Annotated in this window: 117 protein-coding genes and 2 pseudogenes (2 of these 119 only partly in view); 65 read left to right on the top strand and 54 right to left on the bottom strand. The window is 72.0% G+C overall.

Translation table 11 applies throughout. The annotated features are described in order from the left end of the window. The 3 genes from ABJI51_RS37485 to ABJI51_RS37475 all read right to left on the bottom strand — a co-directional run. Nucleotides 1-235 carry the 5' portion of a hypothetical protein gene (locus ABJI51_RS37485; protein WP_348955879.1) on the bottom strand. The gene continues 152 nt to the left of window position 1, outside the view, so the window shows 235 of its 387 coding nt (coding positions 1-235); its start codon is at nt 233-235; its stop codon lies off the left edge, out of view. 103 nt (nt 236-338) lie between these two features. Further along, nucleotides 339-641, bottom strand: a complete 303-nt coding sequence (locus tag ABJI51_RS37480) for a hypothetical protein (RefSeq protein WP_348955878.1) — start codon at nt 639-641, stop codon at nt 339-341. Between the two features lie 18 nt (nt 642-659). Beyond that, nucleotides 660-1,004, bottom strand: coding sequence for a WXG100 family type VII secretion target (locus tag ABJI51_RS37475; protein WP_348955877.1), 345 nt, complete (start codon nt 1,002-1,004; stop codon nt 660-662). A gap of 216 nt (nt 1,005-1,220) precedes the next feature. Between ABJI51_RS37475 and ABJI51_RS37470 the strand changes: the two genes are divergently transcribed. Both ABJI51_RS37470 and ABJI51_RS37465 read left to right on the top strand, forming a co-directional pair. Further along, nucleotides 1,221-2,195: a hypothetical protein gene (locus tag ABJI51_RS37470; protein ID WP_348955876.1), complete on the top strand. Its 975-nt coding sequence runs from the start codon at nt 1,221-1,223 to the stop codon at nt 2,193-2,195. 30 nt (nt 2,196-2,225) lie between these two features. Then, entirely contained in the window at nt 2,226-3,629 is a 1,404-nt protein-coding gene (locus ABJI51_RS37465) for a class I adenylate-forming enzyme family protein (RefSeq protein WP_348955875.1), read from the top strand. Nucleotides 3,630-3,678: 49 nt separating this feature from the next. On the opposite strand, the gene ABJI51_RS37460 is transcribed toward ABJI51_RS37465, so the two are convergent. Continuing rightward, nucleotides 3,679-4,383 carry a S1 family peptidase gene (locus tag ABJI51_RS37460; RefSeq protein ID WP_431605701.1) on the bottom strand — a complete coding sequence of 235 codons (705 nt, stop codon included), beginning with the start codon at nt 4,381-4,383 and terminating at the stop codon, nt 3,679-3,681. Nucleotides 4,384-4,594: 211 nt separating this feature from the next. On the opposite strand from ABJI51_RS37460, the gene ABJI51_RS37455 reads away from it, so the two are divergent. Together ABJI51_RS37455 and ABJI51_RS37450 are read left to right on the top strand one after the other, a co-directional pair. Next, nucleotides 4,595-5,440 carry a HEAT repeat domain-containing protein gene (locus ABJI51_RS37455; RefSeq protein WP_348955873.1) on the top strand — a complete coding sequence of 282 codons (846 nt, stop codon included), beginning with the start codon at nt 4,595-4,597 and terminating at the stop codon, nt 5,438-5,440. 92 nt (nt 5,441-5,532) lie between these two features. Continuing rightward, complete coding sequence (locus tag ABJI51_RS37450; protein WP_348955872.1) at nt 5,533-6,033, top strand: hypothetical protein; 501 nt, start codon at nt 5,533-5,535, stop codon at nt 6,031-6,033. Between the two features lie 115 nt (nt 6,034-6,148). Here the strand turns inward: ABJI51_RS37450 and eccCa are convergent, their stop codons facing one another. Continuing rightward, entirely contained in the window at nt 6,149-10,066 is a 3,918-nt protein-coding gene (gene eccCa / locus ABJI51_RS37445) for a type VII secretion protein EccCa (RefSeq protein WP_348955871.1), read from the bottom strand. Between the two features lie 145 nt (nt 10,067-10,211). Between eccCa and ABJI51_RS37440 the strand changes: the two genes are divergently transcribed. The 7 genes from ABJI51_RS37440 to ABJI51_RS37410 are packed head-to-tail and all read left to right on the top strand — an operon-like array spanning nt 10,212 to nt 16,610. Next, the gene (locus ABJI51_RS37440) at nt 10,212-10,982 is read left to right on the top strand and encodes a WXG100 family type VII secretion target (RefSeq protein ID WP_348955870.1); all 771 of its coding nucleotides are present in this window, start codon (nt 10,212-10,214) and stop codon (nt 10,980-10,982) included. A gap of 30 nt (nt 10,983-11,012) precedes the next feature. Then, on the top strand, nt 11,013-11,990 hold the full coding sequence (locus ABJI51_RS37435; RefSeq protein ID WP_348955869.1) for a hypothetical protein: 978 nt from the start codon (nt 11,013-11,015) through the stop codon (nt 11,988-11,990). Between the two features lie 3 nt (nt 11,991-11,993). Next, a complete protein-coding gene (locus tag ABJI51_RS37430) occupies nt 11,994-13,352 on the top strand; it encodes a WXG100 family type VII secretion target (RefSeq protein ID WP_348955868.1) in 1,359 nt (452 codons plus the stop codon). Further along, nucleotides 13,346-13,819, top strand: coding sequence for a hypothetical protein (locus ABJI51_RS37425; RefSeq protein WP_348955867.1), 474 nt, complete (start codon nt 13,346-13,348; stop codon nt 13,817-13,819). Before ABJI51_RS37430 ends, ABJI51_RS37425 begins: the two co-directional genes overlap by 7 nt. Beyond that, nucleotides 13,816-14,136 (top strand): YbaB/EbfC family nucleoid-associated protein, encoded by a 321-nt coding sequence (locus ABJI51_RS37420; RefSeq protein WP_348955866.1) that lies wholly within the window; start codon nt 13,816-13,818, stop codon nt 14,134-14,136. Before ABJI51_RS37425 ends, ABJI51_RS37420 begins: the two co-directional genes overlap by 4 nt. Beyond that, nucleotides 14,136-15,506 carry a type VII secretion integral membrane protein EccD gene (eccD, locus tag ABJI51_RS37415; RefSeq protein WP_348955865.1) on the top strand — a complete coding sequence of 457 codons (1,371 nt, stop codon included), beginning with the start codon at nt 14,136-14,138 and terminating at the stop codon, nt 15,504-15,506. Before ABJI51_RS37420 ends, eccD begins: the two co-directional genes overlap by 1 nt. A gap of 45 nt (nt 15,507-15,551) precedes the next feature. Continuing rightward, nucleotides 15,552-16,610: a serine hydrolase domain-containing protein gene (locus ABJI51_RS37410; protein ID WP_348955864.1), complete on the top strand. Its 1,059-nt coding sequence runs from the start codon at nt 15,552-15,554 to the stop codon at nt 16,608-16,610. On the opposite strand, the gene ABJI51_RS37405 is transcribed toward ABJI51_RS37410, so the two are convergent. After that, nucleotides 16,600-17,316 carry a MerR family transcriptional regulator gene (locus ABJI51_RS37405; RefSeq protein ID WP_348955863.1) on the bottom strand — a complete coding sequence of 239 codons (717 nt, stop codon included), beginning with the start codon at nt 17,314-17,316 and terminating at the stop codon, nt 16,600-16,602. The two genes, ABJI51_RS37410 and ABJI51_RS37405, sit on opposite strands and share 11 nt — an antisense overlap. Before the next feature lie 40 nt (nt 17,317-17,356). Between ABJI51_RS37405 and ABJI51_RS37400 the strand changes: the two genes are divergently transcribed. Next, nucleotides 17,357-17,827 carry a DUF6194 family protein gene (locus ABJI51_RS37400; RefSeq protein ID WP_348955862.1) on the top strand — a complete coding sequence of 157 codons (471 nt, stop codon included), beginning with the start codon at nt 17,357-17,359 and terminating at the stop codon, nt 17,825-17,827. Nucleotides 17,828-18,079: 252 nt separating this feature from the next. On the opposite strand, the gene ABJI51_RS37395 is transcribed toward ABJI51_RS37400, so the two are convergent. Next, complete coding sequence (locus tag ABJI51_RS37395; RefSeq protein ID WP_348955861.1) at nt 18,080-19,309, bottom strand: HNH endonuclease signature motif containing protein; 1,230 nt, start codon at nt 19,307-19,309, stop codon at nt 18,080-18,082. Between the two features lie 67 nt (nt 19,310-19,376). After that, nucleotides 19,377-20,405 (bottom strand): type VII secretion protein EccE, encoded by a 1,029-nt coding sequence (locus ABJI51_RS37390; RefSeq protein ID WP_348955860.1) that lies wholly within the window; start codon nt 20,403-20,405, stop codon nt 19,377-19,379. Nucleotides 20,406-20,546: 141 nt separating this feature from the next. On the opposite strand from ABJI51_RS37390, the gene eccB reads away from it, so the two are divergent. Genes eccB through ABJI51_RS37375 form a run of 3 tightly spaced genes read left to right on the top strand, consistent with a single transcriptional unit; the run spans nt 20,547 to nt 23,310 of the window. Further along, nucleotides 20,547-21,968, top strand: a complete 1,422-nt coding sequence (eccB, locus tag ABJI51_RS37385; protein ID WP_348955859.1) for a type VII secretion protein EccB — start codon at nt 20,547-20,549, stop codon at nt 21,966-21,968. Between the two features lie 11 nt (nt 21,969-21,979). Beyond that, nucleotides 21,980-22,672: a response regulator gene (locus ABJI51_RS37380; protein ID WP_348955858.1), complete on the top strand. Its 693-nt coding sequence runs from the start codon at nt 21,980-21,982 to the stop codon at nt 22,670-22,672. After that, complete coding sequence (locus tag ABJI51_RS37375; RefSeq protein ID WP_348955857.1) at nt 22,669-23,310, top strand: response regulator; 642 nt, start codon at nt 22,669-22,671, stop codon at nt 23,308-23,310. The genes ABJI51_RS37380 and ABJI51_RS37375 overlap by 4 nt, the downstream gene beginning before the upstream one ends. 79 nt (nt 23,311-23,389) lie before the next feature. Here the strand turns inward: ABJI51_RS37375 and ABJI51_RS37370 are convergent, their stop codons facing one another. Beyond that, on the bottom strand, nt 23,390-24,184 hold the full coding sequence (locus tag ABJI51_RS37370; protein ID WP_348955856.1) for a carbon-nitrogen hydrolase family protein: 795 nt from the start codon (nt 24,182-24,184) through the stop codon (nt 23,390-23,392). An 84-nt stretch (nt 24,185-24,268) separates the two neighbouring features. On the opposite strand from ABJI51_RS37370, the gene hisD reads away from it, so the two are divergent. Genes hisD through hisB form a run of 3 tightly spaced genes read left to right on the top strand, consistent with a single transcriptional unit; the run spans nt 24,269 to nt 27,287 of the window. After that, complete coding sequence (gene hisD, locus ABJI51_RS37365; protein WP_348955855.1) at nt 24,269-25,594, top strand: histidinol dehydrogenase; 1,326 nt, start codon at nt 24,269-24,271, stop codon at nt 25,592-25,594. Next, nucleotides 25,591-26,691, top strand: coding sequence for a histidinol-phosphate transaminase (locus ABJI51_RS37360; RefSeq protein WP_348955854.1), 1,101 nt, complete (start codon nt 25,591-25,593; stop codon nt 26,689-26,691). Before hisD ends, ABJI51_RS37360 begins: the two co-directional genes overlap by 4 nt. Continuing rightward, the gene (hisB, locus tag ABJI51_RS37355; RefSeq protein ID WP_348955853.1) at nt 26,688-27,287 is read left to right on the top strand and encodes an imidazoleglycerol-phosphate dehydratase HisB; all 600 of its coding nucleotides are present in this window, start codon (nt 26,688-26,690) and stop codon (nt 27,285-27,287) included. The genes ABJI51_RS37360 and hisB overlap by 4 nt, the downstream gene beginning before the upstream one ends. Here hisB and ABJI51_RS37350 read toward each other — a convergent pair. After that, entirely contained in the window at nt 27,284-28,000 is a 717-nt protein-coding gene (locus tag ABJI51_RS37350) for an MBL fold metallo-hydrolase (RefSeq protein WP_348955852.1), read from the bottom strand. The genes hisB and ABJI51_RS37350 overlap by 4 nt on opposite strands. Before the next feature lie 17 nt (nt 28,001-28,017). On the opposite strand from ABJI51_RS37350, the gene ABJI51_RS37345 reads away from it, so the two are divergent. Continuing rightward, a complete protein-coding gene (locus tag ABJI51_RS37345; RefSeq protein WP_348955851.1) occupies nt 28,018-28,176 on the top strand; it encodes a hypothetical protein in 159 nt (52 codons plus the stop codon). 4 nt (nt 28,177-28,180) lie between these two features. Here ABJI51_RS37345 and ABJI51_RS37340 read toward each other — a convergent pair whose 3' ends face one another. After that, on the bottom strand, nt 28,181-28,744 hold the full coding sequence (locus ABJI51_RS37340) for a TetR/AcrR family transcriptional regulator (RefSeq protein WP_348955850.1): 564 nt from the start codon (nt 28,742-28,744) through the stop codon (nt 28,181-28,183). 37 nt (nt 28,745-28,781) lie between these two features. On the opposite strand from ABJI51_RS37340, the gene ABJI51_RS37335 reads away from it, so the two are divergent. Beyond that, entirely contained in the window at nt 28,782-29,822 is a 1,041-nt protein-coding gene (locus tag ABJI51_RS37335; RefSeq protein ID WP_348955849.1) for an epoxide hydrolase family protein, read from the top strand. A 511-nt stretch (nt 29,823-30,333) separates the two neighbouring features. Here ABJI51_RS37335 and ABJI51_RS37330 read toward each other — a convergent pair. Beyond that, nucleotides 30,334-32,529: an MMPL family transporter gene (locus ABJI51_RS37330; protein WP_348955848.1), complete on the bottom strand. Its 2,196-nt coding sequence runs from the start codon at nt 32,527-32,529 to the stop codon at nt 30,334-30,336. A gap of 204 nt (nt 32,530-32,733) precedes the next feature. On the opposite strand from ABJI51_RS37330, the gene ABJI51_RS37325 reads away from it, so the two are divergent. Then, complete coding sequence (locus ABJI51_RS37325) at nt 32,734-33,327, top strand: TetR/AcrR family transcriptional regulator (RefSeq protein WP_348955847.1); 594 nt, start codon at nt 32,734-32,736, stop codon at nt 33,325-33,327. A 381-nt stretch (nt 33,328-33,708) separates the two neighbouring features. On the opposite strand, the gene ABJI51_RS37320 is transcribed toward ABJI51_RS37325, so the two are convergent. After that, on the bottom strand, nt 33,709-34,254 hold the full coding sequence (locus ABJI51_RS37320) for an RNA 2'-phosphotransferase (RefSeq protein WP_348955846.1): 546 nt from the start codon (nt 34,252-34,254) through the stop codon (nt 33,709-33,711). A 34-nt stretch (nt 34,255-34,288) separates the two neighbouring features. Then, nucleotides 34,289-34,750, bottom strand: a complete 462-nt coding sequence (gene soxR, locus ABJI51_RS37315; RefSeq protein WP_348955845.1) for a redox-sensitive transcriptional activator SoxR — start codon at nt 34,748-34,750, stop codon at nt 34,289-34,291. A gap of 52 nt (nt 34,751-34,802) precedes the next feature. Here soxR and ABJI51_RS37310 point away from each other — a divergent pair, with 52 nt between their 5' ends. Then, the gene (locus ABJI51_RS37310; protein ID WP_348955844.1) at nt 34,803-35,495 is read left to right on the top strand and encodes a thiamine pyrophosphate-dependent enzyme; all 693 of its coding nucleotides are present in this window, start codon (nt 34,803-34,805) and stop codon (nt 35,493-35,495) included. A gap of 4 nt (nt 35,496-35,499) precedes the next feature. Continuing rightward, on the top strand, nt 35,500-36,393 hold the full coding sequence (locus tag ABJI51_RS37305) for a transketolase family protein (protein ID WP_348955843.1): 894 nt from the start codon (nt 35,500-35,502) through the stop codon (nt 36,391-36,393). Nucleotides 36,394-36,405: 12 nt separating this feature from the next. Here ABJI51_RS37305 and ABJI51_RS37300 read toward each other — a convergent pair. The 3 genes and pseudogenes from ABJI51_RS37300 to ABJI51_RS37290 form a co-directional block, all read right to left on the bottom strand. After that, nucleotides 36,406-36,952 (bottom strand): annotated as a pseudogene (locus ABJI51_RS37300) (NIPSNAP family protein). A gap of 38 nt (nt 36,953-36,990) precedes the next feature. Further along, complete coding sequence (locus tag ABJI51_RS37295; protein ID WP_348955841.1) at nt 36,991-38,163, bottom strand: acyl-CoA dehydrogenase family protein; 1,173 nt, start codon at nt 38,161-38,163, stop codon at nt 36,991-36,993. A gap of 49 nt (nt 38,164-38,212) precedes the next feature. Beyond that, the gene (locus tag ABJI51_RS37290; protein WP_348955840.1) at nt 38,213-38,389 is read right to left on the bottom strand and encodes a hypothetical protein; all 177 of its coding nucleotides are present in this window, start codon (nt 38,387-38,389) and stop codon (nt 38,213-38,215) included. 139 nt (nt 38,390-38,528) lie between these two features. On the opposite strand from ABJI51_RS37290, the gene hisH reads away from it, so the two are divergent. Together hisH and priA are read left to right on the top strand one after the other, a co-directional pair. Next, nucleotides 38,529-39,146, top strand: a complete 618-nt coding sequence (hisH, locus tag ABJI51_RS37285; RefSeq protein WP_348955896.1) for an imidazole glycerol phosphate synthase subunit HisH — start codon at nt 38,529-38,531, stop codon at nt 39,144-39,146. A 36-nt stretch (nt 39,147-39,182) separates the two neighbouring features. Next, nucleotides 39,183-39,920 (top strand): bifunctional 1-(5-phosphoribosyl)-5-((5-phosphoribosylamino)methylideneamino)imidazole-4-carboxamide isomerase/phosphoribosylanthranilate isomerase PriA, encoded by a 738-nt coding sequence (gene priA, locus ABJI51_RS37280; protein WP_348955839.1) that lies wholly within the window; start codon nt 39,183-39,185, stop codon nt 39,918-39,920. A gap of 343 nt (nt 39,921-40,263) precedes the next feature. On the opposite strand, the gene ABJI51_RS37275 is transcribed toward priA, so the two are convergent. Both ABJI51_RS37275 and ABJI51_RS37270 read right to left on the bottom strand, forming a co-directional pair. Then, nucleotides 40,264-40,509, bottom strand: a complete 246-nt coding sequence (locus tag ABJI51_RS37275; RefSeq protein ID WP_348955838.1) for an SDR family NAD(P)-dependent oxidoreductase — start codon at nt 40,507-40,509, stop codon at nt 40,264-40,266. After that, nucleotides 40,506-40,943, bottom strand: a complete 438-nt coding sequence (locus ABJI51_RS37270; protein ID WP_348955837.1) for an SgcJ/EcaC family oxidoreductase — start codon at nt 40,941-40,943, stop codon at nt 40,506-40,508. The genes ABJI51_RS37275 and ABJI51_RS37270 overlap by 4 nt, the downstream gene beginning before the upstream one ends. 73 nt (nt 40,944-41,016) lie before the next feature. Between ABJI51_RS37270 and ABJI51_RS37265 the strand changes: the two genes are divergently transcribed. Next, nucleotides 41,017-41,490, top strand: a complete 474-nt coding sequence (locus ABJI51_RS37265) for a MarR family winged helix-turn-helix transcriptional regulator (protein WP_348955836.1) — start codon at nt 41,017-41,019, stop codon at nt 41,488-41,490. 26 nt (nt 41,491-41,516) lie between these two features. Then, on the top strand, nt 41,517-42,086 hold the full coding sequence (locus ABJI51_RS37260; protein WP_348955835.1) for a dihydrofolate reductase family protein: 570 nt from the start codon (nt 41,517-41,519) through the stop codon (nt 42,084-42,086). Here the strand turns inward: ABJI51_RS37260 and ABJI51_RS37255 are convergent. Then, nucleotides 42,058-42,621 carry a YceI family protein gene (locus tag ABJI51_RS37255; protein ID WP_348955834.1) on the bottom strand — a complete coding sequence of 188 codons (564 nt, stop codon included), beginning with the start codon at nt 42,619-42,621 and terminating at the stop codon, nt 42,058-42,060. The genes ABJI51_RS37260 and ABJI51_RS37255 overlap by 29 nt on opposite strands. Before the next feature lie 50 nt (nt 42,622-42,671). Between ABJI51_RS37255 and ABJI51_RS37250 the strand changes: the two genes are divergently transcribed. The 3 genes from ABJI51_RS37250 to ABJI51_RS37240 are packed head-to-tail and all read left to right on the top strand — an operon-like array spanning nt 42,672 to nt 44,423. After that, a complete protein-coding gene (locus ABJI51_RS37250; protein ID WP_348955833.1) occupies nt 42,672-43,496 on the top strand; it encodes a helix-turn-helix transcriptional regulator in 825 nt (274 codons plus the stop codon). Nucleotides 43,497-43,552: 56 nt separating this feature from the next. Then, nucleotides 43,553-43,936, top strand: a complete 384-nt coding sequence (locus ABJI51_RS37245) for a DUF1330 domain-containing protein (RefSeq protein WP_348955832.1) — start codon at nt 43,553-43,555, stop codon at nt 43,934-43,936. Nucleotides 43,937-43,946: 10 nt separating this feature from the next. Further along, the gene (locus ABJI51_RS37240) at nt 43,947-44,423 is read left to right on the top strand and encodes a GNAT family N-acetyltransferase (protein ID WP_348955831.1); all 477 of its coding nucleotides are present in this window, start codon (nt 43,947-43,949) and stop codon (nt 44,421-44,423) included. On the opposite strand, the gene ABJI51_RS37235 is transcribed toward ABJI51_RS37240, so the two are convergent. Genes ABJI51_RS37235 through ABJI51_RS37220 form a run of 4 tightly spaced genes read right to left on the bottom strand, consistent with a single transcriptional unit; the run spans nt 44,407 to nt 46,486 of the window. Beyond that, nucleotides 44,407-44,793 (bottom strand): PPOX class F420-dependent oxidoreductase, encoded by a 387-nt coding sequence (locus ABJI51_RS37235; RefSeq protein ID WP_348955830.1) that lies wholly within the window; start codon nt 44,791-44,793, stop codon nt 44,407-44,409. The two genes, ABJI51_RS37240 and ABJI51_RS37235, sit on opposite strands and share 17 nt — an antisense overlap. A gap of 13 nt (nt 44,794-44,806) precedes the next feature. After that, nucleotides 44,807-45,541 carry an ABC transporter permease gene (locus tag ABJI51_RS37230; RefSeq protein WP_348955829.1) on the bottom strand — a complete coding sequence of 245 codons (735 nt, stop codon included), beginning with the start codon at nt 45,539-45,541 and terminating at the stop codon, nt 44,807-44,809. Next, nucleotides 45,538-46,251 carry an ABC transporter ATP-binding protein gene (locus ABJI51_RS37225; RefSeq protein ID WP_348955828.1) on the bottom strand — a complete coding sequence of 238 codons (714 nt, stop codon included), beginning with the start codon at nt 46,249-46,251 and terminating at the stop codon, nt 45,538-45,540. Before ABJI51_RS37225 ends, ABJI51_RS37230 begins: the two co-directional genes overlap by 4 nt. Nucleotides 46,252-46,255: 4 nt before the next feature. Next, on the bottom strand, nt 46,256-46,486 hold the full coding sequence (locus ABJI51_RS37220) for a hypothetical protein (RefSeq protein ID WP_348955827.1): 231 nt from the start codon (nt 46,484-46,486) through the stop codon (nt 46,256-46,258). Nucleotides 46,487-46,684: 198 nt separating this feature from the next. On the opposite strand from ABJI51_RS37220, the gene ABJI51_RS37215 reads away from it, so the two are divergent. After that, nucleotides 46,685-47,623 carry a hypothetical protein gene (locus ABJI51_RS37215; protein WP_348955826.1) on the top strand — a complete coding sequence of 313 codons (939 nt, stop codon included), beginning with the start codon at nt 46,685-46,687 and terminating at the stop codon, nt 47,621-47,623. On the opposite strand, the gene ABJI51_RS37210 is transcribed toward ABJI51_RS37215, so the two are convergent. From ABJI51_RS37210 to ABJI51_RS37190, 5 genes are all read right to left on the bottom strand, one after another. Further along, nucleotides 47,613-48,593: a hypothetical protein gene (locus ABJI51_RS37210; protein WP_348955825.1), complete on the bottom strand. Its 981-nt coding sequence runs from the start codon at nt 48,591-48,593 to the stop codon at nt 47,613-47,615. The genes ABJI51_RS37215 and ABJI51_RS37210 overlap by 11 nt on opposite strands. After that, a complete protein-coding gene (locus ABJI51_RS37205; protein ID WP_348955824.1) occupies nt 48,590-49,087 on the bottom strand; it encodes a SigE family RNA polymerase sigma factor in 498 nt (165 codons plus the stop codon). The genes ABJI51_RS37210 and ABJI51_RS37205 overlap by 4 nt, the downstream gene beginning before the upstream one ends. A gap of 75 nt (nt 49,088-49,162) precedes the next feature. Next, nucleotides 49,163-50,656, bottom strand: a complete 1,494-nt coding sequence (locus ABJI51_RS37200; protein ID WP_348955823.1) for a right-handed parallel beta-helix repeat-containing protein — start codon at nt 50,654-50,656, stop codon at nt 49,163-49,165. Between the two features lie 117 nt (nt 50,657-50,773). Continuing rightward, a complete protein-coding gene (locus tag ABJI51_RS37195; protein ID WP_348955895.1) occupies nt 50,774-51,964 on the bottom strand; it encodes a phytase in 1,191 nt (396 codons plus the stop codon). Nucleotides 51,965-52,262: 298 nt separating this feature from the next. Further along, nucleotides 52,263-52,841, bottom strand: coding sequence for a TetR/AcrR family transcriptional regulator (locus ABJI51_RS37190; RefSeq protein ID WP_348955822.1), 579 nt, complete (start codon nt 52,839-52,841; stop codon nt 52,263-52,265). A gap of 38 nt (nt 52,842-52,879) precedes the next feature. Between ABJI51_RS37190 and hisF the strand changes: the two genes are divergently transcribed. The 8 genes from hisF (at nt 52,880) to ABJI51_RS37150 (ending at nt 57,783) form a co-directional block, all read left to right on the top strand. Then, nucleotides 52,880-53,653, top strand: a complete 774-nt coding sequence (gene hisF / locus ABJI51_RS37185) for an imidazole glycerol phosphate synthase subunit HisF (RefSeq protein ID WP_348955821.1) — start codon at nt 52,880-52,882, stop codon at nt 53,651-53,653. After that, complete coding sequence (locus ABJI51_RS37180) at nt 53,650-54,027, top strand: hypothetical protein (RefSeq protein WP_348955820.1); 378 nt, start codon at nt 53,650-53,652, stop codon at nt 54,025-54,027. Before hisF ends, ABJI51_RS37180 begins: the two co-directional genes overlap by 4 nt. After that, nucleotides 54,024-54,386, top strand: a complete 363-nt coding sequence (hisI, locus tag ABJI51_RS37175; RefSeq protein ID WP_348955819.1) for a phosphoribosyl-AMP cyclohydrolase — start codon at nt 54,024-54,026, stop codon at nt 54,384-54,386. Before ABJI51_RS37180 ends, hisI begins: the two co-directional genes overlap by 4 nt. After that, the gene (locus tag ABJI51_RS37170; RefSeq protein ID WP_348955818.1) at nt 54,383-54,736 is read left to right on the top strand and encodes a DUF1304 domain-containing protein; all 354 of its coding nucleotides are present in this window, start codon (nt 54,383-54,385) and stop codon (nt 54,734-54,736) included. Before hisI ends, ABJI51_RS37170 begins: the two co-directional genes overlap by 4 nt. Before the next feature lie 19 nt (nt 54,737-54,755). Then, nucleotides 54,756-55,274 carry a hypothetical protein gene (locus ABJI51_RS37165; protein WP_348955817.1) on the top strand — a complete coding sequence of 173 codons (519 nt, stop codon included), beginning with the start codon at nt 54,756-54,758 and terminating at the stop codon, nt 55,272-55,274. Between the two features lie 24 nt (nt 55,275-55,298). Beyond that, nucleotides 55,299-55,916 carry a TetR/AcrR family transcriptional regulator gene (locus tag ABJI51_RS37160; RefSeq protein WP_348955816.1) on the top strand — a complete coding sequence of 206 codons (618 nt, stop codon included), beginning with the start codon at nt 55,299-55,301 and terminating at the stop codon, nt 55,914-55,916. After that, nucleotides 55,913-56,611 carry a GAP family protein gene (locus ABJI51_RS37155; RefSeq protein WP_348955815.1) on the top strand — a complete coding sequence of 233 codons (699 nt, stop codon included), beginning with the start codon at nt 55,913-55,915 and terminating at the stop codon, nt 56,609-56,611. Before ABJI51_RS37160 ends, ABJI51_RS37155 begins: the two co-directional genes overlap by 4 nt. A gap of 107 nt (nt 56,612-56,718) precedes the next feature. Continuing rightward, nucleotides 56,719-57,783, top strand: coding sequence for a DUF3592 domain-containing protein (locus ABJI51_RS37150; RefSeq protein ID WP_348955814.1), 1,065 nt, complete (start codon nt 56,719-56,721; stop codon nt 57,781-57,783). Here ABJI51_RS37150 and ABJI51_RS37145 read toward each other — a convergent pair. Next, complete coding sequence (locus ABJI51_RS37145) at nt 57,759-58,373, bottom strand: TetR/AcrR family transcriptional regulator (RefSeq protein ID WP_348955813.1); 615 nt, start codon at nt 58,371-58,373, stop codon at nt 57,759-57,761. The genes ABJI51_RS37150 and ABJI51_RS37145 overlap by 25 nt on opposite strands. Nucleotides 58,374-58,468: 95 nt before the next feature. Between ABJI51_RS37145 and ABJI51_RS37140 the strand changes: the two genes are divergently transcribed. From ABJI51_RS37140 to ABJI51_RS37110, 7 genes are all read left to right on the top strand, one after another. Continuing rightward, nucleotides 58,469-60,028, top strand: a complete 1,560-nt coding sequence (locus ABJI51_RS37140; RefSeq protein WP_348955812.1) for an anthranilate synthase component I — start codon at nt 58,469-58,471, stop codon at nt 60,026-60,028. A 25-nt stretch (nt 60,029-60,053) separates the two neighbouring features. Continuing rightward, nucleotides 60,054-60,581 (top strand): Trp biosynthesis-associated membrane protein, encoded by a 528-nt coding sequence (locus tag ABJI51_RS37135; protein WP_348955894.1) that lies wholly within the window; start codon nt 60,054-60,056, stop codon nt 60,579-60,581. A 124-nt stretch (nt 60,582-60,705) separates the two neighbouring features. Further along, entirely contained in the window at nt 60,706-61,515 is an 810-nt protein-coding gene (gene trpC / locus ABJI51_RS37130; protein WP_348955810.1) for an indole-3-glycerol phosphate synthase TrpC, read from the top strand. Then, complete coding sequence (gene trpB, locus ABJI51_RS37125) at nt 61,512-62,723, top strand: tryptophan synthase subunit beta (RefSeq protein WP_348955809.1); 1,212 nt, start codon at nt 61,512-61,514, stop codon at nt 62,721-62,723. Before trpC ends, trpB begins: the two co-directional genes overlap by 4 nt. Beyond that, nucleotides 62,720-63,511 carry a tryptophan synthase subunit alpha gene (gene trpA, locus ABJI51_RS37120; RefSeq protein WP_348955807.1) on the top strand — a complete coding sequence of 264 codons (792 nt, stop codon included), beginning with the start codon at nt 62,720-62,722 and terminating at the stop codon, nt 63,509-63,511. The genes trpB and trpA overlap by 4 nt, the downstream gene beginning before the upstream one ends. Before the next feature lie 225 nt (nt 63,512-63,736). Then, complete coding sequence (locus tag ABJI51_RS37115; RefSeq protein ID WP_348955806.1) at nt 63,737-64,306, top strand: Uma2 family endonuclease; 570 nt, start codon at nt 63,737-63,739, stop codon at nt 64,304-64,306. 46 nt (nt 64,307-64,352) lie between these two features. Then, nucleotides 64,353-65,006, top strand: a complete 654-nt coding sequence (locus ABJI51_RS37110) for a peptidoglycan recognition protein family protein (RefSeq protein WP_348955804.1) — start codon at nt 64,353-64,355, stop codon at nt 65,004-65,006. Here ABJI51_RS37110 and ABJI51_RS37105 read toward each other — a convergent pair. Together ABJI51_RS37105 and ABJI51_RS37100 are read right to left on the bottom strand one after the other, a co-directional pair. Then, entirely contained in the window at nt 64,998-66,356 is a 1,359-nt protein-coding gene (locus ABJI51_RS37105; RefSeq protein ID WP_348955803.1) for a type I glutamate--ammonia ligase, read from the bottom strand. The two genes, ABJI51_RS37110 and ABJI51_RS37105, sit on opposite strands and share 9 nt — an antisense overlap. A 157-nt stretch (nt 66,357-66,513) precedes the next feature. Then, nucleotides 66,514-66,768 (bottom strand): HC3 family zinc finger protein, encoded by a 255-nt coding sequence (locus ABJI51_RS37100; RefSeq protein WP_348955801.1) that lies wholly within the window; start codon nt 66,766-66,768, stop codon nt 66,514-66,516. 162 nt (nt 66,769-66,930) lie between these two features. Here ABJI51_RS37100 and ABJI51_RS37095 point away from each other — a divergent pair, with 162 nt between their 5' ends. The 5 genes from ABJI51_RS37095 (at nt 66,931) to lgt (ending at nt 71,712) form a co-directional block, all read left to right on the top strand. Further along, nucleotides 66,931-67,776 (top strand): helix-turn-helix domain-containing protein, encoded by an 846-nt coding sequence (locus ABJI51_RS37095; protein ID WP_348955800.1) that lies wholly within the window; start codon nt 66,931-66,933, stop codon nt 67,774-67,776. Nucleotides 67,777-67,788: 12 nt separating this feature from the next. After that, complete coding sequence (gene cyaB / locus ABJI51_RS37090) at nt 67,789-68,352, top strand: class IV adenylate cyclase (protein WP_348955799.1); 564 nt, start codon at nt 67,789-67,791, stop codon at nt 68,350-68,352. Nucleotides 68,353-68,428: 76 nt separating this feature from the next. Beyond that, entirely contained in the window at nt 68,429-69,553 is a 1,125-nt protein-coding gene (locus tag ABJI51_RS37085) for an amidohydrolase family protein (RefSeq protein ID WP_348955797.1), read from the top strand. After that, nucleotides 69,550-70,722, top strand: a complete 1,173-nt coding sequence (locus tag ABJI51_RS37080) for a M20 metallopeptidase family protein (protein ID WP_348955795.1) — start codon at nt 69,550-69,552, stop codon at nt 70,720-70,722. The genes ABJI51_RS37085 and ABJI51_RS37080 overlap by 4 nt, the downstream gene beginning before the upstream one ends. An 18-nt stretch (nt 70,723-70,740) precedes the next feature. Next, nucleotides 70,741-71,712 (top strand): prolipoprotein diacylglyceryl transferase, encoded by a 972-nt coding sequence (gene lgt / locus ABJI51_RS37075; protein WP_348955793.1) that lies wholly within the window; start codon nt 70,741-70,743, stop codon nt 71,710-71,712. A 75-nt stretch (nt 71,713-71,787) separates the two neighbouring features. On the opposite strand, the gene ABJI51_RS37070 is transcribed toward lgt, so the two are convergent. The 4 genes from ABJI51_RS37070 to ABJI51_RS37055 form a co-directional block, all read right to left on the bottom strand. Further along, the gene (locus ABJI51_RS37070; protein WP_348955792.1) at nt 71,788-72,441 is read right to left on the bottom strand and encodes a hypothetical protein; all 654 of its coding nucleotides are present in this window, start codon (nt 72,439-72,441) and stop codon (nt 71,788-71,790) included. Between the two features lie 11 nt (nt 72,442-72,452). Beyond that, nucleotides 72,453-73,472, bottom strand: coding sequence for a hypothetical protein (locus ABJI51_RS37065; protein WP_348955790.1), 1,020 nt, complete (start codon nt 73,470-73,472; stop codon nt 72,453-72,455). Nucleotides 73,473-73,487: 15 nt separating this feature from the next. After that, complete coding sequence (locus ABJI51_RS37060) at nt 73,488-73,877, bottom strand: type VII secretion target (protein ID WP_348955789.1); 390 nt, start codon at nt 73,875-73,877, stop codon at nt 73,488-73,490. A gap of 139 nt (nt 73,878-74,016) precedes the next feature. Next, nucleotides 74,017-74,802 (bottom strand): SDR family oxidoreductase, encoded by a 786-nt coding sequence (locus ABJI51_RS37055; protein WP_348955788.1) that lies wholly within the window; start codon nt 74,800-74,802, stop codon nt 74,017-74,019. 310 nt (nt 74,803-75,112) lie between these two features. On the opposite strand from ABJI51_RS37055, the gene gltB reads away from it, so the two are divergent. The 6 genes from gltB to ABJI51_RS37025 all read left to right on the top strand — a co-directional run bounded on the left by gltB (nt 75,113) and on the right by ABJI51_RS37025 (nt 85,412). Next, on the top strand, nt 75,113-79,666 hold the full coding sequence (gene gltB, locus ABJI51_RS37050) for a glutamate synthase large subunit (protein WP_348955893.1): 4,554 nt from the start codon (nt 75,113-75,115) through the stop codon (nt 79,664-79,666). Next, nucleotides 79,659-81,167, top strand: a complete 1,509-nt coding sequence (locus ABJI51_RS37045; RefSeq protein WP_348955787.1) for a glutamate synthase subunit beta — start codon at nt 79,659-79,661, stop codon at nt 81,165-81,167. The genes gltB and ABJI51_RS37045 overlap by 8 nt, the downstream gene beginning before the upstream one ends. A 92-nt stretch (nt 81,168-81,259) precedes the next feature. Beyond that, nucleotides 81,260-82,426 carry a macrolide family glycosyltransferase gene (locus tag ABJI51_RS37040; RefSeq protein ID WP_348955786.1) on the top strand — a complete coding sequence of 389 codons (1,167 nt, stop codon included), beginning with the start codon at nt 81,260-81,262 and terminating at the stop codon, nt 82,424-82,426. 110 nt (nt 82,427-82,536) lie between these two features. Next, complete coding sequence (locus tag ABJI51_RS37035; RefSeq protein ID WP_348955784.1) at nt 82,537-83,424, top strand: trypsin-like serine peptidase; 888 nt, start codon at nt 82,537-82,539, stop codon at nt 83,422-83,424. Nucleotides 83,425-83,661: 237 nt separating this feature from the next. Next, nucleotides 83,662-85,077: an alpha/beta hydrolase gene (locus ABJI51_RS37030; protein WP_348955783.1), complete on the top strand. Its 1,416-nt coding sequence runs from the start codon at nt 83,662-83,664 to the stop codon at nt 85,075-85,077. Between the two features lie 11 nt (nt 85,078-85,088). Further along, nucleotides 85,089-85,412 carry a hypothetical protein gene (locus ABJI51_RS37025; RefSeq protein ID WP_348955781.1) on the top strand — a complete coding sequence of 108 codons (324 nt, stop codon included), beginning with the start codon at nt 85,089-85,091 and terminating at the stop codon, nt 85,410-85,412. A 9-nt stretch (nt 85,413-85,421) separates the two neighbouring features. Here ABJI51_RS37025 and ABJI51_RS37020 read toward each other — a convergent pair whose 3' ends face one another. Continuing rightward, the gene (locus tag ABJI51_RS37020) at nt 85,422-86,018 is read right to left on the bottom strand and encodes a phosphatase PAP2 family protein (RefSeq protein ID WP_348955780.1); all 597 of its coding nucleotides are present in this window, start codon (nt 86,016-86,018) and stop codon (nt 85,422-85,424) included. A gap of 24 nt (nt 86,019-86,042) precedes the next feature. Between ABJI51_RS37020 and ABJI51_RS37015 the strand changes: the two genes are divergently transcribed. Continuing rightward, nucleotides 86,043-87,434 carry a class II 3-deoxy-7-phosphoheptulonate synthase gene (locus ABJI51_RS37015; protein ID WP_348955779.1) on the top strand — a complete coding sequence of 464 codons (1,392 nt, stop codon included), beginning with the start codon at nt 86,043-86,045 and terminating at the stop codon, nt 87,432-87,434. Here ABJI51_RS37015 and ABJI51_RS37010 read toward each other — a convergent pair. After that, a complete protein-coding gene (locus ABJI51_RS37010) occupies nt 87,431-88,006 on the bottom strand; it encodes a LuxR C-terminal-related transcriptional regulator (protein ID WP_348955777.1) in 576 nt (191 codons plus the stop codon). The two genes, ABJI51_RS37015 and ABJI51_RS37010, sit on opposite strands and share 4 nt — an antisense overlap. Further along, nucleotides 88,003-88,401: a nuclear transport factor 2 family protein gene (locus ABJI51_RS37005; RefSeq protein ID WP_348955775.1), complete on the bottom strand. Its 399-nt coding sequence runs from the start codon at nt 88,399-88,401 to the stop codon at nt 88,003-88,005. The genes ABJI51_RS37010 and ABJI51_RS37005 overlap by 4 nt, the downstream gene beginning before the upstream one ends. A 69-nt stretch (nt 88,402-88,470) precedes the next feature. Here ABJI51_RS37005 and ABJI51_RS37000 point away from each other — a divergent pair, with 69 nt between their 5' ends. Continuing rightward, a complete protein-coding gene (locus ABJI51_RS37000) occupies nt 88,471-89,076 on the top strand; it encodes a TetR/AcrR family transcriptional regulator (protein ID WP_348955773.1) in 606 nt (201 codons plus the stop codon). Nucleotides 89,077-89,178: 102 nt separating this feature from the next. Here ABJI51_RS37000 and ABJI51_RS36995 read toward each other — a convergent pair whose 3' ends face one another. The 5 genes from ABJI51_RS36995 to pknB form a co-directional block, all read right to left on the bottom strand. Next, entirely contained in the window at nt 89,179-90,483 is a 1,305-nt protein-coding gene (locus tag ABJI51_RS36995) for a wax ester/triacylglycerol synthase family O-acyltransferase (RefSeq protein WP_348955772.1), read from the bottom strand. 178 nt (nt 90,484-90,661) lie between these two features. Beyond that, nucleotides 90,662-91,363 carry a hypothetical protein gene (locus ABJI51_RS36990; RefSeq protein ID WP_348955771.1) on the bottom strand — a complete coding sequence of 234 codons (702 nt, stop codon included), beginning with the start codon at nt 91,361-91,363 and terminating at the stop codon, nt 90,662-90,664. Between the two features lie 467 nt (nt 91,364-91,830). Continuing rightward, complete coding sequence (locus ABJI51_RS36985) at nt 91,831-93,336, bottom strand: SPFH domain-containing protein (RefSeq protein WP_348955770.1); 1,506 nt, start codon at nt 93,334-93,336, stop codon at nt 91,831-91,833. Nucleotides 93,337-93,391: 55 nt separating this feature from the next. Next, nucleotides 93,392-93,601: a hypothetical protein gene (locus tag ABJI51_RS36980; protein WP_348955769.1), complete on the bottom strand. Its 210-nt coding sequence runs from the start codon at nt 93,599-93,601 to the stop codon at nt 93,392-93,394. Then, nucleotides 93,598-95,601, bottom strand: coding sequence for a Stk1 family PASTA domain-containing Ser/Thr kinase (pknB, locus tag ABJI51_RS36975; RefSeq protein ID WP_348955768.1), 2,004 nt, complete (start codon nt 95,599-95,601; stop codon nt 93,598-93,600). Before pknB ends, ABJI51_RS36980 begins: the two co-directional genes overlap by 4 nt. Before the next feature lie 103 nt (nt 95,602-95,704). On the opposite strand from pknB, the gene ABJI51_RS36970 reads away from it, so the two are divergent. Further along, nucleotides 95,705-96,073 carry an Rv2175c family DNA-binding protein gene (locus ABJI51_RS36970; protein ID WP_348955767.1) on the top strand — a complete coding sequence of 123 codons (369 nt, stop codon included), beginning with the start codon at nt 95,705-95,707 and terminating at the stop codon, nt 96,071-96,073. A gap of 45 nt (nt 96,074-96,118) precedes the next feature. On the opposite strand, the pseudogene ABJI51_RS36965 reads toward ABJI51_RS36970, so the two are convergent. After that, nucleotides 96,119-96,541, bottom strand: a pseudogene (locus ABJI51_RS36965) (MFS transporter); the annotation flags it as partial. Further along, nucleotides 96,469-97,146 (bottom strand): MFS transporter, encoded by a 678-nt coding sequence (locus ABJI51_RS36960; RefSeq protein ID WP_348955766.1) that lies wholly within the window; start codon nt 97,144-97,146, stop codon nt 96,469-96,471. The gene ABJI51_RS36960 and the pseudogene ABJI51_RS36965, both read right to left, overlap by 73 nt. A 22-nt stretch (nt 97,147-97,168) precedes the next feature. On the opposite strand from ABJI51_RS36960, the gene ABJI51_RS36955 reads away from it, so the two are divergent. Continuing rightward, nucleotides 97,169-97,687, top strand: a complete 519-nt coding sequence (locus ABJI51_RS36955; protein WP_348955892.1) for a CGNR zinc finger domain-containing protein — start codon at nt 97,169-97,171, stop codon at nt 97,685-97,687. A 3-nt stretch (nt 97,688-97,690) separates the two neighbouring features. Here ABJI51_RS36955 and ABJI51_RS36950 read toward each other — a convergent pair whose 3' ends face one another. From ABJI51_RS36950 to merB, 5 genes are all read right to left on the bottom strand, one after another. After that, entirely contained in the window at nt 97,691-98,470 is a 780-nt protein-coding gene (locus ABJI51_RS36950; RefSeq protein WP_348955764.1) for an LLM class F420-dependent oxidoreductase, read from the bottom strand. Next, complete coding sequence (locus ABJI51_RS36945) at nt 98,467-99,393, bottom strand: phytoene/squalene synthase family protein (RefSeq protein ID WP_348955763.1); 927 nt, start codon at nt 99,391-99,393, stop codon at nt 98,467-98,469. Before ABJI51_RS36945 ends, ABJI51_RS36950 begins: the two co-directional genes overlap by 4 nt. Further along, complete coding sequence (gene crtI / locus ABJI51_RS36940; protein ID WP_348955762.1) at nt 99,390-100,862, bottom strand: phytoene desaturase family protein; 1,473 nt, start codon at nt 100,860-100,862, stop codon at nt 99,390-99,392. The genes ABJI51_RS36945 and crtI overlap by 4 nt, the downstream gene beginning before the upstream one ends. Before the next feature lies 1 nt (nt 100,863). Beyond that, the gene (locus tag ABJI51_RS36935; protein ID WP_348955761.1) at nt 100,864-101,946 is read right to left on the bottom strand and encodes a polyprenyl synthetase family protein; all 1,083 of its coding nucleotides are present in this window, start codon (nt 101,944-101,946) and stop codon (nt 100,864-100,866) included. Between the two features lie 61 nt (nt 101,947-102,007). After that, the gene (gene merB, locus ABJI51_RS36930) at nt 102,008-102,697 is read right to left on the bottom strand and encodes an organomercurial lyase (protein ID WP_348955760.1); all 690 of its coding nucleotides are present in this window, start codon (nt 102,695-102,697) and stop codon (nt 102,008-102,010) included. A gap of 95 nt (nt 102,698-102,792) precedes the next feature. Here merB and ABJI51_RS36925 point away from each other — a divergent pair, with 95 nt between their 5' ends. Together ABJI51_RS36925 and ABJI51_RS36920 are read left to right on the top strand one after the other, a co-directional pair. Next, the gene (locus ABJI51_RS36925) at nt 102,793-103,677 is read left to right on the top strand and encodes a methylenetetrahydrofolate reductase (protein ID WP_348955758.1); all 885 of its coding nucleotides are present in this window, start codon (nt 102,793-102,795) and stop codon (nt 103,675-103,677) included. 42 nt (nt 103,678-103,719) lie between these two features. Continuing rightward, a complete protein-coding gene (locus tag ABJI51_RS36920) occupies nt 103,720-105,408 on the top strand; it encodes a DUF885 domain-containing protein (protein WP_348955757.1) in 1,689 nt (562 codons plus the stop codon). A 61-nt stretch (nt 105,409-105,469) separates the two neighbouring features. Here ABJI51_RS36920 and ABJI51_RS36915 read toward each other — a convergent pair whose 3' ends face one another. Further along, on the bottom strand, nt 105,470-106,138 hold the full coding sequence (locus ABJI51_RS36915) for a M15 family metallopeptidase (RefSeq protein ID WP_348955756.1): 669 nt from the start codon (nt 106,136-106,138) through the stop codon (nt 105,470-105,472). Nucleotides 106,139-106,351: 213 nt separating this feature from the next. Between ABJI51_RS36915 and ABJI51_RS36910 the strand changes: the two genes are divergently transcribed. After that, nucleotides 106,352-107,227: a DMT family transporter gene (locus ABJI51_RS36910; protein WP_348955755.1), complete on the top strand. Its 876-nt coding sequence runs from the start codon at nt 106,352-106,354 to the stop codon at nt 107,225-107,227. A gap of 19 nt (nt 107,228-107,246) precedes the next feature. On the opposite strand, the gene ABJI51_RS36905 is transcribed toward ABJI51_RS36910, so the two are convergent. Together ABJI51_RS36905 and ABJI51_RS36900 are read right to left on the bottom strand one after the other, a co-directional pair. Next, a complete protein-coding gene (locus tag ABJI51_RS36905) occupies nt 107,247-107,819 on the bottom strand; it encodes a GNAT family N-acetyltransferase (RefSeq protein ID WP_348955754.1) in 573 nt (190 codons plus the stop codon). Then, on the bottom strand, nt 107,816-108,328 hold the full coding sequence (locus ABJI51_RS36900) for a YbaK/EbsC family protein (protein WP_348955752.1): 513 nt from the start codon (nt 108,326-108,328) through the stop codon (nt 107,816-107,818). Before ABJI51_RS36900 ends, ABJI51_RS36905 begins: the two co-directional genes overlap by 4 nt. A 214-nt stretch (nt 108,329-108,542) precedes the next feature. Between ABJI51_RS36900 and ABJI51_RS43630 the strand changes: the two genes are divergently transcribed. After that, nucleotides 108,543-108,993: the start of an SAV_6107 family HEPN domain-containing protein gene (locus ABJI51_RS43630; protein WP_431605700.1), read on the top strand. Its footprint extends 542 nt past the window's final position; only the first 451 of its 993 coding nucleotides appear in the window; its start codon is at nt 108,543-108,545; its stop codon lies off the right edge, out of view.

The following is a 108,993-nucleotide window of genomic DNA, read 5'->3' as shown; positions in this document are numbered from 1 at the left end:
GTGCGAACCCGATCGCGCTGCGGACCTGGTCGAGCAGGCCCTGCATCTCCGCGACGGCGGCGCGGTGGGCGTCGGCCAGCGATCCCGCCTCGCCGAACTCGCCGAACAACAGCGGTTCCTGGCCGAGGGTGAGCAGGAAGTCGTTCGGTTTCGACATCGCGTGGATCTGGGTTTCCAGCTCCCGCACGAAGTCCTTCAGCGATTCCAGGTGGACGTAGTACGACTGGTCGTGCATCGCATCCCGGCTCTCTTGTCGCACGATCGCGGACGGGGAAAGCCGGTCGGCCGGTGCGAGCGGGGGGGTTTCCCGCACCGGCCGACCGACGTCTGGGCGCGGGTCAGCCCGCGAACAGCCCCTGGTTGCGGTTCTCCAGCGTCTGCTGGAGGTCGTGGGCCTCGCCGACCTTGCCGCCGAACTGCGCGATGATCGCGACGATGTCCGCGGTGGCCTGGCGCAGGCGCGTCTCGGCCTGGCGGGCCGCGTCACCGGCGGAGCTGCCGGAGGCGTACCAGGTCGCGGTGATCGGCTGCAGGTTCTGGTGCAGCTGCTCCAGCTGCGAGGTGAGCGCCTTGGCCTTGGCGGCCAGGGAAGCCGAGCTGTGCTGCAACGCGGCGAAGTTGATTTCGACGACGTCGGCCATGGTGGGCGTCCTCTCGGGTCAGGGGTTGAGGCGGGGGATCACGCCCGAGCCCTCGAGGGAGTTGCCGACCCCCTGGAAGCTCTGGTGGACGTCGGCGTCGCCGCGGCCGTAGTTCGCGTGGCTGGTGTGCACGAGCTGCGACATCGTGTCGAGCTCCTTCACCGCGACGCTCATCTTCTCCTGGAGCCGCCGCTGGAGGTCCCAGAACGCCACGGCCTGGTCACCCTTGTAGTTGCGCAGGGCCTCGGTCAGCTCGGACTCCAAGCTGGCCATCGTGGACTTGGCGTTCGTCGCGGTTTCCTCGAAACCCTGGACGGCGCGCGTCATGGCAGCGGAATCTGCCTGGAATCCCGGACTGGACATCGACGGGCCACCTCCTTCCTGAAGCGAATTCCCCGGGCGCGGTGGTCCGCGCGGTGTGAAAGTCACGCTAGAAAAGAGGCCACTGTGGTCAAACGGCACAACTGCCGGTCGCGCTGACGGCACTATTACCCACAGGCCCGCGGTAGGGCCTGCCCCCGTTGCCTGCGGGGGCGTGCTCCAGTGCCTCGCGGACACCCCGCCGCCAGGCTGGAGGCCATGGCAGACAAGGGGAATCCACTGGTCACGCTCCGGTCGTGGCACCGCCCGCTGGTGGTGCTCGCCGGGGCGATGGGGGTGCTGTGCGCGGCGTCGCTGCTCGGCCTGCTCTTCGATGATCGCACGCTGGTCAACGCGCCGATCTGGCTCAAACCGTTCAAGTTCTCGGTTTCGGTGGGGACGTATGCGCTGACGCTGGCCTGGCTGCTGACGCACGTGCGCCGCGGCCGCCGCGCCGGCTGGTGGTTCGGCACGGTGTTCGCCGCGGGCATCGGCGCCGACGTCGGGCTGATCGTGGTGCAGATGATCTTCCGCGGCCACACGCTGCACTTCAACAAGGCCACTCCGGCCGACGTCGCGATTAACAACGTCGTCGCCGGTGGCGCGTATGCGGCCTGGCTCATGACGGCCGCCGTGGTCGTCCTGCTGCTGTGCCAGCGGCTGCCGGACCGGGCGCTGAACTCGGCGCTGCGCTGGGGGACGGGCCTGGCACTGGCCGGGATGGCGATCGCGATGCTGATCTTCTCGCCGTCACCGGCGCAGCAGGCCGTGCTGGACGCGGGCGGCAGGCCCTCGACGTTCGGCGCCCACTCCGTCGGCGTCGAGGACGGCGGACCGGGACTGCCGGTGCTCGGCTGGAGCACCGTGGGCGGCGACCTGCGCATCCCGCACTTCGCCGGCATCCACGGCCTGCAGGTGCTGCCCCTGGTGGCGTTCGGGCTGCTCGCGCTGGCCCGGCGGTACCCCGGGCTCGGGTCCGACCTGGTCCGCCGCCGGCTCGTCCGGATCGCGGGCGCGGGGTACGCGGGCCTGCTCGCGCTGCTCACCTGGCAGGCTCTGCGCGGCCAGTCGATCGTGCACCCGGACTTCCGGACCCTCGCCGCGGGCGCCGCGCTGACCGGCGCGGTCCTGGGGGCGGGCGCGGTGGTCGTGCGGCCGCGGGTTTCTGCCGAAATTCTGAGATCCGCCCGGTAGACCGGGACGCCCGGGCGAAAGGCGGTCACGATGGTCCACCCGCAGGCACTGCTGGACGAGCTGGCGCGCACGCCGGACGTCCCGGCGTTCGAACACGGCGCGCGGGTGACCACGCGCGGCGAGCTGCGGGAGCTGATCGGCCGGTGCGCCGCGGGCCTGCGGGCGGCCGGGCTCGGACCCGGCGACGGCATCGGCCTCGCCACCGGCGTCACGCCGGAAGGGTTCGCCGCGCTGATGGCGGTGCACGTGCTCGGCGCCCGCGCGGTCGCGGTGCGGCCCGGGCTGCCGGAGGCGCAGCTGCGGCACATCCTGGCCGACGTCGCCGCGCTGGTCGTCGACTCGGCTCCGCCTGCGGAGGTGCCGGTGCTGTGGCTGGACGACCTGCTGGCTACATACGAAGAACCGGTGCCGCAAGGGCGTCCGGAAGACATCGCGACGGTCGTGTTCACCAGCGGCAGCACCGGTGTGCCGAAGGGCGTGGCCCACAGCTACCGCGCGCTGACCGAGGGCCGCGTGTGGCGGCCGCCGGTGCCCGGCTCAGCCCACGAACGGTTCGGCGCGGGATTCGGGCGGTACCTGCTGTTCGGGTCGCTGGCCAGCGCCGTGATGGTCGAGCAGCTGGCGGTGACGCTGTTCGCGGGCGGCACCGCGGTGATCCCCGAGGAGCCGCCGGACTTCCCGTGGGTGCTGCCGCGGCTGCGGATCACCGCGGCACTCATGACGGTGCCACGCCTGCACCAGGTCCTGGACGTGCTGCGCGGCTCCGACGTCGACCTGGGCGGCGTGCGGACGCTGATCGTGGCGGGATCGCCGGTGCCGCCGCACAAGCTCGCCGAGGCGGCCCGGCGGATCGGTCCCGCGATGCACCACGCGTACGGGCAGACCGAGACGGGGATGCTGACGCTCTGCCGCGCCGACGAGGGCCCGGGTTCGGTCGGAAAGGCTTGCGACACCGTGGAAATCGAGATCCGCGACGGCGAGGTCTGGGTGCGCACGCCGTCGGCGTTCTCGGGCTACTGGCGCGATCCGGCGGCGAGCGCGGCGGTGCTGCGCGACGGCTGGGTGCGCACGCAGGACCTCGGGCACCTCGACGCTTCGGGCTACCTGCACCTGTCCGGCCGGGCGCGGGACGTGGTGATCGTCAACGCGATCGTCCACTACGCGGGCCCGATCGAGCGGGCGATCGCGGCGTGCCCGGACGTCGACCAGGCGTACGTCGTGGCGGTCCCGGACGAGCGCACGGGCGAAGCGGCGCACGCGTTCGTGGTCCCGGCGCCGGGCCGGGAACCGGACCTGGCGGAGGTGCGCAAGGCGGTGGCGGCGGAGCTGGGGGAGGCGGCGGTCCCGGCGCGGTTCAGCTTCCTGGACTCGGTTCCGGTTGCCCCGTCGGGAAAACCCGACAAGGCGGCACTGCTCCGGTCCCTTGTGGACTGACGTGACGGCCTCCTTCCCGGCGCTCGAGCCCGGGAAGGAGGCCTTGACGTCAGACGCCGGCGGTCTGCTGGATCCAGGCGCGGCTGGATGCGATGCTGGCGTAGTTCTGCGTGCCCTGCGGGTTCGAACCGGAGTTGCTGCCCGTGGAGCACACCCCGACCTGGACGCCGTTGTAGAGCTGCGGGCCGCCCGAGTCGCCGTGCCACGCCGAGCCGTTGATGCCCTGGCTGGCGATGGCCGTGCCGCCGTAGGCGTCCGAGCTGAGGCCCGTGACGCGCACGTTGGCGGTCTTGAGGGTGCTCGACGGCGGGCTGCTGCCCTGGGTGCGGCCCCAGCCGTAGATCTGGTTGGTGGAGCCGGTCGGCGGGTTCGCCGTGCCGAGCTTCATGTAGGTGGTGCTGACGGCCGTCGTCAGGTGCAGCAGCGCGATGTCCCCGTTCGGGGAGGCCTTCTGCTGGTCGACGTTGGCGTTCGTGCCCTGCTGCAGGGTCACGCTGCCGACCTTGACGTGCATGCCCGGCGAGTTCAGGCAGTGCCGGGCGGTGAGCACCCACTGCGGGGCGATGATCGTCCCCGAGCACTCGAAACCGCCATAGGTGGTGACGTTGTTCCAGTAGATCTGGGCGCCCCACGGCGCGGACGACACGGTGGTCCCGCCGATGATGTCCTGCTGGGCGTCCGCAACCCCAGCGGAGACGACGCTCAGCGCCGCGGCGGCAGCACCCACCGCGGCCACAGCCCTCGACATGCGCATGTAAATGCCCTTCGGCCGAGTGATCCGGATGTCGCCCCCGAAACCGGGCGACGGGTGTCAACGTAGGTTCCGTGAGAGATTTTCGGAACCTACCGAAGTCGGTAAGGTGCCGAGCGTGACGGCTCAGCCGCAGCGCCGGGCGTGCCGCGGGTCGTAGCCCGCCGGCGCGAGATCATCCGGTATGAAGGCGTTGACGAGGGGAGTCAAGCCAGTGCGTCCGTCTACGGATGAGATCGCCCAGTCGATCCTGGAGTACTACGAGCTGCCCGAGAATCCTCCGGCGCCGTTCGAGAACTTTCCCGGCGCCGCGGGGCTGCCCCACCACGAGGTGGTCGACCGTATCGCCAGCGACCCGGGGTTCCAGGCCGAGCGGATCGCCGAGCTCAAGAACGACCCGTCCTTGCCGCAGTACCGTGAGGAGGCGAGCGGCCTGCTCGCCTCCCTCGCGGAGGCCGGGTTGCCCGTCCTGGTGGTCGAGCACCTGCACCAGCTGCAGGTCAACGGGGAGAAGCTCGACTACAAGGCCCAGGTGCCGCTGCTGGTGGAGTGGCTGGACCGGACGGACTACTTCCCGCTGATGGCTGAGCTGGTGCGGACGTTGTCCTTCGCCTTCGCCAAGAAGCAGGCCCGGCCGGTGTTCCTCAGGCTGTTCCGCGATCTGCCCGAGCTGCGCAGAGCGGCTGGGTATGAGGTCACCGAGTACGAGCGGGAAAATCTGCGGTGGACGATCGGCCTGGGCCTGGCCAAATTCGCCGACCCTACGGTCGCCGACGAGTACCTGGATCTCATCACGGACCCGAAGTACGGCGAAGCCCGGATGGAACTGGTCAGCGCGTTGCCGAAGCTCAAGGACGACCGTTCGGCTGCGGTGGCGATGGGCCTGCTGGACGATCCTTCGGTCGCGCACATGGCCGTGCGGGCCCTGGGCAAGCTGAACCACACCGAGGCGAAGCCCCGGATCCGGGCCCTGCTGGACGAGCCTCCGTCCACTTGGGACGAAAATGAGGTCTACAACGTCAGGACCGAGGCACGCAAGGCGCTCAAGAAGCTGGGCTGAACCCTCCGCCGCATGATCCGGCAGCCTGGTTCCCCGTCCCCGGTGAGCGTGGCATTACAGTTTCACGGGTAGCTGCCACGAGGGGGGAACCGATGTCCGCACCACAGCACGATCCCGAGCTGTTCGAAGAGCTGATGCGCACCGAACGCGGCCGGGAACCGGTCCGCCGTCGTCGCCCCGTGGTCGCGGCGCTCGTTGCCGGCCTGCTCGTGCTCGCCGGACTGCTCGGCTTCCGGGCCGTCTTTGCGACCGCGCCGGGCGAGCGGCTGCCCGAGGGCTTCGCGCACGGGCTCGACGTCACCGTGGGCCAGTGCTTCTGGACCCCGACGGGAGACGGGGAGGTCGACGTGCTGCTGACCTCCTGCACCGAGGGGCACACCGCGGAGGCGTTCGCCGTGCTTCCGCTCGCCGAGGGGGAGATGGGCGGCCCAGACCTGCCCTACCAGCGGACCCTGGACCGTTGCACCGCCGCCGCCCGCCCGATTCCCGGGGCGCGCGTTCAGGTCATGACTCCGCAAACCGGGAACGGCGGCAGGAACCGTGCGGTCTGCTACTACCGCTTCGCCACCGAAATGACGGCGCCCGTGCGATGAACACAGGGGGGCGGATGCTCGCCCGGCCCGAGGCCTTCGCTCCGGGGTGGCCGGCTGAGGGTGTCCGCGCTGCACGACGTCTTGAGGACTACGGCGACGAACTCGTCGCGCTCGCCTAGGACTCCACCGGTTTCGTCCACGCCACCTGGACCAGCCCGGTCCCGTGCCGTCGCGAGACCAGCGTTCCCCGGCCCGGTGGCTGCGGGGACGGCTTGACGTCCGCCAGCAGCGCTCCCTCGTCCTTGGCTCCCGACATGATCAGACCCGGGGTGCCCAGCTCGCGCAACCGCTGCAGGACCGGCTCGAACAACGCACGCCCGGCGCCGCCGGAGCCTCGGACGATTATCAGGTGCAGGCCGATGTCGCGGGCCTGGGGGAGGAACTCCAGCAACGGCTGCAGCGGATTCCGCCCGACCGTTGCCACCAGCTCGTAGTCGTCCACCAGCACGAACAGCTCCGGGCCGCGCCACCACGAGCGGTTGCGCAACTGCTCCGGCGTCACCGACGGTCCCGGCAACCGATTCCGCATTGCTTGGGCGCACTCGCCGATCAGGCTCGCCAGCTTGTCTTCCGTGCCCGCGTAACCCAGCAGGTGCGGCTCGGACACCGCGCCCAGCAGGCCCCGCCGGTAGTCCGCGACGATGATTGCCGCCTCTTCCGGGGTGTACGCCGACGTGATGCCGTGCGCCAGCGCGCGCAGCAGGGAACTCTTGCCGGACTCGACGTCGCCGAAGGCCACGAAGTGGGGGTCGGCCGCGAAGTCCAGGTGGACCGGGCGCAACGTCGACTCCGCGATGCCCAGCGTCACCTGCCGCGAAGGCGCCGGCGGCAGCGTGTCCAGGGGTACCTCCGGCGGCAGGAGCCGGACCTGCGGGGCACGCGGTCCTTGCCACGCCTCGGAAATGCGCCGGACCAGGTCGACACCGCCCGCGCCGATCGTGTCCGGGCGCTGGTCGCCGTCGATGCGGGGGAGCGCCGCCAGGAAGTGGAGTTTCTCCGCCGTGAGGCCGCGGCCGGGGCGGTCGGCGGGGACGTTGGCCGCCACCTTGCGGTCGATCGAGGAGTCCATCGGGTCGCCCAGGCGCAGCTCGAACCGGGTGCCGATCGCGTCGCGCAGCTGTGCGCGGACGCCGATCCACTGGTTGAGCGAGATGACCACGTGGATGCCGAACCCGAGCCCGCGCGCGGCCAGCCCGGTGATCTGCTCCTCCAGCTGCTCGTACTCCTGGCGGATCGTCGTCCAGTTGTCCACGAACAGGAACACGTCGCCGAACTCGCGGCCGTCGGTGCTTTCGGTGAGTTCCGCACGCCGGGCGCGGAACGCCGCCATCGACTCGATGCCCTGTGCGGCGAAGAACTCCTCGCGCTGCTCCAGCAACGTCGTCAGCTCGGCGACGACCCGGCGGCACCGCTGCGCGTCCCGGCGCGTGGCGTAGCCGGACACGTGCGGCAGGCCCGCGATCGGCGCCAGCGCGCCGCCGCCCATGTCCAGCACGAACAGCTGGACCTCGGCCGGGGTGTGCGTCAGCGCCAGCATGCCCGCGATGTCCTTCATCAGCGTCGACTTGCCGCTCTGCGGCGCGCCGACGATCAGCGCGTGCCCGGCCGCGCCGGAGAAGTCGGCCCACAGCAGGTCGCGGCGCTGCTCGAACGGCTTGTCCACCAGCGCCACCGGAATCGTCAGCTTCCCGTTGCCGCCCCAGCCGAGCGGGCACAGGCCGCGCGCGGCGTCCTCGCCCAGCGGCGGCAGGAGCTGGTCCAGCGTCGGCGGCTCGGCCAGCGGCGGCAGCCAGATCTGGTGTGCGGGCGGGCCGTCGAGCCGGGACAGCATCGCGCCGATGATCGTCTCGCCGGTGCCTCCGGTTTCCGGAGGAGAGACTTCCGTCGTCACCGGAATTTCCACCGTGGCAAGGGAAAACGGCAGCACTCCCAGTTCCTGCCCGTCCTCGCGCACGACCGTGCTGCGCGGCGGCAGCTCACCGGACACGTACGCCGCCTTGAGCCGGACCAGCGTTTCCGTGTCCGACTTCAGGTACGCCGACCCCGGCACCGGCGGCAGGTGGTAGGCGTCCGCGACCCCCAGCACCGCGCGGCTTTCCGCCGCCGAGAACGTCCGCAGCCCGATCCGGTACGACAGATGGGAATCCAGCCCGCGCAACCGGCCTTCCTCCAGCCGCTGCGACGCCAGCAGCAGGTGGATGCCCAGCGACCGCCCGAGCCTGCCGATCGCGACGAACAGGTCGATGAACTCCGGCCGCGACGACAGCAGCTCGCTGAACTCGTCGATGATCACCAGCAGCGACGGCAGCGGTTCGAGCGGCGCGCCGTCCGCGCGTGCCTTCTCGTAGTCGCGCACCGACGCGTAGTTCCCGGCCGCGTGCAGCAGTTCCTGCCGCCGCAGCAGCTCGCCGTTGAGCGCGTCGGCCATGCGGTCGACCAGCGCGAGGTCGTCGGACAGGTTCGTGATCACCGCGCACGTGTGCGGCAGCCCGGTCATCCCGGCGAAGGTCGCCCCGCCCTTGAAGTCGATCAGCGCGAGGTTGAGCGTCTCCGACGAGTGCGTCACGGCCAGCGCGGTCACCAGCGTCCGCAGCAGCTCGCTCTTGCCGGACCCGGTCGCGCCGATGACCAGGCCGTGCGGCCCCATCCCGCCCTCGGCCGACTCCTTGAGGTCCAGCTCGACCGGACGGCCTTCGGGGTTGACGCCCAGCGGGATCCGCAGCCGGTCGCGTGGCGGCCGCGGTGCCCACGTCACGGCCGTGTCGGTGTCGCGCGGGTCGCCGATGCCGAGCAGCCCGGCCAGCCCGAACGTCGTGGACATCGGTTTCTCGCCGACGACGGCGGCGGGCGTGTGCAGCGGCGTCAGCATCCGGGCCAGCGCTTCCGCGGCACCGCGGTCGAGGACGTCGGGGCGGCCGAGGAACCCGAGCCGCTGCTCGGCCGCGTCGCCGACGACCATGCCGAGCGAGTCCGGCGCGGTGTGCAGGCTCAGCAGCCTCTCGGTCGAGAACGTCCGCGGGTGCTCGGTCCCGATCTCGATCACCGTGACGCCGAGGCGCCCGTCCTCGCCGATCAGCCGTGGTTCACCGTGGGCGGTGCCGCCGTCGACGACCACGACCAGGTGCGGCAGGTCCAGTTCGCCCGCCGCGCGGCGCGCGAACGCCGGGCGTTCGCCCAGGTCCGCGCCCAGCAGCTCGGCGAGCCCGGCCGCGGTGGCCGAGGCCAGGCGCCGGGGGCCGACGGCGTCGGTGGCGGTGGCCGCGGTCGCGTGCGGCAGCCACTTCGCCCATTCCCAGTCGTGCTGCCGTTCGGGCGGCAGGCACAGTGCGATCCGCAGGTCGGCGGGCGAATGGAAGGTGACCAGCTGGCACAGCAGCGCGCGCACCAGGCCGAGCACGTCCGGCCGCCGCCCGGCGACGGTCACCGCGGCGAACGAACGCAGCGACAACGCGACCGGCAGGCCGTCGACCGTGGAGTAGGTGCGGATGAAGTGCTTGAGGCTGGTGGAGGACACCGGGTCCAGGTCCTCCAGCGGCACGGTCTGCGGTGCCTTCAGCGGCGTCGCCAGCCGCTGCGGGCCGGTGCCCGCGCGGACCTGCGCGAACTGCGGTTCGCCGCGGCGGCGGTCCCACAGCTTGCCGGTTTCGACGTAGGCCCACAGGTCGGCCGGGTCGGGCTGGACGGCGATCATCGCCGCGCGCTGGCCGTCGGCGATCTCGCGGACCTGGGCACGCAGCCCGGACAGGTACCGCTGGTAGTCGCGGCGCTCGTCGTTGATCTGCGCCTTCTTCGCCATCCCGCCGCGGCCCAGCGACAGCACGACCATGCCGCCCATGGCGCAGACGAACAACGCGCCGAAGATCCACGTCATCACGCCGCCGTCGCGTCCGATGTAGACGAACGACATCGCGCCCATGCCGAGCATCATCGGCAGGAACATCATCAGCTGCACCAGCCCGCCGGACGAGCTCTTCGGGAGCATCGGCGGGGACTGCAGCACGATCTCGCTCGGTCGGTCGGCAGGCAGGCTCATCGGGTCAGGCTCGCTCCGGTTCGGGGGTGCGCTGACCGGTATTTTGGCCACTTTCCGTCCATCCGCGGTGGGTACTTTTGCCGTCCGCCCGCTTCCGGGGCCGAACCTACGCTCAGCCGGGCAAGCCACCCGCGGAAGGAGAGCCATGGCCGGCGAGTACCGGGCGGAGCCCGAGGCGATGCGCTCTGCCGTCGGGAACGTCGGCGGCATCATCGCCCACGGCATCAACGCCGTCGCGGACCTGGAACGGCTGGTCGTCCAGCCGATGTCGTTCGCGAGCTTCGGCAGCGCGGTCGCCGCCGCGAACGCCGCCCTGCACTCCAGCCAGGTCACCGCGGTCCGGACGCTGCTGCAGCTGCTGCAGCAGATCAACGGCCTGGTCAAGGCCAGTGCCGACGCCTACCAGGCGGCCGACCGGGACGTGGCCGCAGGCTACGGCGGCGGGCACGCCCCGGCAGGCGGGGCGTCCTCGATCTGGGGCAGTTCGCACGCCTCCGAGCTGGCCACCCTGGCCATCAACGACAGCGCGGGCGCCCACGGCGAGCCGTCGTCGGTCGGGAACGTGCTGCGCTACCTCGGGGACGCGCGGCTGGGCAGGCTCGGCGACCACCCGATCACCGACACCCGCTTCAACGGTGTCGCCGACTTCAACGACTGGCTCGCCGGGGACACCGACAACCAGGCCCGCGTCGGGCTGATCGAGGTCTACGCGGGCACCGCGCGCACCTTCTCCGACGTGCCCGGCGGCGTGCACAGCGGCGACGTCGTCGTGGTCGAGCCGCTGCTGTTCTCCGACCGCCAGCCGGTCATCGGCATTGCCGGCGACGGCGGCCGCCTCTACAACCACGGGCTGCTCGACGCCCGCATCAGCGGGCTGGCGAAGGTCAGCGTCTACCGGCCCGCCTCCGTCGTCTGACCGTCCGATCCTCGAGAACTGTGAGGTCCGATGCTGACTTTCCCGAACTCCAGCGCGATGGACGCGACCGCGTCCTCGGGCGGGCCGATCACCATCCTGCCGCAGATCGTCACCGGGCAGCCCGAGCAGATCGCGCGGCACGTCGCCGACCTGGTCAAGAAGGCCGAGCAGTTCCTGAGCATGTACCACGAGCTGACCAAGGCCGCCGACCAGCTCGGGAAGATCTGGTCGGGCGCGGCGAGCGAGTCGGCGCTGAAGAAGATCTCCGACTCGCTGGACCAGCTGACGAAGATCATCACCGTGGTCGAGAAGGGCGCCGAGCTGCTCGGCGTGTCCGGAACGCTGATCAGGACCGCGCAGGAGGCCTACCGCGCGGTGGTCTCGGCGGTGAACCCGACGGTCGCCGCGCTGATGTCGAACTGGTGGACCTACGGCGCCGCGGTCGCTTTGTCGACCGCGACCAGTGCGTCGCTGCGGGCGTTCATCACCTCGATCGGCGCGCTGCTCAAGGCACTCGGCGCGGTCGACCTCGCCCAGCAGGTCACCACGCTCGCACAGGTCATCGGCGAGATCGAGAAGCTGTTCCACCACGGCTCCGGCAGCTCGGGCGCGACGCCGCCGTCGATCGGCAGCACCCCGGTCACGGCACCGCAGACCCCGCCGCCGGTGGCGAGCCCGTCGGGGCAGCAGGCGGTGGCGGGCGGGAGCGGCGGGGGGATCCCGCAGCAGCAGCCGTCGTTCACCGACTACACCCCGCCCGCGCTCGCCAACTCTTCGCCGAGCTCCAGCTCCAACAGCTGGATTCCCGTGAACGCGCCGACGCACGGCACCACCGCCCCGGCGCCGCGGCCGGTGTCGGCCGACGAGGTCGTGATCCACACCAACCTCACCACCGGTGAGTCCACTGTGGAGGCTCCCGGCGGCAAGGACTTCGACCTCGACATCAGCATGGACTACAACGGCAGGCACTTCAGCCAGCACGTCGGCTACGACGCGGCCGGGAACTGACCGATGGGTGCCGCGGTGGACGCGTCCGGCGTGGTCGGCTCGGTGCTGTCCGGGTACCGGCGCGTCCTCGTCGAGTGCGAGCGGCGCGTCACCGGCGATCCCGGCGTGCTGACCGCCGCGTCGCAGCGGGTCGCGGCCCGGGCGTCGGCGGTTTCGCGCCAGGCGAGCGAAATCGGCGAGTCCGCGGCGAAGCTGCACGCGGACTGGGACGGTGACGCCTACAGCGCGTTCGCGGCCGCGGCGGGCGAACTCGGCCGGGAGCTTTCCGGCACCGCCGCGAAACTCCGCGACCAGGCGAACCGGCTGGCGGCGGCGAGCGTGCTCGTGCGGTCGGCGAAAGCCGCCGTGGACTCGGTTCTCGCGCAGTTCGACCAGTACGCCACGCAGCTGATCGCGCAGGCCCGCTTCGCCGACTCCACCGCGGTCGGCGCGTTCATCCAGGCCGCGCGGCAGCTCGGCGAACAGGCCGCCGCCGCGGCCCGTCAGGTCGTCGACGAGTTCGCCGACGCGCTCGCCGAGCTGTTCCCGCCCGAAGGCGTCGGCCGCCTCGAACACGAGCTGGGCAAGTGGGCCCGCGGCCCGCTGCGCTGGCTCAACGGCGATCCCCTCGACGGCCGGAAGCGGCCGCGGACCGTGCCGTCGTGGTTCGGCAACTCCGGCTGGAAGAAGCTCACCTGGGACGGCCTCGAAGGCACCCGCGCGCCGAAGAAGGCGGACACGCCGTTCGGGCGGCCGGAACCGGAAGGCGTCAAGGAAAAGCTCGCCCGAAACACCGAGATCACCTACTACAAGTTCCAGCACGAGCAGGACGGCTGGTCCCCGGAGTACGACGGCAAGGTGACGTCGAAGGGCTGGGACGTGGGCGCGTCCGGCCACGCGGAACTCGCGGCGCTGCACGGGGAACTCGAAGGCAAGCAGGCCTGGGGCGTCGCCGAAGCGCACGCCAAGGGCACGGTGTTCGCCGGTGGCGAGGTGAGTGCGTCCGGCACGATCGGCGCGCACGGCTTCGGCGCGCACGCCAACGCCTTCGTGGGCGGCAAGGTCGAGGGCGAGGTCGCCGCGGACGTCGCCGGCATCGGCGTCGGCGCGAACGGAACCCTGCAGTACGGCCTCGGCGCGCAGCTCGACGCCCAAGCCGTCTACGACGCCGGGCACCTCAAGGTCAACTTCAAGCTGGGTGCGGCGCTCGGCGTCGGTGCCGGGGTCGGCGCGAAGATCGACATCGACCTGCCGAAGCTCGGCCACACGATCGGCGAGTACGGCGGCGCCGCAGTCGACGCGGTCAGCCACGCCGCCCACGACGCCGCCGACGCCGTCGAAGCGGCGTGGGACGACGCGGTCGCGTATGTGGGGTCGTGGTGACGCTTCCCCTCGACTTCGTCATCCCGGACGGCTGGACCGCGGTCGCCCCGGGCGATTCCGGCGCGGTGTTCGTCGCCGTGCATCCGGTGCCGGGCGAGGAGTTCACGCCGAACATCACGGTGAGCGTGCAGCAGCGGCCCGACGACGCCCCGATCGTCGCCGTCGCCGCCGAAGCCGTCGAACGCCTTTCGCGGACGCTCGCCGGGCTCGACGTCCTGAGCCGCCGTGCCGTCGGCGAGCCGTCCGCGCCCGGCGTCCTGCAGCTGCTGCGCCTGCGCACCGGCGAAGGCGAAGAGCTGATCCAGACCCAGGTGCACCTGACCGTCCCCGGCGCCACGCCGTCGGACCGGCTGGTGCTCGAACTCGCCTGCACGGCCGCGCCCGCGACCGCGCGGCGGCTCGCACCCGGTTTCCAGCGGTTCGTGGACAGCCTCCACGTCCGCCAGCACGAAGGGACGCAACAGTGACCGATCCGTACGCGGTGCCGGACATGGACGAGCTGCTCGCGCAGGTGCGCAAGCAGACCGAAGAGGTCCAGCGGATCCAGCGCACGGTCGAGGCGATGGAGGTCAAGGCGCACTCGCGGCAGAACGAGGTCTCCGTCACCCTCCGCGGCGACGGCCGGTTCACCTCGATCGACATCGACCCGCGCGCGATCCGCGAGTACGACGCCCGCAACCTCTCGGAGATCGTCCTGGAAGCGGTCAACGCCGGGCTGCAGAAGCTCGCCGAGGCGTCGAGCGCCAAGTTCGCGCCGGTGATCGCGGCCGCGAAAGAGGTGTGATGACGGCGTCGGTCACGGGCACCACGCGCCGGGTCACGGTGGTGACGCCGAGGGCCCGCGTCGACGTCGCGCTGCCGCAGCAGTCGACGTTCGCCGAGCTGGTGCCGCAGCTGGTGCGGCTGGCCGGTGCCGCGGGGCAGGCGTCGGCCGAGCATCCCGGCTGGGTCCTGTCCCGGCTCGGCGGCGCGCCGCTGGCCCTCGGCCTGAGCGTCGCGGCCGCCCAGCTCCGCGACGGCGAAGTACTGCACCTGACGCCCCGGGAGCGCCCGCGGGGCCCGCTGCTGTTCGACGACGTCGTCGACTCGATCGCCAGCGTCGCCGACGCTTCCGGCGGCTGGGGACCGGCGGTGGCTCGCCGGTCCGGGCTGGTGGCGGCGGTCGTGCTGCTGCTGGCCGGCGGGCTGCTGGTGCAGGCGGCGGCGTCCGGCAGCGTGCTGGCCCCGATCGGCACCGGGCTCCTGGCGCTGGTGCTGCTGCTCGGCGGCGGCGCGCTGAGCCGGGCCTACGGCGACGCGGAGGCCGGCGCGGCCGGTTCGCTGGCCGGGGTGGGGGTCGCGCTGCTGGCGGGGATGTCGGTGCTGCCGCCGCACCCGCTGTTCTCGCTGTCGGCGGGCCCGCTGGCGGCGGGCTTCGCCGCGGTGACGGTGTACGGCGTGCTGGCCGCGGTTTCGGTGGCCGACCGGCTGCCGTGGTTCGCGGCGATCACCGGCGCGGCGGGCTTCGGCGCGCTGACCACGGGCGTGGTGCTGCTGACGGGCGTCCCGGCGCTGTCGGCGGCGGCGGTCGTGGCGGTGCTGGCCACGGCACTGGCGGCAGTGGCCCCGATGCTCGCGCTGCGCCTGGCCCGGCTGCCGCTGCCGCGCGTGCCCGACGACATGGCGGCGTTCCGCGCAGACGAGCAGCCGTCACTGGGCGCGGACATGATCGGCCGCACTTCGCGGGCCCAGTCCGTGCTGACGGGACTGCTGGTGGCGCTGGGGCTTGTGGTGCTTGCGGCTTCGGTCGTGCTGTCTTCCGGCGGGCCATGGGAAGCCGGGCTGGCCGGGTTGCTCGGCCTGGCGTGGATCCTGCGGTCGCGCTCGTACGCCGGCCGGGCGCAGCGGCTGGTGCTGGTCGGCTTCGGCGTGCTCGCGCTGGTGTGCGCCGGGGGATGGCTGGTGGCGTCGGGCGAGCGGACGGCGGTGTTCGCGGCGGGCTGCGCGGTCGTCGTGGCGGCGGTGGTGTGCCTGGTGTACGCAACGCGGGTGGCGCGCGGGCTGCGGTCCCCTTACTGGTCACGGCTGCTGGACGTGACGGAGTTCCTGGTGCTGCTGGCGCTGGTGCCGTTCGTGGGCATGATCGCGGGGGTGTACGAAGCCGTCCGCGGCTAGAAAAACGAGTGGAACGGCCGTGGCAACCGGAGTTGGCTGGGTGTCATGGCCGAACTCCACGGGAGCTGCGACGACCGGTTCGCGAAGGTGGCCGAGGCCCTGACGGCCTCGCTGGACGGGGGTGTCTCCGCGGCGGTGTTCGTCGACGGCGAGCCGGTGGTGGACCTGTGGGGCGGGTACGCCGACGCGGCACGGACGGTGGCCTGGGACCAGGACACGATCACGACGGTCTGGTCCACCACGAAGACGATGACGGCGCTGTGCGCGCTGATCCTGGCCGACCGCGGTGTGCTGGACCTGGCCGCGCCGGTGGCGGCGTACTGGCCGGAGTTCGCGGCCGCGGGCAAGGAGAAAGTGCTGGTCCGCCACCTGCTTGGGCACACCGCGGGCCTCCCGCACTTCGCGGACCCGATCGCGGCGGCCGACCTGCTCGACTGGGCGGCGATGACGGCCAAGCTGGCGGCCCAGGCCCCGGAGTGGGAACCCGGCACACGGGGTGGCTACCACTCGATCACGTTCGGGTTCCTGGTCGGCGAGGTGGTCCGCCGGGTGACGGGACGCAGCCTCGGCACGTTCTTCGCCGAGGAGGTGGCGGGCCCGGTGGGCGCCGACTTCCACATCGGGCTGGCGGCCGGGCACGACCATCGCGTGGCCCCGCTCATCCCGGCACCCGAGGGCGACCGGCCGCCGGGGTTCCTGGTCGGCGTCGCGGATTCCCACACCGAGGCCTGGCGGCGGGCGGAGATCCCGGCGATCAACGGCTACGGCAACGCCCGTTCGGTTGCGGCGGTCCAGTCGGCACTGGCGTGTGGCGGAGTGGCGGCCGGCGGCGTGCGGCTGCTGTCGGCCGCGGGCAGCGAGCGGGTATTCGAGGAGCAGTTCAGCGGAGTGGACTGCGTGCTCGGCACGCCGATGCGGTACGGGCTGGGCTTCCGGCTGGAGAACCGCACGTGTTCGTGGGGCGGCTGGGGTGGTTCGGTGGTGTTCGTCGACGCGGACAACCGCATGGCGGTGGCGTACGTGATGAACCAGGTGCGCTGGGACGACGGCTACGCCCGCGGGCTGGAGGTCGTGCTGGCCGCCTACGACGGCGTCATGGCCTAGCCGTCTCGATGGTCTCGGCCAGCAGGCTGCCCGCCCGCAGAAGCGCAAGGGCCCGCCGGCCGATGTTCTCCAGCCGCGCGTCGAGCGCGGCGACGGTGTCCCCGACGTCGTGCAGTTCGCGGACGGCGGTGAGCGCGGTCCGGACGTCCGGAACGCGGTAGCCACCGGCCCGCAGCGCGGCGGTGATGCGGGCTTCACGGACGGCGCCGGGCGGATAGCGGCGCGCGGTCCCGGCCCGGGTGGCGATCCGTTCGGGGGTCACCAGGCCCTCGTCCTCCCAGAACCGGAGGGTCGAGGCCCGGACGCCGAGGGCCTGCGAGAGCTGGGTGATGGTCATGGCGTCCCCGTCGGCGGGCGGTGCCTCGGTGGCGGCCTCGGAACGGATGGACTCCAGGGCCTGCCGCGCGGCGAGGGCCTGCGCGCGTTCGTCGTTGAGCCGGGTGTGCAGTCCGCAGAGCAGCGCGGCGGCCTGGCCGGCCGGAAGCCGCCGGACGTCCCGCATCGCCCGCCGCGCCTCGACGGGCCCCACGGCCCGGGCGAGGTCACGGTACGCGCGGAGGGCGCGGACGTGGGCGTCGCCGAACTGCCGGTACCCGTTCGGGGACCGGGTCGCCGCCGGGAGGACGCCTTGGGCTTCGAGGTCCCGCACCTGCTGCACGGAGTAACCCACCGCGCCGGCCACGGCCGCGGTGGTCATGCCGGTCATCCCCAACCCTCCACAAGCACTTGAACCACATACTCGAACCATGAGTATGGATCAGCTCCTCCGGACGATCAGCGAGTTCGACGGCATCCTCGACGTGGCCCCTGGCGAAGGCAGCGAGTTTCCCGAGCTGACCTGGGGAGACCACTTCTTCTACTACGCCCCCGACGGCGTGATGCCCCAGCGCAGGCAGCCGTACGCGACGATCGTGACGAAGAACTACCCGGGCGACGACCGCAGCGGCCTCGACGAGCCCGGCCGCTGGCGGCTGAACATCCACGTGGGGACGGCGAAGTTCCGCGAACTCACGGGGGAGAACCCCCGCGAGGAGGCGGCCCCGCGCAACTACGCGGAGGCGGACGTCGTGCTACCGCACCCGGTGTACCGGACCCAGGGCTGGGTGGCGATCGTCAACCCGGGTCCCGGCACGGCGGAGCTGGCGGTCCGGTTGCTGCGGGAAGCCCACGAGAAGGCCAAGGCCCGGGCGGGCGCCGCTCCCGGCCACGACGGGTGACGAGCAGGCCCGATACTGCGGGCGCTGCCGGTGGCGGCGCAGTTCGACCGGTAGTCCCAAGGGGTTTGCGGCGGGTGGCGAGGGCCGGGGCCACGAGCAGCGGGGAACGCCGTCCCCGGCAGGCAAGCACCGTCAGCGCGGCCGGTCACCTGCCGGGACGCAGGGCACTGGTTGTGGGGTGGGGAGTCGCCGCTGGGGCCGGGAGGGCGTGGGTGTAGGCCCGTAGCCGTGTGGCTGCGGGCCTGTCCCCGGTCACGCTGCGAATGGCAGCGGTTCGTGGAGGTTGTTGCGCCGGGGTTTTCGGCGCCGATCCAGCCACACTGGTGGCAGGAACTCCGGTAACCCGTCGGCCGCGATCCGCACGTCCCACCCAGACCGATGCAGCAGCCGATGGTGGTGAGCACACATCAGCACCAGGTTCCCCAGCTCGGTAGGCCCGCCTTCGGACCAGTGCCGGATGTGGTGACCCTGGCAATGCCGTGGCGGCCGATGACAGCCCGGGAACGCACATCCCCGGTCCCGCAGATACAACGCCCGGCGGATACCGGGTGGAACGAGCCGCCGCAGCCGCCCGACATCCAGTGGTTCGCTGTGGCTGCCCAGCACCGCCGGGATCACCATGCAGTCGCAGGCGTGCAGCCGCGCTTCGGCGGCGGAGATGGTGCCGGTGTCGCCGAGGAGGGCTGTGCCGATGCCGGTCTTCAAGTCTTCTAGGGAGATCGCGACCATCACATGCGCCCGTTCCCCGGCCTGCATGGGCAGCTCTGGTGAGTTGGCTGCGAGGTCCATCGCGTCGGAGAACGCATCGCCGTAGCGTTCCATCGGCGACCGCAGATCCGGGCCTTCATCGGTGGCACGCCGCTGAGCGAGGGCATCCAGCACCGCACTGGCCCGGGCCCCGGTCTCATCGTCGAACCGGCCGTGCAGCTCCCACACCCCGGATCTCTTGCGCCGCAACGACAACTCCCGATCCGGCCGTCCAGGTTCGGTCTCGACCGGCTCCTGCCCATCCGGGACAAGGTGGGCCAGAATCCGCGCACCCAACGCGGCGACCTGCTTGTGCCCCGCATCAGCCGCAAACCCCAGCAGATCCCGCTCCACCCGATCCCGGTGCTCAAGAGGAGTATCCCGCAGCACGGAAACGATGGTGTCGATCATCGGGTTGCTCAACCGCCCCTCCCGCGCCACCACGCCAACCTCGGGAGCCAAAGCCGGAATCGGCGTGCCATCAAGGCCAACCCCGGGATGAAGCTGCCGAGCCCGCTTCACCAAGACTTCAGCGGCCTGCCGAGGCAGATCGGCGAGATGCTCCAGAAACCGCGCCACAGAACGATATCCGAACAACTCCATGACCCCACGCTGCTCAATCCCCACAGCCACAGCACCGATCGCCGCTTCACAGGACCGCATGAGCGCGAACAGCTCACCGAGGAGGTCGGCGAGGACCTCCGGTTCGGCGTTCCACACAGCGTTGGTGGTCATGACCCCAGAGTGCCCGGCATTCGAACACCCGTCATCACTCGAAGAGGTGAAGCTGCGGTTCGTCACCCTAAAGGGCAAGAGGAAGAGTCCGCCGCACTCCGAAGCCGTGCCGTCCATGCAAGGGAACAGCCGGAAACCCCGGCGCAGAACCGGAACGACCCCCGACCCGGACGGTCACCTCGGTCCGCTCCCGGCCCCCAGGAGTACGCGTCAGCGTGTACGAGGTAGCAGTGAAAGCAGCACCGGGAACGGCAAAATCCCCGACGGAAGCCGACCGCGGCGAGAAGCAGACCTGAGTGGACTCACCCCACACCCAGGAACGCCACCGCTCGGGCGGAGCACCGGCGGATCCCTGAACGCCCAGCGCCACCCGAAGCTCCTGAGCCAGCTCCCCGGCTTCCAGCACGGTGCTCTGATATCCGGCCTCCGCCAGCAACCCCATCAGGCTCAACGCGGCAGAAGCAGTACTGCGCAACGCCCCGAGATCACCGCCACCCCGCGCCAGCGCGGCGAGGGGAGCCAGATCCGGCCGGTACCGGACGGCCAGCCACCGCACCCGCAGCACCTGCTCGCCGCGCGGAATGGCCCACGTCAGCAGCTGCGCCGACGCCAGCGGGACGTCCGGCCGCCGGTAGGCCGCACGCAGGATGTCCAGCAGCGGACCCGGTGCGTCCGCGCCGGGCGTCAACCGCACGATCGCACTCCAGCCGCCGTCGACCTCGGCGACGCCGAAGCGGTTGCCGGCGCGGTCGACGTGCTGGCGCACCTTCACCGGCCCCGCCACGCAGTGCAGCGGGTCCGGGCTCTCGCGGCGCGTGTCGTGGCGCCGCAGCCGGAAGGCCGTCCAGGTCAGCGCCCAGCCCGCCAGGTGCCGTCCGGCGAACCGCACCGACGTCAGCAGCACCACGAGCCCGGCCGCCACGGTGACGCCGATCCGCGCGGGCTGGGCGACGCCGTCGATCGTCCACGCGAGCAGGGCGGCGATCGCCGCGAGCTCCCACACCGCGGCCTGCAGCGGCCGGATCGGCAGCAGCCACGGCACCGGCGTCGCGGCGGGCCGGGACGGTGCCGGGCGGACGGCGGTAGCGACGGACACGGGCTCCCCTTTCCCCTGGCCGCCGACGCTACTGCCTCCCCAAGTGTGGCGTGGGCGTAAAAATTACCCTCGCCGCGCGCGGGACGCGCTGCCTACCATCGGCCGCTCGGAGGGACGACGCACACCCGGGGGCACGACAGCGTGTGGACGCAGCGGGACCAGATCCAGGCGTACCAGTTCCTCCGCCGCAGGCTCGTCTCCGCGCTCGTCGCCGCCGACGCCAACCACCCCGTCTCGCCCAGCCGCCGTCTCGTCCTCGCCACCGTGCTGGGGCTTGCGGCCGCCCTGCTCGTCACCGCCGTCTTCGGCGTCATCGGGCTGCTGAACCCGGCAGGCGGCAAGGACTGGCTGGCGGGCGGCAAGGTGATCGTCGAGGAGGGCACCGGCGCGCGGTTCGTGCTCGGTGCCGACGGCGTGCTGCACCCCGTGCTCAACTACTCGTCCGCGCGGCTGCTGGCCGGCGGCAACGGCGAGGCGACCGTCTCGGTGTCGCCGTCCAACCTCGGCAAGGCCGGCCGCGGTGCCGCGATCGGCATCCCGGGCGCGCCCGACTCGCTGCCCGCGCCGGGCGCGCTGGTGAGCGCGCCGTGGACCAGCTGCAGCCGCACCACGCAGGACGCGCCCGCGTCGCAGGAACCGCTTACCGCCGTGCTGCTGGCCGCGCCGGCGTCCGGGATCGAGCTGCCGCGGGACCAGGGCGTGATCGTCCGGCTGCCGCAGGGAGAACGCTTCCTGCTCACCGGCGGGCGGCGCCACAAGCTCAGCGACGAAGCCGCGGCCGCGCTGCAGTTCGACAGCTACCCGACGATCGCGGTGTCCGCGCGGTGGATCGACACCGTCCCGGCCGGGCGCGACCTCACCGCGCTGCCGGTCGACGGCGCCGGGAACCCGGGGCCCGCGGTGGGCGGGCGCGGCACCCGCGTCGGCGAAGTCCTCGCCGTGGTGGACGCGATGGCGGCGCCCGGCGCGGCGACGTCGTACTACCTGGTGCGCCGCGACGGTCTCGAACCGGTCGGGCAGACCGAAGCGAGCCTGCTGGTGACGACCGCGGCCAACGCCGCGGCCTACTCCGGGCCGCCCGCGCCGGCGGAGGTCCGCGCGGCCGACGTCGCCGCGGTGCCGAAGGTCGCCGCGCCCCGCACCGGCGGCGCCGACCCGGCCGCCTACCCCGACCGTATCCCCGGCAAGGCGCCGATCACGGGCAACTCCGTCACGTTGTGCGTTCAGGGCAGCCGGTTGCTCGTTTCGGCCGAATTCCCGCTTTCCCCCGGGGCGAAGGCCATCCAGGTCACCACGAGGACCGAAGCACGGGTGGCGGACGAGGTGTACGTGCCTCCCTCGGGCGGCGCCGTCGTCGTCGAAGCCGGCTCGGTCACCACCTACCTGGTGACCGACACGGGCCGGAAGTACCCGGTGGTGAACGCGCAGGCACTGGCCTCGCTGGGCTACGGAGGAGCCGCCAGGCCGCCGGTCGCAGGTAGTTTGCTGGCATTGGTGCCGACGGGCCCCGCGCTGGATCCGGCCACGGCCGGGCGGCCGGCCCCGTCGGGTGGAACGGGGTGAAAGTCGTGCACATGACAGAAGAGCGTTCGGCAGGCGACGCGGTGGACCAGGGGCGGGTCCGCGTCGCGGTGATCGAGGACCATCCGCTCTACCGCGTTTCGGTGGAACGCGTGCTGGCCGAAGCCGACTTCGTCGAACTCGGCGCGGTGGTCGACTCGGTGGCGCGGTTCCACGTGCACCGGCAGCCGCCGGGCAGCGTGGTCCTGCTCGACCTCGGCCTGCCGGGGGTCGCGGGCGCCGCGGCGGTGCTGGAGGTCTGCGAGCTGGGCCACCACGTGCTGGTGGTGTCGGCTCAGGCGGAGCCGGAGGTCGTGCTCGGCGCGATCGCCGCGGGTGCGCGCGGGTTCCTGTCGAAGGACGTCGACGCGGACGAGTTGCTGATCGCGATCAAGACGGTGGCGGGCGGCGGCGCGTACGTCTCCGCGGTGGTGGCGGGGATGATCATGAAGGACAATGCCGACCGTCCCGCCGTCTCGGCCGAAGCCGAGCTGTCGCCGCGGGAGGAGCAGGTGCTGCGGCTGGTCGCGGCGGGGGAGCGCGACGTCGACATCGCGCTGATCCTCGGCATCGGCGTCCGCACGGTGCGCGGCTACCTCGACCGCATCCGCGACAAGACCGGCGAACGGCGGCGGCCGGGCCTGGTCAAGGAGGCCATCCGGCGCGGCCTGATGGGTGGCACGGACCCGCGGCGCGGACGCAAATGAGCGACGCCTCCGCGCGGCGGATCCAGGTGGGCGTGATCGAGGACCACCCGCTCTACCGGTACGCGCTGACCCGCGTCCTCACCGAGGCCCCGGACATCGAGCTGGGCGCGGTCGCGGACTCCGTGGCCCGGTTCGCCGTCCAGGACCAGCCTGCGGGCAGCGTCGTCGTGCTCGACCTCAAGCTCCGGGGCGTCCAGGACGCGGCCGCGGTCCTGGAAGTGGGGCACCTGGGGCACAAGGTGCTGGTGGTGTCCGCGCACGCGGAACAGCCGGAGGTCCTCGGCGCGATGCAGGCGGGCGCGAAGGGCTTCCTGTCCAAGGACGTCGACGGCGACGAGCTGCTGCGCGCGATCCGCACGATCGCCGACGACAACGCGTACGTGTCCCCGACGCTGGCCGGGATGATCATCCAGGACAGCGAGGAACGGCACGCGGGACCGAAGATCGTGCTGTCGGAACGGGAAAAGCAGGTGCTGCGCCTGGTCGCGGCGGGGGAGCGGGACGTCGACGTCGCGGAGATCCTCGACATCAGCGTGCGGACCGTCCGGTCGTACCTCGACCGGATCCGCGACAAGACGGGCGAGCGCCGCCGCGCGGGTTTCGTCCGGGTCGCCATCCGCGAAGGCCTGCTCCGCTGACCCGACCCGCCACATTCACGTGAAAGTGCCCGCCTCCCGCCGGCGGCACTTTCACGTGAAAGTGCCGCCATCGGAAGGGTCAGAGGCGCCGGTTGGCCAGGGCGCCGGTCGCCGCGCGGGCCTGGGCCGCCATCGCCGGGTCGACGTCCACCAGCAGGGTCTCCGTGCCCGGACCGGCCTGGGTCACCACCCGGCCGAAGCCGTCGGCGGCCAGGGAGTACCCGATGCCCGTCGGCGCCTTCGGGTTCACCGGAACCCCGGTCGCCGCGGGGTCGGCCTGGCCGCACGCCAGCACCCAGCAGCCCGAGTCGAGGGCGCGTGCCCGCACGAGCACCTCCCACTGCTCGCGCTTGCCCTCGCCCGCGCCCCAGGACGCCGGCAGCAGGACGACGTCCGCGCCGTCGTCGGCCAGCGCGCGGAACAGCTCGGGGAACCGCACGTCGTAGCAGGTCGCGACGCCGAAGACGACGCCGTCGCAGTCGAAGGTCACCGGCGTGGTGCCGGGCGCCACGGTGTCCGACTCGGCGAAGCCGAACGCGTCGTAGAGGTGGATCTTGTCGTAGCCGCGGTGGTGCCCGCCGCCGGTGATCAGCAGCGTGTTGCGGACCCGGCCGTCCTCGGCGGGGGTGAACATCCCGGCGACGACGACCACGTCGTGCTCGGCGGCCAGTGCCGCGACCGCCGAGGCCCACGGGCCGTCCAGCGCTTCGGCCACCGGCGCCAGCGGACGCCCGAACTGCGCCATCGTCGCCTCGGGGAACACCACGATCCGCGCGCCGTCGGCCACGGCGGCCTCCACGCGGGAGCGAACGAGTTTCAGGTTCGCCTCCGGATCGTCGCCCGAGTTGACCTGGCACAACGCGATTCGCGCCACCGCTGCCTCCTGCATGCTGGGATCGGCCGTCCTCGGGGAGTATCGCCGACGGACGCCTCAGTGTGACCTCGTACCCTTGAGGGCATGTTGAACCGCACCGACCTGCGCGGGCAGGTCCCGACCGCCGCCGAACTGCGCGCCACGCTGCCTCGCGCCGAATACGACGTGGACGCGGCGCTGCATCACGTGCGCCCGGTGGTCGAGGCGGTCCGCGACCGCGGTGTCGAAGCCGTCCTCGAGTACACCGAGAAGTTCGACAAGGTCCGTCCCGGCGCCGTGCGGGTGCCGCGTGCCGAGCTGACGCAGGCGCTGGCGCAGCTGGACCCGGCCGTGCGCGCCGCGTTGGAGGAGTCGATCGCCCGGGTCCGGAAGGTGCACGCCGAGCAGCGCCGCACCGACGTCACGACGACCGTCGTCGACGGCGGCACGGTCACCGAGAAGTGGGTGCCAGTCGAGCGCGTGGGCCTGTACGCCCCGGGCGGGCTGGCCGTCTACCCCTCGACCGTGGTGATGAACGTCGTGCCGGCGCAGATCGCCGGCGTGGGCTCGCTGGTGGTGTGCTCGCCGCCGCAGGCCGCGTTCGGCGGGCTGCCGCACCCGACGATCCTCGCCGCGGCCGAGCTGCTCGGCGTGGACGAGGTCTGGGCGGTCGGCGGCGCGCTGGCCGTCGCGCTGCTGGCGTACGGCGGCACGGACACCGACGGGACCGAGCTGGCCCCGGTCGACATCGTCACCGGGCCGGGCAACATCTACCTCACCGCGGCCAAGCGGCTGCTGCGCGGCCTGATCGGGATCGACGCCGAGGCAGGCCCGACCGAGATCGCCGTCCTCGCCGACGAGACGGCCGACCCGGTGCACGTCGCGGCCGACCTGATCAGCCAGGCCGAGCACGACCCGCTCGCCGCGAGCGTCCTGGTGACGACGTCCGAGCAGCTCGCCGACGCCGTCGACAAGGAGCTGGCGCACCGCGTCGCCGCGACCAAGCACTCCGAGCGCGTCGCCGAAGCGCTGGGCGGCAAGCAGTCCGGCGTGATCCTGGTGTCCACAGTGGAGGATGGACTGCGCGTCGTCGACGCCTACGCCGCCGAGCACCTGGAGATCCAGACGGCGAACGCGCGCGAAGTCGCCGCCCGGGTGCGCAACGCGGGTGCCATCTTCGTCGGCGCGTACGCCCCGGTTTCGCTCGGCGACTACTGCGCCGGGTCCAACCACGTGCTGCCCACCGCCGGGCTCGCCCGCCACTCCTCGGGCCTGTCGGTGCAGAGCTTCCTCAAGGGCATCCACGTCGTGGACTACTCCGAGGACGCGCTGCGCGAGGTCGCCGGGCAGGTCGTCGCGCTGGCCGACGCCGAGGACCTGCCCGCGCACGGCGAGGCGATCACCGCACGGTTCGGAGGTGCCGTCCGATGACGATCGGCGAGGAGATCACCCTGGACGCGCTGCCGCTGCGCGAGGACCTGCACGGCAAGTCGCCGTACGGGGCGCCGCAGCTGGACGTCCCGATCCGGCTCAACACCAACGAAAACCCGTACCCGCCGCCGCCGGAGCTGGTCGCCGACGTCGCCGAGGCGGTCCGTGCGGAAGCCGCCGAGCTGCACCGCTATCCGGACCGGGACGCGGTGGCGCTGCGCCAGGACTTGGCCGACTACCTGAGCGTGTCGACGCGGGTGGTGCTGTCGGAGGCGAACGTCTGGGCCGCCAACGGGTCCAACGAGGTGCTGCAGCAGATCCTGCAGGCGTTCGGCGGTCCCGGGCGCAGCGCGCTCGGCTTCGAGCCGTCGTATTCGATGCACCCGATCATCGCGTCGGGCACGCGCACCGAGTGGGTGCCGGCGCCGCGCCGCGCGGACTTCACGCTGGACACCGCCGCGGCGGCCGAGCTCATCCGCGACCGGCGGCCGGACATCGTGTTCGTCACCAGCCCGAACAACCCGACGGGTGGCTCGATCCCGCTGGACGAGCTGCGCACGGTGCTGGACGCGGCCACCGGCATCGTCGTCGTCGACGAGGCGTACGCGGAGTTTTCGGCGCAGCCGAGCGCGGTCGGGCTGCTGGCCGACTACCCGGCGCGGCTGATCGTGTCGCGCACGATGAGCAAGGCGTTCGCCTTCGCCGGCGGGCGGCTCGGGTACCTGGCGGCGGCGCCCGCGGTCGTCGACGCGCTGCAGCTGGTCCGCCTGCCGTACCACCTTTCGCGCCTGACGCAGGCGGCGGCGCGCGCGGCGCTGCGGCACGCCGACGCCACTTTGGACAGTGTGCACAAGCTGGCCGCGGAACGCGACCGCGTCGTGGAAGCGCTGGCGGGACTGGGCTACGACCCGGTCCCGAGCGACGCGAACTTCGTCCTCTTCGGACGGTTCAGCGACCCGGCGGCCGCCTGGCAGTCCTATTTGGACGCCGGAGTGCTGATCCGCGACCCCGGCATCCCCGGTCACCTGCGGGTGAGCATCGGCACCCCGGAAGAGAACGACGCCTTCCTCGAGGCGAGTAAGGAAGTCTCGCGATGACCCGCATCGGCAAGGTCGAACGGACGACCAAGGAGTCCTCGATCTTCGTGCAGCTGGACCTCGACGGCACGGGCGAGGTCGAGATCTCGACCGGCGTGCCGTTCTACGACCACATGCTGACGGCGTTCGGCGTCCACGGCTCGCTGGACCTCAAGGTCGAGGCGACCGGCGACGTCCACATCGACGCGCACCACACGGTGGAGGACACGGCGATCGTGCTGGGCCAGGCGATCCGCCAGGCACTGGGCGACAAGAGCGGCATCCGCCGCTTCGGCGACGCGTGGATCCCGATGGACGAAACGCTGGCGCACGCGGCGATCGACGTGTCGGGGCGCCCGTACTGTGTGCACGTCGGCGAGCCGGAGCAGTTCAACAGTTTCACGATCGGCGGCAACTACCCGTTCGTCCTGACGCGGCACGTGTTCGACTCGCTGTCGTTCCACGCGCAGATCGCGCTGCACGTGCGCGTGATCCACGGCCGCGACCCGCACCACATCGCGGAGGCGGAGTACAAGGCGGTGGCGCGGGCCCTGCGCGCGGCCACCGAGCCGGACCCGCGGGCGGGCGGCATCCCGTCGACGAAGGGCGTGCTCTAGAAGACGGCCCCCGGCACGGCGAGCGCGTCGGTCCCGGCGCGCTCGCCGGCCTCTTCCGGCGTGAGGAAGGGGCCGAGGTGGGTGAGCACGAGCTGCCCGGCGCCCTGAGCGGCGCGGGCGGCGTCTTCGGGTGTCAGGTGCACATCGGACGGTTCGGGGCTGTCGGCCTCGCAGAGGAAGAGATCGGCCCCGGCGGCGAGCTCCGTGAGGGCGGCGCACGGGCCGGTGTCCCCGGAGTAGGCGAGCACGCGATCGCCGTCGGTGACCCGGACGCCGAAAGCGGGAAAGCCGTGCTCGACGGCGGTGCTGGCGAGGGTCAGGCCGTTGACCTCGGCGTGGTGGCCGTCGTGCAGTTCGTGGACCTGGAAGGCCTGCTCGATCGGCGCGGGCCCGGTGTTGCTGAGAAAGTCCCGGAGCCGGTCCCCGATCCCGGGCGGCCCGTAGAGCGGCATCGGCCGGGCGGGCCGGAGATCGGCGAAGAGCAGGGCGTAGACGGCGGGCAGCAGATCGGCGACGTGGTCGGCGTGCAGGTGCGAGATCCAGACGGCGTCGACGTCGGTGAGCGCGGTGTGTTCCTGCAGCGCGGCGAGGGTGCCGGGGCCGGCGTCGAGCCAGACGGTGGCGCTTTCGGAGCGGACGAGGTACCCGGAGCAGGGCTGTCCGGGCCGCGGATAGGGACTGGCACTGCCCAGCACGGTCAGGTCGAACGGCATGTGGCACCCTAACCGGCGTGGACAGTGGTGTGGTCGGCGTGCTCCTGCTCGCCCTGGGCGGTTTCCTGGTGGGTGGGGTCTATTCGACCTGGAAGACGGCGAAGTTCCTGGCGGTGGTGCTGGGGATCGCGGCCCTGCTCGCCATCGGCGGGGCGATCTTCTGGTTCTCGAGCTAGGTCCTCACTCGCCGTCGGCGAGACGTTGAATGGTGGCGCCCAGCCAGGCCTGGAGTTCGGCAGGCTCGCCGAGCCCGGAACGCAGGACCCGGCGCCGGGTCGAGACGCCGAGCACGAAGGCATCGATCGCGGCGGCCCGGTCGCGCGCGTCGCCGTCGTCCAGTCCGCTGTCGCGCAGGTAGCGATACAGCGGTTCCAGTGAGTTGGTGTCGAGAAACGCGGCCAGCGCCTCAGCCGCCTCCGGCCGCTCACCGGCGGCGCGTTGCAGCACCAGCAGCGGATCCTGCCCCGGACCGCCGAACCAGCGCTGAACGATGTTCGCCGCGAGGCGTGCCCCGAGAGTCGACAGGTCGCCGTCGAAGGAGGTTTCGACCGGGATCTCGACCTGCGTCGCGGCGAGGAAAAGCCCGTCCTTGCCACCGAAGTAGCGGGTGATGAGGTTGGGCGAGACCCCGGCCGCGTCGGCAACGCCCTTGACCGTGACGGCGGTGTACCCGTGCCCGGCGAACTGCCGCCGCGCGTGCTCCAGAATCCGCCGCCGGGTGGCGGCCGCGTCCCGCAAACTCATGTGTACGAGCATACACATCATGTGTACGCTGATACACATGGACGAGCAAACGCGAGACCGCATCCGCCGGACAAGGCGGGTCACCACCCCGTGGAGCGAGGACGGGACGCGGGGAATCGCCGGCCCCCGCCTCGCCGAGCTGCTGGACCGCTGGGCGAACGGCTACGACTGGGGAGTGCACGAGCGCCGCATCGGCAAGCTGCCCTGGGTAACGGTCCGGGCGGGCGGCACGGACCTGAGGGTGGTCCACCAGCGGTCGGCGGATCCCGCCGCCCCGGTCGTCGTGCTGCTGCACGGCTGGCCGGACTCGGTGCTGCGGTTCGAGCGCGTCCTGCCGCTGCTGGCGGACCTGCACGTGGTGGTGCCCGCACTGCCGGGTTTCCCGTTCGCCGCACCGCTCACCGAGCCAGGGATGTCGGCAGGCCGGATGGCCGGGATCATCGCGGAGGCACTAGCCGAGCTGGGCTACCCGCGGTACACACTGTCCGGCGGCGACGTGGGCGGCACCGTCGCAGAGATCCTGGCGGCGACGCACCCGGACCGCGTGGCGGCGTTGCACCTGACGAACGTCGCACCCCAGCGAGCCGTCACGGCAGACCCGGCCAAGCTAACCCCCACCGCGGCGGCTTACGTCACCCGCGCGGCACAGTGGTTCCGTGCGGAGGGCGGGTATATCGCGGAGCAGTCGACGCGACCGAACACCCTCGCTGTCGCACTCGGCGACTCACCTGCCGGCCTCGCGGCGTGGATCGCCGAGAAACTCCAGTCCTGGTCGGGCGAGAACGCCTTCACGGTGGACGAGCTGCTGACGTGGATCACCGCGTACTGGGTGACGGGCACCATCGGAACGTCGTTCGCCACCTACACCGAACCGGCCACCCTGCCCGCACGGGTCGAGACGCCGACGGTGCTTTCGGTGTTCGCGCAGGACACGAAGCCGGAGCCGCGAAGTTATGCGGAGGTGTTCTTGGACGTCCGCGAGTACGTGGAGCACCCGGTCGGCGGTCACTTCGCGGCTTGGGAGCAGCCCGAGGCCTATGCCGACGACCTCCGCCGGGCGGTCAAGCTGGCTGGCTGAACGGGAAAGCGCTCCTTCAGAGCGGTTCCGGCCGAGTGGACTTCGCGGACCATCCCGTGAGCCGGGCCCGCCGCGGTGGATGCGGCACCGGCGGCTGCGCCTTGTCGCCGTCCGCCCGACCTAGCCGTGCTTCGCCCCCGGCAATGTCGTTTGTGCAGGTCGGGTGATTTCGAAGGGTTGTCGCCCGGGCCTGGGCGGTGCTGGCGCCACTGCGGTGTCGTGAATGACTCATTCATGTCATCGGGGCGGCGCCGTCAGGTGATCGGCTGACTCAGGCCGTACTGAAGGGCCCTTTCCTTACGTCCCACGAACGGAAAGTGCCCCTCAGTACAGCAGCACCACCAAGCTTTTCCCCCGCCGCGGCCCAGCCCACCTCAGCCCCCGCCACTCCCAGGGGGGCGTGCCCAAGTCCAGTCTACCGGCGGCCCCCGACAAAACCCCGGCCCGAGCCGGGTTGTCCACAGCCCCGGCCGACTGTGGACAACCGGCTCAGCGGCCTGCGCCGACCAGCTCAGCGGCCTGCGCCGACCAGCTCTCGGCCGTCGTCGCCCGGGGCGTTGTCCAGCTGGCTGGTCAGCTTCTCGCCCTCCACGTCGACGTTCGGGAGGATGCGGTCCAGCCACTTCGGCAGCCACCACGCGCCGCGGCCCAGGAGGGACATCAGGGCCGGGACCAGCGTCATGCGGACCACGAACGCGTCCACCAGCACGCCGAACGCCAGCGCGAAGCCGATCGACTGGATCAGGGACGACTCCGCGAGCACGAAGCCCGCGAACACGCTGATCATGATCAGGGCCGCCGCGACCACCACGCGCGCGCCGTGGCGGAAGCCGGTCACCATTGCCTCCTGGGGCTCCGCGCCGTGGACGTGCTCTTCGCGCATCCGGGTCACCAGGAACACCTGGTAGTCCATCGCGAGCCCGAACAGCACGCCGATCAGCAGGATCGGCAGCATGCTCATGATCGGGCCCGTCGAGGAGACGCCGAGCAGATCCGTCAGCCAGCCCCACTGGAACACCGCGACCACCGCGCCGAACGTCGCCGCCACCGAGCCGAGGAACCCGATCGTTGCCTTCAGAGGCACCACCACCGACCGGAACACCAGCATCAGCAGCACGAACGCCAGCCCGACGATCAGCGCCAGGTACGGCAGCATCGCGTCCGACAGCTTCTCGGACACGTCGATGTTCGCCGCCGTCTGGCCGGTGACCGCCAGCTTCGCGCCCGTCGCGTTCTCCAGGACGCCCGACTCGGTGCGGATCGCCGCCACCAGGTCCTCGGTCTGCGTGCTGCTCGGGCCGCTCTTCGGGATCACCGTGAGCAACGCCGTGTCACCGGTCTGGTTGAAGCGCGGCGGGGTGACGGCCGCGACGTCCGGCAGCTTCTGGATGTCCGCCGCCGCCTGGCCGAGTGCGGCTTGGCGGTTGGTGCTCGCGCCCGTGTCGACGACTACCAGCAGCGGCCCGTTCGAGCCCTCGCCGAAGCTGCGGCTGGCGATTTCGTACGCCTTTCGCTGCGTCGATTCCGGCGCGGCGGTGCTGTCGTTCGGCAGGCCGAGCTGCATGCTCAACGCCGGCAGCGCGACGACGGCCAGCCCGGCCAGCGCCACGAGCAGCACCGGGATGCGGTGGCGGGCGACGAACCGCGCCCAGCGCTCGCCGTGCGTCCGTTGGGCCGGCGTGCGGCGCAGCCGGATACGGCCGCCGGCCACCCGCCGTCCGGCGAAGCCGAGCACCGCGGGCAGCAGCGTCAGGGCGATGACCACGGCGACCGCGACGGTGACCGCGGCGGCCACGCCCATCTGGCCGAGGAACGGGATGCCGACGACGGTCAGCCCGGCCAGCGCGATGATGACCGTGAGCCCGGCGAACACGACGGCCGAGCCGGCGGTGCCGACCGCGCGTCCGGCCGCCTCTTCCGGATCCCGGCCGATGCTCAGCTCGTGCCGGTAGCGCGACACGATGAACAGCGCGTAGTCGATGCCGACGGCCAGGCCGATCATCAGCGCGAGCACCGGCGTGTTCGAGTTCAGCTCCAGGAACCCGGAGGCGAGGAAGATGCCCGCCATCCCGGTGCCGACGCCGATCAGGGCGGTGAGCAGCGGGATGCCGGCGGCGACCAGGGAGCCGAACGTGATGATCAGCACGACGGCGGCCACCGCGACGCCGAGGCCTTCGGTGGCGCCGGTCGGGGGCACGCCCTGCACCGCGTCACCGCCGAACTCGATTGCGAACCCGGCGGCGCGGCCCGCGTCGGCGGTGGCGAGCAACGCCTGACGGTCCTCGTCGGTGATTTCGTATGCCTTCACTCCGTAACTGACCTGGGCGAGGGCGACGCGCCGATCGGGTGAGATCGACTGCGCCTGGAACGGGTCCACCACGGCGGCGACCTTCGGCGCCGTCTTCAGCCTGCCGACCAGCGCCTCGACCGCGGCCTTGCCCTTCGCGTCGGTCACCGTGGTCCCGGCGGGAGCTTCGATGACGACGCGCGCGGTGGCGCCACCGGCGTTGGCCTGCGGAAACTTCTCGGTCAGCTGGTCGATCGCCCGCTGCGACTCGGTGCCGGGGATGGTCACCGAGTTGGACAGCTGGCCCGACAACGTCAGCGCCCCCAGGCCGAGTGCCACGAGGACGGCCGCCCAGACGGCCGCGACCAGCGCTCTGCGTCGGAAGGACAACCGGCCGAGCCGGTACAGGAAGGTCGCCACGAGTCAGCTCCGTTTCGCCCGAACGGGGTCAGTTCACTCCATCAAGTGAGTTCCAAGCTAGCCGATCGGCAAGGACGGTTCCAAGCCGTTCGGCAAGTATGTGACTTGCCGAACAGCAAGCGGGTTACCTGCCGATCGGCTAGGAGGCGCGTTTGCCGATCGACAGGGAGTGACGTACGCTCCGACGGCTGCTGAGGAGGAAGAATGACCGCCGGCCCGGCCGAGGACACCCGGACCCGACTGCTGCAGACCGCGCTGCGCCTGTTCACCGAACACGGCGTCGAGGGCACTTCGCTGCAGATGATCGCCGACGCGCTGGGGATCACCAAGGCGGCCGTGTACTACCACTTCAAGACCAAGGCGGAGATCACCGAGGCGGTGGCCGAGCCGGGCGTCCGCGACCTGGACGAGCTGGTCCGGCGCGCGGCCGCGCAGAAGCGCCGGGGCGCGCAGGTGGACGTCCTGCTGGAGGGGTTCGTCGACCTGGTGATCCGCCACCGCGCGCTGGTGGCGTTGTTCTCCAGCGACCCGGGCATCGTGCGCGCGATCGAGAAGTCGGCACACGGCGGCATGGAGGGCTTCGGCCAGGCGCTGCTCGGCATCCTGTCCGGCCCCGACCCGACCCCGGCCGAGCGCGTCAGCGCGATGGTGGCGCTGACGGGCCTCGCAATGGCGGGCGGCTCCCCGGACCTGGCGGTCCTGGGCGACGACGAACTCCGCACGGAACTGCTGGACGTCGGCCGCCGCCTGCTCGGACGGCCCCGCCGCCGGACGTCGCAGGCAGTCGCGTCCGCTTGAGGCCGGGCGACGGCTGTATCTGAACGGTCGGCCTGCGTATCTGGAGAGTCGGCCTGCGTACCTGGAGGGTCGGCCTGCGTATCTGGAGGGTCGGTTCGCGTATCTGGAGGGTCGGTTCGCGTACTCCGGGGGACGACACGCGTGCTCAGGCGGACGACGCGCGGGACTCGTGTGATTGGCGGCGGGATTCGCGTGACGGAAGGCGGATCTCGCGTGATTGGAGGCGGATCTCGCGTGATCAGGCGGGCATCAGGCGTGATTGGCGGGGAATCTCGCGTGATCAGGCGGGCATCAGGCGTGATTGGCGGGGAATCTCGCGTGGCTGGAGGGGAATCTCGCGTGACTGGAGGGGTGTCTTGCGTGATTGGGCGGGTGTCGGGGTTAGGTGAGGGTTAGGTAGGGCGGGGGGACTGTTGTGGTGAGCCAGACGTTGTTGGCGCTTACCTGGAAGCGGTGGCCTGCCGCCGTCATGGCGGCCGCGTCGATGCGGAGGATCACCGGCTTTCCGCGGCGGGCGGCGACCGTGCGGGCCGTGTCGGTTGTTGCCGAGAGGTGGACCGCGTGGCGGTTCATCGGGCGCAGGCCCTCGCGGAAGATCGCGTCCAGGAACTTTGCCACCGTGCCGTGGTAGAGCACGTCCGGCGGGGTGGCGTCAGGGAGGCCGAGGTCGACCGCGACGCTGTGGCCCTGGTTTGCGCGGATGCGGGTGCCGGTTTCGTCGAAGGCGAAGCGGCGCTTGGTGTTCGTCGCGACGACTTCGTCGAGTTCGGCGCGGGTGACCGGGAAGCCGTGGGCGCGCAGCGCCCCGAGGAGCGCGTCGACCGCCACCCAGCCGTCCGGGGTGAGGGTGAGGCCGAGGGCGGCCGGATCGTGACGCAGGTGCCGCGCCAGCCGCTTCGAAAGGCGGATCAGTTCTTTTTCGTTCATTCCGCCTTCAGCATGCGCCCCGGGCGCAAGCGGTTTAGATGCCGCCTTCGGTCGCCGGCCGCAGCTTGCTCGCGCCCGGGCCGTACCGGGCCAGCTCGTCGTCGTTGTTGTAGAGCGCGCAGCTGCGCAGCGAAAGGCAGCCGCAGCCGACGCAGCCGGTGAGCCGGTCGCGAAGCCGTTGCAGGGCGTCGATCCGCGCGTCGAGCTCGTGCTGCCAGTCGCGCGACAGCCGTGCCCAGTCGGCCTTCGTCGGGGCGTGGTCCACCGGCAGCGTCGCCAGCGCGGAGCTGATGTCCTCCAGGGAAAGCCCGACCCGTTGCGCGGCACGGATGAACGCGATCCGGCGCAGCACCGAGCGCGAGTAGCGGCGCTGGTTGCCCGCCGACCGCTCCGAGCTGATCAGCCCCTTCTCCTCGTAGAACCGCAGTGCCGTGTGCGGAACCCCGCTGCGTTCCGCCACCTGTCCGATGCTGAGATGTTCAGCGAGCCTCGTCACGAGGTCAGGCTATCCTTGACTTCGAGTTTAGTCGAGGTTGCATCGTCGGGTCATGACCACTGTGACCGAACCCGGCTACGCCGACCTGCCCCGGCTGATCGCGCTGATGACCGGCGACGACAAGCACATCGCCGCCGCCGAGTCCACTGTGGACGTCCTGTGGGTGCTCTACGACCGCGTGCTGAACGTCACCCCGGAGAACTTCCGCGACGACGACCGCGACCGCTTCCTGCTGTCCAAAGGGCACGGCCCGATGGCGTACTACGCCGTGCTCACCGCGAAAGGCTTCATCGACGAAGCCGAGCTGCCGACGTGGTCCGACGCGATGTCACGGCTGGGGCACCATCCCGACCGCTGCCGGATTCCCGGCGTCGAGATCTCCAGCGGATCGCTCGGCCACGGCCTGCCGATCGCCTTCGGCACCGCGCTCGGCCTGCGGGCACGCGGCCTGACGCGCCCCAAGGTCGTGACGCTCGTCGGCGACGCAGAGCTGGACGAGGGCTCCAACCACGAGGCGATCGTCGTCGCGGCGCGGGCGGGCCTGGAGAACCTGACCACCGTCGTGATCGACAACCAGTCGTCGACCCGCGGCTGGCCGGGCGGGATCGCCCGCCGCTTCGCCGTCGAAGGCTGGGAAACGCGCACGGTTCCCGGCCGCGATCACGACGCGCTGTACGACGCCTTCACCACCTCCCATCCCGGCCGTCCGCTGGCCGTGGTCGCCGTAGTCGAACCGAAGGGCTGAACCGATGTCGCCGATGCGGGAAACGTTCCTGGAGACCGCCGAGCAGATCGTCGACGCCGACCCGGACGTCGCGATCGTCCTGGCCGACATCTCCGCCGCCCAGCTGGCGGGCGCCGCGCGGAGGCACCCGGACCGGGTGATCAACGTCGGCATCCGCGAGCAGCTGCTGGTCAGCACGGGCGCCGGGCTGGCGCTCGCCGGGCTGCGGCCGATCGTGCACACCTTCCCGTCGTTCCTGGTGGAGCGCGCGTTCGAGCAGGTCAAGCTCGACTTCTCGCACCAGGAGGCCGGCGGGGTGCTGGTGTCGTGGGGCGCGTCCTACGACATGTCGACGGCGGGCCGCACGCACCAGTCCCCGGGCGACGTCGCCCTGATCGACTCGCTGCCCGGCTGGACCGTGCACGTGCCCGGCCACCCGGAGGAAGCGCGCCGCCTGCTGCTGGAGTCGGTCCCCGGCGACGGCCGCGTCTACCTGCGGCTTTCGGCGCAGGAGAACGCAGCCGCCCACCTGGGGGTCGGCTTCACGCGGCTGCGGCACGGCACCCGCGGCGTGGTGGTCGCCGTGGGCCCGGTGCTGGACCGCGTCCTGCGCGCGACGGCCGGCCTGGACGTCACGGTGCTGTACGCCTCGACGATCAGGCCGTTCGACGCCGCCGGTCTGCGGTCGGCGGTTTCGGCCGCCACCGCGGACGTCGTCCTGGTCGAGCCGTACCTGGCGGGCACGTCGGCCCACCAGGTGGCCGAGGCGCTGGCCGACGTGCCGCACCGGCTGCGCTCGCTGGGCGTCCGCCGTGACGCGGAGGTGCGCAGCTACGGCAGCATCGCCGACCACGACCTGGCGCACGGGCTGGACGCCGGGTCGCTGCGGTTGTCGATCAGGCAGTTCCTGGGCGAGTAGGCCGGACTCCGTTCAGCGGATCAGTGACCGTGCAGTCGCCTCCAGTTCCAGGGACGTCTCCGACGGCTCGCGGCTGAACCACACCGACCACGGGCCGTCGGTGCGCACCGGCAGCCGCGGGAACGTGTTCTCCGACGGCTCGGTTTCGAACGCCGCGAAGGCCGACGGTGGTGGGGCCACCGAACCGGGGGGAGATCGTCACGTGCAGGCCGGTGCCCGGGGGTGGTGTGGCGAGGCCGCGCCGGAGGGGGCGCAGCAGCAGGACGTCGTCCGAGTCGAGCATCGTCGCGTTCGCCGCGTCGCGATGCTCCTTCCAGACCGGGCCGAAGTAGAACTCTTCCAGCGCGGCCTTGCGGGACTCCATCGAGCGGAACCCGCGCAGCCACACGAAATGGTCCGGGGCCGCGCGCGAGCGGAACAGCCCGAACAGGTGCGCGCCCGCGGCCTCCTGTGGCTCGACGAACTCGCGCTCGAACAGCTCGATCAGCTCGTCGCGCCGCCCCGGGTGCAGGGTGTAGCGACGCAGTTCCAGTACGGTTTCGAAGTCGGTGAAGGTCATGCCGCGGAAGCTACCGGCCACCCCCGACAAAAACCGGATCAGCGGAACGCGGCCAGCCCCGTCACCGCCTGACCGAGTGACAGCGCGTGCATCTCCTCGGTGCCTTCGTAGGTCAGCACCGTCTCCAGGTTCGCCATGTGCCGCATCACCGGGTACTCCAGGGAAATCCCGTTCGCGCCCAGCATGGACCGCGCCGTCCGGGCCACCTCCAGCGCCGACCGCACGTTCGCCATCTTCCCGAAGCTCACGTGGTTGTGGTGCAGCGTGCCGTCGTCCTTGAGCCGCCCGATCTGCAGCGCCACCAGCCCGGCGCGGTTGACCTCGACCACCAGGTCGGCCAGCTTCCGCTGGGTCAGCTGGAACCCGGCCAGCGGCTTGCCGAACTGCGAGCGCGACAGCGTGTACTCCAGCGCCGCTTCGTAGCACGCCCGCGCCGCGCCGACGACGCCGAAGAGGATCCCGAAGCGGGCTTCGTTCAGGCACGACAGCGGCCCGCGCAGCCCCCGGACCTCGGGAAACACCGCGGAATCCGGCAGCCGCACGCCGTCGAGGACCAGTTCCGCCGTCAGCGACGCCCGCAGCGACAGCTTGTGCTTGACCTCGTTCGCGGTGAACCCCGGCGCCGACGTCGGGACGACGAAGCCGCGGATCCCGTCGTCGGTCTGCGCCCAGACGACCGCGACGTCGGCGACGGTTCCGTTGGTGATCCACATCTTCGTGCCCGAGAGCACCCAGTCGGACCCGTCGCGCACCGCGCGCGTCCGCATCGAGCCCGGGTCGCTGCCCGCGTCCGGCTCGGTCAGCCCGAAGCAGCCCAGCGCGTCGCCGGTGGCCATCCGCGGTAGCCACTCCTGCCGCTGCTCCTCACTGCCCCACCGGTGGATCGCGTACATCGCCAGCGACCCCTGCACCGAGACGAAGCTGCGCAGCCCCGAGTCGACGGCTTCGAGCTCGCGGCAGGCGATGCCGTAGGCGACCGCGCTGGTGCCGGCGCACCCGTAGCCCTCCAGGTGCATGCCGAGCAGCCCCAGCGAGCCGAAGCCCTTCGCCAGCTCCGCGGCGGGAAGCGCGCCCGTTTCGTACCAGTCGGCGACCCGGTCCAGCAGGTGGTCCTTCGCGTACGCGCGGACGGCGTCGCGGATGGCGCGTTCCTCCTCGGCGAGCCCGGCGTCGAGGTCGAGGAAGTCGTGCGGGTCGGGGCGGTCACTCATGAGGGGCTCCCAGGGGACGCGTCGGTGCGGCCCCCGCAGGAAACCACAGTCAGGCGTCTGTCCTCGGCGTGGCGTTCGTCACGCGCGCAGCAGAAGCAGGGGCGGGCCGGCGCGGCCAGGTCTGCTGGCGAGGGATCAGCAGCTCGCTGAACTGCGGGAACGGGACGCTGTCGATGTCGTCACGCCAGGCGTTCAGCATGCGGGACAGCAGATCGTCCTCGGCCATCTTCGCCTCCTCGGCGTCCGGTCGCGCGGTCTGAGGCCACACGATCGGGTGACTTGATACCCCGTCACGGGGACGTCGAAACGTCTCTCCCCCACGTTTTTCGGTGGACCCGGCGGCTACGCTGAGCACTGTGTCTCGTGTGGTGATCCTCGACTACGGTTCCGGCAACCTCCGCTCCGCCGAACGCGCCGTGGCGCGCGCGGGAGCCGACGTCGAAGTGACCGCGGACCCGCATGCCGCCATCGAGGCGGACGGCCTGGTCGTGCCCGGTGTCGGCGCCTTCTCCGCCTGCATGGAGGGGCTGCTGGGGGTGGGCGGGCACCGGATCATCGGCAAGCGCCTCGCCGGCGGCCGCCCGGTGCTGGGCATCTGCGTCGGCATGCAGATCCTCTTCTCGCGCGGCGTCGAGCACGGCGAGGAGACCGACGGCACGGGCGAGTGGCCCGGCACGGTCGACCGGCTGCACGCCGACGTCCTGCCGCACATGGGCTGGAACACCGTCCGCGCGCCGTCGGACTCGCAGCTGTTCGCCGGCCTGGACCCGGCGGAGCGGTTCTACTTCGTGCACTCCTACGCCGCGCGCAAGTGGGAGCTCGACGGGCTGCCCGGCCAGGAGCCGAAGGTCACCTGGGCGAACCACGGCGAGGACTTCGTCGCGGCGGTGGAGAACGGGCCGCTGTGGGCCACCCAGTTCCACCCGGAGAAGTCCGGCGACGCCGGGGCGCACCTGCTGCGGAACTGGCTCGCGACCCTCTGACCGGGTGGCCGGCGTCTCCGCCTTAGAGTTACCGGCGTGACTTTCACGCTGCTTCCCGCCGTTGATGTGGCCGATGGCCAGGCCGTGCGACTCGTCCAGGGCGAGGCCGGCACCGAGACCTCCTATGGCAGCCCGCTCGAAGCGGCGCTCGCCTGGCAGCGCGACGGCGCCGAGTGGATCCACCTGGTCGACCTCGACGCCGCCTTCGGCAAGGGCAGCAACCGCGAGCTGCTCGCCGAGGTCGTCGGCAAGCTCGACGTCCAGGTCGAGCTGTCCGGCGGCATCCGCGACGACGCGTCGCTGAAGGCCGCGCTGGCCACCGGCGCCCGCCGCGTCAACCTCGGCACCGCCGCGCTCGAGGACCCGGAGTGGACCGCGCGGGTGATCGGCGAGTACGGCGACCGCGTCGCGATCGGCCTGGACGTGCGGATCACCGAGGCAGGCCACCGGCTCTCGGCCCGCGGCTGGACCTCCGACGGCGGCGACCTGTGGGAGGTCCTGGACCGCCTCGACCGCGACGGCGCCTCCCGCTACGTCGTGACCGACGTCAGCAAGGACGGCACCCTGCGCGGCCCGAACCTGGAGCTGCTGCGGGACGTCGTCGCCCGCACCGACGCGCCGGTGATCGCCTCCGGCGGGGTGTCGAGCGTGGCCGACCTGGTCGCGCTGGCGGGCCTGGCCTCCGACGGCGTCGAGGGTTCGATCGTCGGGAAGGCGCTGTACGCGGGCGCGTTCACGCTGCCCGAGGCGCTGGCCGCGGTCGCGAAGGCCTAACCTCGGTTCGCCGGGTCAGCAGCCCGGTGATCGCGGCGTTGTGCTGTCCGGACACCACTTTGGGCCCTTCCCAGTCCCGCAGCGGGCGGCGACTTCCTCCGGCGTCTGCACCAGCCAGGCCGGGACGTCGCCTGTCTGCTGGGACCCTGTCGCGGTCACGCCCTGGCGCGTGGACCTCGCGGTCTTTCTGCTCGTGCCATAGGCTTTCCGGGAACGACGTCACGAACGCTTTGGTGGCGCTGTAGACGCCCAGCCCCGGCTTTGGGGGCGAACCCCAGTGTCGACGAGACGTTCACCAAGGCGGCTCCCGGCCTGGCCCGGGCCAGGAAGGTGTGGGCCGGCGTCACCACCGCGCGGCAGTTGAGGTCGAGCACGGCGCTTCGGCCAGCCGGTCGGTGACCGCCCGCAGGCCGTCCGCGGTGGCCAGGTCCGCCGCCAGGTGGTCGTGGCCCGGCCCGAGCGCGCGCACGACGTCCTTGAGCCGGTCTTCGCGGCGGCCCGCCGCCGTCACCGAGTATCCCGCCGCGGCCAGTGCCGTGGCGAACGCGCGCCCGATCCCGGTGCCGGCGCCGGTGACCAGTGCCTTCACTGCTTCGGCTTCGTTTCCGGGGCGAACGCGAACGAGACGCGCTCCAGCAGCGGCTTGCGCTGGGTGTTCTGGAACGCGGCCACGAGCCAGCGGCCGCCGTCGCGGACCAGCGTGTACGTCTGCACCTTCGACAGCTTCTTCGGTGCTGCGCCGGTGTAGGTGTCGCCGCGGCTGGTCACGACCGCGACGTCCGCGCCGAGGAAGCGCACGTCCAGGACTTCGTGCGCGAGCTTGGTGCCCTTGAGGAACTTCCCGAACAGGACGCGGTGGCTGCCGGCGATGTCGTCGCGCCCGGAGTACTTCGTGCCGACGAAGGTGACGTACGTGGCGTCTTCGGTGAAGTGCGCGCCGTAGGCGTCGGCGTCGCCGCGGCCCCAGGCGTCGGCGAGCAAGTCGAGCACGGCGGTGACGGTCGTCCGGTCGGTGGTCTGCATGGTCGTCTCCTATACTTAGCTTCCCGTGTGCAGTATCTGCACACATGCAGATATTAGGCAGGAGGACGACGAGATGGCAAGTCCCGACGAGCGGCGGGTGGTCTTCCGGCGGTACCTGGACGCGGTGGGCCTGCACGGCCTGGCCGGTGCGGAAGCCGCCGGGCTGCACGCGACCGAGTGGTACGCGCTCAGCCTGCTCGACCTGGAAGGCCCGCTGACCTCGGGCGAGCTGTCGGCCCGCACCGGGCTGACGACCGGCGCGACGACCCGGCTGATCGACCGGCTCGAACGCGCGGGTTACGTGCGCCGCGCCGCCGACCCGGCCGACCGGCGCAAGGTGCTCGTCGAGCCGGTGCCGGACGCGCTCGCCGGCGTCGAGGACATCGTCGGCCCGGCGCGCGGCCGCATCGCCGAGGTGCTCGGCGCGTATTCACCCGAACAGCAGGAGCTGCTGTTCGACTACTTCGCGCGCGCGGCGCCGGCCTACCGGCAGGCGTCGGAAGAAATTCGCACGGCCGTTGTCGAACGGCGCCGGAGCCGTTCGTAGCCAGGGTGAGACCCGAGGAGAGCACGATGACCGCGACCTACACGTTCGACGTCTTTTCCAGCCTCGACGGCTTCGGCGCCCACGATGGCGACTGGGGCGGCTACTGGGGCAAGCAGGGCCCGGAGTTCCTCGACCGCCGTCGCCGCCAGTACGACGAGGAGCAGCGGATGGTCTTCGGGGCCACCGGTTTCCGGGAGAACGCCGCGATCCTGGGCGGGAGCACCCGGGGACTGGACCCCTGGATCGCGCGGATGCGCGAGCTGCCGGCCTTCGTCGTGTCCAACACGCTGCGGGAGCCGCTCGGCTGGCCGGACGCGACGATCCTGCCGGGGGACGCCGCCGAGGTCGTCGCCCGGCTCAAGGAGGAGTCCGACGTGCCGCTGCGTTCGCACGGGAGCCTCGCGCTGAACCGGGCGCTGCTGGCCGCCGGCCTGGTCGACCGGGTCCAGGTGACGATCTTCCCCGTGCTCACCGGCCGGACCGGGGTGGCGCCGATCTTCCAGGGAGTGCCCGACTTCGACCTCGAACTGCTGGAGAGCCGGACGCTCGACGGCCACACCCAGGAACTCACCTACCGGCCGGTGCCGCACCGCTGAGTACGGCCTGGATCTCCAGCGTGAGCGCGATCCGGTCGCCGATCACGACGCCGCCGCCCTCCAGCGGCAGGTCGATGCTGATGCCGAACGCCTTGCGGCTGAGTTCGCCGGTGGCGGTGAACGCCGCGCGCGTGTCGCCGAAGCGGCCGCGGCCGAAGCCGTTGAGTTCCAGGCTCAGCGGCACCTCGGCCGTGACGCCGTGGCAGGTGAGGTCGCCACGCAGGAGGAAGCCGGGTTCCAGGGACGTCGAGCGATACGTCATCACCGGGTACTTCGCGGTTTCGAAGAAGTCGTGGGAGCGCAGATCGTCGTCGCGTTGCGGGTTGTTCGTGTCGATCGACGTCATGTCGATCTCGGCCGTGACCCGGGATTCGAGAGGGTTCTCGGCGGTGGTCAGCTGCCCGGAGAACCGGCTGAACCGGCCCCGGACCCTGGTCAGCATGAGGTGGCGGACGGTGAAGGAGACCTCGGAGTGGCCGGGGTCGATGGTCCACGTGCCGGCTACGTAGCCGGGAATGTCGGATGCCTGTGTCATGATCCCCACGCTTCCGCAGGACCGCGGAAAGGGGGAGAGGAGCGGTTATCGTGGGTCCGGCACCACCACCTTCGGCCGTCCGCCGCCAGGAGCTGGCGGACTTCCTGCGCACGCGCCGCGCCGCCGTCCGCCCGGCCGACATCGGGCTGGCCGACGACGGGCGCCGCCGCCGGACGCCGGGGCTGCGGCGCGAGGAGGTCGCGCAGCACGCCGGAGTCGGCGTCTCCTGGTACACGTGGCTGGAGCAGGGCCGGGACGTCACGCCGTCGCCGCAGGTGGTCGACGCGCTCGCCAGGGCGCTGCGGCTGACGCCTGCCGAGCACGCGCACCTGTTCCAGCTCGCCGGGCTCTCCCGGCCTGCCGGGGACTTCCCGCGGGCCGCGCCCGCCGAGCTGGCCGAGATCGTCGGCGGGCTGCTCCCGCACCCGGCGTACCTGCTCGGCCCGCGGCTGGACGTCCTCGCTCACAACGCGGCGGCGGCCCTGGTGCTGCACGACCTGGTGGCGGCGCCGCGTCCCAACCTGCTGTGGTGGCTGTTCGCCACGGACTGGTCCGGAGTGGACGGCTGGGCCGAGACGGCGCGGGCGAACCTCGCGGACTTCCGTGCGGAGTACGCCCGGCGGCCCGGCGAACAGTCCTTTGTGGACTTGGTGGCGGCGTTGTCCGCGGAGAGCGCGACGTTCCGGGAGTGGTGGGCGGCCCACGACGTCCGGGCGATGGAACCGGCGCGCAAGACGATCCGGCACGCGAGGCTGGGCGCGCTGGTGGTGCACCAGCTGCAGAGCGTCCCGGCGGGGCATCCGGAGCTGCGGTTGCGGATCCTGGTGCCCGCCGACGACGCGACCCGTGCGGCGCTGGCGTTACCTCCCACGTAATCGACTTCGTTCCGGGCGGGCGTCAGGATTCCTTTCAGGACAGCGAAAGGACCGCCATGAACGCCTACGGACTCGCCCACCTGCGCCCGCCCGCCGTGCTGCCCGAGGAGGTTTTCCGGTACCTGGAACGGATCCAGGCGACGCTCGACCCGTATGGCGGCAAGTTCGTCGTGCACGGCGCGCCAGTGGAGGTGATGGAAGGGGAGTGGCCGGGGGCGCTCGTGATCATCGAGTTCCCCAGCCTCGCCGCGGCGCGCGAATGGTACGGCTCGCCCGCGTACCAGGAGATCCTGCGGCTGCGCGCGGACCACATCCCGGGCGACCTGGTGCTGGTCGAGGGCTGCGGCCCGGACCACGACTCGGCGGCGATGGCGGCGCAACTGCGGGCAGCCGCCGCGCCGCGGCGAAAAGGGGCTGACACCGCCGCGGCCGCGTCGTAGGTTGCCGCGGGTGGAGGAGATCGTCACGCAGCTGGAAATGACCGCCGCCGATCAGCTCAACCCGGCGCCGGTGGTCGACGGCGTCGCGCTGCGCGCCACCGGTCCGGGACCGCTGATCCGCGACCTGCACGTCCGGATCGGGACGCCGTACCGGTGGCCGAGCGTGACGCGCACGGACGACGAGTGGACGCGCTGGCTCGCCGAACCGGGGCGGCAGTACCGGCTGATCGAATACCGCGGCGAGATCGCCGGCGCCGCGGATTTCGAGCCGCAGCGCGACGGCGACGTCGAAATCACCACTTTCGGGCTGCTGCCGGAGTTCGTCGGCAAGGGACTCGGCGGCTACGCGCTCACCCTCGTCGTCGCCGGCGCGTGGGCGCTGCCCGGCACGCGCCGCGTCTGGCTGCACACCTCGACCCTCGATCACCCGAACGCGCTGCCGAACTACCTCCGGCGCGGCTTCCGCAGCTTCAGCCGTCCAGCCTGACCGCGATCCCGACCGTCCGGTCGGCCGGGCCGCGCAGCTTCGAGAAGAACATCGTGACGCGCCCGATGATCCCGTACTTGCGGGCGATCAGCTTCCGCGCGCGTTCGGTCTCCGCCGCGTCGAGCAGCCGGGCCTGCCCGCTCACCTTCGCGCCGTGGGTCTTCTGCCCGCGCAGGTCGCAGGCCTGCACCTCGACCGTGCCGGTGTTGCGGATGCGCTTGACCTTGCCGGCCTTGCGCTCCGACCACAGCAGCAGCTCGCGGCCGTCGCCCGCCACCCAGACCGGTGTCGGCACCGCCCGGCCGTCGCGGCGGAACGTGGTCAGGACGACATAGCGCTCGGCGGCGAGCCGGTCGGTTTCGGATGCCATGCGCCCACGGTAGTCACGGCGTCCGGCGCCGCAGCGTCGCCGCGCCGAGCACCAGCGCCAGCAGCGCGCAGCACCCCACGACCACCAGGTTCCGCAGGATCACCGCGTCGACGGTCGCGGACGCGGTGACGCGGGTCAGCGCCTCGACCGCGTACGACAGCGGCATCACGTCCGACAGCCACCGCAGCAGCCAGCCCATCTGCTCCCGCGGCACGAACAGCCCGCACAGCAGGATCTGCGGCAGCACGAACACCGGCATGAACTGGATCGCCTGGAACTCGGTGCGGGCGAACGCGCTCACGAACAGCCCGAGCGCCATGCCGAGCAGGGCGTCGAGCACCGCGATCACCAGCAGCATCGCCACCGAGCCCGCCAGGTCGAGGCCGAGCCACCACAGCGAGACGCCCGCGGCCAGCGTCACCTGCACGACGGCGATCGCGCCGAACGCCAGCGCGTAGCCGAAGAGCAGGTCGAGCCGTCCGATGGGGAGCGTCATCAGGCGTTCGAGGGTGGCGGTGGTCCGCTCCCGCAACGTCGTGATCGACGCGATGAGGAACATGATCAGGAACGGGAACACGCCGAGCAGCGCGGGCGCGACGCGGCTGAACATCGCGGCCGAGTCGAACACGTACCGCAGCAGGATCATCAGCAGCGTGGGCACCAGGACCAGCATCACCACGGTGCGCGGGTCGTGGCGCAGCTGCGTGAGGATGCGGCGGGTGGTGGCCAGCGTCAGCGCGGGGTTCACGACGCGGCCCGCACGAGGTGGAGGAAGGCCTGCTCGAGGTCGGCCGTCCCGGTGCGTTCCTGCAGGGCGCGCGGCGCGTCGTCGGCCAGCAGGGTGCCTTCGCGCATAAGGAGCAGCCGGTCGCAGCGTGCCGCTTCGTCCATGACGTGACTGGACACGAGCAGCGTCGCGCCGCCGTCGGCGAGCCGGCGGAACAGGGCCCACAGTTCGTCGCGCAGCACGGGATCGAGCCCGACGGTGGGTTCGTCGAGCACGAGCAGTTCCGGCTCGCCGAGCAGGGCGACGGCGAGGTTCGCGCGGTTGTGCTGCCCGCCGGAGAGCGACCCGACGAGTTTCCCGGCGTGCTCGGCCAGCCCGACCTCGGCGACGACTCTGTCCACATCGGACGCGGGAGCGCGCAGGACCGCGGCGAAGTAGCGGAGTGCTTCGCGGACGGTCAGGTCGGCGTAGATCGCCGGATTCTGCGTGGCGTAGCCGATCCGCCGCCGCAGCGGCGGGCTCCCGGCGGGCAGGCCGAGAACGGTGACGTCGCCGCCCTCGACGATCTGCACGCCGACGACCGCCCGCATCAGCGTGGTCTTGCCGCAGCCGCTCGGGCCGAGCAGCCCGGTGACGGCGCCGCGCGGGATCTCGAAGCTCACGTCCCGCACGACGAGCCGTCCCCCGCGCCGGACCCGGAGGCCGGTGACCGTCAGCGCAGAATTAGTCATGCGTTTAATTCTGCGCCTGATGAGTTCGGGTCGTCAAGGGGTGGCGGACGGCGATGCCGGGGTAGCGGGTGACGAGCCCGGCATCGTCGTATTCGAGGACGCAGGAGGCGGCGGGCGCCTCGGCACGGCGGCCGTCCAGGTGTGGTGGGGTTCCGTTCAGCCGCCAGTGGTCCCGGCCGTCCGCTTCGACGTGGAGTTCCCGGCGCCGGTGATGTGCGAGGACTTCAGGGGCCATTGTGGACTCGCAGTGCGGGAGTGGAACCTGGCGGGGCGTTTCCCTGCCGTGCGGCAAGCGGGTGGCCCGCCCCGGCAGGCAACGGGAAAAATGCCTAGACCTTTCGGCGGCAAAACCCCACACGGCCGGAGGAAGCGTTTCAAAGCTTGAGTCTGAAACGCTTCTCCGACTGGGGTTCCCGCGACCGGAGGGATGTCGATGGCCGTCACTCACGAAGTACCCGTTCACCCGCAAGCCCGGTTCTTCGGCGAGGGGCCCTATCCCGCCCGCCGGGTCGCGATCGCCGTCGTTGCCGTGCTCGCCGGGTTCGCGCTGACCTGCGTCTGGTCCGCTCCCTTCGTCGACTCCGTCATCGGGGACAGCGTCGCCAACGGGCTGCTCGGCCACGACGCCAAGGCCACCCCCATCGGCGGGGTGCTCGCCGGGACCCTGTTCGCCTTCGTCTCCGGGCTCGCCGGCTCCTTCACCGCCTGCAACATCGCCGCCTTCGGGGCCGTTGCGCCGCTGGTCGGCGAGCAGGCCGGGCGCAGGCGGAACGCACTGAAGCCGCTCGGCTGGATCGCCGCCGGGATGCTCGCCGTCTCCGTCGGCTACGGCGTGCTCGTCGCGCTCGCCGGCACGCGGATGCCGCAGTTCTCCACCGCCAAGACCACCGGCCTGTCGCCGCGCAGCGTGCAGTCCATGGTCGCCTTCGGGGTCGTCGGCCTGGTCTTCCTGCTGATGGGCCTGGTCGCCCTCGGCATCCTGCGCAACCCCTTCGCCGCCTTCACCCGCCGCCACCCGGCGGCGCCGCTGGTCCTCATGGGCGCGCTCATCGGCGGGTTCCTCGTCGGACGGCCCTACCCGCTGTTCCGGATCATGTTCCGCAGCGCCGCCGAACAGCACAACGTGCTCTACGGCGCCGCCGCGTTCGCGCTGCAGTCCCTCGGCAACATCGTCGTCATGGCCGTGCTGTTCCTGATCCTGACCTACGCGACCGGCGGCCGCGTCCAGCGCTGGCTCGCCGCGAAACCGGCCCGGATCGCGACCGTGACCGGCGTGGCCCTCCTGGTCGGCGGCACGTTCACGCTGCTCTACTGGGACGTCCGCGTGCTCGGGCGGCTCGGGATCATCTGGTTCCCGATGCTCAGCTGGTAGCCCGGCCGAGCCACCGGTAGTCGGGGGCCGGGTCGAGCTGGATGCCGTCGGCGACGGCGGCCAGTACCGCCTCCGGCTGCCGTCCCGACACCGTCAGCCAGCGGCCCGACGGCAGCCGGACCGCGACCATGGCCTCGTCGCCGTCCTTCGGCGCCAGATAGAACCCCTGGCCGCCGCGGACGGTGACCGGTGCCGCGCCGCCGATGCCGGGGGAGCCCGCGCTCGCCGTGGCCCGGACCGCCGCGACCGACGGGTGGTCCGGGGACGCCGCCGTCAGCTCGGTGCTCGCGTCGCCGGGGCCGGTGCCCCGCACCGCCGCGGACCGCTCGGCCAGCCCGGCTGGCAGCGGGCCGAACCGCAGCTCGCCGCGGACGCCGACCGGCTCGGCCGTCACCGACTCCGCGACGCGCCGGGCCACCGCGCGCGCGTCCGGCACGCCCGTGACCTGCGCGGTCAGCACGTGCCGCTCGTCGGCCAGCCAGGTCAGCAGCGCCGCCGTGCCGGTGTTGCCGGTGACCATCGCGACCCGGCCGCGCACCAGGACCTGGTCCTTGATCGACGCGATCCGCAGCGCCGCCTGCGACCACTCCGGATCGGCCGTCGAATACGCCGACAGCGTGATCTCGGCGGGCCCGGCGAACCACCGCCGGACCTGCGGCGCGATGCCGGGACCGCCTTCGCGGTACTGCTCGGTGAAGCCGTCGGGCAGCCACTCCGGGCTGTAGCCGAGCACCGGGCGGCCCGCGGCCGGCGCCAGGTCGGTCCTGGTGAGCACCTGGGTGCCGGCGACGACCCCGGCGACCAGCGCGACCACCGCGGCCGCGACCAGGGCCAGCCGGGCCGACGGCCGCCGGTTCCGCCCGGCGCGGGCCAGCGCGTCGCGGACCGCCCGGCCGTCCGGGGCGCGGGCGGCGAGGCGGTCCAGGCTCTCCCTGATCAGCGTCTCGGTCTCGTGCTCGGTGCGGGTCATCCGTGGTCTCCGGTGGTGATGGCCGTCGGGTGCGGGGCCTGGCGCAGGGTGGCCAGTGCGCGGGAGATCTGGCTGCGCACGGTGGAGACGCCGCAGCGCAGGACCGCGGCGATCTCGGCGTCGGAGTGGCCCTCGTAGTACCGCAGCACGATCGCGGCGCGCTGCTTGCGCGGCAGCGTGGCCAGCAGGCCGAGCATCGCGTCGCGCTCGTCGTAGGCGGCCGAGGGGTCGGCTTCGGGCGGGCCGAGCGCGTCGAGGACGTCGTGGCTGCTCGGCACCATCCGGCGCACCGCCCGCCGCCGCCACGACAGGTACTCGTTGGTGACCATCCGCCGCACGTACGTCGGCGGGGCGTCGATGGCGTCCCACCGCTGCTGGGCGCGCAGCAGCACGTCCTGGACGATGTCCTGCGCCAGGTGCGGGTCGTTCGTCAGGACGGTGGCGTAGCGCAGCAGCCCGTCCAGCCGCTCCGCCACGAACTCTTCGAAGCCCACACCCGTCCCTTCGCCTGCGCTGTCCTCCCTATGGACGCACGAGGGGCCGGGTTGCTGCACGCGGGTGGGAGATTTTCAGCACTGCGGGGTCACGCCGTCGAAGGACGAGCAGTCGTCCTTGTACCACGGCGAGGCCTGCCACTGGGCGGGCGTGAGGGTGCGGGAGTTGTCGCCGGTGACGAACGTCCACGGCCCGGTGTAGTCGTTGCTGTACCAGTAGTTGTCCTGCTCGCGGGTGATCGCGTCCTGCACGAGGGTGCCCTTGTAGGGCGACCACGACGGGTAGGTGCCGTAGTTCGACAGCACCGCCATCCGCCCGCACAGGCCCGCGCAGCCGGGGCTCGCCGGGTCGAAGCGGAAGGTGTTCGAGTGGATCTCGACCCGCTGGGTCTTCCACCGGCAGTCGGAGAACAGCGGCTCGTCGTCGATGCCCGGCGCCGCGCACAGGTTCCGGTCGGAGACGAGCTTGGTGCACGTCGCGTAGGAGGTGTTCGCCGGGCTGTTGCAGAAGCGGTCGGCGTTCTCCCACAGCGTGATGCCGGACCAGTTGTCCTCGAAGACGTTGCCGTAGACGTCGATGAGGTCGGTGCGGGCGGGCACGCGCGGCTCGCCGCCGGACTCGGACAGGTACACCGACGCGGACGGGAAATTGTCGCCGCGGGACGCGCGCCTGCCGCCCGCCACCAGGTTGTTGCGGCGGATGGTGTTGTGCCGGATGACGGCGTTGTAGCTGATCTCGTAGAAGATCGCTTCGGCGTCGTTGTCCTCGATGAGGTTGTCTTCGATCAGGAAATCGTTGTCGTTGGTGTCGGCCCACACGCCGGCACCGTGGTTGTGGTGGATCCAGTTGCCCCGGACGTCGGCGCCGTTCACCGACCAGAACTTGATTCCGCCGCTGCACCCGCAGCCGGGGCTGCGCGTTTCCCAGTCGTCGACGTTGTTGGCCGCGATTTCGTTGCCCTCGACGACCAGCCCGGTGATCGCGTTGTCGGGCCGGTAGGCGTTCATCCCGTACTGCCCGTTGCCGCGCAGGCAGTTGCCCCGCACTTCCTGCCGGGCGCCGGCCATCAGCGCCGCGCCCCGGTTGTTCTCGATGGTGTTGTTCTCGATCACCCAGTGCTCGCCGGAGTCGTGGTTGACCACGCCCTGGTCCTGCGGGGCGACGAAGTTCCGGATGGTCAGGCCGCGGATGACGACGTTCTTCGCCAGCTGGGTGAAGGCCGCCCGGTTGAGCCCGCGGCCGTCGAGCACGGCACCCGGGGCGCCGAGGTAGACGTCGCCGTCCTTGGGGATGACCTGCCCGAACTGGTCCGCGGCCAGCAGGTGGGTGCCCGGCGGCAGCCAGAACGTGGTCCCGGGCGGCGAGGCCTGCGTCTTGACGCTGAGGTCGCCCTCGACGGCCGGGTCGACGGCCACGGCGCCGGCCGGTGCCGTGACGTTCAGCGCGGGCTGGTGGTCGCAGACCGCACCCGTCGCGGCTGCCGCGGCGGCGGGCGTGGCGGCCGGGAAAACGGGAACGACGAGGGCGGCCCCGAGCAGGACGGCAAGACCGGAATGGAGGCGCGGCATGCCGTGAACCTACGGGAAATCGCGCGCGGATATACCGCCATAAGTGGCGACTTCCGCACGGCCGGGTACGGTTAAAGAATCACCGGACCGGGCGGTGGAAATTCCGGAAAATGGGAATCATCCGTTTTCATGACCCGCACGGGGGATGACGTCGTCCAGGCGGACGAAGGCGAATCCGGTGGTCGGCCGGTCGCCGTCGGCAGGGCGGCGTTCGCCGTCGTGGACCACCAGGAGCCCGTGCGGGAAACGGGGACCGAGGAAGGCCGTGCTGATCGCCGAGCCGTCGGAGTGCTCGACCGAGTCGGTGCCCCGGCCGGCGACGATCCGCAGGTCACGCGGATGTTTGCCGTAGACGACGAACCGGGAGTCGCCCTGGCTGGAGGCGAACAGCGTGCCGTGGGCCAGTGCGAGCCCCTCGGCGTCGGCGGTCAGCCACCGGCCGCCGAAACCGGGGTCGGCGCCGTCCGTGACGCACTCCTGCGTCGCGGCGTCCCAGCGCTGCGGGACACCGTACGAGCGCACGCGGTCGACGAGCCCGGGACGGCCGAAGCCGGACGGCGTCACCGGGATCCGCCAGATCCCGACGTCTTCCTGGGCGGTGTAGAGCACGCGGCCGTCGAAGACCGACCCCTCCAGCTGCGGTCCTTCGCCGGGCTTCTCGCACGGCGCCCAGGTGGTGCCGTCGGGCAGCCGGAACCGCGACGGCAGGTCGACGGTGGCGAGCGGGACGGTGCCGACCGTCCCGCCGGGCTGGTCGACCAGCTTCAGCAGCGCGACGCGCGTTTCGTGGCGCCGGGTCACCGCCACCCACTTGAGCCCGGTACGCGGATCCCGGCCTGCGGCCAGGCCGTACGCGGTCCGCTGTCCGTCCACTTCGGACTCCGACGCGGAGAACACCGGCGGCGCGGCCGGATCGGTGACGTCCCGCAGGACGTGCGCGCCCGCGGCCGAGCCGTCCGGGTCGATCCGGTAGACGCGCACCCGGTCGCGGCCGCGGTCGCTGACGACGGCCAGGTCCCCGACGACGTCGACGTTGTTGAACCGCCCGCCGGGCCCGGCGGGAACCAGCTGCAGCGTCCGCGCGCCCAGGTCGAAGACGGCGAGCCCGCCCTTCTTGAGGGTGCCCAGCACGACGCTGCGCCCGGGATCGTGCGGGTGGACCCAGACGGCGGGATCGTCGGCGTCGGCGTTGGCCGGAGTGGCGGCGGGATCGTCGGCGAAGGCCTGCGTCTGCAGGACGGGCGCCGGATCCCGGGTCGCGGCGGAGGCGGGAACGGCGGACAGCAGGGAAACGGCGGCGACGGCCACCGGGAGAAGTCTGCGCACGGGCGGAAAGTAGCCGGATCGGGTGACCTGGGCGTGAACGTGCCGTGATGAGCAGCCCCCGATTTCCAGCCTACGGGAGGGGACCGACAGTTCCGGGGGTTCCGGGCTCGAGCGCCCGGTGGCGATGGTCGGGCCCCGGTGCCGTCACGGCGCCCAGGCAGCTGGTGCGGGGCCCCGGCACAGTGCCCGGACCGGCCGAGTGGTCGTGCTCGCCGCCGGTCCGCGACAGCCGCGGCAGACCACCCAACGCACCGAACGTCACATTGGGGCTTGGGGGCGCTCAGGCGGGTGGGTCCAGGTAGTACTGGGCCACCGGGGCCAGCAGCGCCACGATCTCCTCGTCGTCGGCCGCCGTCAGTGGGGGGAGCTTGATCACGTAGCGCAGGAGTGCCACCCCGATCATCTGGGCCGCGATGCCGGTCACCCGCACCTTCGGCACGTCCAGCGCCCGCGCCACCTCGGCCAGGACCGTGCGCTCGATGAACTGGCGCATCATCAGCGCCACCTGCTCGTTCGTCGCCGCCGCGCGCAGCATGGCCAGGAACGGGGTGCGGCCCTCCGGGGCCGCCCAGACGCTCAGGAATGCCCGCACCAGGCGTTCACCCAGGCCGGCTCGCGGGCCTGCCAGGATGGCCGGGACCAGGGACGCCGGGTTCACCGGCAGGTTCATCGCCGCCGCGAACAGGTCCTGCTTGCTGCCGAAGAAGTGGTGCAGCAGGGCCGCGTTCACGCCCGCGTCGGCCGCGATCCCGCGGATCGTCGCGCCGTCGTATCCCAGCTCGGCGAACCGGTGCCGGGCCGCGTCGAGGATCTTCTCGCGCGTCTCGGTCTGCCCCGGCCGCCGTCCCGCCCGTGCCATTGGCCGAGCTTAGAACCCCCTTGACTACGCTGGTGGCCATGTCTGTCGCGGTGCGGGTGATCCCCTGTCTCGACGTCGACGCGGGCCGGGTCGTGAAGGGTGTCAACTTCGCCGGCCTCCGCGACGCCGGCGACCCGGTCGAACTGGCCCGGCGTTACGACGCCGAAGGGGCCGACGAGCTGACGTTCCTCGACGTCACGGCCTCCTCCGGCGACCGTGAGACCACCTACGACGTGGTCCGCCGCACCGCCGAGCAGGTCTTCATCCCGCTCACCGTCGGCGGCGGCGTCCGCAGCAACGACGACGTCAACCGGCTGCTGCGCACCGGCGCGGACAAGGTGAGCATCAACACCGCCGCCATCGCGCGGCCGGAGTTCCTCAGCGAGGCGTCCCGGCGGTTCGGCGCCCAGTGCATCGTCCTGTCGGTCGACGCACGCAGAGTCCCCGAGGGCGGCGAGCCCACGCCGTCCGGCTTCGAGGTCACCACCCACGGCGGGCGCCGCGGCACCGGCATCGACGCCGTCGAGTGGGCCGCCCGCGGCGAGGAGCTGGGCGTCGGCGAGATCCTGCTCAACTCCATGGACGCCGACGGCACCAAGAACGGCTTCGACCTGGAACTCATCGAGCTGGTCCGCAAGGCCGTGCGCGTCCCGGTCATCGCCAGCGGGGGAGCGGGCGCGGTCGAGCACTTCCTGCCCGCGGTCCGCACCGGCGCCGACGCGGTGCTCGCCGCCAGCGTGTTCCACTTCGGACAGCTGAAGATCGGCGACGTCAAGGCCGCGCTGCGCGAAGGCGGGGTCGAGGTCCGGTGAGGTCCTGGCAGGCACCCGTCGAGGTGAAGGTGGTCGCCGGCCTGCTGGCCGGGCTGCCCGTGGCGTGGGCGCTGCTCGACCTGATCCCGGTGCTGGGCGCCGGGGCGGGCCTGGCGATCTACCGGATGCCCGCGCTCGCGCTGCTCCTCGGCGGCGTCGTGACGACCGGGCTGGTGCTGAAGCTGGGCAGCGCCCGCATCGGCGGGCTGGTCGTCACCGTGGGGTTCGCGCTGCTGCACGCGTTCCTGCTGCTCGGCGCGGAACTGTGGTGGGTGAAGCTGTTCTCCGGCCTGTCCTTCGCGGGCTACGGCTACGCGTTCGTCCTGTTGAACTCGATGCCGCTGAAGCGGCACCTCCTGGGAGCGCAAGCATGACCCTCGACGCGGCCGTCTCGGCGCGCCTCAAGCGCAACGCCGACGGCCTGATCGCCGCGGTCGTCGTCGAGCACGCCACCTCGGACGTGCTGATGATGGCCTGGATGAACGACGACGCGCTCGCCGCGACGCTGGCCACCCGCCGCGGCACGTACTGGTCGCGCAGCCGGCAGCAGCTGTGGGTCAAGGGCGAGACGTCCGGCCACTACCAGCACGTTCGCGAAGTGCGGATCGACTGCGACGGCGATACAGTCCTGCTGCGCGTCGACCAGACCGGCCCGGCCTGTCACACCGGCACGCACACCTGTTTCGACACCGAGGAGCGCCTGCTCCTGGCCGACGAGAAAGAGCTGGCGTGACAGTCGTCGCCGACGTCCTGGTCGGGCTGGTCGCCCTGATCCACCTGTACATCCTCGTCCTGGAAATGTTCCTGTGGACGAGCGCCCGTGCCCGCGCCGGCTTCGGCACCACACCGGAGTTCGCGGAATCGACGAAGACCCTGGCCGCCAACCAGGGCCTCTACAACGGCTTCCTGGCACTGGCACTGGTGTGGGGCCTGATCGCGGGCCAGTTCCAGCTCCAGCTGTACGGCCTGGTCTGCGTGATCATCGCGGGCCTCTACGGCGCGGCGACGGCGAGCAAGAAGATCCTGTTCGTCCAGGTGGTCCCGGGCGGGCTGGCACTCATCGCGCTGCTGCTGGCGCGCTGACCGGGCGTACCCTCGCCCGATGGGGACGGCGGACTGGCTGCCACCACCGGAACGACCTGTCCCGGCCGGATCGGCCGAGGGAACGGCCATCGCCGCCGGGCAGTTCCGCCGCGCGATGATCGCGGCGGTGGCCCTGATCCCGCTCGCCGCGGCAGGCTCGTTCCTGGGCGGCGTGGTCCTGGTGATCCTGTGCGTGGTGGCCGGTGTGTTCGCGGTGTACGGGGCATTCGCCTGGAGCAGGCGCCTCGACACGATCCGCGCCACCGGCTGGCGCACCGCGACGGTGACGATCGACCCGGTCCGGGCGAACACCGGACGGCCGCCGATCGCGGTGACGTTCGCCGACGGCAGCCGCATCGAACTACTGGCCGCCGAGGGTGGCTTCCGCACGCGGGCGCTGGCCGGCCTGCCGGACCTGCCCGCCCTGGTGGCCGGGCACGGATCGGTGATGGCAGTGCTCGTGCTGCCGAATCCGCCGTGGTGGGACCGCCCGAAACTCCTGGCCGCGCGGGCTGAGACGTACCGGTGGACACCGTAGGATTAAGACCTTAATCTTACGTTCGTGCCCCGCCACGCCGACCCCGTCCAGCGCCGCCGGGAAGTGGCGCAGGCACTGCTCCGGGTCGTCGGGGCCGAGGGACTGGACGCGGCGAGCATCCCGCGCGTGGCGCGCGAGCTGGGCGCGACGGCCGGCCTGGTGCAGACCTACTTCCGCAGCAAGGACGAGCTCCTGCTGTTCGCGTTCGGTCACCTCGGCGAGCTGGTCAACGAACGGGTCGCTGCCGCGCTCGGTGACAGCACCGGCGAGGACATCGGCGAGCGGCTCTTCCGTGGCATGAGCGTGCTGGCCGGCGCGGACGAAAGCGAGCAGGACGGTGAAGGGCGGATCTGGCTCGCCTTCCTTGCCCGCGCGGTGGTTCACCCCGCACTGCGGGAAGCGCATGTCGCCGGGGTGCGCGAGGTCCGCGACCGGTGCCGCCAGGCCTTCGAGCTGGCGCGCTCCCGTGGCCAGGTCGACCGCGATCTCGAGCCGCACACTGCGGCCCTCGAACTGGCCGCGTTCGCCGACGGTGTCGCGCTCCAGCGCGTCCTCGAGCCCGAAGTGGTGACCCGGCACGTCGCCCGCCGCCTGCTGCGTGACCACCTCGCGCGGATCTTCCGAAACCCGGGTACGCCGTGACGGCCGGGTTGATGCTGTCCCTGGCGGGGCTCGCGCTGGTGGACAGCACCAGCATCGGGACCCTGTTCATCCCCGTCTGGCTGCTGCTGACGCCGGGCCGGGTCCGGGCCGGCCGGATTCTGGCCTACCTCGGCACCATCACGGTCTTCTACTTCGGGGCCGGGCTGCTGGTCGTGCTCGGCGCCGGCGCGGTGGGCGGCGCACTCGACAGCCGGGCCGCACTCGTCGTCCAGCTAGCCGCCGGGGTGGGCCTGTTCGCGCTGAGCTTCCGGTTCGATCCCCGGCGCTGCAAGGGAACCGGCCGCCTGTCCCGGTGGCGGGACCGTGCGGCTGCGGATTCGACGTCGATCGCGTGGCTCGTCGGACTGGCCATGCTGGCCGGGCTGGCCGAGATCGCGACGATGCTGCCCTTCCTCGGTGCCATCGGAATGCTGACGACGTCGCACCTCGACGCAGTGACCGTCACGGTGCTGCTCGCCGGCTACTGCGTCGTCATGGTGCTGCCCGCCGGAGTGCTGCTGACCGGACGCATCGCCGCCCGAGCCCGGGTCGAACCCGTCCTCCGCCGGATGAACGCCTGGATCACCGAGAAGGCCGGTGCTGCCACCGGCTGGATCCTGGCCATTGCCGGATTCCTCGTCGCCAGGGATGCCGTCGCGCGGCTGTGGTTCCCGCAGCTGATGGGCTCACCGTAGGTGCCGCGCCTGCCTGCTTGCACGCTCCACGGCCACCGGCGGTTGCCCCGCTGTGCGCATTCCCCGTTTCCACGCTGACCTGCGTGTTTCCGCTCTAAGCTTCTCCAATGGACCTGGGGAAGGCTGTCCGGCGGCTGGGGCGGCGGAGAACGGCCTGGCACTGCGCCGTCGCGCTCGGTGGGGCGGTTTTCCTGCTCTTCGCCGTCGGCACGTCGGTCACGCTGCTCGATCCGGGGTACGTCTTCGACGACGGGGAACTCGCCGCCGACCTCGGCACGCTGGCCGCGGCCGGTGCGCTTGTGGCACTGGCGCTCGCGCGGCTGCGCGTGCTCGCCAGGCGGGCCGAGGCTCTGCTCGCCCAGGCGGACCTGGGGACCTGGCTGCCGCCGCAGGACGACCACGACAGCGGGGCCGGTGCCGAAACCGCGCGGCTGCGGATGCTGAGCCGGCGGGCTGCGGTCGTCGCGCTGTTCTGGAGCGGTGTCTTCGCCGGCTGTGTCGCGGGGATCAACGCCCTCGACGGTGCGGCCGCCCGCCTGCTGGCCACCGGGACGCACACCGCGGGGGTGGTCGAAGCGGTCCACACGCCGCGCAGCGGGCACGGCACGCCGTCGATGCAGGTGCGCTACTACGCCGCCGGCACCACGCTGACCGCGGAGATCTCCCGGGACAGCGACCACGCCTACGAGGTCGGCGAACCGGTCACCGTGGTGTACGACCCGGCCGATCCCGGGCACGTCCGCACCCCCGAAGAAAAGAACGACAACCCCTACCTCATGGGACTGTTCGTCGTGCCGATGCTGCTGTCCTTCGGCGCTGTGCCGATGGCGCTGGTGGCCATCCGGCGCTGGGGACAGCGGTACCAGGCGGTGCGGCACACCGGCTGGCGCTCCGCGACAGTCACCGTGGTGCCCGACTATCCCGTCCGCAAGGGACGGCACACCCCGGACATCCACGTCCGCTTCCGCGACGGCTCGGAGATCGCGCTGCGCGCGTCGATGTCCACCCACGGCGCCACGATCATGAAGGGCCGTCCCGACCGGCCCGCGTGGGTCGGGGGCTGGGGGCGCGACATGGTCGTGCTGTTCCCGGACGCGCCGCTGCACAGGCGGCCCTACGCGGTCCCGGCGTACGCCCGGTCGGCGCGTCAGCCGATGTCGCCGGTGAGGTAGCGCTGCAGGTTCGGGGCCACCGCGCGCACCAGCGTCTCGATGTCCGCGGTCGTCATCGGCTCGAACTTCGCCACGTAGCGGATCATGCCCATGCCCACCAGCTGGGACGCGCAGAGCGTCATGCGCAGCGGGATGCGGTCCGAGCCGATCGAGGTGATCAGGGCCGTGAAGAAGCGCTGGAAGAAGTCGCGCAGCACCCGGCCCGCCTGCTCGTGGCCGGTGATGCTGCGGATGAGCGCCTGGAAGACGTCGCCGCCCGCGCCGTCCCAGCGGGTGAGGAAGGTGCGGACGATCCGCTCGCCCAGCTCGTGCGCCGGGCCGTCGCGCAGGGCCGCCTGCAGCTCCAGCGGGTCGAACGGCAGCTCGAGCACCGCATGGGCGAACAGGCCTTCCTTGCTGCCGAACCAGTGGTTGACCATCGCCGCGTCGACGCCGGCGCGCGTGGCGATCGCGCGCACCGTCGCGCCGTCGTAGCCGTTTTCGGCGAACACGGCCCGAGCGGCCTCCACCAGCGCCGTGCGCGTGTCCTGGCCGGCCGGCCGCCGTCCGCGGCGCCGGGCGGTAGTCTCGGGGTTCTCCGTGGTGCTCACGGCTTCATCATGACGCACACCCGCCTCGAATTCAACATTCATTGAATTGCGGACCCGCCGACGGGGGATCCGGCCGGGACGGCACAATGAGCCCCATGGTCAGCGCTTCCGCCGGTTCCGCCGGCCCCGGCTCGGTCAGCCCGTCCCGCGAAGACTTCCGCGCCCTCGCCGAGAGCCGCCGCGTGATCCCGGTCGTGCGCCGGGTCCTCGCCGACGGCGAAACGCCGATCGGCGTGTACCGCAAGCTCGCCGCCGACCGGCCGGGCACGTTCCTGTTCGAATCCGCGGAAAACGGGGCCTCCTGGACGCGCTGGTCGTTCATCGGCGTCCGCAGCCCGGCCGCGCTCACCGTCCGCGACGGCGAAGCGGTCTGGACCGGCACGCCGCCGGTCGGCCTGCCGACGGACGGCAACCCGCTCGCGGTGCTGCGCGAAACGATCGAAGCGTTGCACACCGAGCCGCTGCCCGGATTGCCGCCGCTGACCGGCGGCATGGTCGGCTACATCGGCTACGACGCCGTGCGCTGGCTGGAAAAGCTGCCGGAGCTGGCCGAGCGCGACCTCGACATCCCCGAGCTCACCATGCTCCTGGCCACCGACCTGGCCGCCTTCGACCACCACGAGGGCACGGTCACGCTCATCGCGAACGCCGTCAACTGGGACGACTCGCCCGAGCGCGTGGACGCGGCCTACGACGACGCCGTCGCCCGGCTGAGCGCCATGACCGAGCAGCTGCAGGTGCCCGCGCCCGCCACCGTCGCCGCGTTCGACCGGCCCGCGCCGGAGTTCACCCGCAAGCGGTCCAAGGCGGACTTCCACGCCGCGGTCGAGAAGGCCGTCGAGGCGATCAAGGCCGGCGAAGCGTTCCAGATCGTGCCGTCGCAACGGTTCGAGATCCCGACCGCCGCCGACGCGCTCGACATCTACCGCGTGCTGCGCACGTCCAACCCCAGCCCGTACATGTACCTGCTGCGGCTGGAGGGCTTCGACATCGTCGGCTCCAGCCCCGAATCGCTGGTCACCGTGCGGGACGGCCGCGCGACCACGCACCCGATCGCGGGCACCCGCTGGCGCGGCGCCGACCCGGAGGAGGACGCGCAGCTGGCCAAGGACCTGCTGGCCGACGAGAAGGAGCGCGCCGAGCACCTGATGCTCGTCGACCTCGGCCGCAACGACCTCGGCAAGGTCTGCAAGCCGGGCACCGTGCGCGTCGTCGACTTCTTCCAGATCGAGCGCTACAGCCACGTCATGCACATCGTGTCCACCGTCACCGGCGAGCTGGCCGAGGGCAAGACGGCGTTCGACGCGGTCACCGCCTGCTTCCCGGCCGGGACGCTGTCGGGCGCGCCGAAGGTCCGCGCGATGGAGCTGATCGAAGAACTCGAACCGGTTCGCCGCGCGCTGTACGGCGGGGTCGTCGGCTACCTCGACTTCGCCGGCGACGCCGACACCGCGATCGCGATCCGCACGGCACTGGTGAAGGACGGCATCGCGCACGTCCAGGCCGGGGGCGGGGTGGTCGCCGACTCGGTGCCGGACTACGAGGACACCGAATCGCTGAACAAGGCCAGGACCGTGCTCTCGGCCGTGGCCGCCGCGCAGACGATGGCCGCGGCGGGGCCCCTCGACCCAGCCGCGGATTCCGCTCATGTCTGAACCACCGTCGCGCCGTCCACTGTGGATGATCGTGGCCGCGCTCCTGCTGGGCGCGCTCGCGCTGTGGGGTGCGTCACGGCTGACGTGGTTCGCGGAGTTCCGCGACGGCGGCGTGCGCGGCACGGTGCTGTACCGCGAAACCGGCGAACAGCGGGTGACGGCGCTGGTGCCGCTGGCCCTGCTCGCACTGGCCGGCGTGGCCGGGGTGGTGGCCACCGGCGGCTGGGCGCGGCGCGTCCTCGGCGTGGTGCTCGCGCTGGCGGGCGCCGCCGCGGTCTGGGCGGGCGTCGCCGGGATCCGGTTCGGCGGGTACGCCGACGGGCTGCCGGTGCTCCAGATGCTGCTGGGCCGCGGGCTGGCCGTGCTCGGCGGGCTTCTCGTCGCCGCCGGCGGGCTGGCCGCCGTCAAGGGTGCCGGCCGGGCCGCGCGGCTGGGCGCCAAGTACGCGGCCCCGGCCACGCGGAAGAAGGTGCGCGATCCCGACGCCGAGCTGTGGGAGGCGCTGTCCGACGGGGAGGATCCCACGGACGTGAAGGGCAGGCATTCGGAGTAACGCGCACACCCGGGACCGGGCGCCCCGGATGCGGGGGTTAGCATCGTTTCGGCGGGAAGGGGAAGGTTTTTGTGAGCGACCTTGCGAGTGAATCCGTGAGCACGTCCCCGGGCAGGGGCGTCCGGTGAGCGTGCTCGAAGACATCGTCGCCGGCGTGCGGGAAGACCTCGCCGCGCGGGAGTCCGCGCTGCCGTTCGACGAGCTGAAGATCCGCGCGGCCGCCGCCCCGGCGCCGCGCGACGTGATGGCCGCCCTGCGCGAGTCCGGCATCGGCGTCATCGCCGAGGTGAAGCGGCGCAGCCCGTCCAAGGGCGCGCTGGCCGACATCCCCGACCCCGCCGCGCTGGCGAAGGACTACGAAGACGGCGGCGCGCGGGTGATCAGCGTGCTGACCGAGCAGCGCCGCTTCGGCGGGTCGCTGGCCGACCTGGACGCGGTCCGCGCGGCCGTGGACATCCCGGTGCTGCGCAAGGACTTCATCGTCAGCCCCTACCAGGTGCACGAGGCCCGCCTGCACGGCGCCGACATGGTGCTGCTGATCGTCGCGGCGCTGGAGCAGAACGCGCTCGTCGCGCTGCTCGACCGCGTCGAGTCGCTCGGCATGACCGCGCTGGTGGAGATCCACAACGCCGAGGAGGCCGACCGGGCCCTCGAGGCGGGCGCCAAGGTCATCGGCGTCAACGCGCGCAACCTGCACACCCTCGAGGTGGACCGCGACGTCTTCTCGCGGCTGGCCCCCGGCCTGCCGATGGACGTCTACAAGGTCGCCGAGTCCGGGGTCCGCGGGCCGGGCGACCTGATGTCCTACGCCGGGCACGGCGCCGACGCGGTGCTGGTCGGCGAGGGGCTCGTCGCCTCCGGCGACCCGAAGGGCGCCCTGGTCAAGCTGGTCACGGCCGGTTCGCACCCCGCCTGCCCGAGGCCGTCGCGGTGACCGAAGAACACGGCAAGCACGACCCGGACGAGCGCGGCTACTACGGCCCGTACGGCGGGCGGTTCATGCCGGAGGCGCTGATCGGCGTCGTCGACGAGGTCGCCACCGAGTACGACAAGGCCCGGCACGACCCGGAGTTCCTGAACGAGTTCAACCGCCTGCTGCGCGAGTACGCGGGCCGTCCGTCGCTGCTCACCGAGGCCAAGCGCTTCGGCGAGCACGCTGGCGGCGCGCGGGTGTTCCTCAAGCGCGAGGACCTCAACCACACCGGCTCGCACAAGATCAACAACGTGCTGGGCCAGGCGCTGCTCACCAAGCGGATGGGCAAGAAGCGGGTCATCGCCGAGACCGGCGCGGGCCAGCACGGCGTCGCGACGGCCACCGCGTGCGCGCTGCTCGACCTCGACTGCGTCGTCTACATGGGCGAGGTCGACACCGAGCGGCAGGCGCTGAACGTGGCCCGCATGCGGCTGCTCGGCGCCGAGGTGATCCCGGTGAAGACCGGGTCGCGGACGCTGAAGGACGCGATCAACGAGGCGCTGCGCGACTGGGTCACCAACTCCGGCACCACGCACTACCTGTTCGGCACGGCGGCCGGCCCGGCGCCGTTCCCGGCGATGGTGCGCAACTTCCACCACGTCATCGGCACCGAGGCCCGCGAGCAGATCCTCGAGCAGGCCGGGCGCCTGCCCGACGTCGTCGCGGCGTGCGTCGGCGGCGGGTCGAACGCGATCGGCATCTTCTCCGGCTTCTACGACGACCCGTCCGTGCGGCTGGTCGGGCTGGAGCCGGGCGGCGAGGGCATCGAGGGCAACCGCCACGGCGCGACGCTGACGAAGGGGTCCCCGGGCAACCTGCACGGCGCGATGACGTACCTGCTGCAGGACGAGGACGGCCAGACGGTCGAGTCGCACTCGATCTCGGCAGGCCTGGACTACCCCGGCGTCGGCCCGGAGCACGCGTGGCTCAAGGACACCGGCCGCGCCGAGTACCGGCCGATCACCGACGCCCAGGCGATGGACGCGTTCCGGCTGCTGTCCCGCACCGAGGGCATCATCCCGGCGATCGAGTCGGCCCACGCCCTGGCCGGCGCGCTGGACCTGGGCCGCGAGCTGGGTCCGGACGGGTTGATCGTGGTCAACCTGTCGGGCCGCGGCGACAAGGACATGGACACGGCGGCGAAGTGGTTCGGGCTGGTGAACGAATGAGCGGGCTGGACGATCTCTTCGCGGCGACGCGCGCGGAGGGCCGCGGAGCCCTGATCGGCTACCTCCCGGCGGGCTTCCCGACGGTTTCCGGGTCCAAGGACCTGATCGCGGCGTGCGTGGACGGCGGCGCGGACTTGATCGAGGTCGGCGTCCCGTATTCGGACCCGGTGATGGACGGCCCGACCATCCAGGCCGCCTCGGTGACGGCGCTGGACAACGGCTTCCGCCTCAAGCACCTGTTCGAGGTGGTGGAGTCGGTGTCCGCACGCGGCGGCCGCGCGGTGGTGATGACGTACTGGAACCCGGTCAACCGCTACGGCGTCGACCGGTTCGCCCGCGACCTCGCGTCGGCGGGCGGGCTCGGCATGATCACCCCGGACCTCATCCCGGACGAGGCTTCGGCGTGGATGGCCGCGTCGGACGAGCACGGCCTGGACCGGATCTTCCTGGTGGCACCGTCGTCGTCGGAGGAGCGGATCGCCCGCACGGTGTCGGCGGCCTCGGGCTTCGTGTACGCCACGGCGGTGATGGGCGTGACGGGCGCGCGCGACCAGGTCGGAGCGGGAGCGGAGGAGCTGGTCCGCCGCACCCGGGCACACACGACCCTGCCGATCGGAGTGGGCCTCGGGGTCCGTTCGGGCGACCAGGCAGCCCAGGTGGCATCGTTCGCGGACGCGGTGATCGTGGGCTCGGCCCTGGTCACGGCGGCAGCCGAAGGCCCCGGGGGAGTCCGGGCGTTGTCGGAGGAACTGGCCGCCGGCGTGCGGCGCGCTGTCACCCCGGCCTGAGCTTTCCGAGTTCCGTGAATGGCCCATTGAGGGACTTAGAGTCCGTCAATGGGCCATTCACGGCTTTCCGGAGCTTGTCGCGCCGAGGTGACACCCTCACCTGATCCAGAACTGTCGGTGGTGGTCCGCATACTCCTCGTGTGATGATCTACGGCGAGGGGACCGAGCGGGCATGGCACACTGGAACAGACCTGCGGCGACGCGCTGGAGCGGAGGTGAAGCGCCATGGCGGCACCGACTGAGCCCGGAACGGAGTTCAGCATCCCGCTCCGGCCGGAAGGCTGGACGGTCGACGAGGTTCTTGCTTTACCCGAAGCCCAGACTTCACTGCAGCGGATCGAACTCGTGGACGGGGCTCTGCTCGTGAGCCCGTGGCCGAGACTGGAACACCAGCGCCTGGTTCGCGTCCTCACCGTGCAGCTCAGCACGGGAGCGGAGCCCGATTTCGAAGTGTTCCCTGGCGCGAACCTGGTGCTGGGCAACCGTGGTGACCGCCTGGTCATCCCCGATCTGGTGGTGACCGACGAGCCGGGGCTGAACGGTGTCAGCGTCACCGAGAGGCAAGTTGTGCTCGTGGCGGAAATCGTTTCCCCCTCAAGCAAGGTACAGGATCGGGTCCTCAAGCGAGCCCTCTACGCCGAGGCACTCATCCCGTACTACCTCCTGGTCGAGTCCGTGGAACCGGTCGCGGTGACCCTCTTCGAACTCCAAGGCGAGGACTACGTCCCCATCGCCAAGACCGAGAACGGCGAACTCCGCTTCACCCGCCCCTTCGAGGCCACCCTCCGCCTCTGAAGGCCTTTGTACGAAAGCTGTACGCCCCCGCGGCAGAGTCCGCCGCATGGATATCGCACCTCTTCCGCGGCGCACCTTTCTCCGCGGTGCCGCCGGGCTCGCCGTTGCCGGGGCTGCCGGCCTCGTCCTCCCGTCCGCCGCCCATGCCGCCGGGGAACCGCGGATCTACAGCTGTGCCGAATGGGGTGCGCGGCCTCCTGCCGATGTGCTCACCACTCTCGACCATCCCGCCAACCGGATTCTCATCCATCACATCGCCAGCGCCAACAGCACCGACTACTCGCTCGCCCACGCCTTCCAGGTCGCCCGGGACGACCAGCACGACCACATCGACAACAACGGCTGGTCCGACACCGGGCAGCACTTCACCGTCAGCCGCGGCGGGTACCGGCTCGAAGGGCGGCACGGCAGCCTCGACGCCTTGCGCGGCCGCACCACCATGATCCAGGGCGCGCACTGTCCCGGCCAGAACACCAACGCCATCGGCATCGAGAACGAAGGCCTCTACACCAGCGTCGAGCCGCCCGAGGCGCAGTGGGCGTCGCTCGTCGTCTTCTGTGCCTACATCTGCCGCCAGTACGGCATTCCCGTCGAGGAAATCAAGGGCCACCGGGACTTCTACAACACCGAATGCCCCGGCGACCGCCTCTACGCGAAGCTGCCGCAGCTGCGCCGGGAGGTCGCGAAAGCCCTAGTGTAGGTACCGCATCACGGCGCACAGCTCCTCCGGCGGCAGCGCACCCAGCCGGTCGATCTCGCCGCGGCGGACGTCCATCAGCGTCGTCGCCAGCTCCGGGCCGAACGCCGACGTCAACGCCGAGTCAGCCTCGAACGCCGTCACCGCGTCGGCCAGCGACGCCGGCAGCCGTTCCGCTGTGGGGAGGGTTCCCGGGTCGACGTCGACCGGTTCCGGCAGCGTGGCCTCGTCGGCGATCCCGGCGAGGCCCGCGAACAGCAGCGCCGCCACCACCAGGTACGGGTTGGCCGTCAGGTCGAAGCACTTGACCTCGAAGTTCGCCGCCCGGTCGCGCTGCCCGGCCGGGCCCTGGACCAGCCGCAGCGGGGCCTCGCGGTTCTCCAGGCCCCACGCGCGGAACACCCCGGCCCAGTGGTGCGGTTCGAGCCGCAGGTAGCTGACCACCGACGGCGCGCCGATCGCCAGCAGGGCGGGCAGCCGCGTGAAGATCCCGGCACCGAACGCCTCCGCCGTCGGCGTCAGCCCGAACCGGCCGTCCCCGCCGGCACACAGGTTCCGGTCGCCGTCCCAGACGCTCAGGTGGACGTGCCCGCCGTTGCCCACGCCGCCCGGCTCGAACTTCGGCGTGAACGACGCCCGCAGCCCGTGCCGGGCACTGACCGTCCGGATCGTCTCGCGCGTCAGCACGGCCCGGTCGGCGGCGCGCACCGGGTCGTCCGCGGCCACCGACAGCTCGAACTGCCCCGCCGCGTATTCGGGATGGATCTGTTCCACCGCAATGCCTTGCGCGGCCAGCGTCGACACCAGCGCGCGCAGATAGGCGGCCTGCGACGACAGCCGCGCGTAGCCGTAGGCCGGGCCTGCCGTGGCCGAGCGGGGATCGTCCGGCGCGTCGGCCGCGGTGATCACCCACTCGATTTCGAAGGCCATCCGCGCGTTGTAGCCCAGCGACGCGAGCCGGGCGGCCGCGGCCGCCGCCAGCGCCCGCCCGTCCTGCGGATGCGGCTCGCCTTCCTGGTCGAACCGCAGCGCCGGCGCCCACGCCCAGCCGGGCTGCGCGGCCAGCGGCACGAGCGCGTCCAGATCCGGATGCAGCCGCAGATCCCCGACCGGCCCGCGCGAGTAGGTCCCGCCGGTGATGTCATCGGTGGCCAGGAAGAAGTCGAACGAGTTCGACGCGCCCACACCCCACGCGGCCGCCGACCACAACCGGTCCACCGGAACGGCCTTCACCCGCACAACGCCGCTGTTGTCCACGAAGGTCAGCGCGACGAGCTCGACCCCGGCGGCCCGCAGCCCGTCCGCCCGGAGCGCACCCTGCTGCGCGAGTTCTGCCCGATCGAGCCGGCTCATCCTGCCCCCGTCGCTGTCCGCTGGTGCTCCTGCGCGAAACGAAGTGCAGATCGTGTCAGACATTGACAAGACCCGTCCAGGGCGGCGCGGCGATCTCTGCGGCGTCTGGCCGGAGATCGTGACGGCATCAGGTCCAGTTACACCGACCGAGATGCGCTCAACGACCTTGCCGCGTGCTCTGCTGTGGGATGCCGCGCTCACGGCGGTAAATCGCGTCGCACTGTGGGCACGCCGTCGCCACGCCCCGGTCTCGGCGCCGATTCAGCGGCTGGAACACGGCGGTGGCCGTGGCGCCGCACAGCATGGTGATGCCCTGGCCGGGCTTCGGGATCCCCGTCAGCCGGGTTCGGTGCCACTCTCCGTCGATGACTGGGTGGATCGCTTCGAAGTCGATGTAGATCACGGCCGTCATCGGAGGCTCCACCCGATCTCGAACTGCCGGAGGTCGGTGGCTGCCTCGTTCGGACGGCGACCTCCGGCGGCGCGTGCTTGCCCCATGAGCCGATCGTCGGTCGCGGAGGGGCCAGAACCCATACCAGGCTGGGTATCTCACCATGAGATGTACCATCGTGAGATGAATGCACCGGCCGGCAAGAGTGGCCCGCTCTCGCTTCCGGACTGGGCGTGGCAGCGGCCGGACGTCCGCTTGGCTCTCAAGACTCGCGATGTCGGAGCCCTGCTGCGCTCGGTGCAGCAGTACACCGGTGCCAGCCAGAGCCGCATGGCCGTTGCGGTCGGCGTTCTCCAGGGCCGGGTGTCGGAGATCCTGCGCGGCCGCCGCACCGTCACCACGCTGGAGTTGTTCGAACGCATCGCCGACGGCCTGGCGATGCCTGATGACGCCCGTATGCTGCTCGGCCTGGCGCCCCGGCATCCAGCCGGTCTCGACCACCTGAGTGCCGGCGGCCGGGCCGAAATCCTGGCGGTCTTCCCGTCACAGAGCATCGCCCGCGCCGAGATCGAGCAACGCGCGTGCGAAGCCACCGCGATCGAGATCCTCGCCGTCCGTGGCCTCGGGATCATCGGCATGAACGACTCACTACTGCGCTCGCGCATCCGGCGGCGAGCCACCGTCGTCCGCGTGTTGCTGCTCGATCCCGACGGTGAGGCCGCACACCGGCGGGCCGGCGAGATCGGCGAGACCCACGGGAGCTTCACCGCCGGTATCCGGCTGTCCATCGAGCGGCTTCGTGATCTCGCCTCCGAAGGCGCGGACATCGAGGTCCACGTCTACGACCTGCTGCCCACATGGCGGCTGATCGGGCTCGACGCCACCCTGTTCCTCTCCGCTTTCGGGGAGAGTCACGAGGGCCACACGTCGCCGATGTACAAGCTCACCGGGTCGCCGCATGGCGCACTGCACCGTGGGTTCCATAGGTTCACAGACGAGCTGCGGCGCACCGCGCGTCGCGTGGTCTGAGAGGAGCCTTCCGTGTCCGTCGAGGCCGAGCTGACCGCCGTTGTCCGCGAGCCCGAGCGCGTGCGGGCCAAGCTCGCCGAACGGGCCGCGGCAGAGCACAGCGTCTACGCGGACACCTATTACGACCGGCCGGATCACTCGATGGACCGCGACGGCTACGAGCTACGGGTTCGCAGGATCACCACCGGGGAAGACCGGCGCGTCGTCCTCACCTACAAGGAACCGCCGGTGGACGAGGCGTCGCGGTCCAAACCGGAGCACGAAACCACCGTGGCCGACCCGGAGGTGATGGGCACGATCTTCGAAGGCCTCGGCCTGGTCGAGCTGATCTCGCTGGAGAAACACTGCGACAACTACCGGTTCACCGCCGACGGCCGCGAAATGCTCGCCACCGTCGTGACGGTGCCAGAACTGGACGGCCGGACGTTCATCGAGGTGGAAACGATGGCCGACCCGGACGACCTGACGGCCGCGCTCGCGTCGGTCCGTGCCGTTCTCGACGACCTCGGCGTCACCGAAGACGATGCGGTCGACGAGTCCTACACCGACATGGTCGCACGCGGGCGCGAGCGTTAGCGGCGATCTTGGTTCTGTCCGCCGCGGGCTTCGCTCGTAGGGTGGGGGAGGGGCCCGGCACAACGGACGGAGGCGCATGACCGATCTGCTCCCGTTCGTCGCGGAGCTGCCGCTGGTGGACCACCACTGCCACGGCGTCGTCACCCGTGACGTCGGCCGCGCGGACTTCGAGGCGATGCTTACCGAGGCCGACACCATCTCGCCGCTCGGGACCAGCCTTTTCGACTCGCTCATCGGGCTGGCCGGTCGGGAACGCTGTGCTCCCGTGCTCGGTCTGCCCCGGCATGCCCCCGTCGAGGACTACCTTGCCCGGCGGGCCGAGCTGGGGGCCGATGAGGTTGCGCGGCGGTTCCTGCGGGCCACCGGGACCACCGACTTCCTGCTGGACGGTGGTTTCCTGCCCGAATCGCTGACCACCACCGCGGAGTTCGCGCGGCTGGCCGGCACCCGCGCGCACGACGTCGTCCGGCTGGAACAGGTCGCCGAGGCCGTCATCCGGGGGACCACCGCACGCGGGTTCGCCGCCGCCTTCGGTGATGAGCTGGAGAAACGGGCCGCGGCTGCCGTCGGGCTCAAGTCGATTGCCGCCTACCGGGTCGGCCTCGGGCTGGCGGGGGAGCGGCCGTCGCCTGCCGAGGTCGAAGCCGCCGCCGGGCGGTGGCTTTCCTCCGGTGGGGGACGGCTTGCCGACGAGGTGCTGCACCGGCATCTCGTCTTCACCGGGCTCGACCTCGGCCTGCCCGTGCAGTTCCACGTCGGGTACGGCGACTCCGACGTCGACCTGCACCGCTGTGACCCGCTGCTGCTCACCGGCCTGCTGCGGGCCACGCGCGACCGGGGCGTGCCGATCCTGCTGCTGCACAACTACCCCTTCCACCGCCAGGCCGCGTATCTGGCGCAGGTCTTCGAGCACGTGTTCGTCGACGCCGGGCTCATCACGCACAACGCCGGGTTCCGGGCGCCGGCGGTACTGGCCGAGCTGCTGGAGATCGCGCCGTTCGGGAAGGTGCTCTTCTCCACCGACGCGTTCGGGCTGGCCGAGCTGTACCACCTGGGCACCGCCCTGTTCCGGCAGGGACTTTCCGACTTCGTGCGCGCCGCGCTCGACGCCGACGCCATGTCCGAAGTGGACGCCGTCCGGCTGTGTGCTTTGGTGGGACACGAGAACGCGCAGAGGATCTACCGCTGGGAGCACGTGTGAACGACCTGTGGGACCGGTGGACCCTGGCCATCGCCGAGGAACTGCCCGCCGCCGTCGAGCTCCGGCACGCCGTGCACGCCGACCCGCGCGGCTCCGGGGACGAAGAGGACACCGCGCGCCGGGTGACCGAGGCGCTCGGTGCCGGCGAGGGTGTGCGGGTCGCCAAGACCGGCCGCGCGATCAAGCTGCCCGGGACCGACGGCGGCCCGGCCGTGGCGCTGCGGGCCGAGCTGGACGCCCTGCCGGTGCTGGAAGGCACCCGCGTGCCGTGGGCGTCGGGGAACAACCTCATGCACGCCTGCGGCCACGACGTTCACCTCGCCGCGCTGGTCGCGGTCGGCCGCGCGGCGGTGCGCGTCGGCGTGCCGCGGCCGATCCTGGCGCTGCTGCAGCCGCGGGAGGAGACCTCCCCGCCGGGCGCGCTGGACGTCGTCGAGTCCGGTGTGCTCGCCGACTGCGGCGTGGACACGGTCATCGGCGCCCACGTCCAGCCGCGGATCGCCCACGGCGTGGTGTCGGCGGCACCCGGCCCGGTCAACGCCTCCACCGACGAGTTCGAGGTGACGCTGCACGGCCAGGGCGGCCACGCCGGCTACCCGCACCTGCTGCGCGACCCCATCCTGGCGCTGTCCCAGCTGGTCGTGAGCCTGCAGCAGCTCGCGTCCCGGCGGATCGACCCGGTGTTCGGCGCGGTCTGCTCGATCGGCCGGATCCAGGCGGGCTCCGCGGCCAACGTCGTCCCGAACAGCGCGAGCGCGTTCGGCTCGCTGCGCCTGATGCGCGAGAAGGACCGCGACCGCGCGCTGGAGGCGCTCGCGGACATCGTGCACGGCACGGCACGGGCCCACGGCTGCACGGCCGAGCTGGAGATCAGCCCGTGCGAGCCGGTGCTGAACAACGACGCGGCGCTGGCGGCGGGTGCCCAGCGGTGGCTGCGGCACGCGGGCTTCGGGGTGGACGAGACGTTCCGGTCGTTCGGGGCCGACGACTTCGCCCACTACTGCGGCAACGGGACCCGCGGGCTGATGCTGTTCGTCGGCCTCGGCGACACCGCGGGCGTGCCTAGCCTGCACGACGAGCGGTTCCTGCCGCGGGACGAGGCCGTCACCCAGGTCGCGCACGCGCTGGTGGCGGGGTACCTGGCCGCCTTGGAGCATCCGGGCCGGTAGCGCTACGGTGACCGCGTGATGAGCGCCTACCTCGCGACGATCCCCAGCCCCGACCGTGGGGTCTGGCACCTGGGGCCGATCCCGATCCGCGCGTACGCCCTGTGCATCATCGCCGGCATCATCGTGGCGATCTGGTGGGGCGAGCGCCGCTGGGCCGCGCGCGGCGGCACCAAGGGCACGGTGATCGACGTCGCGGTGTTCGCGGTGCCGTTCGGCCTGGTCGGCGGCCGGCTGTACCACGTGATCACCGACCCCGAGCTGTACTTCACCGAGGGCCGCAACCCGTGGAACGCGTTCGCGATCTGGGACGGCGGCCTCGGCATCTGGGGCGCGATCGCCCTCGGCGCGGTGGGCGCGCTCATCGCGTGCCGCCGCAAGGGCATCCCGCTGCCGGCAATGGCGGACGCGATCGCCCCCGGCATCGTCGTCGCCCAGGCGATCGGCCGCATCGGCAACTACTTCAACCAGGAGCTGTACGGCGCGCACACGGACCTGCCGTGGGGCCTGGAGGTCTACCAGCGGTTCAACCCGGACGACCCGAACAACCTGCTCAACGGCGTCGCGACGGGGCACATCCCGCTGCCGGAGAGCCCGGTCCACCCGACGTTCCTGTACGAGCTGATCTGGAACCTGCTGGTCGCCGCGCTGGTGGTGTGGGCGGACCGCAAGTTCACGCTCGGGCACGGGCGCGCGTTCGCGCTGTACGTGGCGGGCTACACGGTCGGCCGCGGCTGGATCGAGATGATGCGGACCGACACCGCCAACCACATCCTCGGCCTGCGGGTGAACGTCTGGACGTCGATCCTGCTGTTCCTCGGCGCGGTGGCGTACTTCGTGCTCGCCGCGAAGCGCGGGCCGCGCGAAGCACCCGAAACCCTGCGCAGCAAGGACACGACGGCCGCACCGCAGGAGCCGGAGCCCGCCACGGTCACCGCCGAGAAGCCCGCCGAGGACACGCCCGACGAGGCGAAGAAGCCCGACGAAAGCTGACCCGCAAGCCTCTGAAGGCCACCATCACGGCATCAGGTGCCCTGATGGTGGCCTTCAGCGCATTGCGGGCCGGGGTCAGCCGAGCGGGGAGTGGCCGAAGAAATCGTCGTCGTCGCCGTCGCGGCGGGGACGGTGCGAGGGCGACGAGCGCGGGGGTGGGGTGTCGTCCTCGGCGAGGGGGTCGGCGAAGTCGTCGTCCTCCCACTCCGGCTCCGCCCGGTGACGCGGCGCCGGGGGCGGCTGCGGAGCGGGCGGAGTGGGCGGAGCAGGCGGGGCAGGTGGCTGCTCGGGCGCGGCCGGGTAGGACGTCCAGCCCTGGTCGGCGAGCGGGTCCGCGGGACGGCCGCCGGTGCGGGCTTCCAGGACCTCCTCGGGCGTCGCGCCCTCCCGCAGTTCCTGGTACATCTCGGCCGCCTCGCCGAGCTGCGGCAGGGCGAGCGCGCGCACCTCGGGGTCGGCGAACGCGCGCCCGGAGGCGACGTCCTCCCAGGTCAGCTCGCCCGCGTCGATCTTCCGCTTGACCAGCCGCAGGTGCGGCGGCGCGTCCGGCCGCGACGCGGCGGCCTTCAGCGCCGCGATCCGCTCGGGTGTCGCCAGTGGCTCGGGCGGGGGCAGCGGGATCTTGTCGAGTTCCTTGAGCAGCTGCCGGGACCTGCCGACGCTGCGGTCGAGCGCGGCCTCGGCCTCCCGGATCTCGGGTGTCTTCCAGGAGTCGCTGGGCTGGGACATGGCAGGGGCTCCTAGTCGATCGTTCCGCTGATGCGCCCGCTCGCCGGGTGCTTGCTGTGCTTCTCCCGGTCTTCGGCGTACTTCGTCCTGACGTCGCGGGCCTCCTGCACGCCTTCCTTGGCGCGGTCCTTGATGTCCCCGACGCTGCCGGAGATGCTCTTCGCGTCGTCCCGGATGTCGCCGACGTCCCCGGCGATGTTCTTGCCGATGCCGACCAGGTCGCCGACGCTCTGGACGTCCTTGATCTTCGCCAGCTGCGACCCGATGTCCTTCAGCGAGTTCCACAGGTCGCCGACCTTCTCGACGATGTCCTTGATCATGTCGACGATCGCGATCAGGGCGTCGATCAGCGGGATGAGCGTCGCGACCCCCTCGATGGCGTCGGCCACCCAGCCCGCGACCGGGATGCACGCCTCGGCGGCCATCCGCAGCAGCTTGTCGATCAGCTGCTTGAGCAGGTCCAGTGCCTTCGCGGCGAGCTTCTTCGAGGTCTCGGCGAGCAGGTCGAAGCCCTTGGCGATCAGCTCGGCGATGCCCGCTTCGGCGGCGAGCCCGGCCTTCCAGCCGAGGTCGACGTACGCCTTGTGCGCCAGCGCCGCCGGGCCGTGCCAGTGCTCGCCGAGCACCTTCTCGTTCTCCGTCATCACGGTGGAGAAGGCCTTCATCGTCTCGCTGATGTTGCGCCACGCCGTCGCGTTGGCGGTCATCTTGGAGAAGTCGCCGGTGAGCGGCTCGATGAACTGCTGGGTCAGCGTCGTGCCGGTGATCTTCTGGTACACCCACTCGACGGCCAGCACCTGGACACCGGCGTCCTTGAGCAGGTCCTGGATGTCCTCGCCCGAGGTGTCTTCGGGCTGCTGCAGCGGCTCGGTGATCGAGCTGCCGTCGTCGAAGCCGTAGGACGTCTGGTTGCCTGCGCCCGGCGCGGGCGCGTGCTCCTTCGGCTCGGGACTGTCCTTCTTTTTCTTCTCCGGCTGCTTCTCCGGCTTTTCCTTCGTCGACGTCCCGCCGTGGTGCGGTGACTTCGCCATGTCGGGTCCCCCTCGTCAGCGTCCGGCCGGGTGCGGCATCGTCGGGAAGTCGTCCGGTACCCCGCCCGGCTCGCCGGGCCGCCCGCCCGCGGACTCCAGCATCGCGCGCAGCTCGTCCAGCATCTTCTTCGCGTGCTCGTCGTGTGCCGTGTACGCGTTCGCCGCGGACTGGATGCCCTGGCTCAGCGACGTCAGCCGGTCGTGCCCGAACTGCAGCGTCTCGCCGTACAGCTTGCCGACCAGGTCCACGACCGGTCGCAGCAGGTAGAACAGGCCGGTGAAGCCGGACGTGTCGCACGCTGTCGTCTGCATGTACTCGCCGACCTTGTTCACGGCCTGGTGCAGGCCGTCCACCACCTGCGCGTACTCGCGCAACGCGGCAGGATCGACTTCGAAATCGGCCACGGATCTCCCCCTCGTTTCACCCCGGTGATCCACTCGGACGGGCAACACTATGCCACCGGGTGCGCACACCGCGTGGGCGGTTCGGGAAATCCGGTCCGCCTGGCCTGCGAAAACGGGTAAAAGGGGACGAACGGGCGGGTCAGAGGTCCGGCAGGCCCAGCTCCAGGTTCGGGGCCTGCAGGCCGCCGTCCACCTCGAGGACCTTGCCGGTCACGTAGGCGCCGGCGCGCGAGGCCAGGAACACCACCGTCGCCGCGATGTCCTCCGCTTCGCCGATCTTGCGCAGCGGCGTCGCCGACTCCATCTTCTCGCGCAGCTCCGGGTTGCCGACCACGATCTCCAGTGCCGACGTCGCCACCGAGCCGACCGCGATCGCGTTGACCCGGACCCGCGGGGCCAGGTCCGCCGCCGCCAGGCGCGTGTAGTGGGCCAGGGCCGCCTTCGCCGTTCCGTACGCCGCGAAGCCGCGGCCGCTCACCCGGCCCATCACCGACGAGATGTTGACCACCGAGCCGCCCGTCTCCAGCAGCGACGGCGCGGCCGCCGCGGTCAGCGCGTGCGCCGTCGAGACGTTGAAGCGGAACGCCTCCTCCAGGAACTCGGCGGTCGTCTCCAGCAGGGGACGTGGGTAGGCGCCGCCGACGTTGTTGACCACCAGGTCGAGCCGCCCGAACTCCGCGACCGCGGTCGAGGCCAGCGCGGCCGCCGCGTCCGGGGAGGACAGATCGGCGGGCACGACGTGGGCCCGGCGGCCCGCGGCCGCCACCCGGGCGGCGACTTCGGCGAGCTGGGACTCGGTGCGCGAGGCGATGACCACGTCGGCGCCCGCTTCGGCGAGGGCCACGGCGGTGGCCGCGCCGATCCCGCGTCCGGCGCCGGTGACCACCGCGACCTGGCCGGTGAGCTTGAAGCGGTCGAGGATCATGCCGGAAAATGTAACACGTTCTAGTGAGCGCGAACACACCGCCGTCGCGCGGCGTCGACCCCGTCACGTTAAGCTTGACGGGAGATTCCGGACCCTATACTTAGCGGAACGAACTACCGGGAACCCATCAGGAACTACGTCGTTCCGCGCAGCCAGATCGTTACCGTCCGACGCCGTTCGGGGCGCGCTGAATTGCTGCCGGCGTGTTTCCCAGGTGTTAAAGTCGCGCTAACAAGCGGGCCATCGTCGTCCCGTGCGCTCCCCGGCCGGTAGCCCGGCCCCGCACGACAAGACGACGAAGGAGGTCCCGTTGATCTTCTCCGCCATGCCCGGCAAGCAGGGTCTGTACGACCCGGAGACCGAGCAGGACTCCTGCGGTGTGGCCATGGTGGCCGACATCCGCGGGCGCCGTTCCCACGGCATCGTCACCGACGGCCTGGCCGCGCTGACCAACCTCGACCACCGCGGCGCCGCGGGTGCCGAGCCCACCAGTGGCGACGGCGCGGGCATCCTCCTGCAGCTGCCCGACGCGCTGCTGCGGGCCGAAGCCGGCTTCGCGCTGCCCCAACCCGACGAGCAGGGCCACCACACCTACGCCGCCGGCATCGCGTTCCTGCCGCAGGAGGCCGAGCAGCGTCGCAAGGCCGTCGAGCTGGCCGAGCGCATTGCCGTCGAAGAAGGACTGGAGGTCCTCGGCTGGCGCGAGGTCCCGGTCGACGCCGACCGGGCCGACATCGGCCCGACCGCCCGCTCGGTCATGCCGCACTTCGCCATGCTCTTCGTGGCCGCGGACGGGAAAGCGGGCCTGGAGCTGGACCGCCTCGCCTTCTGCCTGCGCAAGCGCGTCGAGCACGAAAGCGCCAACGCCGGCTGCGGCACGTACTTCCCGTCGCTGTCCTCGCGGACGATCGTCTACAAGGGCATGGTGACGCCGGAGCAGCTGCCCGCCTTCTTCGCCGACCTGCGCGACGAGCGGCTGGAAAGCGCGATCGCCCTGGTGCACTCCCGCTTCTCCACCAACACCTTCCCGTCGTGGCCGCTGGCGCACCCGTTCCGGTTCGTGGCCCACAACGGCGAGATCAACACCATCCGCGGCAACCGCAACCGCATGCGGGCCCGCGAGGCGCTGCTGGAGTCCGACCTCATCCCCGGCGACCTGTCCCGGCTGTTCCCGATCTGCTCGCCGGACGCGTCGGACTCCGCGTCCTTCGACGAGGTGCTGGAACTGCTGCACCTTGGCGGCCGGTCGCTGCCGCACGCGGTGCTGATGATGATCCCCGAGGCGTGGGAGAACCACGCCACCATGGACCCGCAGCGCCGCGCGTTCTACCAGTTCCACGCCAGCCTGATGGAGCCGTGGGACGGCCCCGCGTGCGTCACCTTCACCGACGGCAGCCTGGTCGGCGCGGTCCTGGACCGCAACGGCCTGCGCCCGGCGCGCTGGTGGCGCACGGCCGACGACCGGGTCGTGCTGGCCAGCGAGGCGGGCGTGCTGGACGTCTCGCCGAAGGACGTCGTCGCCAAGGGACGGCTCCAGCCCGGCAAGATGTTCCTGGTCGACACCGAGGCCGGCCGGATCGTCGACGACGAAGAGGTCAAGTCCGCGCTGGCGAGCGAGCTTCCGTACGACTCCTGGCTGCACGCCGGGCTGCTCAAGATCGCCGAGCTGCCCGACCGCGACCACGTCGTGCAGAGCCACGACTCCGTGCTGCGCCGCCAGCTTTCCTTCGGCTACACCGAAGAAGAGCTGAAGATCCTGCTCGCGCCGATGGCCGAGAAGGGCAGCGAGCCGATCGGCTCGATGGGGTCGGACACCCCGCCCGCGGTGCTGTCGAAGCGGTCCCGGCTGCTCTACGACTACTTCAAGCAGAACTTCGCGCAGGTGACCAACCCGCCGCTGGACGCGATCCGCGAAGAGCTGGTCACCTGCATGGCGCGCATCATGGGCCCGGAGCGCAACCTCCTGGCCCCCGGTCCCGCGTCGTGCCGTCACCTCAAGCTGCCGTACCCGGTCATCGACAACGACGAGCTGGCCAAGCTCATCCACATCAACGACGACGGCGACCTCCCCGGCTTCGCGTGCAGTGTCCTTTCCGGACTGTACGAAGTGGACGGTGGGGCGGCGGCTCTTGCCGCGGCGATCGAGCGCGTCCGGCGTGAGGCGTCCGAGGCGATCGCGGCGGGCGCGCGCACGCTCGTGCTGTCCGACCGCGACTCCGACCACCGGATGGCGCCGATCCCGTCGCTGCTGCTGGTGTCGGCGGTGCACCACCACCTGGTCCGCACCAAGGAACGCCTGCGCGTCGCGCTCGTCGTCGAGTCCGGCGACGCCCGCGAGGTGCACCACATCGCGCTGCTGCTCGGCTACGGCGCCGCCGCGGTCAACCCCTACCTGGCCTTCGAGACCATCGAGGACATGATCTCCCAGGGCGCGGTCACCGGGATCGAGCCCGCCAAGGCGGTCCGCAACTACGTCCACGCGCTCGTCAAGGGCGTCCTGAAGATCATGTCCAAGATGGGCATCTCGACGGTCGGCGCGTACACCGCCGCCCAGGCCTTCGAGTCCCTCGGCCTGAGCCAGGACCTGCTCGACGAGTACTTCACCGGGACGTCGTCGAAGCTCGGCGGCGTCGGCCTGGAGGTGCTGGCCGAAGAGGTCGCGACGCGGCATCGCCGCGCGTACCCGGACAACCCGACCGACCGCGTCCACCGTGGACTCGAGACCGGCGGCGAGTACGCCTACCGCCGCGAGGGCGAGCTGCACCTGTTCACGCCGGAAACGGTGTTCCTGCTGCAGCACGCGTCCAAGACCGGCCGCGACGAGGTCTATCGCAAGTACACCGACGAGGTGCACCGCCTCTACCGCGAGGGCGGCACGCTGCGCGGGCTGTTCTCGTTCCGGGAAGGCGTCCGCGAGCCGGTGCCGCTGGACGAGGTCGAGCCCGTGGAAGCGATCTTCAAGCGCTTCAACACCGGCGCGATGTCCTACGGCTCGATTTCGGCCGAGGCACACGAAACCCTCGCCATCGCGATGAACCGCATCGGCGGGCGGTCCAACACCGGCGAGGGCGGCGAGGACCCCGAGCGGCTCTACGACCCCGAGCGCCGCAGCGCGATCAAGCAGGTCGCTTCGGGCCGGTTCGGTGTCACCAGCGAATACCTGGTCAACGCCGACGACATCCAGATCAAGATGGCGCAGGGCGCGAAGCCGGGCGAGGGCGGCCAGCTGCCGCCGAACAAGGTGTACCCGTGGATCGCGCGGACCCGGCACTCGACGCCGGGCGTCGGCCTCATTTCGCCGCCGCCGCACCACGACATCTACTCCATCGAGGACCTGGCCCAGCTGATCCACGACCTCAAGAACGCCAACGAGCGCGCCCGCATCCACGTGAAGCTGGTGTCCTCGCTGGGCGTCGGCACGGTCGCGGCGGGCGTGTCCAAGGCGCACGCGGACGTCGTGCTCATCTCCGGGCACGACGGCGGCACCGGCGCGTCCCCGATGAACTCGCTCAAGCACGCGGGCACGCCGTGGGAGATCGGCCTCGCCGAGACCCAGCAGACGCTGCTGCTCAACGGCCTGCGCGACCGGATCACCGTGCAGGTGGACGGCGCCATGAAGACCGGGCGCGACGTCGTCATCGCGGCGCTGCTCGGCGCCGAGGAGTACGGCTTCGCGACCGCGCCGCTCGTCGTCGCGGGCTGCATCATGATGCGGGTCTGCCACCTCGACACCTGCCCGGTCGGGGTCGCCACGCAGAGCCCCGACCTGCGCAAGCGCTACACCGGCCAGGTCGAGCACGTCGTCAACTTCTTCCGGTTCGTCGCCGAAGAAGTCCGGGAAACGCTGGCGGCACTGGGCTTCCGGACGCTCGACGAGGCCATCGGCCACGCCGAGCTGCTGGACACCGACGAGGCCGTCGAGCACTGGAAGGCGGCCGGGCTGGACCTCAAGCCGATCTTCGAGATGCCGCAGGAGACCCCGTACGGCGGCGCGAAGCGGCGCACCCGTGGTCAGGACCACGGCCTCGAGCACGCCCTGGACCGCACGCTCATCCAGCTCGCCGAGGCGGCACTGGAGGACGCGCACCAGGTCAACATCGAGCTGCCGGTGCGCAACGTCAACCGGACCGTCGGCACGCTGCTCGGTTCGGAGATCACCCGCCGCTACGGCGGGGACGGCCTGCCCGAGGGCACCATCCACGTCACGCTCACCGGGTCGGCGGGCCAGTCGCTCGGCGCGTTCCTGCCGCGCGGCATCACCCTCGACATGGTCGGCGACGCCAACGACTACGTCGGCAAGGGCCTGTCCGGCGGGCGGATCGTCGTCCGCCCCGACCCGGAGGCGCCGTTCGCCGCCGAGGCGCAGACGATCGCGGGCAACACCATCGCCTACGGCGCCACCGGCGGCGAGATCTTCCTGCGTGGCCAGGTCGGCGAGCGCTTCTGCGTCCGCAACTCCGGCGCCACGGTCGTCGCCGAAGGCGTCGGCGACCACGCCTTCGAGTACATGACCGGTGGTCGCGCGGTGGTGCTCGGCCCGACCGGGCGGAACCTGGCGGCAGGCATGTCCGGCGGCATCGCCTTCGTCCTCGACGTCGACGCGAAGAAGGTCAACCAGGACATGGTGGACCTGCAGCGGCCGACCGCCGACGACCTGGCGTGGCTGAAGAAAACCGTGCAACAGCACTACGATCTCACCCGCTCCGCGGTGGCGGCGTCGCTGCTCGGCGACTGGCCGCGCCGGTCGGCGGCGTTCACGAAGGTGATGCCGCGCGACTACCAGCGGGTCCTGGACGCGGCGAAGGCAGCGCGTGCTGCCGGCCGCGATGTCGACGAGGCGATCATGGAGGCCGCTCGTGGCTGACCCGACCGGTTTCCTGAAGTACGAACGCGAAGAGCCGAAGAAGAAGTCCAAAGAGGAGCGTCTCGCCACCTGGGGCGAGGTCTACGCGGACGTCGACCCGGGCGAGCGCAACGAAAAGGTGCGCAAGCAGGCGTCGCGCTGCATGGACTGCGGCATCCCGTTCTGCCACTCCGGCAGCTCGGGCTGCCCGCTGGGCAACCTCATCCCCGAGTGGAACGACCTGGTCCGTCGCGGCGACTGGGCCGCGGCGAGCGACCGGCTGCACGCCACCAACAACTTCCCGGAGTTCACCGGGAAGCTGTGCCCGGCGCCGTGCGAGGCAGGCTGCGTGCTGTCGATCTCGCCGCTGTCCGGCGGGCCGGTGGCGATCAAGCGCGTCGAGGCCACGATCGCCGACCAGTCCTGGGAAGCGGGCTACGTCCAGCCGCAGGTGTCCGAAGTGTCCAGTGGGCAGCGGGTCGCGATCGTCGGCTCCGGGCCTGCCGGGCTGGCCGCCGCCCAGCAGCTGACCCGCGCCGGCCACGAGGTCACCGTGTACGAGCGCGACGACCGGCTCGGCGGGCTGCTGCGCTACGGCATCCCCGAGTTCAAGATGGAGAAGAAGGTCCTCGACCGGCGCCTGGCCCAGCTGCGCAAGGAGGGCACCCGGTTCGTCACCGGCTGCGAGGTCGGCGTCGACCTCTCGGTGGAGGAGCTGCGGGCGCAGTACGACGCCGTCGTGCTCGCGGTCGGCGCGCTGCGCGGCCGCGACGACACGACGACGCCGGGCCGCGAGCTGGCCGGCATCCACCTGGCCATGGAACACCTGGTGCCTGCCAACAAGTTCGTCGAGGGCGACGGCCCGCCGCGGATCGACGCGCGCGGGAAGCACGTGGTGATCATCGGCGGCGGCGACACCGGCGCCGACTCCTACGGCACCGCGACCCGCCAGGGCGCGCTGTCGGTGACGCAGCTCGACCAGTACCCGATGCCACCGTCCACCCGGGACGACGCGCGCTCGCCGTGGCCGACCTGGCCGTACATCCTCCGCACCTACCCAGCGCACGAGGAGGCGGGCGAGCGGAAGTTCGCGGTCGCGGTCAAGCGGTTCGTCGGCGACGAGAACGGTCACGTCCGCGCGGTCGAACTGCAGCAGGTCCGCGTCCAGAAGGACCCGGAGACCGGCCGCCGCGAGGTGATCCCGGTCAGCGACGAGGTCGAGACGCTGCCCGCGGACCTGGTGCTGCTGGCGATCGGCTTCGAGGGCGTCGAGGAGATGCCGCTGCTGGACGGCCTCGGCCTGTCCCTGACCCGCCGCGGCACGCTGTCGTGCGGCGCGGACTGGCAGACCGAGACGCCGGGCGTGTTCGTCTGCGGTGACGCCCACCGCGGCGCGTCCCTGGTGGTGTGGGCGATCGCGGAAGGCCGTTCGGTGGCCCACGCGGTCGACGCCTATCTCACCGGCGCCTCGGACCTCCCGGCCCCGGTCCACCCGACGGCACTCCCGCTCGCCGTCGTCTAGCCCGAGGTCCGTGAATGGCACATTGAGGGACTCGGCGTCCGTCAATGTGCCATTCACGGCTTTCCCGTAGGTTGAAGCGGGAAAGGGGGCACATGGGCGCACACATCGCGGTGCTCGCCGTTCCGTCGGCGGGGCACGTGTACCCGACGCTGCCGCTGGTCGAGGAGCTGGTCCGGCGCGGCCACCGGGTCACCTACGCGACCGGGCCCGCCATGCGGGACGCGGTCGCCGCGGCGGGCGCGGACCCCGTCGTCCCGGACGCGCCGTGGGCGAAGGTCGCCGCCGCGCCCAGCCGGACCACCGAGGACGTCGCCGAGACGCTCTCCGGCGCGCTCGAGGTGACGCGGGCCGTGGTGCCGCAGCTGACCGCGGTCTTCGGCGCCGACCGCCCCGACGTCGTGTGCCACGACGCGCTGACGCCGTTCGGGCCCGTGCTGGCCTGCCTGCTGGACCGGCCGTCGGTGGCGACCGTGCCGACCTTCGCGGGCAACGACGTCTTCGACCCCGCGACGCTGCTCGCCCCGGCCGGGTTCGACCCCGCTCACCCGCGGATGGCCGCCTACGCCGCCGAACAGGCCCGGTTCGCCGCGGAAACCGGTGTCCCGGCCGGAATCCTGACGTCGGTGGGGCGGCAGGCGGACCGCAAGCTCGTCTTCCTGCCCCGCGAGTTCCAGATTGCCGGCGACACCTTCGGCGACGACTACCGGTTCATCGGCCCGGCGTTCGGCTCCCGGGCGGGCACCGCGGACTGGACACCGCCGCCGGAACCGGTGCTGTTCGTGTCGCTGGGCACGGTCGTCAACGACCGGCCCGGCTTCTTCGCCGCGTGCGTGACGGCGTTCGCCGGCACCGGCCGCCGCGTGCTGATGGCGGTCGGCGACCGCGTCGACCCCGCGTCGCTCGGCCCGCTCCCGGCGAACTTCGACGTCCGGCCGTCGTTCCCGCAGCCCGCCGTGCTGGCGCACGCGGCGGTGTTCCTGTCGCACACGGGCATGAACTCCACGATGGAGTCGCTGCTGTGCCGGGTGCCGCTGGTGTCGTACCCGCAGACGCCGGAGCAGGAGGCCAACGGCCGCCGCGTCGAGGAACTGGGCCTCGGCCGGGTGCTGCGCACCGCCGAGCCCGCCGTGCTGCGCCGGACGGTGGACGAGGTGGCCGCCGACCCGGCGATCCGCGCCGCCCTCGACCGGATGGCCGGGTACCTGCGGGCCGCCGGCGGCCCGCCCGCGGGCGCGGACGCCGTCGAAGAACTGCTCTGAACGGCCGCCGCGGCTACGGCCGGATGGCGGTGTGCGCTCTGTTGCCGGGCAATTACTTTCGAGTAGCTGTGTCGCCTTTGCGACGGTTCACTTCCGGGAAGGTGGGCGTCTTGAAGCACACGAAACTCCGGGCCGCGGTCGTCACCGCCGTCCTTTCCCTCGCGTTCGCCCTGGTCGGGATGCCCGCCCAGGCCGCGCCGAAACCGTTCTGGACGCCCGATGCGATGCGGGCGGCCATCCCGATGGACACCCTGGTGAAATCCCCCGCGTTCACGCCGAAGGACGTCGCGCGCGGGCAGAGCGCGGTCATCCGGAGCATCCCGAACGGCGGGGGTGCCTGGACCGGCGGCGGCAAGGTCACCCAGACCGCGGGCCGGGTGTTCTTCCTCTTCAACGGCCAGAAGGCCTCCTGCTCCGGGGACGCCGTCACCAGCACCAACGGCAGTGTCGTCGTCACCGCCGGGCACTGCGTGAAGTACCAGGGCAGCTGGCACACGCAGTGGGTGTTCGTGCCCGGCTACAACAACGGCAACGCGCCCTACGGCCAGTGGGCGGCGAAGACCACGCTCACCACGCCGCAGTGGGAAGCCAGTGAGGACATCAACTACGACGTCGGCATGGCGGTGGTGAACCCGCTCAACGGGCAGCGGCTCACCGACGTCGTCGGCGCGCAGGGCATCGCGTTCAACCAGCCGAAGAACCAGAGCATGTACACCTTCGGCTACCCGGCCGCCTCGCCCTACGACGGCACGAAGCTGATCTACTGCAGCGGCAGCACGTTCACCGACTTCCTGCTGACCAAGGACCACGGCATGCAGTGCAACATGACCGGCGGCTCCAGCGGCGGCCCGTGGTTCCTGTCGTTCAACGAGGCGACCGGCACCGGCGTGCAGGCCTCGGTGAACAGCTTCGGCTACAACTTCCTGCCGGGCTACATGTTCGGGCCGTACTTCGGCACCGACGCGCAGAACCTGTACAACCGCGCGCAGGCCGCGTGAGGTCAGGGTCCCGGCAAAGTCACGCTGTGCCGTGGCACCTTCGGTAGACCGGACCCGGCGAGCCTCCACCCCACGACAGGAACGACTCTTTCCTGTCGTCGGACGAGGTGAACGACTCGTTCATGACGTCCGGTCACCCTGCGCGCACAGCCTGACCCGGCCTCAGCCCAGGGGCGGAGCCACGGTTCCGGCCCCTGGGCTGACGTCCGCGCGGCCCGGCCCGGCCAGGCTGGGCCCATGAGAAAACTCCTGGTGGCACTGGCTTTCCTGCCCCTGCTCGCCGCGCCCGAAGCCGACGCGTCTCCGGCGCTGAAGTGGTCGACGCCGTGCCCGGACTACGGCATGTCGCCGTCGCCGACGGCCGGGCTCGAGTGTGCGACCCTGCGCGTTCCGCTCGACTACGCACATCCGGACCGCACCATCGAACTCACGCTGTCCCGGCACGCCGGGACCCCGGGCAAGCGCCGCGGGGTGCTGCTGATGAACCCCGGCGGGCCGGGAAGTCCCGGGCTCGCCATGCCCGCCCAGCTGCTGCAGCGGATGGGCGGCTCCGGCCTGCCGGACGCCTACGACGTCATCGGGTTCGACCCGCGCGGCACCGGCTACAGCACCCCGGTCAGCTGCGGGATGACGACGGCGGAGGAACGCGGCGCCGTGCTCGGCCCGTACGCGGACGGGCCGCGGGACGTCGTCGCCACGGCTGCCAAAGCGCGTGCTGTGGCGCAAAAGTGTGGTTCGGCGTCCACAAAGGACCTGCTGCCGCACATGACGACCGCGAACACCGCGCGGGACCTCGACCGGATCCGGGAAGCACTGGGGGAGCGGAAGATCTCCTACTACGGCGTCTCTTACGGCAGTTACCTCGGCGCCGCGTACGCCTCAATCTTCCCGGCGCAGGGTGACCGGATCGTGCTCGACAGCGTCCTCGGGCCGCACGGCCTCGACGTCCGCGCCAACCAGCGGTTCGCCGAAGGCTTCGACGACCGGTTCCCCGACTTCGCCGCGTGGGCGGCGCAGCGTGACGACGTCTACCACCTGGGGCGGACCCCGGCGGCGGTGACGGCGAAGTTCTTCGAACTCGCCGCCGTCCGCGGCCCGGAATTCCGGTCCGACACGTGGAACGGGCTCTACGACGACGCGTTCTTCCCCGCGGTGGCCCGGGAATGGGCGGGCACCGCACGCGCCGCGGCCGGGCCGCTCGACGGCGACAACCACGCCGCGCTCCAGCTGCAGGTGCTCTGCAACGACAACGACTGGCCCGGGCAGCTCGGCTACTACCAGGTTGCGGTCGAACGGGAACGGGCGCGGCACCCGATGTTCGGCCCGGCCGCGGCGAACGTGAACCCGTGCGCGTTCTGGCCCGTCGAGCGCGCGGAACCGCCCGTGCGGGTGGGCGGTCCCGGCCCGGCGAACGTCCTGCTGGTGCAGAACCTCCGCGATCCGGCGACCCCGCTTTCGGGGGCACGGGAAACGCGGGCGGCCTTCGGGGCCCGCGCGCGGATGATCACCGTCGACGACGGCGGGCACGGCGTTTTCACCCGGGAAAACGCTTGCGGAAACGAAGCAGTGCTGGGCTATCTGCGTGACGGAGTCTTCCCCGCGGCGGACGGTGCCTGCCATTCTGGGCGTGGAGAGGTATCGATGGGGAAATGAGGGGAAGAATCATGAAAAGAATGGTGTTCTTCGCCGTGTCCGCGCTGGCGGCGATCCTGTTCGCCGCACCGGCGGCGTCCGCGCAGCCGGCACCCGCGGGCCCGGTCTGCATCACGGAGGCGATCTGGCTCTACGGGCTGGACGGGCGCACGATGTGCACGGCGGGGCCGACGCCGTCGATCACCCCGCCGCTGCCGGTCTACCGCGAAAGCAACGGCAGCCAGTTCGCCTGGTGCTTGTACTCCCAGCCGAACTACGTCTGGGAAGTGCTGCGGGTCCCGGCGTTTTCGCAGGCCAACGTCCAGGTGACGGTGGCCTCGGCGCGGCCCTGCTGAGCACCGGGGTCAGGTCAGGGCGGTGAGCAGCGCCCAGTAGCCGCCCCCGCCCACGACGACTCCCATCAGCAGCCCGGCCAGCACTTCGGGGGTGGTGTGGTCGCGCAGCGCGACCCGCGACCACGCCACCCAGGCGACCAGCACGGCGAGCAGCAGCAGCCATGGGCCGTACGTCAGCGTCAGCACCACGACGGCGGCCGACGCCACCGCGGCGTGGAGGGAGATCTTGAACTTCGCGCCGAACGTGATCGCGACGGCGACCACCAGGCTTGCCAGCATCGACGCGGCGAGGGCGATCAGCGCCGGGGGTGCGCCGCCCACGAGCAGCACGGCGAACCCCACGCCGAGCGACAGCCCGGCGAACAGCAGCGGGACCCGGCGCCCGGCCCGGTCCGTCACGTGATGGCCGTCCCACCTGCCCCGTTTCGCCCCGCGGACGATCAGCGCCATCGGCAGCAGCGAGCCGGTGACCGAGATCAGCAGGCCCCAGCTCAGCGCCGGAATCGGCCGATGGCCGGTGGCGGACCAGGCCACGGCGAGGGGCAGCGTGAGCACCCACACCCAGGGCGCCAGGATTTCGGTGGCTAACCGGGCGAAGCGCAGCACGGCGCGAACCTTATCCTGGTCTGCGTGAACTGGACTGTGGACGTCCCCGTCGACACACTGCCCGAGCTGCCGCCGCTCCCGCCCGAACTGCGGGCGCGGCTCGACAAGGCACTGGCGCTCCCGGCCGCGCAGCAGCCGGAGTGGCCCGATCCGGAGGCCACGCGCCGGGTCCGCGGCGTGCTGGAGAGCGTGCCGCCGATCACCGTCCCCGCCGAGATCGACCGGCTCAAGGACCGGCTGGCGATGGTCGCCCGCGGCGAGGCCTTCCTCCTGCAGGGCGGCGACTGCGCGGAGACGTTCGAGTCCAACACCGAGCCGCACATCCGCGCCAACCTGCGCACGCTGCTGCAGATGGCGGTCGTGCTGACCTACGGCGCGAGCCTGCCGGTGGTCAAGGTCGGCCGCATCGCCGGCCAGTACGCGAAGCCGCGCTCGGCCGCGACCGACGCGCTGGGTCTGCCGGTCTACCGCGGCGACATTATCAACTCGCTGGTCGCCAAGCCCGAGCTGCGCGTCCCGGACCCCGGCCGGATGATCCGCGCGTACGCGAACGCGGGCGCGGCGATGAACCTGGTCCGCGCCCTCACCGGCGCCGGCATGGCCGACCTGCACCAGGTGCACGACTGGAACAAGGACTTCGTCTCGTCGTCGCCGGCGGGAGAGCGCTACGAGCAGCTGGCCGGCGAGATCGACCGCGGCCTGCGGTTCATGAACGCCTGCGGCGTCACCGACACGTCGCTGCACTCGACCGAGATCTTCGCCAGCCACGAGGCCCTGCTGCTGGACTACGAGCGCGCGCTGCTGCGCCTGGACCAGGCCGACGCGAAGAACCCGAAGCTGTACAACCTGTCGTCGCACTTCCTCTGGATCGGCGAGCGGACCCGCCAGCTGGACGGCGCGCACATCGCGTTCGCCGAGCTGCTGGCCAACCCGATCGGGTTGAAGATCGGCCCGACGACCACGCCCGAGCAGGCCCTGGAGTACGTCGAGCGGCTCGACCCGCGCTTCGAGCCGGGCCGCCTGACGCTCATCTCCCGGATGGGCAACGGCAAGGTCCGCGAGGTGCTCCCGGCGATCGTGGAGAAGGTCGAGGCGTCCGGGCACAAGGTCATCTGGCAGTGCGACCCGATGCACGGCAACACCCACGAGTCGTCCACCGGGTACAAGACCCGCCACTTCGACCGGATCGTCGACGAGGTCCAGGGCTTCTTCGAGGTGCACAACAAGCTGGGCACCTACCCGGGCGGCATCCACGTGGAGCTGACGGGCGAGGACGTCACGGAGTGCCTGGGCGGCGCCCAGGAGATCTCGGACATCGACCTGTCGGGCCGCTACGAGACGGCGTGCGACCCGCGCCTGAACACGCAGCAGTCGCTGGAGCTGGCGTTCCTGGTCGCGGAGATGCTGCGCGGCTAGGCGCGGGCCAGCCCGGCCGTCCGGGCCAGGGTGATGGCTTCCGCGCGTCCCCTGGCGCCCAGTTTCACGCTGATCACCGACACCCGGTTGCGTACCGTCTTGGGCGCGATCCCGAGGCGGCGCGCGATCGCCGTGTCGGCGACGCCGCCGGCGGCCAGCGCCAGGATCTCCCGTTCCCGCGGGCTGAGTTCCGGCAGCGGGGCGGGGGCGAGCAGCAGGGCGGCGACGCGTTCGGCGATGCCGTCGCCGAACACGGCCGCGCCGGCCGCGACGTTGCGGATCGCGCGCACGACGTCCGCCGGTCCGGCGTGCGCGGGCAGGCAGCCGCGGACCCCGGCGCGCAGGGCGGCGGCGATGGTCGTGTCGTCGGCCGGCGCGGTGAGGGCCAGCACGGGCGCTTCGGCCTGCGCGGCCACGTCCGCGCCCAGCGCCAGGTCGAGCACCAGGACGTCCGGCCGGTGCCGCCGGACGGCCTCGGCCGCGCCCGTCTCCACCGCGGCGGCCACCGTCACGCCGGTGAGCCCCGCCCGCACCGCGAGCGGGCGCGCACCGGCCAGGACGACGGTCGTCACCCGCCGACCGGGATTGGCGGGCCCTGCCAGACGTTCTCGCGGCTGATCCGGCCGTCGCGGAACTCGCAGACGTGCAGCAGCCGGAACGTCACCCACTGCCCGGCGGGCGCGCCGGGGAACCCCTCGCCGGTCCGGCAGGTGACCCGGGCCTCGTCGACGAGGAAGCCGTCCCCGTACAGCCGGGAAACCGGCTCGATCCGCTCGTCCACCATCGCCGTGAACAGCTGCCGGTAGCGGTCGCGGATCGCCTCGGCGTCCCGCAGCTTCTCGACGGGGAACCCGACCGCGTCGTGCTCGGCGTCGTCGGTGAGCGTCGCGAGGATCGCGTCGAGGTCGTGCGCCGCCTCGGCCGCGAAGTGCGCGCCGAGGACCTTGTCCATCTCTTCCGGTGTCATGATCTCCCCCTCCTGGGATAATGCTATCGTGATGAGAGATCGTTCTCATGTCAAGGAGAGATTCTCACGATGAGCCGCGACAACCAGAAACAGCGCACCCGCACGGCGCTGCTCGACGCCGCGGCGGGCCTGATCCGCGAAGGCCGTCCGATGACGGTGGCGAACGTCGCCGAGGCGGCGATGGTCTCGACCGCGACGGCCTACCGGTACTTCCCGAACCCGCAGTCGCTGTGGTCGGAGCTGGCGGAGCGCTCGGCCGAGGGTGTCCACATCGAAGAGCTGGTCGGCCGCACGGGCGACGACCCGGCCGAGCGCATCGACGCGGTGATCCGCTACGTCGCGGACCTGCAGTTCGGCGACGAGGCGTACTGGCGGGCCCTGGTCCGGGCGAACCTCGACCGCTGGTTCGAGCAGGGCGGCGGTTCCCCGGAGGCCCCGGTCCGCGGCGAGAGCCGCATCCGCATGACCCGGCAGGCACTGGCGCCGCTCGAAGGCAAGCTCCCGCCGGAGGTGCACCGCAGGCTGACGATGGCGCTGATGCTGGTCTACGGCGCGGAGTCGCTGATCGTGACCCGGGATGCGTGCCACCTGGACCCCGAGGAGGCCACGGAGGTGATGCGCTGGGCCGCGCAGGCGCTGGTCAAGGCGGCCGGTGCGGAGGGGACGCCGGGCTGACGGACCCCCGCCGCGGTGTCATGAACGACTCGTTCACCTCGTCCGATGTCATGAACGAGTCGTTCATGACGTCCGGGTGCCGCCGGAAGCGCTGCCGGGTTCTCAGCAGGCGTCGAGGAGGCGGGCGGCCGACTTCAGGACCGCGTCCCGCAGGGAACCCACGTCCGGGACCGCCTCGCCGTTGGCCTGCAGGCCGACGTGGACCGCGTCGCGGTAGGTGGCCACCGCGATGCCGACCGCGTGCCGGGGAGCCAGTGGCACGAACGGGTACACCTCGGCCAGCCGGGCGCCGTCGAGGGACAGGCGGGCCGGGGGCAGCGGGACCGTCGTGATCACCAGGTCGAACAGCATCGGCGCGGCCCATCCCGCTGTGCGGGTGCCCAGGCGGTGCAGCAGCGGCGGGACGCTGTCGGCGAGCAGCGGCAGCGCTCCCGCGCCGCGGGCCGGGCCCGCCGCCTTGTTGCGGGTCATCGCCCGGCGGACCACCCGCAGCCGCTCGACCGGGTCGTCCTCGCCGACCGGCAGGTCGCACAGGTAGCCCGACAGCTTGTTGCCGCCGAGCTGGCCGGCGGCCCGGCCGCGCACGCTCACCGGGATCAGCGCGCGCAGCGTGCGGCCGTCGGCGCGCTGGCCGCGGTTGACCAGCCATTCGCGCAGCGCGCCGGACAGGATCGCCAGCACGACGTCGTTGGTCGTGCCGCCGTGCGCCTGGCGCACCCGGCGCAGCTCGGTCAGCGGCAGCCGCACGAACCCGAGCCGCCGCTCGGCCGACGGGGGCGCCGACACCGGGGACAGCGGCGGCCGCGCCGCCCGCACCACCGAGGAGGCGATGCCCGCCTGGTCCCACACCGAGCCCAACGCGTCCTTCACCGTGTCCAAAGGAGACCGTGGCGCCGGAACCGGCCGCGGTGACGCGGAGATCCGCTCCGGCAGCTTGACGCCGTCGAGCAGCCCGGACGCGACCGCGTACGCCCCGGCGCCGTCGGTGAGCGCGTGGTGCAGCTTCAGCAGCAGCGCGAACCGGCCGTCCGGCAGCCCGGTGACCAGGGTCAGCTGCCACAGCGGCCGGGACGTGTCGAGCGGCTCGGCGATCCAGCGCGACGCGTACGTCGTCAGCGGGTCCGGCTCGTACAGCGAGCTGAGCACGACGTGGTGAATGTGGTCCGCCGCAACGAAATGGGGGTCGTCGGCCCAGCTGGCCGAACCCGGCGGGAACAGTTCCGCGCGCGCCCGCTGGCGCAGTTTCGGCAGCCGGGCGGCGCGATCGGCCAGCAGCGCGGTGAGGGCCGCGGGATCCACCGGGCCGCGGGCGGTGAACGTGAGCACCGCCCCCATGTGCATCGGAGAGGTTTCGCTTTCCAGGCACAGGAAAGCGACGTCGAGTGCGCTGAGCGGCGAGCCTGCCATGAGCGACCTTCCGGATTCGCGGGTGTGCACGGCCACGTGCGTCAGGAGGAAATCCACTGCACCAGCCGGACATGACGGGCGGGTGGTCGAAGTGTTTCCACGACGCTAACTACCCACCCCATTCATCCATTCGAGATACCCCGGGGTGCGGTGCCCGGAGTCACAGATCAAAAAGGATTCACTCGGCCGGGCCGGTTTCGGGCTGCTCCGCCCGCACGACGGCGGGCCCCCATTCGGGGGTGAGCGCCACCTGCTTGCCGACGCGGCGCACCGGCAGGCCGTTCGCCTGCCGCTTGTCCAGCCCCGGCCAGAGCTCCGCGGCGTCCTTCGCCGCGGCCCGGATCGCGCCGCCGTCGAGGGTGGTGCGGGTTTCCGGGATGTCGCGGTCGCGCCACTGCACGACCAGCTTCAGCGGGCCGGCCGGCGGCAGCGGCCACAGGAACACCTCGTGCTCGACGGCGAAGCGCGTGCCGCCGGCGGGCTGGGCCCGCAGCACCGGGCTTTCGGGCTCGGACGCCGAGGGCACCGAGATCGTCTCCGAGCTGGCCCGGCTGCCGTCGGCGTAGAGCACGCCGATCAGCAGGGCGTTGTAGTCCGGCTTCCGCCGGTGGTCGATCAGGCCCTCGGCCGGGTCGTCGAGGAGGCTGTCCCGGGAGTACACCGTGACGCGCAGGGTCAGCGCCTCCGGCCAGACCTCGATGGCGCGCAGCGCGATGATCGTGCGATCCGAGCGGCCCAGCGGCTGCGCCCACGGCAGCACGGCCGGGACGATGTACTCGCGCGGGGCGTCGGTCCAGTGCCGTCCGTTGAACGCGTACAGCTCCTGCTCCGGCACGGGGAAGAGGGGACGCTCACGGGGACCGCCGGTGAAGAAGCTCATCGGACGGCCCGCGACGCAGGGTCCGGCACCATGCGCCCACGGTAGGACACCGGCGCGAGAATTGCGGCCCCCGATCGGGCGTACGGCCCTTGCTTCCCGGCATCCGGGAGCAAGGGCCGTACGGAGCGTGACCATCAGGTACCGCCACTGCAACCGCCGCCGGGCTCCGGACGGAATGTCGTGAATGACTCATTCATGTCGTCTGACCTGGAGCCACCGATCGGCGTGTGCCGAAGGGCACCTTCGGTGCATGTGACGTAAGCAAGGTGCCCTTCAGTGCACGTCCCGGCCCACCCGTAGGGTGCCCGGGTCGGCCCGGTGACCGTGCCCGCCGCCGGTCCGCGGTCGTGAGTGGTAATTCGCGTTAGAACCCTCATTACCACTCACGACCAGCTGCGGCAGACCACCCAACCCGGTGATCCGCTGAGTCCTTCACGGCACCACGGCACGCTCACCGCGGCCGCCGGTCAGTCGCTCAGCTTGAGCTCCCCGTTCGCCCGCGCCTGCTTGTCGAGCTCCTTCTCGGTCGGCTTGCCCATGGCGTCCATCAGCTGCCGGGCCAGGCCGAGACCGGTTCCGCCGAGCGACAGCGCCTTGGCGAACATGTCCGACATGCCGTCGGCGCCGTTGAGCACGACCATGTGGTCGACGTTGCCGAACGCGCTCGCGCCCGCCTCGACGATCTCCGGCCAGCGCTCGGCCAGCTGCTGCGCGACGACGGCTTCCTGGTTCTCCGCCAGCGCCGCCGCGCGGGCCTTGATCGCGTCCGCCTCGGCGAGACCCTTCGCCCGCGCCGCCTCCGCTTCGGCGAGGCCGCGGGCCTTCGCGGCTTCCGCCTCGGCCAGGCCGCGGGCCTTGGCCGCGGCCGCCTCCGCCTCACCGGTCGCCCGGGTCGCGCCCGCCATCGCCTCGGCACGGGCCTTCGTCGCCTGCGCCTCGGCCTCGGCGGCCGTCTTGACGCGGGTCGCGTCCGCGGCGGCCCGCAGCTCGGTCTCCTTCGCCTCGGCCTGTGCCTTGGCGATCGACGCGTCACGGGCGGCGTCGGCCGTGGTCCGCGTGTCGTAGGCCTTCGCGTCGGCCGGCTTGCGGACCTGCGACTGCAGCCGCTGCTCGGCCAGCGCCGCTTCCAGTTCCGCCGCCCGCGTCTCCTGGACGACGACCTCCTGCCGCGCGGTCGCCTCGGCCAGCGGGCCGGACTGCGACGCCTTCGCCCGCGCCTGGTCGACCTCGGCCTGGTAGCCGGCCTGCTGGATCTGGCTTTCGCGGACCGCCGCGGCCTTCTTCGCGGCGGAGACCTGCTCGACCTCGGCGGCCTCCTGGTCGCGCTGCGCCTCGGCGATCCTGGCCGCCGCGGCCACCGCGGCGGCGTGCGGCTTGCCCAGGTTGAGGATGTAGCCGGACTCGTCCTCGATCTCCTGGATCTGCAGCGAGTCCACGATCAGCCCGAGCTTGATCATCTCGTTCGCCGAGGACTGCCGGACCTCGCCGGTCAGCGCGTCCCGGTTGTGGATCATGTCCTCGATGGTCAGCCCGCCGACGATCGAGCGCAGGTGGCCGGAGAACAGCTCGTGGATCGTGTCGTTCATGCCCTTCTGCTGGTCGAGGAACCGGCGGGCGGCGTTGGCGATCGAGGCGTAGTCGTCGCCGACCTTGTAGATGACGACGGCCCGCACGGTGACCGGCAGGCCCTGCTTGGTCACGCAGGAGACCTGCAGGTTGACGCCGCGGGTGTCCAGCGACAGCCGCCGGGCGGTCTGGAACCCGGGAATGACGTTCACCCCGCGCCCGGTGACGATCTTGAAGCCCAGGCTGTCCGCGGTCTCGGCCCGGTCGACGCGGACCCCCAGCCCGGAGATGATCAGGGCCTCGTTCGGTTCGGCGACCTTGTACAGCAGCCGCAGCACGCCGAAGACCAAGATCAGCGCGGCGATGACCCCGCCCGCCGCGACCAGCAGGATTTCCACGAGGCTCATGGCACCGACCCCCTCGCTTTTCTGTTGTGGGTGTGTTGGTGCCTCTTCCACGCCGTCAGCGGGTCAGCGGTTGCCACCGTTCGACGTAAACCGTCCGCGGGGGCTCGAAGTCGACCACCAGCACCTGCGTGCCGGGGCTGAACGTCTCCTCCGCGTTCGCCGGGTACGCGTAGAACGCCTCCGTGCCGCCGCGGACGTTGAGCAGGACCTCGCCGATGAGGCCGGGGCCGATCGTGCCGGACACGCGGCCGCGGCTGCCGATCATCCGCCGAAGCCCTTCAGCTTCACCTTCGAGCCCTTCTGCACGAACGTGCCCGGCTGGGGGTCTTGCTCGAAGACGAAGTCGAAGCCGCCGCGGCCGCCCCTGCCGTCGCGGTCGGCCTTGAGCCCCGCCTGCTCGAGGATCTTCTGCGCGTCGCCGAACGGGCGGAACCGCACGTCCGGGACCTGGACGGCGTTGTTGACGAACACGCCGATCCGCTTGGCCTTCGCCTGCGCACCCGACGGCGGGTCGGTCCGGGTGACCGCACCGGCCGGGACGTCCTGCTTGAACTCCTCGCCCGCCTGGAACGGCTCGTAGCCTGCCTGCTGCAGCAGCTGGAACGCCTCGTCCTTGGACCGGCCGGTGACGTCCGGGACCGGCGGCAGCGGGATCGGGCCCTTCGACACGATGATCGTGACCTGGCCGCCGATGTTGAGCTGGCTGCCCGCGGCGGGCTCGGTGCGGATCACCGCGCCCTGCGGCACCTCCGCGTCGTAGTCCTCGGTGCCGCGCACCGGCGTCAGCTTCGACGTCTTGATCGCCTGCTCGGCGTCGGCCACCGCGGTGCCCGGCCGGATGTCCGGCACGGTCGGGCGGCCCTTCGACAGCACCACCGCCACCGTCGAGTTCGGCGCCAGCCGGGTGCCCTCCGGCGGGTCGGCGCGCAGCACGGTGTTGGACGGCGCCGTGTTGTCGAACTCCTGGCTGAACTGCGGGGTCAGCTTCGCCGCCCGCAGCGCGTCGCCCGCCGCGGCCTGGTTCAGCCCGACCAGCGTCGGCACCGTCGCGGTCTTGTCGCCGCCGGTGTCGGTGAGGATGAACGCGAACGCCCCGATCAGCCCGCCGAACAGCAGCACCGCGGCGGCGATCAGGGCGATCCGCTTCCGGTTGTCCCGGGGTTTCTCCGGCGACGGCTCGCTGCGGCGCCTCGGCGGCGCCGGGGGCGGCGGCACCGGTGCGGCGGCCGCGGGAACGGCGTGGGTCAGCGCCCGCGTCGGGTGGGGCCGGTGCACCGGCATCGTCTTCTCGGTGTCGGGCACCTGCGGGATCCGCGGCAGCGTCCGCTCGGTGTCGGCCAGGTCGTCCTGGGCGTGGGCGGCCGGGATCGGCACGGACACCGGCAGCAGCCCCAGCTGCGCGCGCACCGCCGTCAGTTCGAGGAGGAACTCGCCGGCGTCGGCCGGGCGCAGCTCCGGGTCGCGCCGCGTCGCGCGCGTGATCAGGTCGTCGAGGGCGGGCGGCAGGTCCGGGCGCAGCGTGCCCGGCCGCGGCACGTCGTCGTTGACGTGCCGGTACGCCACGGAAATCGCGGTGTCGCCGGTGTAGGGCACCTGCCCGGTCAGCATTTCGTACAGCAGGATGCCTGCGGAGTAGACGTCGCCGCGCGCGGACGCCGAGCCGGTCGCGACCTGCTCGGGCGACAGGTAGGCGACCGTGCCGAGGATGACGCTCGAACTCGTCGTGCCCGCGCTCGCCACGGCCCGCACCAGGCCGAAGTCGGCGACCTTCACCACGCCGCCGGTGTGCGGCCCGGACCGGCCGATGAGCACGTTCTCCGGCTTGACGTCGCGGTGCACCAGTCCCGCCCGGTGCGCGGCCGCCAGCGCCGACAGCACCGGCTCGGCCACGCTCAGCGCCAGCGCGACGTCCAGCGGGCCCTTCTCGGCCAGCAGGTCACGCAGGGTCCCGCCGTCCACCAGCTCCATCACCAGGAAGGCCAGCCCGGACTCCGCACCCTGCGGCAGGTCGAACCCCTGGTCGTGCACCGCCACGACGTGCGGGTGGTGCAGCTGGGCCGCGGACTGCGCCTCCCGCACGAACCGGTCCACGAACGAGCGGTCGTCGGCGAACCGCGGGTCCATGATCTTGATCGCGACCGGACGGTCCAGCCGGGTGTCGGTCCCCCGGTAGACGGACGACATTCCGCCGTGGGCGAGCAGCCGGTCCACCCGGTAGCGCCGCTCGAGAAGCGTGCCGACCAGGCTGGGGTGGGTGCGTGTCACAGGTATGAATCGTACGGAACCGCACACGCCCGGTGGAGGAGACCTCGCGGGTCACCCGTGCGTACTAGCGGGTGAGGGGACGGAATGTGGCACAGTGTCACGTGTGAGTGGGATTCCTGTCGCCGAAGACGTCCTCGACGCCGCCATTGCGGTCCTGCCCCTGCCGGAGGTGGCGGCCGTTCTCGGGACCTCGGCCAACAAGGTCCGTCAGATGCTGCGCGACGGGCAGCTGATCGCGTTCAAGCGTGCCGGGGAACTGTGCGTGCCCAGCGACTTCTTCGTCAAGGACGGCATCGTCAAGGGCCTGTCCGGGACGATCACGGTGCTCGCCGACTCCGGCTTCTCGCGCACGGAGATGCTGCGCTGGCTGTTCACCGCCGACGAGACGCTGCCGGGCAGCACCCCCATCAACGCGCTGCGCACCAGCCACGGCACCGAGGTCAAGCGCCGCGCCCAGGCGATGGCGTTCTGACCTGCGCAGACAGCTGACCGCGGCGACGAGCTGAACGGCCGCGGCCGCGGTGAGGCACGCCGGGAGCGACCACGCGGCGAGCGGGCCGGCGAGGGCCGCGCCCGCGGCCAGCCCGGTGATCTTCACGCTCGCCGCCGTCGTGAACACCTGTGCCCGGACGCGCTCGGGTGCTTCCCGGTGGCGGATCGCGAACAGGGCCGTGAGCTGCGGGCCTTCGGCGAATCCGGCCAGCACGGCGGCCACGAGCAGCAGTGTGACGTCGCGGGCCGCGGCCGCGAGCAGGCAGCTCGCCGCGAGGAGCAGCGTGCTCAGCCAGACGGTCCGGTCCGGCGGCCACGGCAGGGGTTTCTTCGCGAGCACCGCGTTGGCCAGCAGGGAAGCCACGGCCAGGACGGTCAGCAGCAGCGCGCCGTCCGCGGGGCCGCGCAGGTGGGCCGCGCCGAGCAGGGGGTAACAGACGGTGACCATGCCGGCGCCCGCGCAGGAGATCGTGGACGCGATCGTGGCCCGTCCCGGAGCCGGGTCTTCTGCCGCGGGCGCGGCCGCTTCGGGAGCCGCCAGGCCACCGGTGTGGCCACGGCGACGAGCGCGACGGCCACCGCGAGCCCGGCGGGCCCGCCGAGCAGCCCGGCCAGCCCCGGTCCGGCCAGCGCCGCCGCGGTGAACGTCATGGCGTCGAAGCGGCTCGCGCCCGGGAGGTCCGGCCCGGCGACCGCGGGAAGCTGGGCGGTCCAGCCGCCCGCGATGGCGGGGTTGAGCAGGCCGGTGACGACGGCGAGCGCGACGGCCACGGCGAGCGGCAGGTGCCCGAACACGGCCGCGACCAGCGCGATCCCGCCCGCGTAGCCGCCGAGGGCGACGGCGAGCAGCCGTCCGGGAGCCGGGCTGCGGTCGAGCAGCGCCCCGAAGACCGGCCCGCCGATCGCGGCCGCCGCGGTCAGCCCGGCGAGCAACGCGGAACCGGCGTGCGGTCCCGTGGCGAGTCCCAGCAGCAGCAAGGCGGGGCCGGACAGCTCGTCACCGGTCCGGGCGAGCGTGGCTCCGGCAAGGTAGCCCACGTAACGTCTTGCCATGGACAAGACGTTACAGTGGGGTATGGCCTTTCCGCACCGGGATTCCGTGCAGCGCGCTGCCGACCTGCTGAACGTCCTGCTTCCCGAGCCCGACCCGGCGGCGGTCGCGCGGGTGCTGCGCGACCACGGCGAGACCGGCGTCGAGCTGTCCGCCGCGGACGTCGAGGAACTGCGTGCGGCGGCGGAGGAACTGCGTGAAGTGTTCGCGGCGCCCGACGTGGCTTCGGCGGCCGCGGTGCTCAACCGGCTCTTCGCGGCGTACGCGAGCCCGCCGCGGCTGACCGACCACGAAGACGGCTACGGCTGGCACCTGCACGCCGACGCGGCCGACAACGGGCCGTGGGGCGCGTGGTTCGTGACGTCTTCGGTGCTGGGCCTGGCGTCCCGGCTGGCCGAACGCCAGGCGCTGCCGGGCGGGCTGTGCGCGTCGCCGTCCTGCGGGAAGCCGTTCGCGCACACCGGCGGCGGCAGCACCCGGCGGTACTGCTCGGCCCGGTGCGCGACGCGGGAACGGGTCGCCGCGCACCGGGGCCGCCGGTGAAGCTCAGCCGTTGGTCTTGTCGCGCCAGGCGATCCAGGACTTGAGGGCGTCCAGGTCGTAGTCCGGGCCGCCGACGCCGACGGTGAACGTCGTGACGCCCAGCTCCAGGAGCTTCGGGCCCAGCTCGTCCGGGTCGCCCTGCACGCCGCAGGAGCGCTCGATCTCGCCCGGGTCGCGGCCGACGTCCGCGCAGTGCTGGTCGAGGATCTTGACCTTGCGGCCGACGACCTCCGGGTCGCCGAAGCCGTGCCAGATGTCGCCGTGCTTGGCCACCAGCTTGAGCGTCTTCTTCTCGCCGCCACCGCCGATGAGGACCGGGATCTTGCGGGTCGGCGCCGGGTTCAGCTTGCCCAGCCGCGACTCGATCCGCGGCAGCGCCTCGGCGAGGTCGTCGAGGCGGCCGCCCGCGGTGCCGAACTCGTAGCCGTACTCCTGGTAGTCCTTCTCGAACCAGCCGGAGCCGATGCCGAGGATGAGCCGCCCGCCGGAGATGTGGTCGACCGTGCGGGCCATGTCGGCCAGCAGCTCGGGGTTGCGGTAGCTGTTGCAGGTGACGAGCGCGCCGATCTCCACCCGCGACGTCGACTCCGCCCACGCGCCGAGCATCGTCCAGCACTCGAAGTGCAGGCCGTCGGGGTCGCCGTAGAGCGGGTAGAAGTGGTCCCAGTTGAAGATGATGTCGGCGCCGAGGTCCTCGGCGGCCGACGCGGTGCGCCGGATGGTGTCGTAGTCGGCGTGCTGCGGCTGGAGCTGCAGGCCGATCCGGATCGGTCGAGAGGTCATGATCGCAGCCTACGACCGCCGCGGAACGTCTCGCGCGCCCATGTCGCGGCCAAGGGTGGCAGCGCCACTGCCAGCCTCCGCCGCTTCGGCACGACCGCCCGCCGCGTCAGGACGTCGTAGTCCAGCGCGACGATCTCGTCGAGGATGCCCTCGTACAGCGTCAGCGCCGTCCGCACGCACGGCCGCGCTTCCGGGCGCAGCGACGAGACCCCGGCTTCGGCCCGCCGGTACACCGCCCGCGTCCGCGCGACGAAGTACGCCAGTGCCGCCCGGATCCGCGGGTCGGGCCGCCGCTGCTCCAGCAGCGAGCGCGAGACGCCGAACGCGGCCAGCTCCGCCAGCGGCAGGTAGAGGCGGCCGCGGTCGAGGTCCTCGCCGATGTCGCGCAGGAAGTTGGTCAGCTGGAACGCCTCGCCCAGCGCGATCGCGCCCGGCTCGGCGTCGGCGAGCGGGCCGGTCGTGCCGAAGACCGGCAGCATCTGCAGCCCGATCACCGCGGCCGAGCCGTACATGTACTCGCCGAGGTCGGCGAAGGTCTCGTACTCGAGCGGCTTGAGGTCCATCCGCATGGACTTCAGGAACGCGTCGAACAGCTCACGCCGGATGCCGTACCGCCGCACGGTGTCGGCCAGCGCCACCAGCACCGGCTCGGCCGGGTCGCCGCCGTCGAAGACGACGTCGAGCATGGCGCCGACCCGATCGAGCGAAGCCGCCGGGTCGCTGCCCGGTTCCGGGTTGTCGACCAGCTCGTCGGCCATCCGCGCGAACCCGTACAGCGTGTGCGCCGCGGGCCGGGCCCGGGCGGGCAGCAGCCGCGTCGCGAGGAAGAACGTGCGCCCGTAGTGGGCGTTGATGCGGCGGCATTCGGTGTAGGCGGCGCGCAGGGCCGGCTCGGTGATGCCCGCGGCGTCGAGTTCGTTCACCGGCCGGTGATCCTTTCCGCTGCCAGTCGTCCGGAGATGAGCACCGGCGGGATGCCGACGCCGGGAGTGGTGCCGCTGCCGGCCAGCACGACGTTGCCCGCCGCGCGGACCAGGTTCGCCGGCCGGAACGGGCCGGTCTGCGCGAACGTGTGCGCCAGCGAGAACGGCGTCCCGGCCGCGAGCCCGCGGGCCGCCCAGTCCGCCGGGGTGATCGTCTCGTCGACGGTGAACTCGCTGCCGAACCCGGTCAGCCCCCGGGCCTCCAGAGTCCGCAGCAGCTCTTCGCGGTACGGGCCGCGCAGGTGGTCCCAGTCGATCCGGCCGCTGCGCAGGTTCGGCGCGGGCGCGAGCACCGAGACGATCTCGCCGCCGTCCCCGGCCAGTCCCGGGTCGGTCGCCGTCGGCCGGGTGACCAGCAGCGACGGGTCGCTCATGAGCTTGCCTTCGCGGATGATCTCGGCGAACGTCCGCTCCCAGGCCCGGCCGAAGAAGATCGTGTGGTGGCCGAGATCCCACTTCCGGGTGGTCCGCCCGTGCAGGACCACGGCCGAAGGCGAGTAGCGCAGCGGCAGCGGACGGCGGGGCCGCGCGCCGAGGAGCCGGTACGCCGTGCCCAGCTCGGTGGCCAGCACGACGGCGTCGCAGGCGATCCGCTCGCCCGAGCGCGTGCGCACCGCGCGGACCCGCGACGCCACCCGCTCCAGCCACGCGGCCTCGGTGCCGAACCGCACGTCGGCGCCCGCCCGGGAGGCCGCGGCGGCCATCGCCCGGCCGATCTCGCCCATCCCGCCTTCGGGGAAGTACACGCCGCCGACGGTGTCCATGTAGGCGATGACGCCGTAGGCGCCGATCGCCCGCGCCGGGTCGAGACCGGCGTAGAGCGCCTGGAACGAGAACAGCCGCCGGACCCGCTCGTCGAGCAGGTAGCGGCCGACGCGCGGGCCGAGCCTGCCGAACCCGCCCAGCGCGGCCAGCTTCGCCAGCTCCGGGCGGGCGAGGTCGAGCGGCGAGTCGAAGTTCGCCGCCAGGAAGTGGTCCTTCTGCACCGCGTACAGCTCGGTGAGCCAGCGCCGCAGCGCCCGGTAGCCCGCCGCTTCGCGCGGACCGGCGAAGGCGCGGATCTCGGCTTCCATCGCGTCGCCGTCGGTGTGCAGGGCGAGCGAGCTGCCGTCGGCGAACCGCGCCCGGTACGCCGGGTCGAGCCGGGTCAGGCGCAGGTGCTTGCCCAGCGGCTCGCCGACCGCGGCGAACGCCTCGTCCAGCAGCTCCGGCATGGTGAGCACGCTCGCGCCGGTGTCCACGGCGTTGCCGCCGAAGCGCTGCTGCCCGGCCCGCCCGCCCGGGCTGTCGGCCTGCTCCAGCAGCGTGACCCGCCGTCCCGCGCCGAGCAGGTGCAGGGCCGCCGAGAGCCCGGCCAGCCCGGCCCCGATGACGACGACGTGCTCGGCGTGAGCGTCGATCGTCCGCACGTCAGTACGTCCGCTGGGTGGCCTTGGCGACCAGCCCGGTCAGCGCCGCGGGCGCGGGCTCGGCCAGGTGCGCGCGCTCCAGCGTGGCCAGCGCCGCGGTGGTCAGCTCGTCGATCCGCCGCTCGACCGCGTCGACCGCGCCGACCTGCTGCAGCGCCATCCGGACGGTCTCCACGCCCTCGTCGGACAGGTCCGCGTCACCGATCGCGTCCGCGATCACGGTGGCCGCGGCCTGCTCGCCCTTCTCGGCGGCCAGCTGCAGGCCGAGCGCCACGAGCAGGGTCCGCTTGCCCTCGCGCAGGTCGTCGCCCGCGGGCTTGCCGGTGACCGACGGGTCGCCGAACACGCCCAGCAGGTCGTCCCGCAGCTGGAACGCGACGCCGACCTCGCCGCCGAACTCCAGCAGCGTGGCGATCAGCTCGGGCGAGGCCCCGGCCAGCGCGGCGCCCAGGTGCAGCGGCCGCTGCACGGTGTAGGCGGCGGTCTTGAGCTTGTCGATCTTCAGCGCGGCCTCGACCGAGGCGTCGCCGGTGGCCTGCGTGCGGACGTCGAGGTACTGCCCGGCGAGCACCTCGGTGCGCATCGCGCGCCAGGCCGGGCGGGCCGCGGCGAGCGTCCCGGCGGGCAGCGGCGCCTCGGCGAACATGTCGTCGGCCCAGGCCAGCGCCAGGTCGCCGACGAGGACCGCGGTGGCCAGGCCGAACGTCGAGGGCGAGCCGAGCCAGCCCTGGTCGGCGTGCAGCTTCGCGCCCGCGATGTGCACGGTCGGGAAGCCGCGGCGGGAATCGGAGGAGTCGATCAGGTCGTCGTGGATCAGCGCGCACGCCTGGATCAGCTCCAGGCTGGCGACCGCCTGCAGCACGCCCTCGGCGTCCGGGCCCGCCGGGTCGCCGCCCGCGCCGCGCCAGCCCCACCAGGCGAACGTCGGGCGCAGCCGCTTGCCGCCGTTCAGCACGAACCCGCGCAGCGCGTCGATCCCCGCGGCCACGGTCGGCTCGGTGTCCAGGATCGCCGCGCTCGCCCGGTCGAGGAACCCGGCCAGCGCGCGCTCGACGTGGGCGGGCAGCTCGGCGTCGGCGTACATGAGGCCATCCTCGCCGAACCCGCGCGCGGGCGGTCGGCCGGGGCACCCCGGATGTGGCGAATCAGACTGCCGGCGCGGGAGCCCAGAACGGGCCCGTCAGGCCCGCCTCGGCGAAGTACGCGACCGCGTCGTCCGGCTCGCGCCGGGCGTACCCGCGCTCCAGCCTGCCCGCGTACCAGCCGCGCGCGAGCCGCCAGAGCGTGACCAGGTCCAGCACCGATCCCTTGGCGTGCCCGGTTTCCGCCAGCCAGGCGTCCACACAGGACTCACAGCAGAAGAGGCGCTGGTTCGCGCACGTGTGCAGCACGTCGTCCCACATCCGCGCCGCGGGCACCAGGAAGTGCGCGACCTGGACGCCCTCGGGCGGCACTGTGCGGTTCACCACCAGCGCGTGCGGCTGCCCGCAGCCGGGACAGCGCGTCGCGACGAGCACCTCCGGCTCGGCGTCGACCAGGTGCGGGATGGCGAACGAGTCCCACGCGCAGCCGCCCCACCACAGCGTGTGCGCGCCCATCACGGAGAAGCCGAACGACCGCGCGGCGAACGGATGGGCCAGGACGACGTGCTCGCACTCGTCGAGCACGAGGTGGTGGGCGCCGGCGAGGCGGTGCAGGGCCTGCTTCGCGACGGCCAGCGACCCGCCCGCGGCGTCGGCCAGCTCCGGCGCGGTCGGAGCGCGGCCGTGGCGGGCGAAGGCGCGGTAGACCGCGAGGCGCACGTCCTCGTCCCAGCTCGCGTCGTCGGCCCGCATCACCGCAGTTTAGTCCTCGAAGGTGACTCGAATGACTGTCTCGGGACGCGGACGGGGGCTCCCGCATGCCGGGCACTGGCCCTTAACATGCGGATATGACGTCGGTGATCGAGCGGTTGCGAGGAGACGGGCCGAAGTTCTCCATCGAGTTCTTCCCACCCCGGGACACGGCGGACGAGGCCGTCCTGTGGAAGGCGATCCGGGAACTCGAGCCGTACGACCCGGCCTACATGTCGATCACCTACGGTGCGGGCGGCTCCAGCCGCGACGGCACGATCCGCAGCATCGCCCGCGTCGCGACCGAGACGACGCTGGTGCCGATGGCGCACCTGACCGCGGTCAACCACTCCGTCGCCGAGCTGCGCAACGTGATCGGCTGGTACGCCTCGGTCGGCGTCCGCAACATCCTCGCCCTGCGCGGCGACCCGCCGGGCGACGTCTACGGCGAGTGGATCCCGCACCCGGAAGGCCTGACCTACGCCGAAGAGCTGGTGCAGCTGGTGCGCTCGCTGGGCGACTTCTGCGTCGGCGTGTCGGCCTACACCTACGGCCACCCGCGCTCACCCGACCTGGAGACCGACACGAAGTACCTGGTCCGCAAGCTGCGCGCGGGCGCGGACTTCGCGATCGCCCAGCTGTTCCACGACGCCGAGGACTTCCTGCGGCTGCGCGACCGGGTGGCCGCGACCGGCTGCGACGTCCCGGTCCTGCCCGGCGTCATGCCGCTGACCACGCCGCGGACCCTGCAGACGACGATCAAGCTGTCGGGCGCGCCGGCCCCGCGCAAGCTCCTGGACCGGCTCGAACCGCTGGCCGGCGACCCCAAGGCGTTCCGCGCGGCGGGCATCGACGTGATCACCGAGCTGTGCGAGCGGCTGATCGCCGAGGGCGTGCCGAACCTGCACTTCTACACGTTCAACCGCTCGAAGGCCACGCGCGAGGTGATTGCCCGGCTCGGACTAGTCCCGGCTCGTGCCTAAGTCCGTACCACTGGGTACCTGTGGACCGGTACGGTGCGGCCCATGGCTTCTTCTGCTTCCGAAGGCGTGCACGAAATCTGTGACCGCTACGTCGACGACTACGCGGCCGCGGACCCGGTCGCGGCGACCGCCGGCGGCATCGCCGGGCACGACCACCGGCTGACCGACTACTCGGCGGACGGCTACGCGGAGCGCGCCGGCCTGGCCGCGCGTGCGCACGCCGCCGTCTCCGCCGCCGAGCCGCGCGACGCCGCGGAACGGCTGGCCAAGGCCGTGTTCACCGAGCGTGTCGGCCTGGAGCTGGAGATCCACGAGGCCGGCCTCGACGTGGCGAGCCTCAACACCATCTCCAGCCCGGTGCAGGAGCTGCGAATGGTGTTCGACCTGATGCCGCTGGAGTCCGAGCAGGACTGGTCGGTCGTCGCCGCCCGGATCGGCGAGGTCCCCCGCGCACTCGCGGGCCTCCGCAGCGGCCTGCTGACGGCGGCCGACGCGGGACGTGTCTCGGCGCTGCGTCAGGTCGCGAAGGTCGCGGAGCAGTGCGAGACGTGGGCCGGTCTGAAGGAGGAGAAGGGCTACTTCACCGAGCTGGTCGGCGGCGCGTCCGGGCAGAGTGACGCGCTGAAGGCGGACCTCGCGCACCGCGCGCGGGCCGCGGACGAGGCGTTCGCGGAGTTCGCCGGGTTCCTGCGCGCCGAGCTGGCCCCGAAGGCCCCGGTCAAGGACGCGGTCGGCGAGGACGCCTACCGACTGTGGTCCCGCTACTTCGTCGGCGCGGCGCTGGACCTGCGCGAGGCGTACGAGTGGGGCTGGGCGGAGTTCGCCCGGATCGAGGCGGAGATGCGCGCGGTCGCCAACCGGATCAAGGCGGGCGCGACCCCGGCCGAGGCGGCGGCGGTGCTCGACGCCGACCCGCGGTACCGCATCCGCGGCCGCGCGGAGTTCGAGGCGTGGATGCAGCGCCTGTCCGACGGCGCACTGGAGTCGTTGCGCGGCAAGCACTTCGACATCTCCGACCGCGTGATGGCCCTGGAGTGCCGGATCGCCCCGCCGGGCGGCGGCGTCGGCGCGTACTACACGGGCCCGAGCGAGGACTTCAGCCGTCCCGGGCGCATGTGGTGGTCCCTGCCCGCGGGCCGCGAGGAGTTCATCACCTGGCGCGAAACGAGCACGGTGTACCACGAGGGAGCCCCGGGCCACCACCTCCAGATCGCGACGGCGGTCGACCAGTCGGCGGGGCTGAACAAGTACCAGCGCCTCCTGGCGTTCACCTCGGGCCACGCGGAGGGCTGGGCGCTATACGCGGAGCGCCTGATGGAGGAACTGGGCTACCTCTCCGACGACGGCGACCTGCTGGGGATGCTCTCGGAGCAGCTGTTCCGCGCGGCCCGCGTGGTGGTGGACCTGGGCATGCACCTGGAACTGCCGATCCCCGCCGGAACGGGCTTCCACGAGGGTGAGCGCTGGACGCCCGACCTGGGCCTGGAGTTCATGCTGACCCGCACGATCACCGACCAGGCCCACATCCGCGACGAGATCGACCGCTACCTGGGCTGGCCAGGCCAGGCCCCGGCGTACAAGATCGGCGAGCGCCTCTGGCTGACGGCACGCGCGGAGGCCCAGGCACGGGCGGCGGGATCGTTCGACATCAAGAGGTTCCACACGGAGGCCTTGAAGATGGGCGGCATGGGGCTCGACACCCTGCGGGAGCAGCTGGCCCACCTGGACTGAGGTGCATCCGGTGCAGTGAAAGGGTCTTTCCTCGCGTCAGACGCAAGGAAAGACCCTTTCCTCACGCGTGGGTCCCAGCGTCGAGCGAACGCGTCCCGTAGCGGGCACTGCCGGCTCCGGTGGTCAGTGCCCAGTAGCGGTCCCCGAAGGACCAGTGCCACCACTCCGTCGGGTAGTTCACGAAACCCGCGGTCTTCAGTGCCTGCCCCAGGATCCGCCGATGGGTGCGCGCTTGCTCGCCGATCCCGGCGGCGTCGGTGTAACAAGCTCCGCCGCTGTCCTCGGGAGTGGCGTTCATGGGTGTTCCCAGTTCCAGCTCACGGCCGTCCGCGTCGGCGAGCGTCAGATCCACCGCCGCGCCCGCGCTGTGCGGCGCGATTTCCGGGGGCGACACGAAGCGGCTCGCCGCCGAGCGGATCTGCTCGCCGGACCATTCCGGCTGCCCGGCGCGCAGTTTCGCCGCGTAGTCGTCGAAATAACGGCGTTGCAGCTCAGGAGGGCGATAGCCCTCGACCACCAGGAACCGCAGCCCGCCGGGAAGCCGGTCCTGTGCCTCGAGAAGCCGCTCCAGCACTCCCGCCCGCAGGTAGTGGAAAGCGTCCGAGTCCTTCTGCTTCCGTGAGTCCACCAGGAGCCTGCCGCCGGTCCGGATGTCGATCAGCGGTTCGCCGCACTCGCGGACGGGAACGGCCGACACCCGTGGATCTGCCATCAGGACGATCTCGCTCATCCCGCGAGCATGGCACCGGAAATCCCGTCGCGCCCCGGCACCCTGATCGGCTAGCTTGCTCCCGTGCGCCGGATTCTCTTCGTCACCCCACCGCCCCGCGCCTGAGCGGGGTGGTCCCTCGCCGCGTGGCCGACCAGGCCCGCGGCCGCTTTGGCTTGCGCACCGCCCCGCGTCGTCGAACTCCGATTCCTTCGACGCAGGAGCGTTCTTCCGATGTCTCTCGTCCTGCCCACGCGCGCCCGTTCGTCGGCCGCGCTGGTTCTTGCCGGTGTCCTGTGGGGCACCGGTGGTCTTGCCGGGTCGCTGCTCGGTGACCTCGCCGGCCTCCATCCGCTCGCCGTCGCCGCGTACCGGCTGCTCGTCGGCGGCGGCGTCGCGACCCTCTTCGTCCTGCTGAAAGGCGGCGCCCTCCCGCGCACGCCCGAAGCGGCGAAGCGCGTCTTCGTCGTCGGCGGCCTGTTCGCCCTCTTCCAGGCGAGCTACTTCGCCGCCGTCGCGCTCAGCTCGGTGAGCGTCGCGACCATGACCACGATCGGCGCCGCGCCCGTCATGGTCACCCTCGCGTCCGTGCGGAAACCGCAGCCCTGGACGCTCGTCTCGATGCTCGGCACCGTCGCCGGGCTGGTGCTGCTCCGCTGGTCACCGGACGAGCCGGCCCACCTCTTCGGCGGCCTCGCCTGTGCCCTGCTCGCGGCGGCCGGGTTCGCGGTGCTGACCCTGGTCACCGCGAAGCCGGTCGAAGGCCTGGAACCGCTGTCCACGACGGCGTTCGGCTGCCTGACCGGCGGCCTGCTGCTGTCGCCGGTCGCGGGCTGGTTCGGCATGGCCCTGCCGCTGCACGCCGACGTCCTCGCGGTGGCCTGCTACCTCGGCGCGGTCCCGACCGCGCTCGCCTACGCCGCGTACCTGCGCGGCCTGGCGGACGCCCACCCGGTGCTCGGCGCGCTGTCGGCGGTCCTCGAACCGCTGACGGCGGCGGTCCTGGCCGCGGTCCTGTTCGGGGAACGGCTGGGCGTCACAGCGTGGTGCGGCGCCGCCGTGCTGGTCGCGGCGCTGGCGGTCGGCTACTGGCGGCCCGAACCGCGGTGACGCGGCGCTGCCCCTCGGCTCAGCGCGGGTCGAGGGGCAGCGCCCGCCCGAGGATCGCGAACGGCCGCGGGTCACCGGCGAAGTGGTAGTCACGCAGGACGTCGACGAAGCCGGTGCGCCGGTAGAGCTTCCACGCCCGGCTGGTGCCCTCCGGCGTGGAGAGCAGCACGTTCGCGCTCGGCACGCCGTCGAGCAGCCCGCGCAGCAGGTCCTCGCCGATCTGGTGGCCCTGGTTCTCCGGCCGGACGTGGATCTCGGTCAGCTCGAAGTAGTCCGACAGCCAGCGGTCGGCCTCGGCGGTCCCGGCCCGGCGGCTCAGGCCGTGCCGCACCTGCTCGTGCCACCACTGCCCGGCCCGGCCGCGGTAGCCGTACGCGACGCCGAGCAGGACGTCGTCGGCGTCGAGGGCGGCCATGCAGCGCCAGCCTTCACGCAGGGCGTGGGTCAGCCACATCGGCGCGCGCTGCTCGGCGGTGCCCGCGGGGTACCGCATCGCCCGGACGTAGATGTCGAGCGCTTCGGGCAGGCGGGCGCGGAACTCGTCCGCGGTGAGCTGGACGTAGCGGGAGCAGCCGGCGGGCATCGCGGTCACGGCTGTCCATCTTCCTCCGTGGCGCCGAGCGCGCCCGCGGTGCCCCCGGTCAACGCGACGAGGTCGGCGAAGGTGGTGGGGAACACGGTCTTCGGGTGCCCGGCGGCGGCCCACACGACGTCGTGGGCACGCAGCGCGGTGTCGACCAGCGTGGGCAGCGGCGCGGGGTGCCCGACCGGGGCGACGCCGCCGATGGCCTGCCCGGTGCAGGCCCGCACGAAATCGGCGTCGGCCTTGCCGATTTCGGCACCGGCCAGCCGGGCGAGGACGGCCGGATCGGCCCGGTGGGCGCCGGAGGTCAGCGCGAGGAGCGCTTTTTTGTCGGACCCCAGGCGGAAGATGAGGCTGTTGGCGATGGCCCCGACCGGCACGCCGAGCGCTTCGGCCGCCTGCGCGGCGGTCCGCACCTCGGCGGGCAGGACGCGGATGCCCTCGGCGGCGGCGTGCTGCCCGGCTTCGGCCAGCGCGGCCGCCACCTTGGCGACGGCGGGGTGGTCCAGCGAACTCATGAACCTATGAGATCACGTCGCCGACCTGGTGTCCCGCGGGATTCGGCCCCCGGGGTTGAGCGGACGCCGGGTCGGGGGTTACTCTGGAAATTGTTCGAACAGACGTTCGACATCTGGTGAGCGCGCACCGGTCAGGTGCCCGGCTCCGGGGCGGGGGAAGCGTCTCGGCGCCGGGTACCGGATCGGGCTCACCCCGCGCAGGAGGAGGGTCGTCATGTCCGTCAAGGTCGTGTCCCCCACGGAGTCCGGGCAGCCCCAGCTGCCCATGTCGCTGCGCCCGCAGACCACCCCGGCCCGCGGGAGGACCCGGCAGTGCCTGACACCGCCGTCCGAGCCCCGTCCCCGCCCAGCGGCGGATGCGGCGCAGCCCGAGCTGCCGATCTCCCTGCGCCCATCGGCTCCGGTGTTCGAACAGCCTGAGCTGCCGATCAACCTGCCGGGGGAGGAGACGGGACAGCCTGAGCTGCCTTTGGCGCCGTTCGTCCCTGCTGCACGCGGTGGTGAGCCGGGGGTGCCGGTGGCGGATTCGGGTGAGCTGCAGTTGCCCATGCCGGTGCCTGCGGCCGAGGGCGGTTCCGGTGAGCCGCACCAGCCCATGCCGCTGTCCGCGGCCGCGAGCGATTCCCGTGAGTCGCACCAGCCCATGCCGCTGTCCGCTCCGGTGC

Origin of the sequence: Amycolatopsis melonis (assembly GCF_040064235.1) — a bacterium.
Taxonomy (GTDB): domain Bacteria; phylum Actinomycetota; class Actinomycetes; order Mycobacteriales; family Pseudonocardiaceae; genus Amycolatopsis; species Amycolatopsis melonis.
The sequence above is the reverse complement of the archived record's forward strand: the minus strand, read 5'-3'. Positions and strand labels throughout refer to the sequence as shown.

What these genes read in the sequence shown, in the direction of transcription:
- ABJI51_RS37480 (WP_348955878.1), bottom strand. Translation starts at nt 641, where the DNA reads ATGGCCGACGTCGTCGAAATCAACTTCGCCGCGTTGCAGCACAGCTCG.
- ABJI51_RS37475 (WP_348955877.1), bottom strand. Translation starts at nt 1,004, where the DNA reads ATGTCCAGTCCGGGATTCCAGGCAGATTCCGCTGCCATGACGCGCGCC.
- ABJI51_RS37470 (WP_348955876.1), top strand. Translation starts at nt 1,221, where the DNA reads ATGGCAGACAAGGGGAATCCACTGGTCACGCTCCGGTCGTGGCACCGC.
- ABJI51_RS37465 (WP_348955875.1), top strand. Translation starts at nt 2,226, where the DNA reads ATGGTCCACCCGCAGGCACTGCTGGACGAGCTGGCGCGCACGCCGGAC.
- ABJI51_RS37460 (WP_431605701.1), bottom strand. Translation starts at nt 4,383, where the DNA reads ATGCGCATGTCGAGGGCTGTGGCCGCGGTGGGTGCTGCCGCCGCGGCG.
- ABJI51_RS37450 (WP_348955872.1), top strand. Translation starts at nt 5,533, where the DNA reads ATGTCCGCACCACAGCACGATCCCGAGCTGTTCGAAGAGCTGATGCGC.
- eccCa (WP_348955871.1), bottom strand. Translation starts at nt 10,066, where the DNA reads ATGAGCCTGCCTGCCGACCGACCGAGCGAGATCGTGCTGCAGTCCCCG.
- ABJI51_RS37440 (WP_348955870.1), top strand. Translation starts at nt 10,212, where the DNA reads ATGGCCGGCGAGTACCGGGCGGAGCCCGAGGCGATGCGCTCTGCCGTC.
- ABJI51_RS37435 (WP_348955869.1), top strand. Translation starts at nt 11,013, where the DNA reads ATGCTGACTTTCCCGAACTCCAGCGCGATGGACGCGACCGCGTCCTCG.
- ABJI51_RS37430 (WP_348955868.1), top strand. Translation starts at nt 11,994, where the DNA reads ATGGGTGCCGCGGTGGACGCGTCCGGCGTGGTCGGCTCGGTGCTGTCC.
- eccD (WP_348955865.1), top strand. Translation starts at nt 14,136, where the DNA reads ATGACGGCGTCGGTCACGGGCACCACGCGCCGGGTCACGGTGGTGACG.
- ABJI51_RS37410 (WP_348955864.1), top strand. Translation starts at nt 15,552, where the DNA reads ATGGCCGAACTCCACGGGAGCTGCGACGACCGGTTCGCGAAGGTGGCC.
- ABJI51_RS37405 (WP_348955863.1), bottom strand. Translation starts at nt 17,316, where the DNA reads ATGACCGGCATGACCACCGCGGCCGTGGCCGGCGCGGTGGGTTACTCC.
- ABJI51_RS37400 (WP_348955862.1), top strand. Translation starts at nt 17,357, where the DNA reads ATGAGTATGGATCAGCTCCTCCGGACGATCAGCGAGTTCGACGGCATC.
- ABJI51_RS37395 (WP_348955861.1), bottom strand. Translation starts at nt 19,309, where the DNA reads ATGACCACCAACGCTGTGTGGAACGCCGAACCGGAGGTCCTCGCCGAC.
- ABJI51_RS37380 (WP_348955858.1), top strand. Translation starts at nt 21,980, where the DNA reads ATGACAGAAGAGCGTTCGGCAGGCGACGCGGTGGACCAGGGGCGGGTC.
- ABJI51_RS37375 (WP_348955857.1), top strand. Translation starts at nt 22,669, where the DNA reads ATGAGCGACGCCTCCGCGCGGCGGATCCAGGTGGGCGTGATCGAGGAC.
- hisD (WP_348955855.1), top strand. Translation starts at nt 24,269, where the DNA reads ATGTTGAACCGCACCGACCTGCGCGGGCAGGTCCCGACCGCCGCCGAA.
- ABJI51_RS37360 (WP_348955854.1), top strand. Translation starts at nt 25,591, where the DNA reads ATGACGATCGGCGAGGAGATCACCCTGGACGCGCTGCCGCTGCGCGAG.
- hisB (WP_348955853.1), top strand. Translation starts at nt 26,688, where the DNA reads ATGACCCGCATCGGCAAGGTCGAACGGACGACCAAGGAGTCCTCGATC.
- ABJI51_RS37350 (WP_348955852.1), bottom strand. Translation starts at nt 28,000, where the DNA reads ATGCCGTTCGACCTGACCGTGCTGGGCAGTGCCAGTCCCTATCCGCGG.
- ABJI51_RS37340 (WP_348955850.1), bottom strand. Translation starts at nt 28,744, where the DNA reads ATGAGTTTGCGGGACGCGGCCGCCACCCGGCGGCGGATTCTGGAGCAC.
- ABJI51_RS37335 (WP_348955849.1), top strand. Translation starts at nt 28,782, where the DNA reads ATGGACGAGCAAACGCGAGACCGCATCCGCCGGACAAGGCGGGTCACC.
- ABJI51_RS37325 (WP_348955847.1), top strand. Translation starts at nt 32,734, where the DNA reads ATGACCGCCGGCCCGGCCGAGGACACCCGGACCCGACTGCTGCAGACC.
- ABJI51_RS37320 (WP_348955846.1), bottom strand. Translation starts at nt 34,254, where the DNA reads ATGAACGAAAAAGAACTGATCCGCCTTTCGAAGCGGCTGGCGCGGCAC.
- ABJI51_RS37310 (WP_348955844.1), top strand. Translation starts at nt 34,803, where the DNA reads ATGACCACTGTGACCGAACCCGGCTACGCCGACCTGCCCCGGCTGATC.
- ABJI51_RS37305 (WP_348955843.1), top strand. Translation starts at nt 35,500, where the DNA reads ATGTCGCCGATGCGGGAAACGTTCCTGGAGACCGCCGAGCAGATCGTC.
- ABJI51_RS37295 (WP_348955841.1), bottom strand. Translation starts at nt 38,163, where the DNA reads ATGAGTGACCGCCCCGACCCGCACGACTTCCTCGACCTCGACGCCGGG.
- ABJI51_RS37290 (WP_348955840.1), bottom strand. Translation starts at nt 38,389, where the DNA reads ATGGCCGAGGACGATCTGCTGTCCCGCATGCTGAACGCCTGGCGTGAC.
- ABJI51_RS37270 (WP_348955837.1), bottom strand. Translation starts at nt 40,943, where the DNA reads ATGCAGACCACCGACCGGACGACCGTCACCGCCGTGCTCGACTTGCTC.
- ABJI51_RS37265 (WP_348955836.1), top strand. Translation starts at nt 41,017, where the DNA reads ATGGCAAGTCCCGACGAGCGGCGGGTGGTCTTCCGGCGGTACCTGGAC.
- ABJI51_RS37260 (WP_348955835.1), top strand. Translation starts at nt 41,517, where the DNA reads ATGACCGCGACCTACACGTTCGACGTCTTTTCCAGCCTCGACGGCTTC.
- ABJI51_RS37255 (WP_348955834.1), bottom strand. Translation starts at nt 42,621, where the DNA reads ATGACACAGGCATCCGACATTCCCGGCTACGTAGCCGGCACGTGGACC.
- ABJI51_RS37245 (WP_348955832.1), top strand. Translation starts at nt 43,553, where the DNA reads ATGAACGCCTACGGACTCGCCCACCTGCGCCCGCCCGCCGTGCTGCCC.
- ABJI51_RS37235 (WP_348955830.1), bottom strand. Translation starts at nt 44,793, where the DNA reads ATGGCATCCGAAACCGACCGGCTCGCCGCCGAGCGCTATGTCGTCCTG.
- ABJI51_RS37225 (WP_348955828.1), bottom strand. Translation starts at nt 46,251, where the DNA reads ATGACTAATTCTGCGCTGACGGTCACCGGCCTCCGGGTCCGGCGCGGG.
- ABJI51_RS37220 (WP_348955827.1), bottom strand. Translation starts at nt 46,486, where the DNA reads ATGGCCCCTGAAGTCCTCGCACATCACCGGCGCCGGGAACTCCACGTC.
- ABJI51_RS37215 (WP_348955826.1), top strand. Translation starts at nt 46,685, where the DNA reads ATGGCCGTCACTCACGAAGTACCCGTTCACCCGCAAGCCCGGTTCTTC.
- ABJI51_RS37210 (WP_348955825.1), bottom strand. Translation starts at nt 48,593, where the DNA reads ATGACCCGCACCGAGCACGAGACCGAGACGCTGATCAGGGAGAGCCTG.
- ABJI51_RS37200 (WP_348955823.1), bottom strand. Translation starts at nt 50,656, where the DNA reads ATGCCGCGCCTCCATTCCGGTCTTGCCGTCCTGCTCGGGGCCGCCCTC.
- ABJI51_RS37190 (WP_348955822.1), bottom strand. Translation starts at nt 52,841, where the DNA reads ATGGCACGGGCGGGACGGCGGCCGGGGCAGACCGAGACGCGCGAGAAG.
- hisF (WP_348955821.1), top strand. Translation starts at nt 52,880, where the DNA reads ATGTCTGTCGCGGTGCGGGTGATCCCCTGTCTCGACGTCGACGCGGGC.
- hisI (WP_348955819.1), top strand. Translation starts at nt 54,024, where the DNA reads ATGACCCTCGACGCGGCCGTCTCGGCGCGCCTCAAGCGCAACGCCGAC.
- ABJI51_RS37165 (WP_348955817.1), top strand. Translation starts at nt 54,756, where the DNA reads ATGGGGACGGCGGACTGGCTGCCACCACCGGAACGACCTGTCCCGGCC.
- ABJI51_RS37150 (WP_348955814.1), top strand. Translation starts at nt 56,719, where the DNA reads ATGGACCTGGGGAAGGCTGTCCGGCGGCTGGGGCGGCGGAGAACGGCC.
- ABJI51_RS37140 (WP_348955812.1), top strand. Translation starts at nt 58,469, where the DNA reads ATGGTCAGCGCTTCCGCCGGTTCCGCCGGCCCCGGCTCGGTCAGCCCG.
- ABJI51_RS37135 (WP_348955894.1), top strand. Translation starts at nt 60,054, where the DNA reads ATGATCGTGGCCGCGCTCCTGCTGGGCGCGCTCGCGCTGTGGGGTGCG.
- trpA (WP_348955807.1), top strand. Translation starts at nt 62,720, where the DNA reads ATGAGCGGGCTGGACGATCTCTTCGCGGCGACGCGCGCGGAGGGCCGC.
- ABJI51_RS37115 (WP_348955806.1), top strand. Translation starts at nt 63,737, where the DNA reads ATGGCGGCACCGACTGAGCCCGGAACGGAGTTCAGCATCCCGCTCCGG.
- ABJI51_RS37110 (WP_348955804.1), top strand. Translation starts at nt 64,353, where the DNA reads ATGGATATCGCACCTCTTCCGCGGCGCACCTTTCTCCGCGGTGCCGCC.
- ABJI51_RS37105 (WP_348955803.1), bottom strand. Translation starts at nt 66,356, where the DNA reads ATGAGCCGGCTCGATCGGGCAGAACTCGCGCAGCAGGGTGCGCTCCGG.
- ABJI51_RS37100 (WP_348955801.1), bottom strand. Translation starts at nt 66,768, where the DNA reads ATGACGGCCGTGATCTACATCGACTTCGAAGCGATCCACCCAGTCATC.
- ABJI51_RS37095 (WP_348955800.1), top strand. Translation starts at nt 66,931, where the DNA reads ATGAATGCACCGGCCGGCAAGAGTGGCCCGCTCTCGCTTCCGGACTGG.
- ABJI51_RS37085 (WP_348955797.1), top strand. Translation starts at nt 68,429, where the DNA reads ATGACCGATCTGCTCCCGTTCGTCGCGGAGCTGCCGCTGGTGGACCAC.
- lgt (WP_348955793.1), top strand. Translation starts at nt 70,741, where the DNA reads ATGAGCGCCTACCTCGCGACGATCCCCAGCCCCGACCGTGGGGTCTGG.
- ABJI51_RS37070 (WP_348955792.1), bottom strand. Translation starts at nt 72,441, where the DNA reads ATGTCCCAGCCCAGCGACTCCTGGAAGACACCCGAGATCCGGGAGGCC.
- ABJI51_RS37065 (WP_348955790.1), bottom strand. Translation starts at nt 73,472, where the DNA reads ATGGCGAAGTCACCGCACCACGGCGGGACGTCGACGAAGGAAAAGCCG.
- ABJI51_RS37055 (WP_348955788.1), bottom strand. Translation starts at nt 74,802, where the DNA reads ATGATCCTCGACCGCTTCAAGCTCACCGGCCAGGTCGCGGTGGTCACC.
- ABJI51_RS37040 (WP_348955786.1), top strand. Translation starts at nt 81,260, where the DNA reads ATGGGCGCACACATCGCGGTGCTCGCCGTTCCGTCGGCGGGGCACGTG.
- ABJI51_RS37030 (WP_348955783.1), top strand. Translation starts at nt 83,662, where the DNA reads ATGAGAAAACTCCTGGTGGCACTGGCTTTCCTGCCCCTGCTCGCCGCG.
- ABJI51_RS37025 (WP_348955781.1), top strand. Translation starts at nt 85,089, where the DNA reads ATGAAAAGAATGGTGTTCTTCGCCGTGTCCGCGCTGGCGGCGATCCTG.
- ABJI51_RS37005 (WP_348955775.1), bottom strand. Translation starts at nt 88,401, where the DNA reads ATGACACCGGAAGAGATGGACAAGGTCCTCGGCGCGCACTTCGCGGCC.
- ABJI51_RS37000 (WP_348955773.1), top strand. Translation starts at nt 88,471, where the DNA reads ATGAGCCGCGACAACCAGAAACAGCGCACCCGCACGGCGCTGCTCGAC.
- ABJI51_RS36995 (WP_348955772.1), bottom strand. Translation starts at nt 90,483, where the DNA reads ATGGCAGGCTCGCCGCTCAGCGCACTCGACGTCGCTTTCCTGTGCCTG.
- ABJI51_RS36990 (WP_348955771.1), bottom strand. Translation starts at nt 91,363, where the DNA reads ATGAGCTTCTTCACCGGCGGTCCCCGTGAGCGTCCCCTCTTCCCCGTG.
- ABJI51_RS36985 (WP_348955770.1), bottom strand. Translation starts at nt 93,336, where the DNA reads ATGAGCCTCGTGGAAATCCTGCTGGTCGCGGCGGGCGGGGTCATCGCC.
- ABJI51_RS36980 (WP_348955769.1), bottom strand. Translation starts at nt 93,601, where the DNA reads ATGATCGGCAGCCGCGGCCGCGTGTCCGGCACGATCGGCCCCGGCCTC.
- ABJI51_RS36960 (WP_348955766.1), bottom strand. Translation starts at nt 97,146, where the DNA reads ATGGCAAGACGTTACGTGGGCTACCTTGCCGGAGCCACGCTCGCCCGG.
- ABJI51_RS36955 (WP_348955892.1), top strand. Translation starts at nt 97,169, where the DNA reads ATGGCCTTTCCGCACCGGGATTCCGTGCAGCGCGCTGCCGACCTGCTG.
- ABJI51_RS36950 (WP_348955764.1), bottom strand. Translation starts at nt 98,470, where the DNA reads ATGACCTCTCGACCGATCCGGATCGGCCTGCAGCTCCAGCCGCAGCAC.
- ABJI51_RS36935 (WP_348955761.1), bottom strand. Translation starts at nt 101,946, where the DNA reads ATGTACGCCGACGCCGAGCTGCCCGCCCACGTCGAGCGCGCGCTGGCC.
- merB (WP_348955760.1), bottom strand. Translation starts at nt 102,697, where the DNA reads ATGCGGGCCGACGACGCGAGCTGGGACGAGGACGTGCGCCTCGCGGTC.
- ABJI51_RS36925 (WP_348955758.1), top strand. Translation starts at nt 102,793, where the DNA reads ATGACGTCGGTGATCGAGCGGTTGCGAGGAGACGGGCCGAAGTTCTCC.
- ABJI51_RS36920 (WP_348955757.1), top strand. Translation starts at nt 103,720, where the DNA reads ATGGCTTCTTCTGCTTCCGAAGGCGTGCACGAAATCTGTGACCGCTAC.
- ABJI51_RS36915 (WP_348955756.1), bottom strand. Translation starts at nt 106,138, where the DNA reads ATGAGCGAGATCGTCCTGATGGCAGATCCACGGGTGTCGGCCGTTCCC.
- ABJI51_RS36910 (WP_348955755.1), top strand. Translation starts at nt 106,352, where the DNA reads ATGTCTCTCGTCCTGCCCACGCGCGCCCGTTCGTCGGCCGCGCTGGTT.
- ABJI51_RS36900 (WP_348955752.1), bottom strand. Translation starts at nt 108,328, where the DNA reads ATGAGTTCGCTGGACCACCCCGCCGTCGCCAAGGTGGCGGCCGCGCTG.